Here is a 101,881-nt window from a genome sequence, read left to right as displayed (position 1 = left end):
ACTGTGCCGTTGCCCGCAGCCGGCGACGCCACGCCGAACACGCCGGCCATGGTGGTCGAACCCGACTCCTGCCACGCGAGGCGGCCGTCGTTCGTGCCCAGCGCGAAGAGCTGGTTGTCCTGGCTCATCACGAAGATATTGCCGAAGGCGACCGTAGGCGAGCCGCGCAGCGGGCCGCCGGGCTTGACCTTCCACAGCTCGGCGCCCGTGTTCGCGTCGAGCGCATAGACATTGCCCGCGCCATCGGTGCCGTAGAGCTTGCCGTTGTCGAAGCTGACGCCGCCGCCAAAGGCGCTGGGACGCGTGTCGTCGGTCAGGTCGCTCTGGTAGCTCCAGACGCGCGCACCGGTCTGCGCGTCGAAAGCAGTGACCCGGCCATCCGCGCCGACCGCGAAGAGCTTGCCACCTCCAATGACAGGCGCGGCGCCCAGGCGGCGCTTGTTGCTGGCGCCTTCGACCTGCGCGGTGAAGGCCTGCACCGGGGATGCGGAAAGCGCGAGGTGGCCATAGCTCTTGTTGGCCGTCCCTCCGCCCTGACCCCAGGTGTCGTTGGCGCGCGCGGCCGGTAGCGTCACGGCAGTCCCCGCCAGAGCCGGATCGACCTTTGCGCCGGTTTCGATGCGCGAGAGGATCGGCTGGCGTTCCCCGATCGTCGGCGTGTCCTTCTTGCCGTCTCCGCCGCCGAACAGCCCGCCGCTACAGGCCGCAAGCGCGAGGGTCGAGGCCGCGACAGCCGCGGTCTTGAGGAAGGATTTCGTGGTCATCTGGCTCATGAAAATTCCGTTTCGTGTCATTCGCTGACGAGTTCGGCATCGGGAGTTTCGGCACGCTGGGTGTCGAGAATGTCCTGCACGTCGTCGACCGCATCGACGCCGAGGATACCGGCCATGTTGAGCATGCGCGCACGGGCCACTTCGGGCGTGTTCTCGTCACGCGCGATCTCGGCGAACAGCGCGCCGGCCTCGGCACGCTTGTCCTGCGCGAGATAGGCATGGGCAACGAGTTCGCCCGCGCTTGTGAAGAAGGGTTCGCCCGGCACGGCCAGCGGCTTCATCGCCGCGATGACCTCGTCCGGGCCCATTTCGTCGAACATGAGGGCGGTGCGGCGGACCAGCGCGAGGTTGCGCAGCGCCTCGGGCGCGTTTTCATCGTCGGCCACTTCGCCGAAGAGCGTGGCCGCCTTCTGCGTCTCACCCTCATCGGCCGCGATGCCAGCGCGCAGCAGCTTGGCGCTGATCGCTGGCGAGCCTTCGCCATCGAAGCCGTCGAGTTGGCCGGTGGCGGTATCGATATTGCCCGCTTCGAGCTGGTCGAGGATCGTCACCAGTTCCTCGCCCGATCGCTCCATCGTGCTTTCCTGCTGCTGGTCCCAGTAGAGATAGCCGCCGAAAGCCGCGAGCCCCAGCGCGACCACGCCGAGCAGCGGCTTGCCGTAGCTCGACATGAAACTTTCGAAATCGCCCTGCCGCACGGCATCGTCGACTTCGCGCAGCAGCGCTTCCCGCTCGGCGGCTTCGGCCTTGGCTTTCTTTTCCTCGCGGGAAAGTTCGGTGTTGGGTGTGCGTGCCACTTTGCGGCGGGCTCCGGTCCTTGAAAATTGGGTTCGCGGGTCTTTAGGCATCCCGCCTGTTAAGGGCAATGCCTTGGCATATCTTGCCTCCTGCCTGTCCCCGCCCGAGTGAACGGGCCATGAAAGGCAACGATCAGAATTCGCGTTTCATCGCGCTGGCATAGAGGCGGCGGCAGGTGGCGAAGACCTTGTCGCGGTCGAACGCCTGTACCGTCTGCGCCCGGTTCGCTTTGCCGAGCGTCGCCCGCAGCGCCTTGTCCCCGGCCAGCGCGCCGAGATAGGCGGACAGGGTGTCCCAAGTTTCCGGATCGTAGAGCCATTCGTGATTGGCCTCGGCCACGATGCCCTCGATCTCGTGCGTGCGCGGCGCGAGGATCGGGACGCTCGCCGCCATAGCCTCGACCACATGGATCGGGAAACCGCGCGCCGGCGATAGCTCCACGAAGATGTCGAACAGGCCCATCACCTTGACCGGATTGGCCAGCCCTTCGAGAAAATGCACGCGGTCGTTCAGCTCGAGCCGGTCGACCTGTGCTTCAACCTGCGAACGCAGACCCTCCTCGCCCGGCACGACCAGGTGCCAGTCCTCGTCCAGGCGAGCCATGGCCTCGACAAGTCCGGCCAGCTGCGGGCCGTCCGCCGCGTGCGGCCAGCACCCGATCCAGCGCTCGCCCTTGTGCTTGATCAGCCGGAGGCTGTCGTTCCGGGGTTTTCGTGCGAAACCCTTGGTGTCGACTGCAGGCGGGATGCGTTTGACGCGGCCCATCGGTTGCTGCCAATCGACCAGCGCCCGCTCTTCCAGCGCCTCTCCCGGCACGACCAGCCCGGCGGACTTGCCGAGCGCGATCCGCCGATACCATGTGCGCTTCACCCCCGGTTTCACGTCCGGCTTGTGCTCGTGATGCACGAGCGGCGGCAGGTTCATGGCATCCTTGAACAGCGTATGCGCCATGGCGACGTCGAGCGCTTCGTAGCCATGCGTCAGCACAAGGTCGAAGGGCGTCATGGCGCGCGCCAGCTTCTGCAACCGCCCGGGGAGCAGCGCCCCGTCCAGCGGCGGGAACTCGCTTGCGGTCTTCAGATAGGGGCTCCTGCGAAGCCCGGCGGGCAGTTCGCCGTCCGGAGTGACCAGCGTGTGGCGCAACCTGTTGCCGAAAGCGGCGATCAGCTCGGCAGACTGCCGCGTGGGCAGGACGTGCAGCACATTCGGCGCGAGGCCGTCGTCGGCAGCGCTCATTGCGCGGCGTTCAGCAGGGCTTCGATGGCGCTGCGCACCTTGGGTTCGTCGAGCGTGGGCGCATGGCCCGCATCGGGAATGACCACTACGTCCGCATCGGGCGCACGGGCCTGCATCTCGGCCAGCGTCTCCGCGCTCAGAATGACCGAGATGCCGCCGCGCACGAGCAGGAGCGGTTTCGCCGCCAGTGCCTCGAAGCCCGGCCAGAGGTCTGGCGGAACGGCGTTCTCGTCGGCGGCGGAGAAAGGCTCCGCGATCTTCATATCGTAATCGAAGGCGATCCGGCCGTTGTTGCACAGCGTCATCGAACGCTTGGCCATCTGGATCCAGTCGTTCGTGTCGAAGCCGGGGTGCGATTCGCCGTGGACTTCCTCGAGGCTGCGTGCGGCGTGCATCCAGGTCGGGAAGCTGCCGCCCTTGCCGAGATAGGTCTTGATCTTGTCGATCCCCTGCGGGTCGACCACCGGACCGATGTCGTTGATGACCGCCCCGGCGATCTTTTCCGGAGCGAACTGCGCCATCAGCATGGTCATGATGCCGCCCATCGAGGTGCCCACCGACACGAAGCGGTCGATCCCTTCCTGCGCCAGAAGCGCCATGACGTCGGCGATATAGGTGGGGACGGCGTAGGTCGCGCTGTCGTCGGCATAGGCGCTCTGCCCGCGGCCACGCATGTCGGGGACGATTACGCGGTGGCCCTGCGCCGCAATATGCGGGGCCAGCCCTTCGAAATCGCGGCTGTTGCGGGTAAGGCCGTGGAGGCAGATGACCGGCAGCTTGCCGCTCGGTGCACCCTCGCCGCCCGCGGCATAATCGCGGAAATACAGCTCCAGCCCGTCGGGGCTTTGCCAGCTGCGCTCGCTGAATTCGCTATCCATGCCTGCTCCGGTAGCGCGGCTTTGCGTAAATTTCGAGAGACGACTTGCATGACCCGCCCATGCGCCCCATCCAGACCCCATGCCAAGCGCCCCCGAACCCGCCGATTACCGCCCCGAAACCCCTATAACGGAGCTTGCGGACTGGCTTGGCGATCCGGTCGCACCGGCGGATTTCCCCGAGACGACGCTGCGTTTCCGGAACAACCGCTGGGCTGCCGCCGTCGGTCTGGGTGATCTGTCGGACAACGACTGGGCGCGGCATTTCGGACGTTTCGAATCGCTGGAGGACAACCTCCCCCAGCCGCTCGCGCTGCGATACCACGGCCACCAGTTCCGCGTGTACAATCCCGAAATCGGCGACGGGCGCGGCTTTCTCTTCGCCCAGATGCGCGATGGCGCGGGCCGCTTGCTCGATCTCGGCACCAAGGGATCGGGCCAGACGCCGTGGAGCCGCGCGGGTGATGGACGGCTGACGCTGAAAGGTGGCGTGCGCGAAATCCTCGCCACCGAAATGCTCGAGGCGCTGGGGGTCTACACCTCCAAGACGTTCAGCATCGTCGAGACTGGCGAGCAACTTGAGCGCGGCGACGAACCCTCGCCCACCCGTTCGGCGGTGATGACGCGGCTGAGCCACAGCCATATCCGCATCGGCACCTTCCAGCGCCTGCTCGTGCTGGAGGAGCAGGCCCATATGGAAGCGCTGGTCGCCTATTGCCTCGAACATTTCCCCGGCCCGCCTCCGCCCGAAGACGCGCCGGGCCGCGAGGATCCGGCCGTGCGCCTCATGCACCTCGTGGTCGAACGGCTTGCCGACCTTGCCGCCAGCTGGATGGTGGCAGGCTTCGTCCACGGCGTGCTCAACACCGACAATATGAACATTTCGGGCGAGAGCTTCGATTACGGTCCCTGGCGGTTCCTGCCAAAGTGGGAGCCGGGCTTCACCGCCGCCTATTTCGACCACCAGGGCCTCTACGCTTTCGGCCGCCAGCCCGAAGCGCTGCACTGGAATTGCGGCCAGTTCGCCATCGCGCTGCGCCTGCTGGCCGACGCGCCGCCGCTGATCGCTGCGATGGAGCGGTTTGGGCCGCTCTACATGGAGGCGGTCGGGCGGCGCTGGTGCTGGCGGCTCGGCCTCGTGCCCAGAGGGGGCGAGGAGGACGGTCGGCTGGTCGGCGCGTGCGAGGCCGAAATGGCGGCCAGTGGCGAACAGCCCGACGCCTTCTTCTACCGCCTGCGCACGGGCGGGGCGACGGGCGAGATTGCCGAACTGCTCGGCACCTACGACAAGGTCGAGGACACGCACGCCTATTGGAGCGAGAGCGCGCCCGAGAGCATGCTCATCAACGAGGTGGAGGCGATCTGGTCCGCAATCGACGAGCGCGACGACTGGGACCCGCTCCAAGAGAAAGTCACACGCCTGCGCCGCATGGGCGATGCGCATGGCCCTGCCCCCGTCCCTTGTGGACACATTAGCTGTCTCTGAAATTGACGCGACGAGGCAGAAGGCACATAGGCAGTTGCCAAATGGGCAACGGGTTGAAGGACAGGCTTTCGTGTCTGACAAGATGATTTCCACCGAGCCGGCGACGGGCAACCAGATCTGGCGCGGCAAGGTCGGCAATATCGACAAGGTGATGGAACGCGCGCTGGCGGCAAAGCGCGATTGGGCGCGGCAATCACCCGCGGTCCGCATGGAACTGATGCGCCGCTTCGCCAACCAGGTGCTGAAACACGCCGAACCGTTCGCCGAACTGATCGCGCGCGAAACTGGCAAACCCCTGTGGGAGGCCCGCACCGAGGTCGAAGCGGTCAAGAACAAGGTCGAGATCTCGATCAAGGCCTATGCCGAACGCACCGGCCAGAAGAAGCTCGACAGCGCGCTTCAGGGCAGCGCGGCGCTGCGCCACAAACCGCATGGGTTGATGGCGGTGCTCGGCCCCTACAACTTTCCCGCCCACCTGCCCAACGGCCACATCGTGCCGGCGCTGATCGCGGGCAATGTCGTCGTCTTCAAGCCGAGCGAGAAGACCCCGGCGGTGGGCGAATTCCTGACCAAGCTGTTCCACGAGGCCGAAGTGCCCGAAGGGGTGATCCAGTGCCTCCACGGCGGGCCGGACATGGGCAAGGCGCTGGTCGCGCACGATGCCGTCGACGGCGTGCTGTTCACCGGCTCGGCCCCGGCGGGGATCGCGATCAACAAGAAGCTCGCCGGCAACCCGGCCAAGATCGTGGCGCTCGAAATGGGCGGCAACAACCCGATCGTCGTCCTCGACACACCCAAGATCGAAGATGCGGCGGTCACGATCATCCAGTCGGCCTACACCACCGCCGGCCAGCGCTGCACAGCCGCGCGCCGCCTGATCGTGCTCGACAGCGTCTATGACGAAATCATCCCGGCCGTGAAAAGCCTCGCCGAGCGCCTCATCGTCGACGAGCCATTCGCAGAGCCGCAGCCTTTCATGGGCACGGTGATCGACAACCCGACCGCCGACATGATGATCGAAAGTCAGGACGCTCTGCTGGCCCATGGCGGCGAGGCAATCCTCAAGATGACCCGCCCGCAGGAGGACCTGCCCTTCCTCACGCCCGGCATCATCGAAACGACCGCCATTGAGGACCGGCCGGATGTCGAGCTGTTCGGCCCGCTGATCCAGGTCATCCGCGTGAAGGATTTCGACGAGGCGATCGCCGAAGCGAACAACACCCGTTACGGCCTTTCGGCCTCTTTGATCGGCGGCGATCCGGACGATTTCGAGAAATTCTGGACCGAGACCCGCGCGGGCATTGTCAATTGGAACCGCCCGACCAATGGTGCTTCCTCGGCAGCGCCGTTCGGCGGCATCGGGCTATCGGGCAATCATCGCCCCGCAGCCTATTACGCGGCCGATTACTGCGCCTATCCAGTGGCCAGCACCGAGGTCGACCAGCCGCGCGCAAGCATCGGCGTGGGCCTCAAGGATGGCGTAAAGCCGACCCGCAAGTCCAAGGACGCGCACACGTAGAAGGGCGCCGCCCTTCCCTTTTTGCAAGGTTCAGGACGACGCCCAGTACGACCCGAAGGGTCGCCCCCTCCGAACTGCGGGTGGGCGCAGTCCGAAAGTTCGCTATTTGACTAGCCGCAGCGCGTGCTGGAACGGTCGATCGAGCGGCCGAGCAGCGCGCCCGCCGCACCGCCGATGATCGCGCCGAGCGTACGGTCACCGCCGCGACCGGCGACTTCATGACCGATCAGCGCGCCGACGCCCGCACCGACCAGCAGACCGGTCGTGCCGTCGTCCTTGCGGCAATAATAACGGCTATCGCGGCCGCGCCAGATACGGGTGTCGCGACGGACCGGCTGGCCCCAATTGCGATCGTAACCCATGTAATAGGGACGCGGAGCGCGCTCACGGACGACCACGACACGCTCGCCGTAGTAGCGGTCGTGATGGTGGCGGCGATGCTTGCGCTTCTTGTACTTCCTGTGCTTCTTGCCGTGCTCGAAGGTCGTGTCCGCAGCGATGTCGGCATGCGCGCCGGCATGCATCTGCACCTGCGGAGCGGCCTGCATGGGAACGGCAGCGCTTGCCGGCATGGCAAGGGTGAGGCCGGTTGCGGCAAGGGCCAGCGAGATGGTCTTCGTGAGCTTTGGCATGAGCGTTTCCTTTGGTCGTATTCGACTCGGGTTATCCTGATGCCGTTCAGTATTACGCTCGCTTTCCTGAACCGATTGCAACGCAGCGGTCAGATTTCGATTTATCGACGAGCCGTGTTTTCTCAGCCGACGAGATGAGGCTTGCAGGGGCCAACGCCCCGGCCTAGGCGCGTCTCATTCATGGAAACGACAGCAACCGAACACCCCCGGACAGGCCTTTGGGCAGCGCTCGGAGCCTATCTGATCTGGGGCTTCCTGCCGCTCTACCTGATCTTGGTGCGGAGCGTTCCGGCGATGGAATTCGTCGGCTGGCGGATCATCTGGACGTTGCCGCTGTGCCTGCTGATCGTCGCTGTACGAAAGCAACTGCCGCAGCTGCGCGCTGCGCTTTCCAACCCGCGCACCATGGGCTGGCTATTCCTGAGCGCCACGCTGATCGCAGTTAATTGGGTGGTCTATGTCTGGGCGATCCAGAGCAACTACGTCTACGCCGCCAGCCTTGGCTATTACATCAACCCGCTGATCAACGTGCTGCTTGGCACGCTTTTGCTGAAGGAGCGGTTGTCGCGGGCGCAGTGGGTTGCGGTGGCGCTGGCGGCGGTGGGCGTCTCGCTCCTTTTGGGCGGCGCGCTGACGACGCTCTGGATCAGCCTGACGCTGGCGCTGAGCTTCGGCACCTATGGCCTCATTCGCAAGCAGGTCGATGTGGGGGCCCTCCCCGGCCTGACGATCGAGTCGCTGGTGCTGCTCGTGCCTGCCTCGGTGGTCGCCTTCTATTACGCGGGCACACCGGCCGGATCGGCCTTCACGCAGGAAACGGGCCTGAGCCTCGCGATCATGCTCGGCGGCGCGCTCACGGCCTTCCCGCTGCTGATGTTCGCCATTGCAGCAAGGCGGCTGCCCTATTCGACGCTCGGCTTCATCCAGTTCCTGGCGCCGAGCATCGTCTTCATCCTCGGCCTCACCGTGTTCGGCGAGGAGTTGAAGCCCGTTCAGGCCGCGTGCTTCGCCTGTATCTGGGCGGCAGCGGCGATCTTCGTTTGGGACCTCGTCGCGCGGTCTAGGAAGCCAGCCGCCATTTAAGCGTTTCGCCCGCGTGGAAGGGCACGATCTCGGCCTCTCCGCCATTGACCTCGGCCGGAACCTCGACAGCAGCCTTTTCCAGCGTCACCCTCTTCTCGTTGACGGGAAGACCGTAGAACGCTGGTCCGTTGAGGCTGGCGAACGCCTCGAAGTGATCGAGCGCTCCCTCCTTGTCGAAGACGGTGACATAACTCTCAAGCGCGAAGGGCGCGTTGAATATGCCTGCGCACCCGCAGTCGCTTTCCTTCGCATGGCGATGATGCGGCGCGCTGTCGGTACCGAGGAAGTACTTGGCCGATCCCGAAGTCGCCGCCTTGCGTAGCGCGAGCCGGTGCTCCTCGCGCTTGGCGACGGGAAGGCAGAACATATGCGGGCGAATGCCGCCCACGAGGATGGCGTTGCGGTTGATGTGGAGGTGCTGCGGGGTGATCGTCGCGCCCACCTTGGGGCCGGTCGCGTCGACGAACTCGGCGGCCTGTTTCGTGGTGATGTGTTCGAAGATAACCTTCAACTCGGGCAGGCGTTCCACCAGCGGGGCGAGGATGCGGTCGATGAACACCGCCTCACGGTCGAAGATGTCGATCTCGGCATGGGTGACCTCGCCATGGACGCAGAGCGGCATCCCGATCGCGGCCATCTTTTCCAGCACGCGCTCGATATTCGCGATGTCGGTCACGCCGTGGGCAGAGTTGGTGGTCGCGCCTGCCGGGTAGAGCTTGGCCGCGGTCAGCACACCATCCGCGAAGCCCGCCGCTAGGTCGTCGGCATCGGTCTCGTCGGTGAGATAGGCGGTCATCAGCGGCGTGAACTCCACGCCCTCCGGGACTGCTTCGAGGATGCGGGTGCGATAAGCATCGGCAAGCGCGCTGGTGGTCACCGGTGGGGCGAGATTGGGCATGACGATCGCGCGGGCGAACTGGCGCGCGGTATGCGGCACTACGGCGCGCATGGTCTCGCCGTCGCGGAAGTGGAGATGCCAGTCGTCGGGGCGGCGGATGGTCAGCGATTCGATCATGACAAGCCTTTAGTCGTCGAGGTCATGCTGCGCCAGCCAATGGCGCCCGTCCTTTTCGCCCTGAGCCCAGGTCCGCTCGACCTTCGTGGCATCGGAGAAGTCGATCTTGTCCGCCGCCACCTCTTCGCTCGGCTGGACATAGGTCCGTCGGCATGTCTGCGGCAGGTTCGCGTAACGACTACTGAGCAGCACAAGGGTACGACCGCGATCGGGCTGCGGCATGGGCGCTTTGTCCAGCATCCCACCATCGAGCACTCGGTCCCCATCCCAGCAGGGCACGTCGAACAGGGGCGGAATCGTTGCGGCAGCACAAACCAGATCGACGAGCTTGCCCTCACGCGCAGCTAGCCGCGCATCAACGCACAGCCCTCCCAGGCCCGCTTTCTTGGGGATCACCAGATGGGGCGTTCCGCGAACGAATTGATCGACCTTGTAAGCAACGCCGTAGAAGGATGCTGCCAGGCGGGCCGGGAGGGGTTTGGGAGGACAGGAGAGATGAACTTGATACTCCGGCCCATCGCAGATCCGTTCGATCGCTTCCTTGTCGAGCGTAGTATCCACAACTGCACGGTATATTTCCTGATGCGGGGTGAAGTTCGAGCTGCCCCTATCGAAATTGGCATCGTTAATGCGGAACGCCTCGGTCATGAGCATCAGAAGATCCTGCTCGCGGTTTCCAAGCCACGCGGCTGCGCTGAGCGCTCCGCCCGAAACACCGCTCACGCGCTTCACATCGAGCGACAAAGCATCACCAGCTGTCGATAGAAAACCCCCATGCCAAAAGCAGCGAATGCCTCCACCGGAGAATGCGATTTGATCAAAGCGGGTATCCATACCGTTGCCTATGGCGGCAGGCGGCCTATCTGTCACGCATGACAGCCACCCGCCTCACCAGCCGCGCCATCGTGCGCCTGACGCCCGCCGATGACAGCGAAAGCATTGCCGACTTCCTGCAAGGCTTGCTCACGAGCGATGTAAAGCAGGCGCTACCTGTCTATGCTGGGCTGCTTACGCCGCAGGGCAAGGCGCTGTTCGACATGATCGTCTGGCCTGCGGGCGATGACGGACTGCTGCTCGATTGCGAGGCCGAAATTGCCGAAGAACTGGCTAAGCGCCTCTCCCTCTATCGCCTGCGTCGCAAGATCGACATTGCTGTGGACGACACAGTCGGCGTCCATTGGGAAGGCCACACGGGAGACGGCGGCGCGCCCGATCCGCGTCTGGCTGCGCTCGGCCAGCGCTGGCTCGCCCCGGTGGCGGAGGATGAGGGATCGGCGGACGAAGCATACCGCGCGCATCGCCTGTCGCTCGGTGTGCCCGAAGGCCGCGCGGAACTGGGCGACATATTATGGTTGGAGACCAACGCGGTCGAACTCCATGGCGTGGCCTTCGACAAAGGCTGCTACATCGGCCAGGAAAACACCGCGCGGATGAACTGGCGCAGCAAAATCAACCGGCGGCTGGTCGTGGTGCCGCTGGAGCAATCCGACGAGAAGCGGCGCAAGATCGCCTATGAGGAGCTGGGCCTCGCCATCGATCACTTGCGCGTCGGCGATATCGACCCGGACCTTGCCCCCGACTGGCTCAGGACGTCGCTGGCAGAGTAGGACTGGTCTCCGCCTTCCCGATTTGCTTCCCATGGCCGGCTCGGAAAGGGAGGAGAAACACCATGTTCAAGCGTTCCATAGGTCTTGCGGCCCTCATCCTCGCAGCGTCTCCGGCTCCGGCGCAGGAGTCCGCCGATCCGCCGATCGCCAGCGCTGCCAGGGCCGAAGTCGTCCGCACGCTCGGCGAGCAATTGCGCGAAGTCTACGTCTTTCCCGAAATTGCCGAGACCACCGCTGCCGAACTCCAGCACAAGGCCGATAGCGGAGCCTATCGCGAGTACACGACTTCGCGCAGCTTTGCCGACGCACTGCGCACCGACCTGCGCGAAGCAGGCAATGATCGTCACTTGCAGGTGCGCTACGATCCTTCCTTCACCCCCATGCCGCAGGGCGACGACGGGGACCATGGCCATGACCCCGCCGAAATGGAGCAGATGCACCGCGAGATGGCGGAGAACGGCTACGGCATCTACCGCACGGCGCAGCTCCCCGGCAACGTCGGCTATCTCGACGTGCGCTTCTTCGGCCCCACCGAATTCGTCGCTTCGGCCTTCGAATCCGCCCTGCACCTGCTTGAAGGCAGCCGGGCGATCATCGTCGATCTGCGATCGAACGGAGGCGGGGATCCCGACAGCGTGGCGCAGCTCGCCAGCCACTTTTTCGCCAAGGGCGACGAGCGCCATCTCAACAGCATCTACAACCGGCCCGAGAACACGACGCGCGACTTCTGGACCGTGCGCTCGGTCGAAACCCGCTTCACCGGACCGGTCTATGTCCTGACATCCGACTACACCTTCTCGGGCGGCGAGGAATTTGCCTACGACATGCAGACGCAGAAGCGCGCGACGCTGGTGGGCGAGACCACCGGCGGCGGGGCCAATCCGGGCGGACCGGTCGGGCTCGGGCACGGCTTCTACGCCTTCATCCCCACGGGGCGCGCGATCAATCCGGTGACCGGCACCAATTGGGAGCATGTCGGGGTCAGGCCCGAGCACGCGGTTCCGGCCGGGGACGCGCTTGCCACCGCTTACGGTATGGCTTTGCGCGAAGCGGCGGCCAGCGCGAAGGACGAAGGCGAGCGCAAACGGCTCGAAGACCTTGCGGGCAGCGATATGTCGGAAATTACCGAGCTGCCGCGCTGGAAGCATCCGCGCGGGAAATAGGCTAGGCCGGCGGGGCGTTCGTCTCCAGCGAGCGGACCAGCATCCGCTCGGCCCGGTCGCGCGCGGCCGTCTCGGGCAGGCCGAGCGAGCGTGATAGGGCGGTGCCGATCAGCGCGTCGCCCATCGCCATCAGGACGAGCGCCAGCGTTTCCTCGTGAACCTGCGTGGCGCTCCCCGAATGCGCGGCTTCCTCGGGTGCAATCTCGTCCACCAGCTGGTGGATCGTCTCGACGATGGGGGTGAGCGCATCCTCGTTGCCGGTGAGGATCATCCAGCTCGCAAGGGCCCCCGCGCCCTCCTTGTCGAAGGCATCGAAGGCGAGATCCACCACTTCGCGGGGATGGCCCAGCCCTGCCCGGCTGGCCCGGACCGCATCCGCTATCGTCGCGCAAACGGCCTGGGCGAGGTGACCGGCAAGCGCCTTCTGCAGACCGGCCGCCGATCCAAAATGGTGCAGCAGGTTTGCGTGCGTGCGCCCGATCCGTGCGGCAACGGCCTTCAAGGTCACCGATTGCGGCCCCGTCTCGATCAGCAAGCTGCGCGCCGCCTCGAGCGCGGCGAGGCGGGATTCTTCGGGGGGGAGACGTTTGCGGGTGGCCATTGGCGGCCAGCGTTAACCCATCGCTGCGCGCAGGGGAAGCCGATAAGCTGCGGTTATTGACATCTGTGTCAGTAATTCTTACTGACACAGATGTAAGTTAACTCCGGAGCCGTCAATGAACGCCCCTGTCAAGATCGACACTGACACCATGAGCAAGGGCCCGACCCCTGCCGATCTCACCATCACCGTGCGCGACGAGCGCTTCAACCGCGGCACGTCGCCCAACCGCTGGTGGGCGGGCGATGCCTTTGGCACGGCCTGGCACAACGCCCTGTCCGCCACCTTCCCGCGCGGCGAAGCCTTCTTCATCGAGGCCGTGAAAGCCCATCGGGACGGCGCCGATCCGCAGCTTGCTGCGGAAATCCGCGCTTTCGTGAAGCAGGAAATCAACCACACGCGCGAACACATCGCCTTCAACCGCCTCGCCGAGGACCACGGTTACGACATCAAGGCGATCGACAAGCGGGTGGAGCAAATGCTCGCCCTGACGAAGGACCGCCCGGTCATCGTCAACCTCGCAGCGACTATGGCGCTGGAACACTACACTGCAATGATGGCGGCCGAATTCCTCGCCAATCCGAAGCATTTCGAAAAGGCCGACCCCGAAGTGCGTGCCATGTGGGAATGGCATGCGGTCGAGGAAATCGAGCACAAGGGCGTCGCCTTCGACACCTACCTCCATGCGACCAAGGATTGGACGAAGTGGCGCCGCTGGAAGCTGCGTAGCCTGATGATGCTGATCGTCAGCTTCAACTTCTTCCGCAACCGTTGGACCGATACGCTGGAACTGCTGGCGCAGGACGGGATCAAGAGCTGGAAGGCGAAGATGGGCCTTCTGAAGTACCTCCTCGTCACCCCCGGCGTGGTGCGGCGGATCTTCCCGGCCTGGCTCGCCTATTTCCGCCCGAACTTCCACCCGTGGGATCACGACGATCGCGAACTCATTGGTAAGTACGAGGGCGAGTTCGAAGCCGCGCTGCTACCGGCCGAGTAACTCCTTGGCCCCGTAAGCAAAAAGCCCCGCCTTCGCTGGCGGGGCTTTTCTTATGCGGCTTGCAGGTTCGGTCCGGTCTCCGCCTCGAGATCGAGGCGGTACATCACGCATTCCGCCTCCTCGCCCCGGCCGCAGCTATGGCGCATGGCGGCCTTGCCGGTCGGCACGAAACCAAGCTTGCGCAACACGCGGCCCGATGCCGGATTGTCGACGAAGTGCCCCGCACTGATCGTGCCATGACCCAGCAATCGGACGACTTCCAGCATCCCGCGTCCGGCTTCGGTCGCAAAACCCTGTCCCCATGCGGAGCGGGCAATCCAGTAACCAAGCTCGGTGCCTCCCTCGCCCGGATCGATCCCGATGCAGCCGATCACCTCGGACCCGTCGGGTCCCGGCTTCGTAATGAGGAATTTCGGATATAGCGCAACCGGCTCGCGGCAGACGAAATCACGCGCATGTTCGGGGAGATAGGGCCAGGGCGCGCTCGCAAGGTTTCGCACGACACCTTGGTCGGCGATACCGCCGAACAGCGCGTCTGCATCTTCGGGCCAGGCAGGCCGCATCAGCAGCCTTTCGGTGACATGGAACATTGGTATTCTCCCCGTAGGACCACGCCCCGGGCTCCTAGGCCGGACGCGTGACAATTGCGTGATGGCGAAAGGAATTTTCGCCCATGCGATTTTCGAAGAGGGAGAAACGACAAGAGGGAGACGGGTCGGCCCCATCTCCCTCTTCGTCTGCCGGATCGTTAGCCCGGCTGGGACCGTCTCGTCTGGACGATCCCGTTATCGGAGCGTCCGTTTATTCGGCAGCTTCAGCCATCTGGTCGACCGACACGTATTTGCGGCCAAGCTTGCCCGAGTGGAATCGGACGACGCCGTCGGTAAGCGCGAACAGCGTGTGGTCCTTGCCCATACCGACGTTGACGGCCGGGTAGAACTTCGTGCCGCGCTGACGCACGATAATGTTGCCGGCGACGACGTTTTCGCTGCCGAACTTCTTCACACCAAGACGACGACCGGCTGAGTCGCGACCGTTACGCGATGAACCGCCTGCTTTTTTATGTGCCATGGTTCAGATCCTTACTTCTTGGATTCGGTCTTCTTGGCGGCTGCCTTCTTGGCAGGAGCCTTCTTCTCGGTGGCGTGCGTGCCCGACTTGGCCGGGGCCGCGTCCTTCTTGGGTGCAGCCTTCTTGGCCTTCGGCGCAGCCTTTTCCTCCGAAGTATCCTTCTTCGGAGCGGCTTCCTTCTTGGGAGCAGCCTTCTTTTCGGCCTTCGAATCGCCAACGGCAGTGATGCGCAGCAGCGTCATCATCTGGCGGTGGCCGTTCTTGCGGCGATAGTTGTGGCGGCGGCGCTTCTTGAAGACCGTGACCTTTTCGCTCTTCGCCTGCGCAATGATTTCGGCCGAAACGACAGTCTTGGCAGCTTCGGCGAGCTTGTCGCCTTCGCCTGCGAGCAGGACGTCACCCAGCGTGATGGTGTCACCGGCTTCGCCAGCCAGCTTTTCAACCGCGATCTTGTCTCCGGCGGCAACCCGGTACTGCTTGCCGCCCGTGCGCACTACTGCGAACATGGTCGTATCTCTCGTTACAAATTGCTGTGCCGCGTCCTTGCGAATCTACGGCGCACCCGTCGACCCGCCGAAGTGTCGGGCCCGGAAAGAAGCGTGCCGTTAGGCGAAAGGTAGGCCCAAGTCAACGCCGAACGCGGTGCTTTTTTGGCTTTCTCGCTGGCACGCGATCTTTCGCATGCTATGGGGCAGGCATGGTGCAATACGCAAGAGCTGCCTGCCTTATTTCTCTGTCCGCCTTGCTCGGGGCCTGCGCCTCCGCCGGGACGGACTACCCCTCGCTTGCCGTGCGCGATGCCGAGCGGGCCGAGGGCCAGTTCGAAACCGGCGAACCGCAGCGGATCGACGTTCCCCCGGTGGAGGTCGACCTCACCGGCGGCCTCGAAGCGCGCCTCGCCTCGCTGGTGGCAGCTGCCGAGGATGCCCACTCCCGCTTCGACGAGGCCCGCCCCCGCGCCGAACGGTTGGTGGCCGCCGCGCGCGGCAGCGCCGTGGGCAGCGACAGCTGGGCCGCCGCGCAGGTCGCGCTTGCCGAGCTCGATTCGGCACGCAGCCTCACGGCCGTCCCGCTGGGCGACCTCGACGCGATCTATGCCGCGACCCTCGTGGCAGCAGACGATTCGGCTGCCGTGGAAGCAGCGCGCAGCGGCGTCATCGCGTTGGTAAACGAGGAGGACAGCGTGCTCGAGGACCTGCGCGCGCAAGTACGATGAGCCTTTCCTGCGCCACTTGCTCGGTTCGCGACCGCGCGGCTTGCGCGGTGCTCGACGAGGCGGAGCGCGACGAGCTCGCCAAGGCCGGCCGCACCCGCAAGCTGGCCAAGGGCGAAACCCTGTTCACAGCCGGGATGAGCGAGGCAGCCTGCGCCACGCTGAAGAGCGGCGCGCTCAAGATCACCTCCATCGATGCGGACGGGAGAGAGCGAATCCTTTCGCTCGTCCACCCCTCGGGCTTTGTCGGCGAGATGTTCGGCCCCTATATGCGGCACGATGTGGTGGCGCTGGGCGAGTGCGAATTGTGCGTATTCTCCGGCCCCGCCTTTGCCGAGGCGATCGAACGGTATCCCAGTCTGGGTCTGGCGCTGCTGCGCCGGACGCAAGAAGATCTGTTCGCCAGCCGCGAACTGCTTGCACTGACCGGCACGGCGTCGGCGGAACAGAGGGTCGCGGGCGCGCTCCTCTCGCTAGCCCGTGCGGCTAGCGATTCGCCCTGCCATCCGGCGAAGGAATTCGACCTTCCGCTCTCGCGCGGAGAGCTTGCCGACATGCTCGGCCTGACGATCGAAACGGTAAGCCGGATGCTGACCCGCTTTGAACGCGAGGGCTCTATCCGGCGCAACGGAAAGCGCGGGATCGAATTGCTCGACCCCGCGCTCCTCCCCCTTCGGTAACGCCGGTCAGTGGACCAGCGCTGCGATGGTGACCGTGGTCACGCCCCAGCAGAAGATGATGACCGGGAGGATCAGCATCTGGACGCTGGCATCCCGGGCCGTCAGACGGCCGGTCAGCGTGACGATCCCATCGCGACGAAGCCGGGCAAAGCTCATCGGGCGCGAGCGGGGTGCGGGTTCGAGCCGCGCCCAGATCGCCGGCACTCCGAAGCCGGCGACGACGAAGAGGGTGAAGATTGCCATCGGGATAATGAGACCGGGCGAGGATAGGCCCGTTGCCATTACCGCTAGAAATCCGAGGTAAAGAGCGACGGTCGCCGCATAGAGGCCCTTGGGAAGCTCGAACGTGCGGTCCACCTCGTGGCGCGGCTTCGGCGCTGCGACGATGGCGGCCTGTTCGGCAACGAGTTCGCGAGTGAGGTGCTTCGACATGAACGATCTCCTTTGTTGGAGATGTTCTGGCGCAGACTGTCGCCCCGTTCCTTGATCGAGATCAAACGGGGAAGATTATTTCCAGCGGACCAGGTCTGCGTGGTCTTCGCCGCGCGGTTCGATCCAGTGCCAGCCGTCGTCCCTACGCTCGCGCTTCCAGAACCAGGCGGCGGATTTGAGGTGGTCCATCAGGAAGTCGGCCGCCTCAAAGGCGCTGCGGCGATGGCGTGCGGCAGTGGCGACCAGCACGATGGCCTCGCCCGGGGTCATCACACCGACTCGATGCCAGACCAGCGCGCCTTCCAGAACGAAGCGGTTTATCGCGGTTTGTGCGAGTTCCTCCATGCCCGGGAGGGTCAGCGGCGCGTAAAACGTCAGTTCGAGCGCGCGGACACCGCCGTCGGGCCTTACCTTGCCAAGGAAGGAGACCACCCCGCCTGCCTCGCCATGCGCGGCGTTGAACGCCGCCAGCGCTTCGCCCACAGACATTCCCTTGTCGAGCAGGCGAACGTCGAGCGGGGCGGAGAGGACAAGTCTAGCCACCGCTCACCGGCGGCAGCAGCGCGACCTCATCGCCATCTTCGGCCATGAGCGCGCGCTTGTCGGCGAGGACCTTACCCTTGCAGGCGACGTTGACGCGCTCGTCTTCGAGTTGTGCGGCTATGTCCGTGCCCACCGCGCCTAGCAGCCCATCCCAGTCGAGCGGCGCGGCCACTTCGCGCTCCGCCTCGCCAGCAAGGTCGCGCAAGGGACCGAGGAAGAGGATGGTCACGCTCATCCGGCAGCCTTGAGATATTGCCCTGTCACGCCAGGCGCGCTTGCCAGATAGTTTTCGATCGGTTGGAGCGCCGCTCCCTCGCCTGCCACCAGCACCACGCGACGCGGCGCATGCTTGCGCGCCAGCATGGCGGCGGCGGCCTTGCGCCATTCGTCATGCGTGTGGTCGGCGGGATCGAGCGTGACCAGCACATCCTCCCCCGCCTCCAGCGCGCGTTCCACGGGGTCAAGCCAGTTCTGGTGGAACAGCCCCGCTGCGGCGAGCGGCTCTTCCGGCAGACCCTCGACCGCGATCCGCTTCATTCGCGGCGCTCGCGGTGGAGCGTGATGCCGATCTTCTCGCCAGCTTCGGAAATTGCCAGCTTGACGATCTTCACTGTCACCGCCTCGACGCGCTTGTCCTGCAGGAACAGCGTCTCGCAGACATGATCGGCCACCGCCTCGATCAGCTTGAAATGCACGCCTTCGGGCAGCGCCTTGGACGCGGCAAATTTCAAGTCCATGTAGTTCTTGGAATCGTCGAGCGGCGTGTCGGGATCGTAATGCCGCAGCGGCTTCATGCGCACCTGGATTGTGAAGCGCAGCGGCTGCGGCTTACCGGTCTCTTCGGAATAGATCCCGGTGAGCACGTCGTGTTCGAAATCGGCGACTTCGAGAATAAGCGAATCGTTCATGGCCCGTCCCTAGCGCGGATTGGACCAGCGCGCGAAGATCGCCGTGGGCAACAGGCGGCCGCCCTCTTCCTGCACGGCAAGATCGCCGTGCTCGATAGTGCCGGGCAGCCCCGCAAAGACCTCCTCGAGCAAGCCACCGAGCGCAAGGCTGCTCATCCGCACCGCGTAGACCGTGAGGAAAAGGAAGCTGCTGTCCTGATCGAGCAGCTGGCGGCAATCGGAGACGAGATCGGGCAAGCCCTGTTCGAGGCGCCAGACCTCACCGTCGGGGCCGCGGCCGAACTTGGGCGGGTCGAGAATGATGCCGTCGTAGCGCCGCCCGCGCCGCACTTCGCGCGCAGTGTATTTCATCGCGTCCTCGACCAGCCAGCGCACCGGACGGTCGTCCAGGCCGGCGAGCGCGGCGTTTTCGCGCGCCTGTGCGACGGACTTTTTGCTCGCATCGACATGGGTCACTCGGCCGTATTTGCTCAGCGCCTGTGTGCCGACGCCCGTATAGCCGAAGAGGTTCATCGTCTCGGCATCGGTGCGGCCATCCAACTGCTCGCCCATCCAGGTCCAGACGGGCGCCATGTCGGGGAAGAAGCCAAGGTGGCGGAACGGCGTGCACTGCGCGGTGAAGCGGATCTCGTCGCCCCAGCCCAGCGGCCAGCCATGCTCCGGGACGTCCTCCGAATACTGCCAGCGCCCGCCGCCGTCCTCATCGCTGCCAGGGACGAATTCGCCATGCGCGTCCCAGTAATCGAGCCTCGGCGACCACATGGCCTGCGGTTCGGGGCGGATGAAGCGATAGTCGCCATAGGCTTCGAACTTGCGGCCATGCCCGCTGTCGAGGAGGCGATAGCCGTCCCAGCCCTCGCCGACCATCAGCACCGGATCGCGTGTCAGCCCGGCCATCAGGAAGCGTGCTCCATGATGTGGTCGCGCACGGTCTCGTAAGTGCCGGGCAATTCGACGAAGCTTTCCTCGCGTGCGAAGAGGTCGCCGACGCGGGCGGGAAGAGAGGGGCGCAGGCCCGTGGCGCGCTCGACCGCATCGGGGAACTTTGCCGGATGGGCCGTGGCGAGGGTCACCACCGGAACAAGGGGCGCTATGTCCGCCGCGCGCGCGGCGTGGAGGCCGATGGCGGTGTGCGGGTCGAGCATTTCGCCGCAGTTTTCGCAAGCCCAGCGCATTGCCTGCAAGGTGTCGTCCTCGTCCGCGCGCGCGCTGGTGAAGAGCGCGACGCCCTCGGTCTGGGCGTTGGTAAGCCGCATCGCTTGCGACGCATCGAAGCCGCGCATTTGCTCGGCCAGCGCCAATCCGTCGCGCCCGCCGACGTCGAACAACAGGCGTTCGAAATTGGAGCTGACCTGGATGTCCATGCTCGGCGCACTTGTCGGTGTGACCGATCCGGCAGAATAATCGCCGTCGGCCAGCGCGCGGTGGAGGATGTCGTTGACGTTGGTGGCGACGATCAGCTTTTCGATCGGCAGACCCATCCGCGCTGCGACATGCCCTGCAAAGACATCGCCGAAATTGCCTGTGGGGACGCTGAAGGCAAGCTTCCGCTCGGGCCCGCCCAGCTGGAGCGAGGCGGCGAAATAATAAACCACCTGCGCCATCAGCCGTGCCCAGTTGATCGAATTGACCGCGCCGATGCGGTGCTTTGCGGTCACGTCCGTGTCGGCGAAGATGCGCTTCACCATCGCCTGCGCGTCGTCGAACGATCCGTCGATGGCGATGTTGTGGACGTTGGGCGCGCGCACGGTCGTCATCTGCCGGCGTTGGACGTCGCTCACCCGGCCCTTGGGGTGGAGCATGAAGATCTCGACATTGTCGAGACCCGCCACCGCATCGATCGCCGCGCTGCCGGTATCGCCGCTGGTCGCGCCGACGACTGTCAGGCTGCCCTCTTCGCGGCTGAGGAATTCCTCGAACAGCAAGCCAAGCATCTGCAGCGCCACATCCTTGAAGGCGAGCGTGGGGCCGTGGAAGAGTTCGAGCACCCAGTGCTGCTCGTCCAGTTGCACCAGCGGGGTCACCGCCTTGTGCGCGAAGCGGCCATAGGCCTTGGCGGTCAGTTCGCGCAGGCGCTCCGGCGTGAGACTGTCGCCCACGAACGGTTCCATCACTCGCGCGGCAAGTTCGGCATAGGGCAGCCCGCGCATCGCCGCGATCCGTTCGGCGGAAAAGTGCGGCCAGCTTTCGGGCACGTAAAGCCCACAATCGCTCGCCAGGCCGGCCAGCGTGACTTCGGCGAAATCAAGGCTCGGAGCCTCACCTCGTGTGGAGACGTATTTCATTGCGCGGATGCGGTTAGCCGTGCGGGGGCGCACGGGCAAGCAAGCGGGTCTTTAATCGTCCCTAGTCCGCGTGGCGCGGCGGCGCAGGGCGAGGAGGTAGATAACGAGCGCCGTCAGCGCGAAGAAGAACCACTGCCCGGCGTAAGCGAGGTGGTTGTTCGGCAGGTCGCGCGGGTCGGGGGGCGCAAGACCTTCGAGGTCCGCCACCGGTTCGGCGGCAACCACGCGTCCGCCCGGAGCTATCGTGCCGCGCACCTCTCCGCCGTTCCAAGCAACGGGCTGCGGGTTGCGCGAATAGCCGAGATCGACCTTCACCGGCATGCCATCTTCGAGCGCGCAGGTGACGCGCTGCGCCACGCCCTTCTCACCGCGCGCGCTTGTCCCCGCCATGGTCGTCGCACCCGAAACGGTCGCGCAGAAGATCGTGGTGCGGCGGTAGAGGCGCTGCTCCAGCTCGGCCTCGGTGCGGGGGTATGCGACTTCGGACGACATGCGCAGGTTCTGTTCGGCCTGCGCGATCAGCGCAGCCTTCTCGTCCATCCGGCCAAGCTGCCAGAGGCCGAGCGCAATCATCACCGCGATGGCGCCGGCGACCATAATCGTCGGGATGATGGGAATGCGTCGGGTCATGGTCTCTCGGAAGCGAAAGGGGCAGCCGCGGCGAACCGGGCTGCCCCATTTTCTGTATCAACGAATGCCGATCTGCATCAATGGGTCGCAGCGCCCCAGCCGCCCCAGACGTAGACGACGGCGAAGAGGAACAGCCACACCACGTCGACGAAGTGCCAGTACCACGCAGCCGCTTCGAAACCGAAGTGTTGGCGCGGGGTGAAGTGGCCCTTGTAGGCGCGGATCAGACACACGATCAGGAAGATCGTGCCGACGAGCACGTGGAAGCCGTGGAAGCCGGTCGCCATGTAGAAGGCCGAGCTGTAGGTGTTGCCACCGAAAGCGAAGGGAGCGGCCGCGTATTCGTAAGCCTGGATAGCGGTGAAGACCGCGCCGAGGATCACGGTCAGCCACAGGCCTTTCTTGAGCCCGTCACGGTCGCCATGGATCAGCGAGTGATGCGCCCAAGTCACCGTCGTACCCGAGCAGAGCAGGATCAGCGTGTTAAGCAGCGGCAGGCCGAAGGGGTTGATGACCGCCTCGATAGCGACAGGCGGGAACTGCCCGCCGACTACTTCCGAAACCTCGCTAGGGAAGAGCGAGAAGTCGAACCAGCTCCAGAACCAGCCGACGAAGAACATCACTTCCGACGCGATGAACAGGATCATGCCGTAACGCATGTGCAGCTGGACGATCGGCGTGTGGTCGCCGCGCTCGGCTTCCTTCACGATGTTCGAGAACCAGCTGAAGAAGGTGGCGATCAGGCCGGCGATGCCGAGGCCGAGCACGAGGTGGGCCGAAGCCATCTCGTGCATGTAGAGCACCATACCGCTGGTGAAGGTCAGCGCCGATAGCGAGCCGATCAGCGGCCAGATATCGGGTTCGAGGATGTGATATTCGTGATTGACGTTACCAGCCATTGTACTCGTATCCTGGGTTTCGCTTAGCGGCTGCCCTTAATGCGCATGGGCGCGCGGGTCTAGGGGGCAGGCGCGGTTATTCTTTGGCACGGGGCCTAATCCTTCGCCTCATGGAAGGTGTAGGAGAGAGTTATCTGCTCCACGCCTTCCATGTTCGAATCGTCCAGCGCCTTGGGGTCGACGAAATAAAGCACGGGCATTCGCACTTCCTGCCCCGGCTGCAGCGTCTGTTCGGTGAAGCAGAAGCACTGGATCTTGTTGAAATAGGCGCCGGCCTGCTCGGGCTCGACATTGAAAGTGGCCGTACCGGTGATCGCGCGGTCGGAATTGTTCTTGGCGAGATAGATCGCCATGTCACGCTGGCCGATGGTAACGGTGTCGGTCACCTGCTCGGGCTTGAAGCTCCAGCCAAGGCCCGGCGCTACGGTGCCGTCAAAGCGGATCGAGATTTGCTGGCCGCCCGCTGCCGCACCGAGGCGCGCCGCGATCTCGGCATCGCTTTCGGTTGCGCGCTGCGTTGTGCCGCCAAAGCCGGTCACCTGGCAGAACAGCTGGTAGAGCGGGACCGCCGCATAACCGAGGCCCAGCATGCCCGCAGCCGCCGCCAGCGCCAGCAGCGCGGTCCGGTTCTTGCGAGATTCGAGCGTCGCTGTCGTCATGGCTACCTCACATCCTCACGATGGTAATTGCGTAGAACAGGAGCGCCATGAACAGCAACAGTCCGCCAAGCACGAGATTGCGGCTCTTCTGGCGACGGCGGAATTCTTTCTCTTCTTCGGGGGTCATCCGACAAATCCCTGATAATGAAGCACGCGGTCGACGACGAGGGCGCCGAACAGGATGAACAGATAGGCGATGGAATAGAGGAACAGCCGCTTTTCCGCCCGCATCGCGTCTCCCTCGGCCGGATCTCGCGTCGCCACGGGAACCGTCAGCGCGATGAACAGCAGGGTCAGCGCGAGCGCCGTCACTCCGTAAATCCACCCGGTTCCCCCGATCGCCCAGGGCGCGAGCACGGTGGGAAGCATGAGCAGCGAATAGACCATGACCTGGCGACGCGTGGAGCGATGGCCCTTGACCACTGGCATCATGGGGATGCCGGCCTTGGCATAGTCGGTCTCGACGAACAGCGCGAGCGCCCAGAAATGCGGCGGTGTCCACATGAAGATGATGAGGAACAGCAGCACCGGCATCAAGGTGATGTCGCCTGTCACCGCAACCCAGCCGATCAGCGGCGGAAAGGCCCCCGCACCGCCGCCGATGACGATATTCTGCGGCGTACGCGGCTTGAGCCAGATCGTGTAGATCACGGCATAGTAGAAAATCGAGAAGGCGAGGATCGCGGCCGACAGCCAGTTGATCGCCAGACCCATGATCACCACCGAAGCGCCGGAGATGAACAGGCCGAAGTCACGGGCCTCTGTCCGCTTCATCCGGCCGGCGGGCAGCGGGCGCGCGCTCGTTCGCTTCATGATGGCGTCGATATCGCTTTCCCACCATTGGTTGAGCGCGGCCGCCCCGCCCGCGCCGAGCGCGATGCAAAGGATGGCCGTGAAACCAAGGATGGGGTGGATATTGCCCGGAGCCGCGAGGAGGCCGCATAGCCCCGTGAAAATCACGAGGCGCATGACGCCCGGCTTGGTCAGCGCGAAAAAGTCGCGCCAGTCCGCGGGGAGCTGGGTGGAGGTGGGAACGGCTTCGGTCATGGGATTCGCTTCTGCGGCGCCTATAGGGGCTCAGAGCCGCTTAATCCAGTCAATCAGGATACGGTTCACCTCATCCGGGCGCTCCTGCTGCGTCCAGTGACCGATGCCATCGAGGATATGCCCCTCTACCTTGGGCGCGAACATTGTCATCAGCGCGATGGGATCGGTCACGGCGCCGAAGAGATAAGTCGCCGGATCGCGCGTGCCGCCGATGAAGAGGGAGGGCTGCTCGATGCGCATCCCCTGCCAACCCTGCAGCCATTCGTAATCGGCGACGTGATTGCGATAGCGGTTGAGAGGGCCGCGAAATCCCGATGCCTTGAATTCCGCCTCGTAAAAATCGAGGTCCTGCTCGGTCAGCCACGCGATCGGTTGGGGATCGGGCAAGCCTTCCAGGAAGGTCGCGCCATAGGGCTTGGACCAGTAATCGCCCGGCGGAACATCGCCGCTGATCGAATACATCATGCGCGCCACCCAGTCGCGCGGGTCCTTCTCGGCTTCGGCCTCGGCGATGCCGGGCTGCTGGAAATATTCCTGGTAGAAGAACTTGCCTCGGGAGGTGAAGTGCTCGTGGAAGACCTCGGTGAAGGGGCGGCTCGGCACACCGGCGAAGGGAACGGACAGCCCCGCCACGGCCCGGAAATGCTCCGGATGCGTGAGCGCCGTGGTCCACACGATGGGGGCGCCCCAGTCGTGGCCGATGAGGATTGCGGGCTGGTCGGGCTGGAGCGCCTTCTTGAGGCCCACCAGGTCGCCGATGATCCGCTCCATGGCGTAAGCCTCGACAGGCTCGGGCTTGTCCGATCCGCCATAGCCGCGGACGTCGATGGCGCAGGCGGTGAAACCGGCCTCGGCCAGCGGCCCCAGCTGGTGCCGCCAGCTGTACCAGCTTTCGGGAAAGCCGTGGACCATTATTGCGAGCGGTCCGTCGCCTTTTATGGCGCAGCGAAGGCGCAATTCGCCGACGTCGATCATCCGCATTTCGGGCACGGGCCTCTCCCTCCTTCAGGCAAAGAAAAACGGCCGGTCCCTCATGGAACCGGCCGCTTGTCCTTGTCCAGTGACGCGGTCGCTCAGGCGTGAGCCGGCTTCGCGTCGCCGATGTGGTCGTGGTGATCGTGATGGTCTTCGATCACCGGCAATTCGCTAAACTGATGGAACGGCGGCGGGCTCGACAGGCTCCACTCGAGCGTGGTCGCGCCTTCGCCCCAGTAGTTGTCTTCCGCCTTCTTGCCGGCCACGAACGCGTAGATGATGTTCACGAAGAAGAAGATCATCGAGAACGCCATGATCATATAGCCGATTGTGCTGATCTCGTTCCAATAGGCATAGGCGTCGGCATAGTCGGGATAGCGACGCGGCATGCCCTGCAGGCCGAGGAAGTGCTGCGGGAAGAAGATCACGTTCACGCCGATGAAGAACAGCCAGAAGTGGATGTGGCTGAGCAGTTCGGAATGCATCCGTCCGCTCATCTTCGGGAACCAGTAGTAGAAACCCGCGAACATCGAGAAGACGGCACCCATCGACAGCACATAATGGAAGTGGGCCACCACGAAGTAGGTGTCGTGCACCACGTCGTCCACGCCGCCATTGGCGAGATAGACACCGGTCACGCCGCCGACGGTAAACAGGAAGATCATGCCAAGCGCCCAGACCATGGGGCTCTTGTACTCGATCGAGCCGCCCCACATCGTGGCGATCCAGCTGAAGATCTTAACGCCGGTCGGGACCGCGATGACCATGGTGGCCGCGGTGAAGTACATCTTCGTGTTCACGTCGAGGCCCACAGTGTACATGTGGTGCGCCCAGACGATGAAGCCGACGACGCCGATCGCGACCATGGCATAGGCCATACCGAGATAACCAAAGATGGGCTTGCGGCTGAAGGTGGCGATGATCTGGCTGATCATGCCAAAGCCAGGCAGAATCATGATGTAGACTTCGGGGTGGCCGAAGAACCAGAACAGGTGCTGATAGAGAATCGGATCGCCGCCGCCTGCGGGGTCGAAGAAAGTCGTCCCGAAGTTACGGTCGGTGATCAGCATGGTGATGGCCGCAGCCAGCACCGGAAGCGCGAGCAGCAACAGGAAGGCGGTAACAAGCACCGACCAGACGAACAGCGGCATCTTGTGCAGCGTCATGCCCGGCGCACGCATGTTGAAGATGGTCGTGATGAAGTTGGTCGCGCCCAGGATTGAACCTGCACCTGCGAGGTGGAGCGAGAAGATCGCGAAATCGACCGCCGGACCGGTCGAGCCCGAGGTCGACAGCGGGGCGTAGACGGTCCAGCCGACACCGGCACCCGGCCCCGTGCCGCCAGGCACGAAGAGCGAGAACAGCAGCGAGACGAAGCCGGCCACAGTCAGCCAGAACGAAACGTTGTTCATGCGCGGGAAGGCCATGTCGGGCGCACCAATCATCAGCGGTACGAACCAGTTGCCGAAGCCACCGATCATGGCTGGCATGACCATGAAGAAGACCATGATCAGGCCGTGGGCGGTGATGAACACATTCCACATGTGCAGCGAGGTGTCGAAATCGGGCGTACCGCCCATGAATTCGGCCCAGAACTGCAGGTACTGGATGCCCGGCTGGGCAAGCTCGGCACGCATGATGCCCGAGATCGCGCCACCGATGATACCGGCGACGATCGCGAAGATCAGGTAGAGCGTACCGATGTCCTTGTGGTTGGTGGACATAAACCAGCGCGCGAAAAAGCCGGGCTTGTGATCGGCGTGATCGTGCGCGTGGTCGTCGGTATGAGCCTGGAAGCTGTCGGCGGTAGTGGCCATGATGCTAGTCTCTCGAGCTTGAATTCGTCGTCGGTCTTAAATCAGGTGGTCGGATTTTCGACCGGCGGTGCGCCTGCACCCGGGGCTCCCGGAGCGGCGCTTTCAGGGGTCTGCACCGGGGTGGCAGTCGGGTCGGCTTCGACGCCTTCCTCTTCCGCACCGGCGACAGTGCCGCCCTGGGCAAGGACCCAGGCGTTGTACTGGTCCATCGGCAGCGCTTCGACCGCTATCGGCATATAGCCGTGGCGCGCGCCGCACAGTTCGGAGCACTGGCCGTAATAGACGCCCGGCTCGTCGACCTCGAAGATACGCTCGTTCAGGCGGCCCGGCACGGCGTCCATCTTGAACCACAGGCTGGGCACGGCGAACGAGTGGATCACGTCGGCTGCGGTAACCTGCAGGCGGATCGGAACGCCAACGGGGACGACCATGCGATTGTCGACGGCCAGCTGGTGCGGCTCGCCCCGCGCTTCAGCCTCGTCCTTGTCGAGCATGTTCGACACGATCTCGAAATCACCATTGTCGGGATAGGCATAACCCCAGTACCACTGGTAGCCGATCGCCTTGATGGTGATAGCGTCCTTCGGCGGAGTCTCGTATTGCTTGGCGATCAGCGTGATCGAGGGGATCGCGATGGCCAGCAGGATGAGCGCCGGGACGACCGTCCAGATGACTTCGATCAGAGTGTTGTGGCTGGTCTTCGAAGGTACCGGGTTCGCCGAACGGCGGAACTTGAACATGGTGTAGAGCATCAGCACGAGCACGAAGAGGCAGATTGCCACCATCACCCAGAACAGGCCGACGTGAAGACCATAGGCGTATTCGCCCGTCTCCGAATATTGCGGCTGGATGTCGATCCCGCCCGGGACCGGCATGCCCTTGCCCTCGGTCGGGGCCATCGGGGTGTAGGCATCGCTGCCTGCCGAAACCGCTTCGGGATCGGCAACATCGGCTGCATCGGCCGGATCGATGGATTCGAGCTGCTGAGTGGCTGCAGCATCCTGGGCCATGGCGGCAGGCGCGCCGATGACCAGCGAAAATGCCAGCGCTAGGCTGGCTACGATCCGGTGAAATCCGAGAGTTTTCATTACGTTGGAACTCTTTCGTGTCGTGTCGTCTGGCGGACTCTTTTTGCTTTCGCGAGTGGCGCGTGCACGCCAGTATCGCCCCTCAAGCGAGGTCCGTTTGCGTTGCGCCCTATAGGCAGGGTTTCCGCCAGCCTCAAGCACCCGCCCGATAAAAATGTGCAAGCTGCTTTGCCTCTTGCGCAATCGTCCGCGAGCCGCTTTGGACAACAGCACCATGACAGAAGACGAAATCCTCTCCGAATTTCGCGCCAGCGAAGCGCTGCTCGAAGGCCATTTCCTCCTTTCGAGCGGACGGCACTCCGGGCATTATCTGCAATGCGCGCGCGTGCTCATGAACCCCGAGCGTGCCGGTCGCCTGGCATTCGCGCTCGCCCAGAAGATTCCGCGCGACGTCCGCAGCCAGATCGACGTGGTGGTCAGCCCGGCGATGGGCGGCATCATCATCGGCCAGGAAATGGGCCGGGCCTTGGGCAAGGACGCGATGTTCCTCGAACGGCCCGACGGCGAATTCCACCTGCGCCGCGGTTTCCGCCTCGAACCGGGCGCGAAGGTGCTGATGGTCGAGGACGTGGTGACCACCGGCCTTTCCAGCAGGGAGGCCATCGCCGCAGTGGGTCGCGAGGGCGGCGAGGTGATTGCCGAGGTCGCCCTTGTCGATCGCAGCAACGGCGAAGCCGATTTGGGCGTGCCCTTTTTCTCTCTGATCGACATCTCTTTCCCGACCTATGCCGAGGGCGAGGTTCCCGAAGATCTGGCCGCCATCGCGATCACCAAGCCCGGGAGCCGCAAGGCTTGACCCGCCCTCTTCGTCTCGGCGTCAACATCGATCACGTTGCCACCATCCGTAACGCGCGCGGGGGCGACCATCCCGATCCGGTGCGCGCGGCCGAGATCGTGGCCAGTGTCGGGGGCGACGGGATCACCGCGCACTTGCGCGAGGACCGGCGCCATATTCGCGATGCCGACCTCAAGCGCATCCAGGAAGCAACCGACCTCCCGCTTAACCTCGAAATGGCCGCAACAGAGGAGATGCTCGAAATTGCGCTGCGCCATGCCCCGCACGCGGCCTGCATCGTCCCCGAAAAGCGCGAAGAGCGCACGACCGAGGGCGGGCTCGATGCGGCGGGCCAGCACAACACACTCGCACCCATCGTGTGGAAGCTGCGCGACAACGGCATCCGTGTTTCGCTGTTCATCGAGGGTGACGAGCGCCAGCTGGACGCTGCGCTCAGGCTCGGCGTGCCGGTGGTCGAATTCCACACTGGCGAATACGCACATGCCCATCTTGCCGGAGACAGCGAGAAGACCGCGCGCGAGCTCAAACGCATCGCCGACATGTCCGCGCTCGCCGCCAAGAACGGGATCGAACCGCATGCCGGCCACGGGCTCACATACGAAAACGTCCAGCCGATTGCCGCCATCCCCCAGCTGGCCGAGCTCAACATCGGCCATTACCTCGTCGGCGAGGCCGTTTTCGTCGGGCTGGAGAACGCCGTGCGCCAGATGCGCGAGCTGATGGACGAGGCCCGGTGAGGTGGGCGCGATGAGCGGCGAGCTTACGCGCTCGGCAAAGCTTTGGGCGCTGGGAGCGGCGATCCCCTTCCTGCTCTCGATCCTGCTGCTCGGCTTCGCGCTTTCGCGGCAAGTGCTGCTCGCCTTCGCCATTGGCTGGCCGATCATTCAGATCTTCGGATACTGGGGTTCGCTCAAGCGTTCGGGCGGAGAGATCGATCATCCGCTGGTGAAAACACAGGTCATGCTGCACTGGATGATGTTCGCCATACTCATCGGCATCTTCGCGAGGGTCCTATGATCATCGGCATGGGCAACGACCTGACCAATATGGACCGCATCGCCAATTCGCTGGAGCGGTGGGGCGAGAAATTCGAGCGTCGCTGCTTCACCAAGATTGAGCGTGCCAAGGCGGACAAGCGGCCCTTCACCCGCGTCGGCACTTTCGCCAAGCGATGGGCGGCCAAGGAGGCCTTTGCCAAGGCCGTCGGCACTGGTTTCTCACGCGGCGTGTTCCATAAGGACATCGGCGTGGTGAACGCCCGCTCGGGCGCACCGACGCTTCAACTGACGGGCGGCGCTGCACTAAGGCTTGCCGAAATGATGCCGCACGGCCATGAGGCGCGCATTCATCTCACCCTCACCGACGATCATCCATGGGCACAGGCATTCGTGATCATCGAGGCCTTCCCCGCATGAGTGCAGACACCGCGGCCGTGACCAAACCCGACCATACCGAAAAGAAAAAGAAGGACGACAAGAAGGTCGACTGGCTGGCGGAAATCCGCGGCCTGTTCCTGATGCTACTTGCAGTCTTCGCTTTTCACAGCTTCATCGCGAAGCCCTTCTACATCCCGTCGGAATCGATGCTGCCGAACCTCTTGGTCGGCGATCGGCTGGTGGTGAGCAAATATCCCTATGGCTGGAACTGGTCCTCGGTCAGCTTCCACCTCGCCCCGCGCGGCGACTGGCGTGTCGCACCCGCAACGCCCGAATACGGCGATATCGTCATTCCCGTCCATCCGGAGCGCGACGAGGACTACATCAAGCGCGTCGTCGCCCTGCCGGGTGACCGGATCGCAGTACGCGACGGGCAGATCATCCTCAACGGCGCAGCGATAGCGCAGGAAGCCGAACCGCCGCTCGACTTGCCGGTCGATGCGAATTCCGACTGCACGGGCTTTTATGACCCGACCTTCCTCGTCACCGGTGAGGATGGCAGCCAAGTGTGCCGCGTTCCGGTCTACCGCGAAACCCTGCCCAATGGCGCGACCTATCTCATTATCGACCACACCTCGCAGGAACTCGACGACTTCCCCGAGATGACGATCCCTGAAAGGCATGTCTTCGTGATGGGTGACAACCGCGACCATTCCTCGGACAGCCGGGCGTTCGGCATGCGGGGTCTGATGGGTCCGGTTCCGCTCGAGAATATCGGCGGACGCGCGGAATTCATCACTTTCTCGCTCGACGGGACGACCAGCCTCAACCCGGTGAGCTGGTTTACGAGCTTGCGCGAAGGGCGCGCCTGGACCACTCTGCGCCCGGCCATCGCTACGGGGAAAAGTGAAGAATGACAGGCACATCGTCGGGTAGCGGGACGGACAGCGCGAGCAAGGAAGACCTTGCCTACCACGATGATCCGGGTGCCAGCCCGACGTATATCGACAATCCCAAACTCCGCTTCGAGGCCAGCCGCGCGCTCGTCTGGGGGCTGGTCATCGGCCTGCTCTGGCTGATGGTGCATATTTCGCAATCGCTGCTCGTTATCTTCGGCGCGATGGTGTTCGGCTGCATGGTCGATGGCGGTTCGCGCCTGCTTGCCAAGGCGTTGCCTATCCCGCGCAGCCTGCGGGTCGCGATCGTCCTCGTCCTCGTCACCGCCTTCTTCATCTGGCTGGGCTATCTCGCAGGCTCCCAGATTTCGCAGCAGGCGGCTCAATTCCCCGCGATCATCAACGAACAGCTCGGCCGGGCCATTGCCTTCCTGCAAAGCAAGGGCTTTGCGATTCGGACCGCGGACATCCAGAGCTTCGCCGCCAGCGTGGCAAGCGGCGTCGGCACCGTGACGAGAGCGATCGGCGGCATCTTCGGCGGCCTCACCACGCTGGTTCTGATTATCATCATCGGCATCTATTTCGCCATCGACCCGCGTATTTACGAGCGCGGGGTCGCCTGGATGGTTCCGGCCAAGCACAGGGGCGCCTTCTACGACACGCTGAGCCACCAGGCCTACACTTTGCGGCGCCTGATGGCCGGTCGCCTCGTCGGCATGGCGTTCGAAGGGTTCTTCACATGGGTCATGCTTGCCTTCGGCGGGATGCTGATCGGCATCGATCCGGTCCCCATGGCCGCCCTGCTCGGCCTGTTGACCGGTCTGCTCGCCTTCATCCCCAATATCGGCGCGATCATATCGGGTGTATTGATGGTGCTGGTCGGCTTTTCGGGCGGGACCGACATGGGGCTCTACACCATCTTCGTCTATTTCCTCGTCCAGAATTTCGACGGCTATGTCCTCGTGCCGCTGATCGCCAAGAAGACGGTCGACCTTGCGCCTGCGCTGGTGCTGTCGGCGCAGCTGATCTTCGGCGTATTGTTCGGCATTCTCGGCCTTGCGCTGGCAGATCCGCTGCTCGCCATGATCAAAGTCGCGCTCGAACGGCGCTCGGCGCTGCGCAAGGGCGAGGTCGAACCCGTCACAGCACCGGAGCCCGCCTGACATGGCCCGCAAATTCCTTTTCGTGGTCGCCTTGATCATCGTTCTGATCATTGCCGGTGCCATTGCCCTTGCCATCTGGTCGCGGGAGGCCACAGAGATCGCCTTCGTCCCGCGCGGCGAGTTCGTGGAGCAGGAAGCGTTGGCGGCCAACGCCTATGAAGACCCGACCATGTGGTATTCGCGCCCCGGCATTGGGACCTCCGACCCCTCGCGCTACCAGCCTGCCATCGCGCAGCCCGCGCCCGACCCGGCCGAGCAGACCCCTTCGCCCGATAATCCGGCGGTCGAGCAGAGCCTCGATGCGCCCGGGACGCTCGACACCGCGGGATCGGTGGCTGGCGAAGCCGCCGAACCTGCAGCGACGCCCGATTTCGCCGTCTTCTTCGTGCCGCCCACCAGCTACACCAGGGGCGCACTGGGAGAGTGGAACGCGCCCCTCAACGACGAGGAGACCGACCGTCTCGCGCGGGTTTTCCTGCGCGGCCTCGCCAGTCCCTTCAACCGGGCGGACGAGATCTGGGCGCCGAAATATCGCCAGGCTGCCGTCGGCGCCTTCCTCACCGACAAGGAAGAGGCGAGCATGGCCATCGATGCGGCCTATGCCGACGTTGCGCAGGCCTTCGACTATTTTCTCGCCAGCGTGGACGAGGACAAGCCCATCGTGCTGGCCGGTCACAGCCAGGGTTCTGTCCACATACTGCGCCTCCTGCGCGAAAAGGTCGCCGGGCAGCCCGTCGAGCGGCGAATTGCCGCCGTCTATGCGCCGGGCTGGCCGATATCGGTCGCGCACGATTTGCCGGCCTACCCCTTCCCCGCCTGCGCTACTTCGGGACAGCCGCAGTGCATCGTGAGCTTCCTCAGCTACACCGACGATGGCGATCCCGGCCAGCTCCTCAAGCGCTACAGCGCCTTGCCCGGTATCGACGGTGAGCCGCGCGGCGAGGACGACGCCATTGTCTGCACCAATCCGCTGACCGGGATGAACGGCGGTTCGGCCCCCGCCTCGGCCAATCTCGGGACACTCAAGCCGAGGGAGGATCTGGCGTCTGCGGAACTGATCGAGGGCGCCATTCCCGCTCGCTGCGATGCGCGCGGCATCCTTCGCATCGGCGACCCGCCCGACCTTGGCCCCGGAGTCCTTCCGGGCGGGAATTACCACGTCTACGACATCCCGCTGTTTTGGAAGAACCTGCAGGAAGACGTCCTCGCACGAGTGCAGGCATGGACCGAGCGGACGGCATCGTAACCGACAGCGCGCTCGATTATGGCAACGCCCTGCCCGACGGCGGGGCCTTGCTGGGTCTCGACCTCGGCACCAAGACCATCGGGGTCGCCACCTGCGATGCGGGCTGGCGATTTGCCACCGCTGGCAAGACGATCGAGCGCAGCAAGTTCACCACGGATTGCGGCAAGCTGCGCGAGATCGTGACCGCGCGTTCGATTGCCGGACTGGTCGTCGGTTTGCCGCGCAATATGGACGGCACGGAAGGCCCGAGGGCGCAGGCGAGCCGGGCCTATGCGAAGAACCTTGCGCGAGCGTTCGGCCTGCCGGTGCTCCTGTGGGATGAACGCTGGTCGACATCCTCGGCCGAAAGCGCCATGATCGGGCAAGACATGAGCCGCGCGAAGCGAGCCGAAAAGATCGACAGTCACGCGGCTGCGGTCATCCTCCAGGGAGCCATCGATACCTTGGCTGGAGTAGGCTTCTAGGGGACAGGGGTCGCACGAATGCTGGATTTTCTCGACATCTTCGTGAGCGCGCGCGCCGATAACAAGCGCGAGGCCTCCGCCATGCGCATGGCTGGGCGGGCAATCGGTGTCGCCGTTCTGGCGATCCTCTTCCTCGCGACTGTCGGCATCCTGCTTTGATCGAAGATTTCACCGAAATATAATTCCTACGTTCGATTTCCGATTGTAATTCGCGGGAACCGGCGGCTATCGGCCAAGTCCATATCCATGACCGACGCACCGAAATTTGATCTACGGGCCGCCACGCCCTTCCTGACCAGCCGGGGCCATTCGGGCTGGCTGGGCCTGCGCTATTCGACGCATGGCGAAGACTGGGTGGAACTGGAGCTTCCCTGGCGCGAGGACCTGCTTGGCGAGGAAGGGCAGCATGTTCTGGCCTCGGGACCTATCCTGAGCCTGATGGACATGGCTTCCGGGCTCGCCATCTGGAAAGCGATGGACGCTTTCCAGCCCATCGCCACGCTCGACCTGCGCGTCGATTACGTGCGCCCGGCTCGAGAAGGCGCAGCCGTTTTCGGGCGTTCGCAATGCTATCGCATTACTCGCAGCGCCGCCTTCGTCCGCGGCCTCGCGCATGATGGCGATGCCGATGACCCCGTCGCGCACATCCAGGGCGTTTTCATGAAGATCGGCGCAAGCAAGGACACGCGGGAGCTGCCCGATGGCTAAAACCGGTTCGATCGACGCGCTCACGCCCTACGCCCGATCGCTCGGGATCGCCCTGCACGAATGGGAGGGTGATGCGCCCGTCCTTACTGTGGCCTTCGTCGAGGCTGTCGAAGGGCGGCCCGAACATTATCACGGCGGGGCGACGGGCGGCCTGCTGGAAACCGCAGGCTATGCGGCGCTACGGGCCGAACTTGCTGGCAAGGGGCGCGAGGCGGTGCTGAAGCCGATCAACATCACCGTCCAGTATCTCGCCGCCGGCAAGGCGCAGGCGAGCTACGCCAAGGGCCGCGTGACAAAGCTCGGGCGGCGCAGCGCGAACCTTACGGTCGAAGCTTGGCAGGACGACCGAACGCGCCCGATAGCGACCGCGGTCATGAACGTGCTGATGGGCGAACCCGAAGGCTAGAAATTTCCGATCCGCCCCTCGCGCTCGAGCTGGCGGCGGATTTCCTCATACTGCTGTTCCTCGGCTTCCTCGCGGCGCTCCTCCGCCCTGCGCCGCGCCTCCTCGATCGCCGCTTGGTCCACCGCGACCCCGTCGTTGCCGACCCGGACATCAACCGGGATACCGTCGATCTCGGTCGAGAAAATGGCCTCACCATCGCGGATTCGCAGGCGCGAATTGCCGTCACCCAGCGGGATATCGTCGAGATCGGGAACGTCGAGCGGCTCGATCGGGCCGTCGGGATCGGGCGTAGCGGCGGGTGCCGGACGGCTGGGGGATGCGCTCGCGCCGAGCGCCTGGCTCATGAACTCGCGCCAGATGCGTGCCGGAAGACCGCCGCCCGAAACGCCTTTAAGGGGTGAGTTGTCGTCATTGCCGATCCACACACCGACTACCAGATCGCCTGCATAGCCCACGAACACCGCGTCGCGATTGTCCTGGGTCGTGCCGGTCTTGCCGAACGCCGGGACCGAGAGGCGCGCGCTGCGGCCGGTGCCGGTGTCGATCACGGCGCGCAGCAAGCGGTCCATCTTGCTGCTCGTCGAGCCTGAAAAGCTGGAGGGGCCGTCGATCATGTTCTCAAACCAGCCCCGCTCAGGCGTTGCGAAGGCGCGCGGTTCGGCCGGATAGGCGTTGGCCGCAACCCCGGCATAGGCGGCGGTCAATTCCAGCAAGCTCATGGTCGAGGTGCCCAGCGCCATGCTGGGATCGCCCTTCGTCAGCGGCGATGTCACACCCAGGTTACGCGCCGTCTCGATCACCTTGTCGCTTCCGACCTCGCCGAACAGGCGGACGGCGGCCACATTGCTCGACTGGGCAAAGGCCTGCTCCAGCGTGAGGCTATCCGAATAGCGCCCGCCGGAGTTTTCGGGGCGATAGCCGCCCTGCTCGATCTTCGCGTTGCTTATCGTATCGTCCGGACTCCAACCGTCGCGCATGGCGGCGAGATAGACGAAGAGCTTGAAGGTCGAGCCGGGCTGGCGCTTGGCCTGCGTGGCGCGGTTAAAGGGCGATTTTGCGTAGTCCTTGCCGCCGATCATGGCGACAACCTCGCCATTGGTGCGCATGGCAACCAGCGCCACCTGCGCCTCGCCCAGCGGGGCTCGCGAGGTCACGCGACGGGCGATGTTCTGGAGCCGCGCATCGAGCGTGGTAGTGAGCGTCTGGCGGGCGTACCCGGTTTCCGACATCTGCCGCGCTTCGGGCAGCGCCCAGTCGGCGAAATAGGTGCCGGTGGGAAGATCGCTCTTCAGGCGCACATCGAGCGCCGGAGCGCGCATGGCACGCGCTTCGGCCTCGGTAATGTATCCTGCAGCGACCATCGACTGCACCACCAGCTTCATGCGCTTCTCGGCCCGTTCGTAGTGGCGGGTCGGAGCGTAGGCGCTGGGGGCTTGCAACAATCCGGCCAGCATGGCTGCCTGATTAGGCAGCAGGTTTTCGGGCTTGCGGTAGAAGTAATGCAGGCTCGCCGCCCGCAAACCATACACATTGTCGCCGAAATAGGCGTTGGAGAGGTAGCGTTCGAGGATCTCGTCCTTGGTCAGCCACGCCTCCAGCCAGAAGGCGATCAGCGCCTCGCGCGCCTTGCGGGTCAGCGTGCGCTCAGGGGTGAGGAAGGTGAATTTCGCCAGCTGCTGCGTGATGGTCGAACCGCCGCCTGTACCGGTGAAAGCCGCGCGTGCAATACCGCGCGGATCGACACCCCAATGATCGTAGAAGCGCCGGTCTTCGATGGCGAGGAAGGCTTCGACTACGTGCGGCGGGAGGGTGTCGATATCGACCGGCTCGTCCACCACCGCCCCGTTGCGGGCGATCGGCGTGCCATCGGACGCCAGAAGCGTGATTTGCGGCGGCGCAATTGGTTCAAGCGACTTGTTCAGCGGAGCGGTGATGGCAAGCCAGGCGACCAGCGCCATGAACAGCGCCAGCATGGCCGCGAAGATGCGGACCACCCACCAGCGTTTGCGGCGACCGAACCAATAGGGTCGCTGCCACCATTTGAGACGCTTGCGCTCCTCGGCGAGGACCGCATGGTCGATTTCGTCCAGGCGGTCATCCCAGCTGTCGTCATCGTCCCAGTCGTCGCTCAGCGAATAGTAGCCGCGGTGGCCCGAAGGCTCCGGCTCGGGCCGTTTGCGGCGGAAGAAGGAGTCGATAACGCCCATGAACCTACTGTGCTACTATAATAACACAGCTATGCATAGGGCCTTCAACCTTAACTCTTTCCGACCACGCTTTCGGGCAGATCGTCACCGAAGACGCGCTGGTAATTTTCGGCCACCAGCATGCGCTCTTCCTCGTCGCACTTGTTGAGGAAGGAGAGGCGGAAGGCGAAGCCGACATCCTTGAAGATGGCGTAGTTCTGCGCCCAGGTGATGACGGTTCGCGGGCTCATCACCGTGCTGATGTCGCCGTTGATGAAGCCCTGCCGCGAAAGATCGGCGACCTTGATCATGTCGGCAAGGATCTTGGGATCGGTGTCCGGGTTCTTCGCCTCGACGATCTGCTGCTCGGTCTCGGCCGGCAGGTAGTTCAGCGCGGTGACGATGTTCCAGCGGTCCATCTGGCCCTGGTTGATCGCCTGCGTGCCGTGATAAAGACCGCTCGTGTCGCCGAGGCCGACCGTGTTGGCGGTGGCGAAGAGGCGGAAGTTCGCATCGGGGCGGATCACGCGGTTCTGGTCGAGCAGCGTCAGCTTGCCCTGCTGTTCGAGAACGCGCTGGATCACGAACATCACGTCCGGGCGGCCGGCGTCGTATTCGTCGAACACCAGCGCCACCGGATGCTGGAGCGCCCAGGGCAACAGGCCTTCGCGGAACTCGGTGACCTGAAGGCCATCGCGCAGCACGATGGCGTCGCGCCCGACGAGGTCGATACGGCTGATATGCGCATCCAGATTGATGCGGATGCACGGCCAGTTGAGGCGTGCGGCGACCTGTTCAATGTGGGTCGACTTACCCGTGCCGTGATAGCCCTGCACCATCACCCGGCGGTCGTGCGCGAAGCCCGCGAGGATGGCCAGCGTCGTGTCCGGATCGAAGACATAGGCTTCGTCGAGATCGGGTGTACGCGAATCCGGCTTGGAGAAGGCGGGTACCTTCCAGTCGATATCGATCCCGAAAGTCTCGCGCACATCGACTTCGGTGTCGGGCGCGGGAAGCACGGTCTTGGCGGAAGGTTCGAAGGTCTTGTCGGTCATCTCGTTCATCGCACAGGCGACCTAGGGATTTATCTCGGCAACGCCAAGCCTATATTGGCCCTTGTGAGTCGCCCCGACCCCCTCGAATTTCTTCGCCAGCGCATAGTCGGCAGCGTGCGGGCCACCTTCAACGAAGGCGATAGCGAGGCGCAGCCGCGCGGCGTTTCGGACGAGGCGCTGTTCGCGAAGGACACGCCGATCCGGATGGTCCATGCCGATATCGTGGGCATGATGGTGGGCGGTATCCGCGGGCTGTTCCTCCAGATGCTGCACCCGCATGCCTTGCAGGGCGTGCTCGATTTCTCCAATTTCCGCAGCGACATGCACGGCCGCCTCGCCCGCACCGCGCATTTCATCACCGACACGACCTTCGCCCACCGCGACATCGCGATGGAGGCGATCGAGCGGGTGAACCGCATTCACCGCAGCGTGTCGGGGACGCTGCCCGACGGATCGACCTATTCGGCCACCGACCCGCGCACGCTCGCTTGGGTCCATGTGGCGGAGGCGACCAGTTTCCTTGCCGGCTACATGCGCGTGACGCGGCCCGACATGCCAAGGCACGAGCAGGACGAATACTACCGCCAGTTCGCCGTGATCGCGAAGGCGCTGGGCGCGGACCCGGTGCCGACCGACCGGCGCGAGGCGGCGCGGATCTTCCACGATCTGCGCGACGACCTGCGCACCAGCCCCGAAGCGCGCGAGGTCGCGCAGTTCGTCGTCAGCATCAAGCCCGAAGGCGCCCCGCCCGCCTTGCAGAAAGCCATCGTCGCCGAGAGCATCGCCCTCCTCCCACCCTTCGCCCGCTCGATGCTGGGGCTCGAGCGCCCCGGCCTTTCCGCCATCCCGGCCCGCGCCACCGCCTGGGGCGCGGCAAGAACGCTGCGCTGGGCCTTTCGCCAGTCGTGAAGGGTTTCGGTTGGGCCCAAGTTGGGTTTGCGGGACGCGGTACCGACAGGATGGAACACATGGAACACGGTCCTGGCGAAGAAAATCCGGACCCCCGCGAATGACCGGCGAGCGAAGAATTCGCGTAGCTGATGAGCGCCGTTTTGCCATGCGGAAGAGGTGGCATGGAAAGGCACAGTAGGAAATTGCCGATGTGCGCTACCCGTGAACAGTCGCCGACTAAAATTAGGTCTATCGATGAAAGAGCCACGGATGCCCTAGGTGACAGGGATTACGGACATTATGTCAGGTTACATTGACATTGTCATCGAATCGCGACATATCGTCAGGACAACCTGACACATAAGGTTGTTTCACCCACCTGGACCCAACATCCACGCTGGAGAATAACATGACCAAGACATCGCTAACACTCGCCGCCGCTGTGCTCGCCATTCTTGCAACTCCTGTTGCGAGCCGAGATTTGCCGACAGTTTCCATCAGCGTCAGCGACTTAGACCTCAGCACGGAGGCCGACCAGAGGAAGCTGTACAAGCGTATCGACACAACGGCGAGGCGTATCTGCCGATCGGGAGGTTTCGACCTTGGGGCGCGAAAGGCCGAGGCCGAGTGCCGCCTTTCTGTAAAAATGAGGGCTGCCCCGGAAGTGAAACTCGCAATCGAAAATGCTCGCAAAGAGCGCCTCGCTACCAACAAACTCGCCAACCCAGGCTAATCGGTTTCGTCGGGGCGTCACACGCGAGAACGGCGCTCCGGCGGATACTGTCACTAGGTCGAAGATTGGAATGCATTGATGAATTCATACGGACGCATGAACTTTTGAGTGCTCATCTCCGCCAATGATAAAATCTCTGCCATCAACAAATCCGAATATCTTAAACTAGCAGGAAAAAAGAACCGTGAATACTGATTCGAATGTCAGAAATTTGCACAGACCAAACGAAAGGCGTTATCGCCTCTATTTCAGATTAATGGATCTATGCTTTATCGCTGGTATTTTGATACTGGCTTCATTTCTTCCCATTTTTGACAATTTAGTGTCGTCCGGCGGCAGTATTCCAGTTTGGTATCGAATCTACGGAGCGGTACTCATATTCTTCACATTCTTCATCACCCCGATTCTAATTCTTGCTCGCTTCATGAGAGACGAATACGCGGAACAGCTATTTCGCCGCACAACGGACGTGGTTGTATATGCCGCCATCGCGATGCCCCTCCTCGTTTTTTGGGCGGCTACACTCGTATACTTGGTCACGCGCTCCGACGAGGCACCCTATCCGTTCAGCCTTTTTATGGTCGAAGTGACTTGGTGGTCGGCAGTCTCTGACCTTTTCAAGTATTTCTGCCTCCTGTTCGTCTTCGTTTTTTAATTTATTCGCTTGAAAGACAGCCGATGAAAAATCGCCTTCGTGTCCTGAGGGCTGAGCGAGAATGGAGCCAAGCCGCGTTGGCCGAACACCTTGGTGTGTCGCGTCAAGCCGTGAATGCTATCGAAACTGGCAAGCACGATCCATCTCTTCCGCTGGCGTTCCGCATCGCCCGGCTCTTTGAACTACCTATTGAACACATATTTGATGACTGTGCGGGCTAACAGGACAGCGTCATCATTAGGGAGGATTGAGGCTTGAGAATGGGGGTTAATGCAGAGGCAAATGAACCCAGCTTCGAGCGACCGCTTCCCGCCCCTCACCCGATCCGCTCGGGCAACTCGAATATCGCAATAAAGCGTTCGGCCATGACAGCATCGCCCTCGACCTCCACACCCACTTCGCTTGCGGGAAGGCCGATATAGAACAGGCCGGCGAGCGGCGGAGCGGCGGGGGCTGTGAAGATGGCGTCGCACGTGTCCGGCTCGGCGCGCGTGACGGGGAGGTCTCCGTCGCGCAGTTCCGCCACGAAGGCGGTATCGGGAAAGCGGAAACCGATCCGCATCGCGAGCCCCTGCGCCTTGGCCGGATCGAACATCGTACGCAGCGAGAGCATGAAGCTGACCGGCGACAGGGGCAGCGTCGGGTCGTGCTGCGAGGACATCGCCGCCCAGCGCCCCAGTTCCTGGATCACCGGCTCGGCCGCATAGCCCCAGCGGGTCAGTTCATAGGCCTGCGCCGAGACCGGCGGCGCCAGTTTGCGCCGGGTCAGCACCCCGCCCTCCTCGAGCGAGGTCAGCCGTTCGGTCAGCACCTTGGCCGAAATCCCGGGCAGGCTGGCCCTCAGGTCGGAGAACCGGCGCGGGCCGAACATCAGTTCCCGTACCACCAGCAGCGACCAGCGTTCGCCGATCAGCTCCATGCCGAACGCCGTCCCGCAGGCGTCGCCATACCACCGACCGTGACCCACTTTAGTTTCTTTTTGTAACTTCATAGTTGCTTTTAGTAACTTCAAGGCGCATCAGATGCAAGGTTCGAGTCGGGGGCTGAAGGAGAGAGACGATGTATGTGAACGGATTCGTGCTGGCCGTGCCGGAAGGCAACAAGGCCGCTTACGCCGAGACGGCGGAGAAATTCTGGGAGCTTGCGAAGGAGTTCGGTGCCCAGTCGCAGATCGAATGCTGGGAGGCGGACGTGAAGAACGGGCACACCACCGATTTCCGCCGCGCGACCAAGGCCGAACCGGGCGAGAAGATCGTCTTCTCCTGGGTCACCTGGCCCGACGAGGCGACCGCGAAGGCCGCGGAAACGAAAATGATGGAAGACCCCCGCATGGAGGAGTTCGGCGATATGCCCTTCGACGGCAAGCGGATGGTCTACGGCAGCTTCGAACCCATCGTCTGGAAGGAGGCCTGAGCCATGACCGACACGCACGGCGATTTCGTCTGGTACGAACTGATGACGAGCGATGCGGAGGCTGCGCAGGCCTTCTACGGTCCTCTCCTGGGCTGGAGTTTTGCGGACAGCGGCCAGGAGGGCGTCGACTATCGCATGTTCTCTGCCGGTGAGACGCAAATCGGCGGCATCCTCCAATTGAGCGAGGAAATGACCGAGGGAGGCGCCCGACCGGCCTGGCTCGGCTATGTCCGCGTGGACGATGTACCCGCAGCAGTCGACAAGGTCCGCAAAACGGGCGGCGGCGTGATGATCGAAGGGCACGAGGTGCCGGGCGTTGGCCCCTTCGCGCTCCTGTCCGATCCGCAGGGCGCGCCCTTCTATGTCATCGACGACCGCTCGGGCGAGGACAGCGGCGCCTTCGCCAAGCACGAGCCCAAGGTGGGCCATTGCGCCTGGAACGAGCTGGTCACCGAAGACCCCACCGCTGCCGACAGCTTCTATCGCGACCTCTTCGGATGGGAGAAGGGCGAGGCGATGGATATGGGGCCGATGGGCCTCTACCAGATGTACACCCAGTCCGATTACGGCCTCGGCGCGATCATGAAGCGCCCCGAGGAAATGCCGGTCTCGGCGTGGGCCCACTACTTCCGCGTGCCCGAAATCGACGCGGCGCACAGCTTCGTGACCGGCCATGGCGGGCAGGTCCTGAACGGACCGATGGAAATTCCCGGCGGGGACTACATCCTGCAAGGCATCGATCCGCAAGGCGCGTTCTTCTCGATCATCGGTGCGAAGGGAAGCTGATCCATGGCCGCCTACACCTTCTTCACCAATCCGATGAGCCGCGGGCAGATCGCGCGCTGGGCGCTCCACGAGGTCGGCGCGGACTACGAGACCGAGCTGGTCGATTGGGCGGCCAAGTCGGAGGCCTTCCTCAGCGCCAATCCGCTCGGCAAGGTTCCGACGCTGGTCCACCACCACGGTGACCACGTCCACGTCGTGACCGAGGCTGCGGCGATCTGCCACTACCTCGCCGAAATGCACCCCGATGCGGGGCTTCTGCCCGAGCCGCACGAGAAGGCCGCCTATTTCCGCCGGCTGTTCTACGCCGCCGGCCCGGTCGAACAGGCCGTGGTTGGGAGCAGCATGGGGTGGAGTGCCGACGATCCGCAAAAGCAGGGCATGCTCGGTTTCGGCAGCTACGAGCGCGCCATGGACACGTTCGATACGCTGCTGGCCGACCGCGACTATGTCTGCGGCGACCGCTTCACCATGGCCGATGTCTATGTCGGCAGCCAGGTCGACTGGGGCCTCCAGTTCGGTTCGATCCCCACGCGCAAGACTTTCGAGGATTACGCCGAACGCCTGCGCGAACGGCCCGCCTACAGGGACGCCAAGGCCATCGACATGCAATTGATCGCGGAGGCGCAAGGCAATGGCTGATTCATCGATTTCGGACAGCCCGATGGCCACCTGCCTGTGGTTCGACAAAGAGTCGGAAGAGGCCGCGCGCTTCTATTGCGAACTCTTTCCCAACAGCGAAATCAGGGAAATCCAGACCGCGCCCGGCGATTACCCTGGCGGGGAGAAGGGCAATGTCATCACGGTTGATTTCACCGTGCTTGGCCGCCCGTTCCTCGCGCTCAATGGCGGTGCGGAAACCGAGTTTACCGAGGCGGTGAGTTTCCAGGTCTTCACCGATACACAGGAGGAAACCGACCGCTACTGGACCGCTCTGCTCGCCGATGGCGGAGAGCCGATGATGTGCAGCTGGCTGAAGGACCGTTTCGGCGTGCGCTGGCAAATCGTCCCGCGCGTACTGATGGAAGGCTTGCGCCATTCCGATGCGGCAACGCGCCAGCGTGTTTTCCATGCGATGGGCGCGATGCAGAAAATCGACCACGCGGCTATCGAGACGGCAGTTTCCGGAGCCTGAAATGAACGAGCTCACTGTAACCCGCTTCATCGACGCCCCTCCCGAAAAGGTCTGGGACATCATGGTCAACCGGCAGGAAGAATGGTGGTGCCCCGCCCCCTGGCGCATCGAGATGGTCGCGCAGGAACGCCGTGCGGGCGGTCGCAGCGCGATGATCATGCGGGGACCCGACGGGGAGGAAATGCCGCAGGAAGGCATATTCCTCGAATGGACCGAAGGCACGCGCTTCGTGACCACCGACGCCGTGACCGCCGATCACCGGCCAGCCGGTCCCTTCATGATCGGCATCTGGGAAATCGAACCCGACGGCGATGGCACGCGCTACACCGCCCGCGCCCGCCACTGGACCGAGGACGCGATGAAGCAGCATGCCGAAATGGGTTTCGAAGAAGGCTGGGGCGCGTGCGCCGACCAACTCAAAACCTTGGCCGAGAGCTGAGCCTCAAGCGATCACCCGACATTCCCGCAAAGTGTTGTAAGCCTCGACCACGCGGTTGAGGCGGGTTTCGTACTGGCGGTCGCCGCCGTTGCGGTCGGGGTGGTAGCGGCGCACCAGTTCCGAATAGCGCCGCCGCAGCCGACGCCGGTCGATATCGGTGCCCAGCCCCATGACTTCGAGCGCCTCGGCCTCCTCCCGGCTGAAGCGCCCGTCCATCGCCATCGCCGCCTCGCGCTGGGCGCGGCTCTTGATCCCGCTGGCGCGCGCGGAGATCGCGTCGAGCGGATCGGAGTAATCCGCCCAGCGGGGCATGCCGTCGACGCCCGCGGTCGGGCGGAAGCTGGGGCTTTCGGTGCGCCAGCCGCTCGCCGGGCCCTGCGCGTCGAGGATCTCTTCCGCGCTCATGCCTTCGAACCAGTCGTAACCGGCGTTGAATTGGCGCACGTGCTCGAGGCACATCCAGCGCCATTCGCCAGGCCCGTCGAACCGGTGACCGCCGCCCGGCGCGCGGAATTCGCCCGGCTCCTCGCAGGTGGGGTGGGCACACACCCTGCCGGTGTCTTCATACCGACCATGAAACTTTGACTGGCGCATTCGTTCTAGAATGGTGAGCAAATTGCGCTATGCAAACCCCGCAAGAGGAGATTTCGCCGAATGACAGGACCGGTCCAGCAGGAAATGGAACGACTGCTCACGCAGGCTTTCTCTCCCACGCGTCTCGAAGTGATCAACGACAGCGCCAAGCACCACGGCCACGCCGGCGACGACGGCAGCGGGGAATCGCATTTCACCGTGGTGATCGAGGCACCCGCCTTTGCCGACAAGTCGCGCCTCGACCGCCAGCGCATGGTCAACAAGGCGCTGGGCGACATACCCGGAGAGCGTGTCCACGCCCTCGCCATCCAGGCTTCCGCACCGACACCATAAGACAAAGGGGCATTTCATGAGCCAGATCGACCTCACGCTGACGCCGACGACGCATGGTCTCGGGCAGTTCGAGGTCCGACGGGTGCTGCCGTCGAAGAAGCGGAGCATGGTCGGCCCTTTCATCTTCGTCGACCAGTTCGGTCCGGCCCAGCTCGATCTCGGCAGCGGCATGGACGTCCGCCCGCACCCGCATATCAACCTCGCCACTGTGACATGGCTGTTCGAAGGCGCGATCGACCACCGCGACAGCCTGGGCAGTTTCTCCACCATCCGGCCCGGACAGGTGAACCTGATGACCGCGGGCAAGGGCATCGTCCATTCCGAACGCTCGCCCGAGGCGGAGCGCAAGGCGGGCCCCAAGCTCTACGGCATGCAGACATGGCTCGCGCTGCCCGATGGCAAGGAGGAGATCGATCCCGCCTTCGAGGCCGTATCCGACCTTCCCATTGTGGAAGACGGGCGCGCCAAGGCCATCGTGATCATGGGCGAATTGTGGGGCGAGCGCGCGCCCACCACCACCTATGCCGACACCATCTACGCCGAGATCGTGCTTGGCGCGGGCGGGGCGATCCCGCTGGAAGATGATGCCGACGAGCGCGCGGTGATGCTGGTGGGCGGCGAGGCGAGCGTCGATGGGCACGCCCTGAAGCTTTACGAGCTGGCGGTGCTCCAGCCGGGCCGCGACATGACGCTGGAGAGCAAGAGCGGCGCGCGGGTCATGCTGCTGGGCGGCGAGGCCTTCCAGACCGAACGCCACGCGTGGTGGAATTTCGTCAGTTCCAGCCGCGAACGCATCAACCAGGCGAAAGACGACTGGCGCAACCATCGCTTCCCCGAAGTGCCGGGCGACAGCGAAGAGCGTATTCCGCTCCCCGATGGCCAGCCCAAGACCGTCACTTACCCCTAAGGAGAGAGTATGAGTTTCGAAGGCAAGACCGCCTGGATCACGGGCGCTTCGTCCGGCATCGGCGCAGCGCTGGCGCAGGAATGGGCGAGCCGCGGCGCAAATATCATCCTGTCCGGCCGCGACGAAGGACGGCTGAGCGCCGTCGCCGACCGGCTCGACACCGAAACGCTGACCCTGCCCTTCGACGTGCGCGACGAAGAGGCCATGCGGCAGGCGACCGACACAGCCACCGGCTGGAAGGACGGCGTCGACATTTTCGTCGCCAACGCCGGCATTTCGCAGCGCAGCCCCGCAGTAGACACCGACATGCAGGTCTATCGCGACATCATCGACATCGACCTCACCTCGCAGATCGCTGCAAGTCAGGCGCTGCTGCCGCACATGACGGGGCGCGGGAGCGGGAAACTGCTCTTCATTTCCTCCATCGCCGGCAAGGTCGGCGTGCCCATGCGCACCGCCTATTGCGCGGCCAAGCACGGCCTCATCGGCTATGCCGACGCGCTTCGCGGCGAGCTTTCGCAAAGCGGCGTGGACGTCCACGTGATCTGCCCCGGCTCGGTCGCCACCGATGTCAGCCGCAACGCGCTCAACGGCGATGGCACGAAGCGCGGGCGCAGCGACAAGGTGATCGACAACGGGATCGCGCCCGATGACGCCGCCCGGCGGATCGTGGACGCGGTCGAACTGAACCAGCGCGAGATCATCGTGGCCGAAGGCATGGAAGAGGCGATGGGCGAGATGCGCCGTACGCCCGACCAGCTCTTCGACCAGGTTTCCGGCATGGTCGCCGCGGGATACATGGAAAAGATGCAGGCGGAAGAATGATGGATCAGGTCCGGGTCACTCTCGCCAACGGGATCGAACTCGACACGGTCGACGTGGGCCCGCGCGAGGCACCGGTGCTGATCTTCCTGCACGGCTTTCCCGAAAGCCACCGCACATGGCGCCACCAGATCGCTCATTTCTCCGATCGCTTCCGCTGCATCGCGCCCGACCAGCGCGGCTATCGCGGTTCCTCCAAGCCCGAAGGCGTGGACAGCTACACCCCAGACAAGATGGTGGGCGATGTCTTCCTGCTGGCCGATGCGCTGGGCGTGCAGGAGTTCACGATTGTCGGCCACGATTGGGGCGGCGCGATCGCCTGGGGCGTGGCGATGGCGGGCGAGCAGATGGGCCGCGTATCGCGCGCGGTGATCGCCAATGCGCCCCACCATGCGGTCTTCCAGAAGCTGCTCTACACCTCGCCCGTCCAGCGCGAGGCGAGCCAGTACATGCGCGGCTTCCGCGACCCGGCGAACGACGAACTCGTGCGCGAGAAGGGCCTGTTCGGCATCCTCGAAGCGCAGATACGCTGGGATGCGCCCGACAAGATGGAGCCGGAAGAACGCGCCCGCCTGCTGCAGGACTGGCAGCACCGCGATGCGGCCTTCGCCATGCTCAACTGGTATCGCGCCAGCCCGATCGACATTCCGCCGATGGACGCGCCGTTCGAGCCTCCCGAAGGCTGGTCGCCCCCGCCCTTCCCGCCGCTGACCATTCCGACGCTGGTGATCTGGGCGCAGGACGATCTCGCACTGCCGCCTGAAAACACCGCCGAACTGGGCAGTCATGTGAAGGACCTGACCCTCGTCGAAGTGCCCGATTGCGGTCACTTCGTCCCGTGGGAAGCTCCCGACGCGGTCAATACGGCGATGGAGGAATTTCTCGCGAGAACTTCGAGCTAAACGTCACTCCGGATCAAGTCCGCGGTAACGGTTGAAGCTGGATTAGCCCAGCCACTCCACCCACGCGCCGTGGGGATGTGCGTTGGCGAGATGGACTTGGCTCTCCCCGCCCGGCCAGTAGCGGACCTTCAATTCATGCGCGAAGGTCTCGCGGTTGGTTTCCAGCGAGAGATGCGCAAGCGGCCGCTCCCTCGTGGCGCGCGAACCCGCCTCCTGCAACGACGCCTCGATCCTCTCCTGCGTGAATTCGGGCAGGTATTGCCACATGATCGAATGCGCTAGCACGCGGGTCACGCCCTCATCCTGCTCGCGCGCCAGTTCCTTTTCCACCCAGTCGCCCGCGTCCATCCGCTCGATTTCGGGCGGCATCCGACTGGCCAGTGCGATGGCGGCGTCGATCCGGGCCATACGCCCGGTCGCCTCGGGCCAGACATAGCTCTTGAGCCGCAGCGCCTGCGCTTCGTCGGTGAGGTCGACCGGCGCGATGTCGCTGCCGCGTGCATCGACGAAGCCGATGTCGCGCGCAGGCGGCGGCGCACCGCGCCATTCGGGCACGATCCGCATCCGGTTGCCGCTCGGCCCGGTGCTTACCCCGCCGAGATCGTAATGATAGCGACCGAGCATCGTGTTGATGCCAGCGCTCGCCCCGATTTCCAGCCATTCGAACTGCGGGCAAGTGCGCCCGTCTGCGAGCCAGAGCAGACCAGCGGCAAAGCTGGCCGAACGCCCCGCCTCGTTCGTCTGCGGCGGCCCGTCGAGCCACGGCATCAGCTGGAAATCATGCGTTTCCACGATCTCGCGCACCAGTGCGTCGACCTGGTCCTGCGCGGGCATTCGGCCCGCATAGACATCCTCCAGCCGCGGTTCCTCGCCGGTCAGGAGGAGGTTGTGAATGCCGCCCGCGATCCTCAGCGGCATGGCATCGCGCAAGGACAGGCCCTGCCAAGCGAAAATCCGCCGCGCCGTCGCTGCCTCGCTCCCCTCCAGCGCCAGCAGCGCGCGCACCACCTGCGCCGTGCCGGGGGCTCCGGCGTTCTCGGCGTGCTTCGCCTGCCATTCGATGGCTTCCGGGACCGAAACGATATCCATCACCCCGCTCTCCGCCATATCCGTTGCCCTTTTGCCCGCGTGTGCCTATCTGCCGCTCCGCAATGACCGACAGTCTTACCTTTGCCATTCCCAAGGGCCGCATCCTTGATGAAGCGCTGCCCGTCATGGCCGGTGCGGGCGTCGTGCCGGAAGATGCCTTCCACGACAAGGCGAACCGCTCGCTGACCTTTGCAACCACGCGGGAAGACATGCGCCTCATCCGCGTGCGTGCCTTCGACGTGGCGACTTTTGTTGCGCATGGCGCAGCGCAACTGGGCATCGTGGGTTCGGACGTGATAGAGGAATTCGACTACGCCGATCTCTACGCGCCGGTCGATCTCGACATCGGCCATTGCCATCTCGCCGTGGCCGAGCCGAAGGGCGCGAGCGCGACGAGCGGTGCGAGCCACCTGCGCGTAGCGACGAAATACCCCAATCTCACCCGCCGTCATTTCGAACGGCAGGGCATCCAGGCCGAATGCGTCAAGCTGAACGGCGCGATGGAAATCGCCCCCGAACTCGGCCTTGCCGGACGCATCGTCGATCTCGTTTCCAGCGGCCAGACGCTGAAGGAAAACGGCCTTGTCGAAACCGGCTACATCATGGACATCACCGCGCGCCTCATCGTGAACCGCGCCGCGCTGAAGACCGATCCGCGCGTTGCTGCGCTGGTCGAGGCCTTCCGCGCCATCAGCGAAGAGCGGAGCGCCGCCTGATGCAGCTGCTCCGCACCAGCGACGCGGATTTCGAGAAGAAGTTCGCCAAGATTGTCCGCGATCGTCGCGAAAGCGATGCGCAGGTCGGCCGCGATGTTGCCACCATCCTCAACGAAGTGCGCGAGCGCGGGGACAGCGCGCTGGTGGAATACACCAAGCGTTTCGACCAGCACAATCTGACCGGCGATGACGACTGGTCGATCTCGAAAGAGGCGTGCAAGGCCGCTTATGACCGGCTCGACGATGCGCTGCGCGAGGCGCTGGAAACCGCCGCGACCCGCATCCGCGCCTATCACGAAGGCCAGCTGCCGCAGGACCGCGATTACACCGACGAGATCGGCATGCGCCTCGGCGCGCGCTGGAGCGCAGTGGAGGCAGCCGGGCTTTACGTGCCCGGTGGCCGCGCGGCCTATCCCTCCTCGCTGCTGATGAACGCCATCCCCGCCAAGGTGGCCGGGGTCGAGCGTCTTGTCGTCACCACGCCGACGCCCGGCGGCGAGGCCAACGATCTCGTTCTGGCAGCCGCTCATGTCGCGGGCGTGGACGAGATCTACCGCGTCGGCGGCGCGCAGGCCGTGGCCGCGCTCGCTTTCGGGACGGAGCGCATCGCGCGCGTCGATGTCGTCGTCGGCCCCGGCAACGCTTGGGTCGCGGAAGCCAAGCGGCAGCTTTACGGTGTCGTGGGCATCGACATGGTCGCCGGCCCCAGTGAAATCCTCGTCATTGCGGACAAGAACAACAAGCCCCAATGGATCGCCGTCGATCTCCTGAGCCAGGCCGAGCACGACCCGACAAGCCAGTCGATCCTGATCACCGACGACCGCGGCTTCGCCAGCCAGGTGATGGACCAGATCGACCTCGAATTCCTCAAGCTGCCGACGGCCAAGACCGCGAAAGCCAGCTGGGACGATCACGGCCTCGTGGTGCTGGTGGACAGCCTCGACGAGGCCCCGGCCCTGTCGGACCGGCTCGCCGCCGAACACGTCGAGATCGCCACCGACGATCCCGAGGCGATCTTCGCCAGGCTGCGCCACGCAGGCAGCGTCTTCCTCGGCCGCATGACGCCCGAGGCGGTCGGCGATTATATTGCCGGCCCCAACCACGTCCTTCCCACCGGCCGCCGTGCGCGCTTTGCCAGCGGCCTGTCGGTGCTCGATTTCATGAAGCGCACCAGTTTTATCGGCGCGACTGACGATGCGCTGAAGGCCATCGGCCCGGCCGCCGTGCGCCTTGCGGAGGCCGAAGGGCTTCCCGCGCACGCCCTTTCGATTTCCAGGAGGCTTTCGTGAGCCAGAACCCCAAGTCCCAGTCGCGCAGCGCGGCCCGTCTCGGCGCGGTGCAGGCGCTGTACCAGCAGCAGATGGAAGGCACCGCCACCGCCAAGCTGCTTAACGAATTTCACCTGCATCGCCTCGGCAAGGTCATCGAGGACGAGGAATACGCCGATGCCGACGTCGATTTCTTCGACGATCTTGTGAAGGGCGTCGATGCGCGCCGCGCGGAGATCGACGAGCTTCTGACCGCCCGCCTCGCGTCGGGATGGACACTCGCCCGCCTCGACAAGACCATGCTGCAAATCCTGCGCGCGGGCAGCTACGAACTGATCGCCCGCAAGGATGTGCCCAAGGCCGCTGCGATCAGCGAATATGTCGATGTCGCCAAGGCCTTCTTCGACGACCGCGAAGCGAAGTTCGTCAACGGCATCCTCGACGCGGTTGCCAAGGAAGTCGGGCGCTGAACGAAGCCGATTTCATCTTCTCCTTGCGCGCGCTCGCCACGACGCCCGGCGCGCGCGGGCTGGAGGACGATGCCGCCATTCTCGAACTCGGTGGCGAGACGCTGGTCCTGACGCACGACACAATGGTCGACGGCGTCCACGTCCTTGAGGGACAGGACCCCGCCGACATTGCGTGGAAACTGGTGGCCGTGAACCTGTCCGACCTTGCGGCCAAGGGCGCCGAGCCGGTCGGCGTGCTGCTCTCGCATATGCTCGGCACGGACGACCACCGCTTTGTCACCGGCTTGCGCGAAGTTCTGGATTGCTACGATGTGCCGCTGCTTGGCGGCGACACGGTGCGCGGCGAAGGCCCGCGTGTCTGGGGCTGCACCGCAATCGGGCGCGCCACGCACAGGCCGGTTCCCTCGCGCGATGGGGCGAAGGTGGGCGATGCGATCCATGTCACCGGAACACTGGGCGCGGCCATGCTCGGCTTCGAGGCCCTGCGCGACGGAGACGAGGCGGACAGCAGCGCCTACCGCAGGCCGCGTCCGCGTCTTGATGAGGGGCGCCTGCTGGCCCCGCACGTCACCGCCATGATGGACATTTCGGACGGGCTTTTGCTCGATTGCTGGCGCATGGCCTCCGCTTCCGAAAGCGTAACTTTCGACCTCGAGAGCGCCGCGATCCCGGTCGCAGACAATTCGCGCCGCTCGGAATGCCTCCGCTGGGGCGACGATTATCAGCTCCTTTTCACCACCCCCGCCGAGGCCAAGTTACCCGTCTCTGCGACACGCATCGGCACGGTCACCGACGCCAAATCCGCGCCGCTCCAACTGGACGGGGAACCGCTCTCGCTCGACGAAGGCTTGGGCTACCAGCACTAAACTTTCGTGTAACGCCGGGGAAAAGCGCAGTTTCTTGCGCTTTTGACCCCTTGCGTGGCGTTACACTGCTGATACACCTTCCCGCCTCCAATGCGTCGGCGTCTCCCACGCCGGGTCGCATCAAACAAATAATCGGGAGGGGAGAATTTCGTGGACCTTGTAATCCTATCCATAGGGTTGGGACTGCTTGCCGTAATTTACGGCTTCGTCACCAGCCGCCAGGTGCTCAGTGCGGGCGCGGGCAATGAGAAAATGCAGGAAATCGCCGGCGCCATCCAGGAAGGCGCGCAGGCTTATCTGAAGCGCCAATACACCACCATCGCCTTCGTTGGCGTGGTCGTGGCCGTGCTCGTGGGCGTGTTCCTCGGCATCATTCCGGTCATCGGTTTCGTGATCGGCGCGATCCTCTCGGGCGTTGCCGGCTTTATCGGGATGAACATCTCGGTGCGCTCCAACGTGCGCACGGCTGCCGCCGCGCAGAGCGGGTTGCAGCAGGGTCTGACCCTCGCCTTCCGCGCAGGGGCCATCACCGGCATGTTGGTGGCCGGCCTCGCACTCCTCGCGATCGCGGTGTTCTTCTGGTACCTGACCGGCCCCGCCGGCCATGCCCCGAACAGCCGTGAAGTGATCGACGGCCTCGTCGGCCTCGCATTCGGTGCCTCTCTGATCTCGATCTTCGCGCGTCTGGGCGGCGGTATCTTCACCAAGGCCGCCGACGTCGGCGCCGACCTCGTCGGCAAGGTGGAAGCCGGTATCCCCGAAGACGATCCGCGCAACCCCGCCGTAATCGCCGACAATGTGGGCGACAATGTGGGCGACTGCGCCGGCATGGCCGCCGACCTGTTCGAAACCTATGTCGTCACCGTGGGCGCCACCATGGTCCTCACCGCGCTGCTCTTCGGCGATGCGCTGGGCGACCTGCTGATGCCGATGATGGCCTTGCCGCTGCTGATCGGCGGCGCCTGCATAGTCACCAGCATCATCGGCACCTACTTCGTGAAACTGTCCAAGGGCGGCACGAATGTGATGGGCGCGATGTACAAGGGCTTCCTTGTCTCTGCCATCCTCGCGATCCCGCTGATCTGGATCGTCATGAACTACGCGCTGGGCGGCATGGGCACCGAGCTTGGCGGTTCGACCGTCGGCATCGACCCGGGTGCTCCGCTGGCCGAAGAAGGCACGGCAGAGCAGGTCATCGGCTTTACCGGCTGGGATCTCTTCTGGTGCGCTCTCATCGGTCTTGCCATCACCGGCCTGATCATCTGGATCACTGAATATTACACCGGCACCAACTATCGTCCGGTCCGCTCGATCGCCAAGAGCTCGGAGACGGGCCACGGCACCAACGTGATTCAGGGCCTCGCCATCAGCCTTGAATCGACCGCGCTGCCCACGCTCGTGATTGTGGCCGGCATCATCGCCACCTTCCAGCTCGCCGGGCTCATGGGAATTGCCTATGCGGCAACCGCCATGCTGGCGCTGGCTGGCATGGTCGTGGCGCTCGACGCTTATGGCCCGGTGACGGACAACGCCGGCGGCATCGCCGAAATGGCCGGTCTCGACGACAGCGTTCGTGAAAAGACCGACCTGCTCGACGCGGTGGGCAACACCACCAAGGCCGTGACCAAGGGCTATGCCATCGGTTCGGCGGGCCTCGGCGCGCTGGTTCTCTTTGCGGCCTACACGACCGACCTCGCGGAGTTCTTCCCGAATGCGGACGTCGATTTCAGCCTCGAGAACCCGTATGTGATCGTCGGCCTGCTGCTTGGTGCCCTGCTCCCGTATCTCTTCGGTGCGATGGGCATGACCGCCGTGGGGCGCGCTGCGGGTGACGTGGTGAAGGACGTTCGCGAACAATTTGCGGCCGATGCCGGCATCATGGCCGGCACCAGCAAGCCGGACTATGCGCGCACGGTGGATCTCGTGACCAAGGCCGCGATCAAGGAAATGATCGTGCCTTCGATGCTGCCGGTCCTTGCGCCGATCGTGGTCTATTACGCGATCTTCTTCCTCGCGGGCCAGGAGAACGCCTTCGCCGCGGTCGGAGCCCTGCTCCTCGGCGTGATCATCGGCGGTATCTTCGTGGCGCTTTCCATGACCGCTGGTGGCGGCGCGTGGGATAACGCGAAGAAGTACATCGAAGACGGCAACCACGGCGGCAAGGGCTCCGAAGCCCACAAGGCTGCCGTGACCGGCGATACCGTGGGCGATCCTTACAAGGACACCGCGGGTCCGGCCGTGAACCCGATGATCAAAATCACCAACATCGTCGCGCTGCTGCTGCTGGCGGCACTCGCGGCCTGATCCAAAGCGATCATGACGTTTTGAAGGGCGGCGGCACTTGCGGTGTCGCCGCCTTTTTCTTGACGCTCGCGTAAAGGGAAAGCACATCGCCCCACGTGAGTGACACCAAGACCCCCGAACAGCTCGTCGCCGGCCTGATCCGCCTGCTGACCGTCGCCCCCGCGGGCGAAAACGCCTTTACCGGCAACCAGCAGCCCGGTGGCATCGGCCGCGTCTTTGGCGGGCAGGTGATCGCGCAGGCGCTGCAGGCGGCGCAAGCCACTGCACCCGAAGGCATGGAAGCCCATTCGCTCCACGCCTATTTCCTGCGCGGCGGGCGCGAGGGCGTCGACATTGACTATACGGTCGCCGCCGATTTCACCGGCCGCAGCTTCGCCAACCGCCGCGTCGTCGCCCGCCAAGCTGGCGAAGACGGGGAAGGCACGCCGATCCTCAACCTCACCGCCAGCTTCCAGCATCCCGAGGAGGGGCTGGAGCACGAGGACAGCCCCATGCCCGACGTTCCGCCGCCCGAGGATCTTCCGTCCGACATGGAGATGCGGAAGAAATTCCTCGAGGAAATGGGCGAGGTCCCGGAGGTCCAGCGCACGCTGATGCTCCGCCCGCGCCCGATCGAGATGCGCACCAGCGGCAAGCTGCACTGGCTGAACGCGGACAAGAAACCGCCCCACGCGCACAGCTGGTTCCGCGCCGCCGCCGCGCTGCCCGACGATCCGGCGCTGCACCGCGCGGTTATCGCCTACGCCAGCGACTTCACGCTGCTCGGCACCTCCGCGCTGCCCCATGGCCTGTCCTGGGCACGGGGCGAGCTGAAGGGCGCCAGCCTCGACCATGCCATCTGGTTCCATCGTCCGGCGCGCGCCGACGAATGGCTCCTCTACGCCACCGACAGCCCGTGGTCGGGCGGTGGCAGGGGCTTCAACCGCGGCCGCATCTTCAACCGTGCGGGTGATCTCGTCGCCAGCGTGGCGCAGGAAGGTGTGGTCAGGCGCTCGAAACGATCTTAGGTCCGCGCTTGAAAAACCGGCCATCAGGAAGGACATCCATGCCGACATCGCTGCGGGCGTTCGCCGCCCTGATCTTCGCTTCGCTGGCCGCGCCGCTGGCAGCGCAATCGGTGCTCGACGGCAATTTCGATCCCGCCATTCCCACCCTGGAAACGAGTGTCGGTCACGCGACGGGCCAGCGCATCAGCGCCCCCGACGAAGTGGTCCGCTACCTCGAAGCGCTGAACCGCGCCGCCCCCGAACAGACACGCCTCGTGCAATACGCCACCAGCTGGGAAGGCCGCCCGCTCCACTATCTCGTGGTTTCGAGCGCCGCCAACATGGGCCGCCTCGACGCAAACAAGGCGGCGATGGCCGCCGTGGCGCAGGGCGAGACGCCGCCGTCCGGCACGCTTCCGGTGACCTGGCTTTCCTACGGCGTCCACGGGGACGAGATTTCCAGCACCGACGCCGCGCTCGCTCTGGCCTATCACCTGCTGGCCTCGCGTGGCGATGCCCGCACGCAAGCGATCCTGTCGAACAGCTATGTCGTGATCGACCCCAGCCAGAATCCCGACGGCCGCAACCGTTTCGTCACCGGCTTTCGCAGCGCGGTCGGCCTCCAGCCCTCGCCCGATCGCTTCGCCGCCGAGCATGACCAGCCGTGGCCGAGCGGCCGGCAGAACCACTATCTGTTCGACCTCAACCGCGACTGGTTCGCGCTGACCCAGCCCGAAACGCGCGGCAAGGTGGCGGCGCTGCTGGAATGGAACCCGGTCGTCTTCGTCGACGCGCACGAAATGGGCGGCGACGACACCTATTACTTCCCGCCTGCCGCCGAACCCTTCAACCCGAACATCACACCGGGCCAGAAGGAAAAGCAGGTTCTCCTCGGCCGCGCCATTGCCCGCGAGTTCGACCGGCTGGGCATTCCCTATTTCACCCGCGAAGTCTTCGACGCTTTCTATCCCGGTTATGGCGACACCTGGCCGACCTTGCACGGCGCGATCGGGGCGACCTTCGAACAGGCTTCGGCTGGAGGGCTCGTCTGGGAACGCAGCGACGGCGATATCCTCACCTATGGCCAGGGCGTACGCAACCACTTCCTCGCCAGCTTCGCCTATGCGGAAACGGTTGCGCGCAACGCCGACCGCTTCCTCGCCGATTACGCCGCCTATCGCCTTAGCGCGGCGCAAGGGGCACGCGGCACCTATCTGATCGACCTCTCGCAGCGGCGCTGGAACGCCGAGGCGCTGGGCCGCCGGCTCGCCGCGCAGGGCATTGCCGTGGGTCGCCTCGCGCCGGGTGTCTCGGCCTGCGGCAAGCGCTATCCCGAGGGGGCGCTCGCGATCGACCGCAGCCAGCCTTCCGGGCGCCTGATCCGCAGCCTGCTCGACCGTGACACGGCGCTCGACCCCGAATTCGTCCGCAAGCAGGAATTGCGGCGCGAGCGCGGCCAGCCGCACGAACTCTACGACACCACCGCGTGGTCGGTCGGCCTGATGTCGGGGCTCGACGTGGCGCTGTGCTCCTCTTCGGTCGCCGCCGGTACTCCGCTCGACGCGGGCGCGCCGATCCCCTCGCGCGAGGATGGCTCGGGCGAGTTCGGCGTGGCCATTCCCTGGACCGACAGCGGGCAGGCGCAGCTCGTCCTCGCAGCCTTGCGCGAAGGGCTCGACGCGCGCGCCAGCGACGAGGCTTTCACGAGCGGCGGCCGCCAGTTCCCGCGCGGCACGGTGATCGTGCCCCGCCGCATGAACGACGACCGCGCGATGGCACGGCTCGACGAACTGGCGCGCGCGCTCGGCGCGGAAACGCACGCTCTGGCCGATAGCTGGGTCGAGGCCGGGCCCAATTACGGCAGCGACGCTTTCGACCGCCTCGAGGCCCCGCGTGTCGCCATGGCGTGGGACGAGGGGATCTCGCCCACCTCGGCGGGGTCGCTGCGCTACGTGATCGAGCGCCGCCTCGCGACGCCGGTCACGCCGATCCGTACCGGCACACTCGCCCGCGCCGATCTCGGCGCCTACGACGTGCTGGTCGTACCCGAAGGCTCGCTCGACACCGCGGCCCGCAAGGCGGTGCAGGCCTATGTCCGCAGCGGGGGCGTCGCCGTGATCGTCGGGAACGCGCTGGTTGGCTTTACCAGGGACGATACGCGACTGTTCTCCACCTCAAGGCAGGGTGCGCTCGGCAAGTCGCTGGACGACGACGAAGAGGACAAGGGCGACAAGCCCTCGAGCGAAGGGTCCGAAATCGACAGCGCGCAGGAATACGAGGACCTGATCGACGACCCCAACGCCCTGCCCGATACGCTGCCGGGCGCGCTGGTCCGCACCGTGGCCGATGCCGACCATTTCCTCTCGTCAGGCTATGACGGCGGGCCGGTCGTGAGCGCTTCGGGCAGCCTGATCTTTACCCCGCTCAACCGCAAGGACGGCACAAATGTCTTGCGCTTCGCCTCGGCGGACGCGCTGTTGGAAAGCGGCTATATCTGGGACGAGAACCGCCGCCAGATGGCGTTCAAGCCCTACCTTCTGGCTGAACGCAACGGATCGGGCATGGCCATCGGTTTCGCGCACGATCCGTCGCTGCGCGGCTATCTCGACGGGCTTGACCTGCTGATCGCCAACGCAATCCTGCTGGCCCCTGCCCAGCTGCGCTAGCGACTAGCCGCCGCGGCTCGATGCGGTCGCGGTGCGGCCTGCACGGCTGTTGAGGCTCCAGCCACGGCCGGTTTCGCCGAAGCCCGCCTTCTTGCCCATGGCCGATGCGGCCTTGACCTTGGGTGCTGCGCACCGGTTGGAAGGCGCGCGATCCGGCGTAATTCTTGCCCGGAGCGCCCGCATAGCCGAGCCGCACGCCGCGGCTGGTCTGGTAGCCGCCGCCCGGCGACGAAAACGCCGGCGCGGGACGCGTCGAGGACTTGCCCCACAACATCTCCGCCATCGGCGTGACCGAGGACGGGCGCTTCACCGATCCCGACGGCTACCGCATCGGCGCGCTGTTCAAGCTCTGCCCGTGGGCGGACATGCTGCGCGAGAGCTTCGCCGAGCCCGTCGCCGCCAGCGAGACGCTCTTCCTCGAACCCGCGTGGAAGGCGATCCTCTCCAATAAGGCCATGCTCCCGCTCCTGTGGGAGCGCAACGAGGGCCACCCCGCCCTCCTGCCCACCTTCTTCGAATACGCCCCCGAGGGCCGCGAGCTTGCGCGCGGCCCCCATGTGCGCAAGCCCTTCTTCAGCCGCGAAGGCTCGGACATCTCGCTCTACGACGGCAACCTGCGCCACCGCGGACCGGACGAGGGCTACGGCGCGGAAGGCGCGATCGTGCAGGCCTACGCCCCGCTCGCCCGTTCGGGAGAGAACCACGCCGTCATCGGCAGCTGGATCGTGGGCGACGAAGCGGTCGCCATTTCGATCCGCGAAGACGCCAGCCCCATCACCCGCGACCTCGCCCGCTTCCTGCCCCATGTGATCGTGGGGTAAGCGGGCCCTCTTCGCACCTGCAAAATAACTAGAGCCAAACGCTTCGCTTTCGTGTAGGGGCGGCGCAAGCATGGTCGTGTAAATGCCGCGAGGCGGTGCGCGCGACCCTCTCGCCGCGACCCCAAGCGGCCTCACACATGCCCCCTTTTCCCAGCCCTGCGGCCTCTCGCCGCGGCGCTTTTGTATTGCGAGCCACGATGTCTTTCGAAACCCTCCCGCCGGTGATTGGCGAAGCCCTTGCCGCACGCGGCTATACCGATCTCACCCCCGTCCAGTCCGCCGTGATCGAAGACGAGGCGCGCGGGCGCGATCTCGTGGTCTCGGCGCAGACCGGCTCGGGCAAGACGGTCGCCTTCGGCCTCGCGCTGGCCGATGCCCTGCTGGCGGAGACCGCCAATCTGGCGCTCGTCGACAAGCCGCTGGCGCTGGTCATTGCGCCGACGCGCGAGCTGGCGCTTCAAGTCAGCCGCGAGCTCGGCTGGCTTTATGCGGGCGCGGGCCTGCGCATCGCGACCTGTGTCGGCGGGATGGATGCAAGCAAGGAACGCCGCGCGCTGCGCGCTGGTCCAGCCATCGTAGTCGGCACGCCGGGACGTCTGCGCGATCACCTCGAACGCGGTGCGCTGGACCTCTCGGGTCTGGTCGGCGTGGTGCTGGACGAGGCGGACGAGATGCTCGACATGGGCTTTCGCGAAGACCTCGAAGAAATCCTCGACGCGACGCCCGATGGCCGCCGCACGCTGCTGTTCTCCGCCACCATGCCGCGCCCGATCGAGCGGCTGGCCGAGCGATACCAGACCAATTCGCTGCGCCTCAGCCTCGTCGGGCAGGACCGCGGCCATGGCGACATCAGCTACCAGGCAATTACCGTTTCGCCCTCCGAAATCGAGAACGCGGTGGTGAACCTGCTGCGCTATCACGAGGCGGAGACGGCGATCCTGTTCTGCGCCACGCGCGACAACGTCCGCCGCTTCCACGCCACCCTGCAGGAGCGCGGCTTCGGCGTCGTGGCGCTGTCGGGCGAGCATTCGCAGTCCGAGCGCAACCAGGCGCTGCAGGCCCTGCGCGACCGCCGCGCGCGCGTTTGCGTGGCAACCGATGTCGCCGCGCGCGGGATCGACTTGCCGACGCTCAGCCTCGTCATCCATGTGGAGATTCCGCGCGATGCCGAAACGCTCCAGCACCGTTCGGGCCGCACGGGCCGCGCGGGCAAGAAGGGCACCGCCGCGATCATCGTGCCCTACAACCGCCGTCGCCGCGTCGAGGGCATGCTGCGCGGCGCGAAGATCGAGGCGCAGTGGATGGACGCGCCCACGCCCGAGATGATCCACAAGCAGGATCGTGCGCGCCTCTTGGAAATGCTCACCGCCGAAACCGAGTTCGAGGAGCATGACCGCGAACTGGCGAAGGAGGTGATGGACAAGCTCTCGCCCGAAGATATCGCCGCTTCGCTGGTGCGCGCCCACCGCGCCAAGATGCCGACGCCCGAAGAGCTCATCCCGAACACGCCCGAAGCGCGCGACAAGGCAAAGGCCGACCGTATCCGCCCCGGTTTCGAGGACGTGGTCTGGTTCAAGATCGGTGTCGGTCGCCGCCAGAACGCCGAAGCGCGCTGGATCCTCCCGCTGCTCTGCCGCCGCGGCCACATCACCCGCAACGAAATCGGCGCCATCCGCATCGGCCAGTTCGAAACCTGGTTTCAGGTGCCGACAGCTGTCGCACCCAAATTCGCCGAAGCCGTTGCCCGCACCGCATCCTCCGAGGACGAGCAGGACGCGATACTGATCGAGGAAGCGCCCGAAGGTCCGCGCGTCGAGGCACGCCAGAACCGCCAGGACTTCGGCGGCGGCTCGCGCTCTGGCGACGGTCCACGGGTCCGGCCCAAGCCTTTCGGCAAGGGCCCGCGTAAAGGTCCTCACGGCGGCCCCGGCGGCAAGAAGCCCGGCGCGCCGTTCAAAAAAGGTCCGAAGCTGTCTGGCAAGAAGTCCGCGAACAAGCGCAAACCGGGTGGCGCGCCGCGGACCTAATGCTTGAGCAGCAGGGGTATCCGGACATCGGACAGCATGGACCGCGTCACGCCGCCGAATACCCATTCTGACAAACGTGTGCGGCCATATGCACCCATCACGATCAATCCGGCATCCCGCACTGCGGCGGCATTCCGGATTGCTTCAGCCGTGCCGTCCCCGGACCTTTCGATTTCGACCATCTCGCTGCGGATACCATGGCGAGACAAATAGTCCGCACCGCCTACCGCTGGCAGGTCGAACTTGTCCTTTTTTGCCCGGTCCTTCGATACTATAGTTGCCAGATATATCGAGCTTGCCCTTTTGAGAAAGGGAAGAGCAGCACGAAGCGCATGCGAAGCTTCGGCAGATCCGTCCCACGCGATCAGCACCGGCCTTTCGAGGTCCATCCTATCGCATTCGTCAGGCAGGACGAGGATAGGGCAGTCCGCGGTCAGCGCAAGTTCGCCCGCAGTGAACGAAGGCGCCTCGCCGCCCGCGCGCGGCTCGCGCTCGCCGACAACCACGAGATCGACCAGCGAAGAGCTTTTTAGCAGGGCTAGCGCGACTGGACCGGTTTGGTCGACCCATTCCCAAGGTACGTCTTCGTTGGCGAGGTCTCGTTCGGTCTCCTCGCGAAGCTTGCGCACTTCTTCCCGCCACACCGGAACCATTGCGGCAAAGGCTGCCCCATAGGGGTCGTTGCTGCCCGCCATCTCGTACGGCATCGCGGTCAGCAAAGTCAGATGGCTTTCGAACGAGCGCGCCAAATCGAGTACGACATCGAGACGCCGGGAATGACCGGGATCCTTGAGAGCGTTGAAGAGAATCGATTTCATCGCAGGTCTCCGCATCATCCTGGTTCGGTATCCGTTTCCGAACCTTCCGATGAAAGTTTAAACCCCCGGCCAAACTATGTCTTTGATCAAGCGCAATCTGACCGCGACCGACAAGATCAACCGCCCGCGTGATAAAAATCGTATATCTGCGTCGCCACGCCTTCGCTGATGCAAGAAGCGCGTTTCAGGTCGTCGAGCGCGGCGGCGCGGACTTTCCGGCAACCGGCACACCGCCGCGTATTTTTTCGGTAGCTTGGTGAAACAGCGGCGCGTTGCGGAAGTTGTTGAGATAGAATGGATTTCCTAACATATGTTAAAATACTGGTTTTCGGAACGTTTTTTATTTTCTTTCGCTCTTCTGTTAACCATTCAAAAGGAGAGCAAGCATGGCAGACCGATCGATTTCGGAACCCAGCGGGCAAAACCGTTCCGCTGCGGCCGACGAACTCAAGCACGATGCCGAAGACCTCAAGGAAACGGCTCGGAGGCAAGGCGAGGCAAAGGCCGACCAGGAGAAACAGCGCGTGGGGCGGGCGGCAACTTCCGCTTCTTCCGCAATGCAAACCGCGGCGGACGAACTACGTGAGGACAGCGATGCTCCCGATTGGCTGGCTTCGGGATTTTCCGGTGTGGCGCGCGAGGTCGATAGTCTCGCCCACCGCTTGCAGAACAAATCGCCGCGTGAGCTTGCCGGTGAAACCCGGCGTTTCGCCCGCGAAAACCCCACCGCCTTTCTAGCCGCTTCCGCCGCTGCAGGATTTGCCGCCGCGCGCTTCTTTAGGGCGGGTGCAGAATACGACGATGACTACGATGTCGGACGTGACGATGATTTGGATGCCGGGAACCGAGACCATCCGGAGCGATCCACTGGTTCAGCGGCCGTATCGTTCGCAGGGGAGCGAAGCCAAACTGTCGCGCAAGACCGTGCCCGGACATCTCCTCCGACAACAGGAGGGATCGGATGAGTACTACCGACCGCAGCCCGACCCCTACCACATCAGGTTCGTCTCGAACCGAGAATGAAAATGTCGTCGACCTTATAGGGAGATTGACCGGTCAAAGTGCCCACTTGGCGCAGCAGCAGGTCGCACTAGTCCAGGCTGAAATGCGCGAGGCTGTCGCCGACATCCAGAAATCCGTTGCCGGCTTGCTCGGTGCGGCGGTTTTCGGCATCGCCGGCCTGGGTGTCACATTGATGGGCGTCGCCTATCTACTTGGCAATGCTATCGATAACACCGATCTCGCAACGCTGATCGTGGGTATCGCAACCCTTATCATCGCCGCGATCCTCTATGGTTCTGCTCGCAGCAAGATGAAAGCAACCAATCTCAAGCCCGAACGCACCATCGACACTGCCGAGCGCGATGTCGCCGCTGCGAAAGGCAATCTTACTCACGACGGAGCACCTCGATGACCCAGACCGAAACGCGCGATCCCGATGCGATCGAACGCGACATTCACCGCACGCAGGAAAACATCAGTGAAACGGTGGACCGTATCGGCGACCAGATGACGCCGCGCCGTCTTTTGGATTCTCTGCTCGAGAAAGCGGACGAAAACGGCATTGATGCCCGCTATGTGCTCGACGGAGCCCGTCGCAATCCGCTCGCTCTCGGCCTGATATCCGCCGGAGCAATCTGGCTCGTGAGCGACTACGACGCAAAACCGGGTGCCTTCACATCACAGGATGAAACAAACGAAGATTACGATGGTCTACGCGATTACGATCCCGACCACCGTGGCTATGTCGAGCACATGTCCCGGATCGAGCGCAACCCCGACGAGGACGACCTAGCGTATGCCCGTCGGCGCGATGAGCATCGCGGCACCTACCTGATGATCGAGCGCGAGCACGACGAGGACCACAAAAGCTATCGCCAGCGCCTCGACGATGCGACAAATTCTATGCGCGAGAAGCGCGACCGCTTTGCCGACAGCGCTCGGCAGACCCGCCATGATGTCGCCCGCCGCGGCAAGCGCGCGGCCCGCCAAGGGCGGCAGGCTTATTATGACAACCCGCTGGTTGGAGGACTTGCGGCCGCAATTGTCGGCGCAATCGCAGGCGCAGCGGTTCCGTCCACTCGGACCGAGCGAGAGAAGTTGGGCCCGCAAGGCGCAAGAGCTCTGCACGCGGCAGAGGACAAGGCCCACGAAGTCGAGGACAGAGCGCGCGCTAAAAAGGACGAGGTCGTTGCGCAAGCCGATCGGAAAATGGAACGAGAAGGTCCGGCCTGAGCCTTCGCGAACCCGTTTAATAGAAAAAGGGCCGCTCTTTTGCGGCCCTTTTTTCCTCACCCGCCCGCGTGATAGAAATCGTAGATCTGCTGCGCCACGCCGGCGCTGATGCCGGGCGCGCGTTTCAAATCGTCGAGCGCGGCGGCGCGGACCTTTCCGGCCGTCCCGAAGTGTAGCAACAGCGCGCGTTTCCGTGCCGGACCGATGCCGGGAATTTCGTCCAGCGGCGAAGCGGTGATGGCGCGGCTGCGCTTGGCGCGGTGGGCGCCGATGGCGTAGCGATGGACTTCGTCGCGCAGGGTCTGGAGGTAGAACAGGAGCTGCGAATTGACGGGGAGCGTTTTCTCGCGCCCGTCGGGGAAGTGGAACACCTCACGCCCTTCGCGCCCGTGATGCGGGCCCTTGGCGATACCGATAACGGGGACCTGTTCGGCAATGCCGAGGTCCTCAAGCACCCCCATCACCGATGACACCTGCCCCTTGCCCCCGTCGATCAGCAACAGATCTGGCCAGATCGCCTCGTGCCCCTTCCCGCCCGGAGCACCATCGCTGTCGCGCTCGGTCTCGGCGAGCTTGCGGAAGCGGCGGGACATGACCTCGCGCATCATGCCGAAATCGTCATTGGTCTGCGCGGTATTGATGTTGAACTTGCGGTACTGGCCCTTTTCGAAACCCTCGGGGCTGGCGACGACCATCGCACCCAGCGCCTTGTCGCCTTGGATATGGCTGTTGTCGTAGATTTCGATGCGCTGGGGCGGCTCCTCCAGTTCGAGGAATTCCGCGAGTTCGCGCAGGCGCTGTGCCTTGGTCCCGCTCTCGGCCAGCCGCCGTTCGAGCGATTCCACGGCGTTGCGCTGGGCCTGGCTCATGAGCTTGCGCCGGTCTCCGCGCTGCGGGATGGAGATGGCGACGGCGTGGCCTGCTTTCTCCGCGAGTGCCTCGGCTATCAATTCCTGTTCGGCCAAGTCGCGATCGACGAGGATGGTGCGCGGCGGCGGGACTTCCTCGTAGAATTGCAGAAGGACGTCCGACAGCACCTCGTCATGCTCGAGGTCACCTGTGTTCTTCGGGAAGAAAGCCTTGTGCCCCCAATTCTGCCCGCCGCGGATGAAGAAGGCCTGCACGCCGATCTGCCCGCCCTTCGCGGCCAGCGCGAAAACATCGGCATCGCCCACGCCGCTGGCGTTGATGGCCTGGCTCCCCTGAATAAAAGTCGCCGCGCGCAGTCGGTCACGCAGGATCGCGGCGGTTTCGAAATCAAGGTCTTCGGCGGCCTTGGCCATCTGCTTTTCGATGTTCGCCTGCACCGCGCTGGATTTGCCGGAAAGGAAATCCTTCGCTTCGTTCACGAGGGCATCGTAGCCCGCCTCGTCGATACGGCCCACGCAGGGCGCGCTACAGCGCTTGATCTGGTAAAGCAGGCAGGGCCGGTCGCGGTTGTTGAAGAAGCTGTCGGTGCAGCTTCTCAGCAGGAAGAGTTTCTGCAGCGCGTTCAGCGTCTTGTTGACCGAACCCGCGCTAGCAAACGGGCCGTAGTAATTGCCCTTGGCCCGCCGTGCGCCCCGGTGTTTCTGGATGCGCGGGAAGGCGTGGTCGGCGCGCAAGAGGATGAAGGGGAAGCTCTTGTCGTCGCGCAGCAGCACGTTGAACGGCGGGCGGTAGCGCTTGATCAGCTGCGCTTCCAAAAGCAGCGCCTCGGCTTCGGAGTTCGTCACCACGATTTCCATCGCACGGCACTGGCTGACCATGCGCTGTAGGCGGTTGGAAAGCCCCTTAACCTGCGTGTAATTCGCCACCCGTGCCTTCAGGCTGCGCGCCTTGCCGACATAGAGCACGTCGCCCCGCGTATCGAGCATGCGATAGACGCCTGGCCGCGGCTTCAAGGTCTTCACCGTCTCGCGGATGGCGGTGATGCCCGTCTCAAGGTCGGGCTGCGCGCTGGCCACGGTCTTGGTGGCGCGCTCCTCGTGGAAACGCTCCTTGCCTCTCGGATCGTGTGGGGAACCGGCCTTGCTGCGCGACATGGCACGCGAGATAGGCACAAGCGCGCGAAAGCACAATCGCGGGGGCTTGCGCGGCTGGCGACATGCTGTATTGCAACAATAATACACATAGGAGATTTCATGCAGACGAACGCCGCCATCCAGCCGATGGAAAACGCCACCACCGCCAATTGGTGGGTCGTTCTCGAAGTGCTGGCGTTTACCGCGCTCGCCTTCGGGTCGCGGCTGGTGTTTGCCGAACTGGCCTGGGAATATTCGGGTCCGATGTCGCTCGCGCTGACGCTAGTGGTCCTGACGCTCTACCAGCGGAGCCGTGGCATCGGCTGGCACGACATGGGCCTGATCCGCCTGCCGGGGTGGAAGGCCAAGGCGTTGGTCCTCCCCAAGGCCATCGTGCCCTTCGCGCTGTTCTGCGTCGCCGTCGCGCTGGTCCTTTTTGTCGGCGAGCCCCTGGGCCTCGAGCGCACCGACACCTCGGGCGTCGATGCGCGCTGGGGCGCGATAGAAGGCAACCTCCCGCTCCTCCTGACCTGGCTCGCCATCGTCTGGACGAGCGCGGCCTTCGGCGAGGAAATGCTGTTTCGCGGCTATATGGTGACCCGGCTTGCCGATGGGCTGGCCGGCGTACCCGGACGCCTCGCCATCGCCGTGCTGCTGCCCGCCTTCCTTTTCGGCTATGCCCATTACTATTACCAAGGCCTGTTCGGGCTGGTCATGACCGGGCTGATCGGCCTCGCTTTCGGGATCGCCTTCCTGCTGCTCAAGCGCAATTTGTGGCCGCTGGTGCTGGTCCACGGAATGATCGACACAATCAACTACGTCGCGATCTATCTGGGCGAAAAGTAAGGCGAACGAGCCTGCGCTTGCACCGCCGCGCCAATCACGCCATTCCGGGGTAATGGACGGAAAACCAATCGCTCCGCCGCGCACGGTCGGCTTTGCCGGCATGTCGCTGCTCCAGATCAACGGCATGATCGGTTCGGGCATCTTCGCCCTGCCCGCGGTCCTCGTAGCAGGAGTAGGGAGTTTCGCGCCGGTTCTGATGCTGCTGGGCGGGGTGCTGTTCTTGCCGCTTGCGCTGGTTTTCGCATGGCTCGCCGCGCGCTTCGAAATGAGTGGTGGCCCAGTGCTTTATGGCAAAACCGCTTTTGGTAGTTTTGCCGGCTTCCAGGCAGGCTGGGGCCGCTATGTTTCGGGCTCGGTGGCAATGGCCGCGAACACGCATGTCATGGTCGCCTATTTCGCGGCGATCTTCCCCGTATTGCAGGACCCGTTCTGGTCTACGGTGACCGCCGTCGCCGTGATTGCGGCGCTGACTATCATCAATCTCTTCTCCATGCGCGGATCGGTCAATGCATTGGGCGGGCTGACTGCCTTGAAGCTGGTGCCGCTAGCGATCCTTATCGGCGCCGCGCTGTTGGGGAATTTCGGCGCGCCCGAAATCGTGCTGCCCGAATTCAGCCAGGTCGAAACGGTCGTCCTGCTTCTCTTCTATGCCTTCATCGGTTTCGAGGGCGTGACGGTCCCGGCCGGCGAGCTGAAGAACCCCAAGCGCGACTTGCCGCGTGTGCTGGTCACCGTGCTCGCGGGCGTGACTGTCCTTTATGCCATTATCATCTGGGCCTATCTCGCGATCGGCGCCTCGCCGAATGCCGACGAGAGCGCTCTCGCCGCTTCGGCGCAGGCTGCGCTCGGCGATTTGGGCACGTTGATGATCGTGCTGGGTGCCGGCTTCTCGATCCTCGCCAACAGCTTTTCGGGCGTCGTCGTGGTGCCGCGCATGGCTTACGGCATGGCGCAGCAGGGCATGCTCCCCGAATGGTTCGAGCGCATCCACCCGCGCTTTCTCACGCCAGCCAATGCGATCCTGTTCTACGGCGCGGCCTCGTGCCTCTTCGCGATGTGGGGCGGTTTTCTCGTGCTCGCTGCCGCCAGCACACTTTCGCGCCTGCTAACCTATGTCATCACCGCAGCAGCCTTGCCGGTAATCGAAAAACGCGAGGGTCATCTAAACCCTTTCCGCGCTTTCGTGGCACTGCTCGCGCTCGCTGCCTCGGTCTGGATTTCGAGCCATGCGAGTGAGGAGGCGTGGACAATCTTCGGCATCCTGCTGGCGGTAGGCACGCTGCTGTATTTCGTAGCCCGGCGCGGTTCGGTGGACGAGCCGATTGCCGAATCAAGCTGAGCCATGCCGGAAAACTACGATGCTATAATCCTTGGTGCGGGCGCGGCCGGCCTGATGTGCGCCGCGCGTGCAGGTCAGCAAGGCAAGCGCGTGCTTGTCCTCGAGAAGGCCGAAAAGCCGGGCAAGAAAATCCTGATTTCCGGCGGCGGGCGGTGTAATTTCACCAATATCGGCGCGGGTCCGGCCAACTATTTGTCGAGCAATCCCCATTTCGCCAAGTCGGCGCTTGCCCGCTACACACCGCGCGATTTCCTCGAACTGGTCGAGAGCTACGGCATCGGCTGGCACGAGAAAACGCTGGGCCAACTGTTCTGCGACGGGTCCTCGAAACAGATTGTCGAGATGCTGCTGGAGGAATGCGCCAAGGGCGATGTCGAACTGCGCTGTAATGCAGATGTGACAGCCATCGAGCTTGAGGAAGGGCGCTTTGCCGTCATGACGAGCGGACAAATCGTTACGGCGCCCAGCCTCGTAATCGCAACAGGCGGCCCCTCCATCCCGAAGATGGGCGCGACCGGCTTTGCCTATGACCTTGCACGCCAGTTCGGCCTCAAGGTGGTCGAGCCGCGCCCCGCCCTCGTCCCGCTCACTCTCGGCGGCGAGGAAGTGCTCTTCCGCGAGATTTCGGGCGTGTCCGCACCGGTTGTCGCCAATGCCGGCAAGGCAAGCTTCCCCGAGGCGGCGCTCTTCACGCACCGCGGCCTCTCCGGCCCCTCGATCTTGCAAATATCTTCCTACTGGAAGCCGGGCGAGGCGATCGCCATCGACTTCCTGCCGGACGCGGGCGGCGACTGGCTGCTCGGCGCCAAGCGCGACAATCCGCGCGCCACCATGCGCTCGGTCCTGCGCGATGCCATGCCCGACCGGCTGGCCGATATCCTGGCCGAAAAGCTCGGCGTCGAAACCGAGCTCGGCAACGCCAGCGACAAGGCGCTGCGCCGTGCGCAGGAGCAGCTGAAGCGCTGGAGCTTCCGCCCCTCGGGCACCGAAGGCTTCGCCAAGGCCGAGGTCACGGTCGGCGGCATTGCGACCACCGAACTGTCCTCCAAGACCATGGAAGCAAAGAAAACTCCCGGCCTCTACGCCATCGGCGAGGCGGTCGATGTGACCGGCTGGCTGGGCGGATACAACTTCCAGTGGGCCTGGGCGAGCGGCGTGGCGGCGGGCGAGGCGCTTTAAGCCCTTGTAATCGCTACGGCATCCGCTGACCGGCGCGGCAAGTTGACCGGGGACCCGGCTCTGCTAGCCTCTCCTTCTTCGGACCTGCTGAAAAAACAGGCCGGTGCAGGAGAAAACCATGCAGCAGTTGCAAGGTATGGATGCCAGCTTCGTTGCGCTGGAAACGCGCAATTCGCCGATGCACATCGGTTCGATCCTGATCTACAATCCCGAGACCGCGCCCGGCGGCTTCGTGCGGTTCAAGGATATCCTGTCCTTCATCGAGAGCCGGTTGCAACTCTCCACCACCATGCGCCAGCGGCTGGTCCGCGTGCCCTTCGACCTCGATTACCCCTACTGGATCGAAGACCCCGATTTCGATCTCGAATACCATGTCCGCCACGTGGCCCTGCCCAAGCCCGGCGACTGGCGGCAGCTCTGCATCCAGGCCGCTCGGGTCTTTGCGCGCCCGCTCGACCTGTCGCGCCCGCCGTGGGAGATTACCGTCGTGGAGGGGCTCGACGGTGTCGAGGGCGTGGCCAAGGGCAGCTACGCCTACATCACCAAGGTCCACCACGCCGCGATCGACGGGATGAGCGGGATCGACCTAATGGAGGCGACCCACACGCTGCGCCCGGACCAGCCGGCGCCCGACACGCCCGATACGTGGACCCCGGAGAAGCTGCCCAACCCGGTCGAACTGCTCGGCCGCAGCTACATGAACGCGATCACCAACCCCCTCAAGCAGCTGGAAGTGGCCGCCAAGGCCGCGCCGGGGCTCGCCAACGCCCTCAAGGGGCTGGCCGCGAAGCAGTTCGACGTCTCGACCGAGATGATCGCGCCCAAGACGCGCTTCAACCGCAAGATCTCGCCGCACCGCGTGGTTGAAGGGATCAGCGTGCCGCTGGCCGATATCAAGGCGATCCGTAACGCGGCCGAAGGGGCGAAGGTCAACGACGTCTTCCTCGCCATCATAGGCGGGGCCATGCGGCGTTATCTGGAGGACAAGGGCGAACTGCCCAAGAAGACGCTGACCGCCATGGCCCCGATCTCGGTCCGTTCGAAGGATGAGAAGAACGCCATGGGCAACCAGGTGGCGGCGATGATCGCTCCGCTTGGCACGCATGTCGCGGACCCGGTGGAGCGGCTGGAGTGGGTCCACAATCGCACCAAGAACTCCAAGGCGATGACCGACGCGCTGGGCGCGCGCAACATGACCGAGATGAGCAAGGCCAGCCCCGCTCTGTTCATGGCGCTGGGGGCACAGCTCTACACCCGCCTCAGCCTTGCCAATCGCGGCGTCGGACCGATTTTCACCACCGTCGTTACCAATGTGCCCGGTCCGCCGATCCCTATCTATTCGGCCGGTGCGCGGATGGCGAGCATGATGGGGCTGCTATGCCTGACCGACGGGCTCGGCCTCGGCCATGTGGTGCAAAGCTATACCGACGAGGCGACTATCGCCTTTACCGCCGATCGCGAGATGATGCCCGATCCGGAATTCTACCGCGAATGCATGGAGTTGAGCTTCGAGGAACTGCGCGACGCGGCAAAACCTGCGGATAAGCGCGCTCCGACTACCAAAAAGAAACCATCTTCGCCTACAAAGGGCAAGACCAAGCCTGCCGCGCAGAAGCGGGCCGCTCCAACCAGAAAACCGTCCGCGAAAGCCGCTCCGAAAAAGGCCGGCGCGAAGAACGCCAAAGCGGGCACGAAAAAGGTCGCCAGCCGTAGGAAGGCTGCCCCGACAGGGAAAGGAACATCCACGACATGACGGCACTTGCCCCCGCGACAAGCCCGGCCCGCCCACCCAGCCGACTATTGACGCTTGCCGAACCCGGCCGCGCTTTCGGCGAACTCGCCAGCTTTTATGCGCTGCGCCCGCTGCTGGGCCAGCTTCCGCGCGGCGACGGGCATGGCGTGCTGGTTCTCCCCGGCTTCATGGCGTCGGACTATTCGACCAGCCCCTTGCGCCGCCTGCTCGCCGATCTAGGCTATGACGCGGTCGGCTGGAAACTGGGCCGCAATGTGAAGGTCGACAACGCCCGCATCGAGGCGATGATGGCCTGCGTGGAGGACCTGCACGATCGCACCGGTCGCCCGATCAGCATTGTCGGATGGAGCCTTGGCGGCGTGTTCGCCCGCGAACTGGCCAAGATGGCGCCCGAAAAGGTCCGCCTCGTGATTAGCCTCGGCTCTCCGATCAGCGACGATCGCGGCCACACCAACGCCGCGCGCCTGTTCGAAATGCTCAACGGCAAGGAACCCGAACCGCTGCGCGACGGCGGCTTCCAGGGCCTTGGCGAAGCTCCCCCTGTCCCCACGACTTCGATCCTCACCCGGACCGACGGCGTGGTGCACTGGCGCGGCTCGGTCCAGTGCGGCGACCGTGAGGATTGCGAGAATATCGAGGTGGTCGCGAGCCATTGCGGCCTCGGCGTCAACCCGGCGGTGGTCTATGCCGTGGCCGACCGGCTGGCGCAGGACGAAGGCGCGTGGAAGCCGTTCCGCGCGCAGGGTCTGGCCAGCCTGTTCTTCCCGCGCCGTGCGCTGAACTGACGGCTCAGAACGCCTTTCGTATATCGATGCCGAGATAGCGTCCGGTCGGATCGATCCGCAGCGGATCGTAGGCGGCCGGCACCTCGCCCGTCTCGTCGGTGATGGGGCGACGCGCGTCGAAGACGTTGTCGATCACGAGGGCGAGCCGCAGGTCCTTCATCCAGCCGTCTTCCTTTTCGAAAATCTCCCCGAGATTAGCGAAGAGGCGGATGTCGAAGGTGGCGAGATCGTCGAAGAAGAGATCGCTCGAACCGGGGAAATCGCCGCCGCGCACCACGGCGTCGCCCACATAATTGCCGGACAGGCGCAACCCGTAGCCTTCCCAGAACAGGCCCGCCTCAAGCCGCGAGGAGTGGCGCGGGATCGCTCCGCTGCCCAGAACGAAGCCGTCGAGCTGGTCGAACAGCGGGCCTGTCTGCGAGAGCAGCACCTCGTTTTCCAGCGTGATATTGTGGTTGAGGCTGAGGAAGTAGCGTGGCCGCGTATCCTGCGAGTTGCCGCCGCCGAACATCCGCATCATGCCACCCCGCCCGCGCCGTTGGCCCTGCTGACTTCCCTGTGCGCCACCTTCCGCGCTGCACATGCGTTCGCGCAAGGCCGCCAGCTTCTCCGGGTCGATCTCGCCATCCTTGCCTTTCAAACGGGCGAGCATCTCTTCGGGCAGGCCGTCGAGCTGGGGCGGATCGGCACAGATGGCCGCGCGCATGGCGGCGAAACGCTCGCTGCGCTGTTCGGCTTCCTCGCCGCAGAACCGCTCGCGGGCCGCCGCGATCTTTTCCGGATCGGGATTGCCGTTTTCGTCGAGGAGACGCGTACGAAACTGTTCGGGAATTTGCGACAGGTCCGGCGTCTCGCCTTCGGGCACCTTGCAGAACGCCTCGCGGATGGCCTCCATCCGGGCCGGATCGAAACCGCCGCCTGAACCGCCGCTTGCAGGACCACCGGGGCCGCCACGGCGCGCGGGATTCTCGCCGCCACCCTGCGGCGGACCACCGCGACGCTCGCTGCGCTCGGGCTCCTTGCCGATCTGCCCGCGCACGTTAAAACCGAAGGACAGGATCCGGCTGCGGGTCTCGTAAAGCGTCAGCGGACGGCGATCTATCGCCAGCAGATCGCCCGCCGCGTCGCGCGTGACACGGTCGGGGAAGGCTTCCTCGAAGGCCGAGCTGAAAGCCGGCGAAGCGGTGACGTTGCGCGAACGGTTGATGCCGTAATCGGCGTTCAAGCGCGCATCTTCCCAGAACGGGAGCCCCCAGTTCGCGCTGAATTTCCAGTCCGCCTGCGTTTCGGGGGCGAGGTCCGGGTTGCCGCCTGTGACCAGCGTTGCGAGAACCGTGTCGCCGGTGCGATAGTCGAAGACGGTTGCGTTCAACTCCTCGATCTGTGGGCTGCCGAGATTGGTCAGGGAAGGCGTAACCTCGCGCCATATCCGCGTCGCGCTGAGATTGAGGTTGTCGAAGGGCGACCAGTTCGCACCCAGGCTCCAGTTGGCGAGCGTCCCGAAGTCGGAGAGGTCCTCCACTCCGCCGGTCGCGACCAGCGTCACGTCGCCGATCGCGCCCAGCGGCCCGCCGCGCCGTGCAATCGGTGCCGCCACCGTGAGGCCTGCGTTCAGGCGGCGGCGTGTCAGGGCAAGTTCGCCGTCGCTGCGCGTGTCCTCGCTCTGGATCCGGGTCCAGTCGAAGCCGAGGTCGAGCGTGGTGCTGAGTTCACCGGCGGGGAGCTGGAGCGGGAAGCCGTTCAATGTCGCCTTGTTGACCGTGGTGTAGGTGCGGCTGCGCGCCGTATCGAAGCCGCTCGCGTCGTTGCGGTCGATCTCGGTCAGCGAATTGGAATAGTTGTTGTCGCTGGTGAAGGTCGCGTTCCAGGCACCGAATGGCTGGTTCAGCGTCAGTCCGGTCGAATAGCTGTCACCATCGCTGCGACGCTCCAGCACGGTCACTCCGTCGGTCGCTAGGCCGGACAGGCTGCGGCTCTCGGAATGATTGACCGTGCCGTTGAAACTGATCGAGGTGCCGGTTTCGAGGACGGCGCGCGCGTAATTGCCTTCCAGTTGCACGCTGAGCGTATCCGAAACGAGGCTGCGGAATTCCGCCTCCTCCGGCGCGCCCGGAGTGATGAGGCCGCGCTCGGCTTCGGTCAGCAGGCTGCGATCCTCGATGTCGAGATTGAGGTTCAACCGTCCCTTTTCGCCGATCCGGAGCCAGGTGAGTTCCTGCTCGTTGCGTGAATAGCCGCCATCTTCGGGCTGTTCGTATTCGACCTCTGTTGTCAGGCTCTGGAAATTGGGCTTGAGGACGATGTTCACCACCCGCTGGTCGGGCGAGTAGCCGAAGCGCTGGGCGACTTCTTCGGGGAACACCTCGACCTTGGCGACGCTTTCGGGCGGGTAGCTGCGGAATTCGCGCCAGCTCGACACGCGGATGCCGTTGATGAGGAAGACCGGACGTCCACCGCCGCGTCCACCGCGTGCGCCGCTGCCCGTGGCAGGCTCGATCGCGGCAATCACGTCGGCAATGGAATTGGCGCCGAAGGCCGCGATATCGGCCTCGTCATATTCGGCGAGCGGCGGCTGGTCGATGACGAGCTGGCCCTTCAGCCGCGTGCCATAGACGACGATATCTCCGTCTTCGTCCAGTTCGGCGGTCGCCTCGGCTTCGCCCTCCGAGCCGGCGGTCTCCTGACCCATTGCGGTCGGAACCTGCCATACCCATATGGCGGAAAGCGCCAGAAGCGCCGATTTGCGGGACATGTTCATCAAGCTCGGGTTTTTCGATCGTCTGGTCGTCAGGCCCCCTCGCTCGATGAGTTCTGCGAAAGGACGATTTGCCGCAAGGGGTTATCGCGTATCAAATCGTCGCAGAACCCTTGCACTTGCCTGAATGCCAGACTCTTCCCTTTTATCCCGCCTGCCGCTATGGGCGCGCGACATCACTCGACCAACTGCATGACTTAAGGACACGAATGGCCAAAGAAGAACTTCTCGAAATGCGCGGGCGCGTTGTGGAACTGCTGCCCAACGCCATGTTCCGCGTCGAGCTCGAGAACGGCCACGAAGTGCTCGGCCACACTGCGGGCAAGATGCGCAAGAACCGCATCCGCGTGTTGGTGGGCGACGAGGTCCTGTGCGAGCTGACGCCCTACGACCTGACCAAGGCGCGTATCACCTACCGCTTCATGCCCGGTCGCGGCGGCCCCGGCCAGGGTCCCGGCCCGCAGTAAGACGCGGTGGGCAAGCCCACTCTCATCCTCGCATCCGCCAGCCCGCGCCGCCGCGAACTGATCGCGCGGCTCGGCTTGACGCCCGATGCGATCGCCCCTGCCGACATCGACGAGACGCCCGCCAATCGCGAGCTTCCGCGCGACTATGCGAAACGCATGGCGAGCGAAAAGGCTGAAGCGGCCGCCAGCGACGAAGGCTTCGTGCTGGCCGGTGACACGGTGGTGGCCGCCGGTCGCCGCATCCTGCCCAAGGCCGAGGACGAGGCGACCGCGCGCCAGTGCCTCGAGCTTCTGTCGGGCCGCCGCCACCGCGTGCTCTCGGTCATTGCCCTGCGCGCGCCCGACGGCACAGTCCGCGAGCGGATGAGCGAAACCGTAGTCCTGTTCAAGCGCCTGAGCGCCGAAGAGATCGACGCCTATATCGACAGTGGTGAATGGGACGGAAAAGCAGGTGGCTACGCCATCCAGGGCCTAGCCGAGGGCCTCATCACCCGCATCCAGGGCAGCCATTCGGGCGTCGTCGGCCTGCCGCTGTACGAAACGCGCGCCCTGCTGAAGGCGGCGGGGTTCCCAATTGCCTGAATGGCTTTTCGAGGAGGGCGTGGGCGAGACGCGCGCGATCCTGCTCGACGGTGACAGGGTGCTGGCCGCAAAATGCCGCTGGCCGGGCGAGCTTCACGCAGGACAAGCGATTACCGCGCAATTGACCGCCAAGCGTGGCACGCGGGGCTCGGCAACCACGCCGGAAGGGCGCGAGGTGCTGGTCGACAAGCTGCCGCGCGACGCAAGCGAGGGCGCCACGCTCGATCTCGTCGTCACCCGTGCCGCCATAACAGAGCGAGGGCGCTACAAATTGCCTTCCGCGCGGCCCGCCTCGGCCGTGACAGTGAGCGAGGATGTTTTCGAAAGCGCACGGCGCGTCCGGCGTTTCCCTGCCGGGAAATGGGAGGAGGTTTGGCACGCCGCCAGTTCGGGCGAGATAGCCTTCGACGGCGGTTCGCTGCTCTTTGCGGTCACACCGGCCATGACTCTCGTAGACATCGATGGCGCTCTCGACCCGCGCACGCTGGCGCTCGCAGCCGTCGGGCCGCTGGCGGAAGCTTTGCGGCAGTTCGATCTGGGCGGTTCGATCGGGATCGACTTCCCAACCCTCGAGGCGAAAGCCGACCGCAAGGCCGTCGACACCATGCTGGAAGAGGCGCTGACGGGCTGGCCGCACGAGCGCACCGCGATGAACGGCTTCGGCTTCGTCCAGATCGTCGCGCGGCTGGAAGGCCCCTCGCTCCTTCACCGCTTCGCCACCTCTCGCACCGGCATGGCGGCGCGCATTGCGATACGGCGCGCCGAGATGGTCGAAGGAGCCGGGGTGACGCTGCTAAACGTGCATCCTGCGCTCAAGGCGAAGCTCAAACCCGATTGGATCACCGAGGTCGAACGCCGCACGGGACGCCCCTTGCGGATAGAGACCGATCCCGGGCTTGCCATCGAAGCCGCCACTGCCCAGATCGTGAGCCATGAGTAAGCCCTGCCCGATCTGCAAGAAGCCGCGCACCGAAAAGCACGCTCCCTTCTGTTCCGACCGCTGCCGCGACCGCGATCTCGCGCAATGGTTCGGCGATGGCTACGCCGTGCCGGGCCGGCCGGCCCTGCCCGAAGAAATCGCCGCCGAAGTGGTCAAGCCACAGGACGATTGAATTAGGCCCTTGCCAAGCGCGCGCGGCTTCGCCATAGGCGCGCACTCCAACCGCTGGCGAGCCCCACGAGAGGCCGCAGCGACAGTAAGCCCGGGTAGCTCAGTTGGTAGAGCATGCGACTGAAAATCGCAGTGTCGGCGGTTCGAATCCGTCCCCGGGCACCACTTTCCCCCATCACCGATCTTGTAGCGTTTCGATAAGCGCGCAGACCTCGTCCAGCGCCGTGAAGTCCTTCGGCCTGCGCATCCGATAGACGGGGCATTGCGCCACGATCTGTGCCGCCAAGCCGCCCTGGTGCCCCCACGCGCCCAGCGCATCGAGCATTTCGGGCCGGTACATTGTCTCCCGCATCGCTGTCTCCAGAGCTTCCGCGCCGTTTAGCCGTGTGAGATCGAGACCGTCTGACTCTTCAAGCGAGATGATGGCGTGGAGCTCTTGCGCCCTCTCGCCCGCCCGGTGCTGCGGCGCGGCGCAGTGGAACTTTTCGTCGCGGAAGTAGTCGCGCTGGAGCACCGCATCCTGCCAACCGAACCGCTCGATAGCCTCGCTCCCGAGCTTGAGACGCGCCGAGGAGGGATAGATCCGGGCGCCCTCTTCCCCCGGTTCGATGCGGCTGAGGTCGTCCGCCAACAGCCGCGCCCCGCGCGCGCAGAGGGCCGCAGCCATGGTGCTCTTTCCCGCGCCGGCATCGCCGCACAAAAGGACCGTCCGCCCGGCCATCTCCACCGCGCTGCCGTGCCACATGGCAAACCCGCGCTGGTATCCGAGCGCGCCCCAGGCGCTGCCCAAGGTGAAGAGCCGCAGCTCGGGCAAATCCGCTGTCAGCCCCGGGTGAAGCCGGATCGTGTGACCGCCCTCGACCTGCCAGCCGCCGATCCCCTTGATGGCGAAGCGCAAGCTCTCGCCCACGGCCACGCTGCCGTCGCTGGGGCAATCGGGGCACGGCTCGTCGGACAGGATGATGCGCACGTCGGCAGGGCCTTCAGCGCGAGCGAACGCGGCCCATTCCGGCAGTTCGATCTGCGAGGCCACCTGCAAGCCCGAATGGCGATAGTTGAACGATCCTTGCATGACCGTGCCATTGCTGCCCGAGCCGCCATCCACAGGCAAGCTTTGCCTCCGCGTATCTCCACGCTATCGAGCTCATTATGCACGAAGAAACCGCCAACGCGCTCTCCGCCTTCGACATCGCCGCCCTGCTCGTAGTGGCCTCCGCGCTCCTCGGCTGGTTCAACCACCACTTCATCAAATTGCCCCATGTCATTGGCCTAACGGTGATGGGGGCGGTCGCGGCGATCGGCCTGATGGCGGTCGATGCGATCATTCCGGGCATCACGCTCGACAATTGGGTCGCTGACACGCTGGAGCAGATGAACTTCACCGACACGCTGCTGCAGGGGATGCTGAGCTTCCTGCTGTTCGCCGGCGCGCTTCATGTCGATCTCGACCGTCTGAAGGTAGCGTGGCTGCCGGTCCTGCTGCTGTCGACGGTCGGGGTGATGATCTCGACCGTGCTGGTGGGTCTGGCCATGTGGGGCGTGGGTTCGCTGATCGGGCTCGGTTTCGCGCCGATCTGGTATTTCGTCTTCGGTGCGCTGATCGCGCCGACAGACCCGGTATCCGTCCTCGGCGTCCTCAAGGAAGAGAATGTCCCCAAATCGCTGCAAAGCGCGGTGGCGGGCGAAAGCCTGTTCAACGACGGCGTGGGCATCGTGGTCTTCATCATCCTGCTGGGCGCAGCGGTGAGCGGGAGCGAGTTCTCCTTCCTCGAAGGCGCGGAGCTGTTTGCCATCGAAGCGGGCGGCGGCATACTTGTCGGTCTTGTCGCCGGATACCTCGGCTATCGCGCCCTCGCCGGGATGGACGAATACACGCTTGAGGTGCTGATCACGCTGGCAGTCGTCATGGGCGGCTATGCGCTGTGCAGCCAGCTGCATATCTCCGGACCGCTGGCGATGGCGGTGGCCGGTCTCCTTATCGGCAACCACGGCGTCACCTATGCGATGAGCGACGTGACACGCGATTACCTGCTCAAGTTCTGGGAATTGCTGGACGAGCTTTTGAACTCGGTGCTGTTCCTGCTGATCGGCCTCGAAATGATCGTGCTGACCGTGGGCGGCGACGTATTGCTCTTCGGCCTGCTCGCCATCCCGCTCTCGCTCGCGGCGCGCGCGGTGGGCATTTTCGTCTCGACCAAGACCATCCCGGCCGCGCGCCTGCAGGACAAGGGCGCGGGCCGCGTGCTGTGGTGGGGCGGCCTGCGGGGGGGTATTTCCATTGCGCTGGCGCTCTCGCTGCCCGCTGGGGAAACGCGCGACTATATCCTCGCGGCGACCTTTGCCGCCGTGCTCTTCAGCGTCCTCGTCCAGCGCGCCACGCTCGGCCGCCTGATCGACAAGCTGAAGCGCGATCACGCCCCCGCGGTCGAGGAAGGCGCCGAAACCGTGCATTGAGCACGGCATTTGCGACTGCTGATCGCCAAGACTCGCAATGTGCGGCAATTGCTTTCCCCACCCTGTTCCGGTAAGCGCCAGCCCAACGCCCCGGCCGTGCGGATCTTTCCCGATTCCCGCTAACCGGGGCGCCTGTTTTTCGCGTGAAGGAATGCAAGCATGGCACGTCGCCGCCAGATCTACGAAGGCAAGGCCAAGATCCTCTACGAGGGACCCGAGCCGGGCACGATCATCCAGTATTTCAAGGATGACGCCACTGCCTTCAACGCCGAAAAGAAGGGCACGATCAACGGCAAGGGCGTGATCAACAACCGCATCAGCGAGTATGTGTTCACCCGCCTTTCGCACATCGGCATCCCGACGCATTTCATCCGCCGCCTCAACATGCGCGAACAGCTGGTCCGCCAGGTCGAGATCATTCCCCTGGAAGTGGTCGTGCGCAACGTGGCCGCCGGTTCGCTGTCGAAGCGCCTCGGTGTCGAGGAAGGCGAATTGCTGCCGCACACGCTGATCGAATATTGCCTCAAGGACGACGCGCTGGGCGATCCCAAGGTCTCCGAGGAAGAGATCGCCTGCTTCAACTGGTGCAGCCATGAAGAGATGCAGGACATGTCCTCCATGGCCATCCGCATCAACGATTTCCTGTGCGGCATGTTCGCGGCGATTGACATCCGCCTGGTCGACTTCAAGCTGGAATTCGGCCGCATCTGGGACGGCGACTACAGCCGCACCATCCTTGCCGACGAAATCAGCCCCGATGGCTGCCGTCTGTGGGACATCAACACCGGCGAGAAACTCGACAAGGACCGTTTCCGCCGCGACATGGGCGGCGAGAGCGAAGCCTATCAGGAAGTCGCGCGCCGTCTCGGCCTGCTGCAGAACGAAGACAACGGCCCCGGCGAAGTGGTCGACATGGGCGCGCATCGCAGCCGCCTGCGCAACAAGATCACGCCGCCAAAGAAATAACTAAACGACGTAGCGCAGGCTCAATCCGCTGGGTGCGATGGCGTAGGCGCAGTCGGGCATGTGGTCACCATCGACCTGGACGGGGGTGACGCAGCGGTCGAACTCGACGCGCTTGCAGCTGCGCACCCTGGCCTTGGCGAAGCGCTCGACCGGCAGGCCTACCATGGCAGCAAAGCTCAACGCCATAATCCTCAACCGCGTGCCCTCGCCAACGGTGATGAGCTCGACGGAATCAGCGTGCAGCGCGGCTTCGGGGCTGAGCCGGAAGGGTCCGGCGTAAAGGGCAGCGTTGGACACGATCACCGCTTCGGCCTGGTCGGTGAAAGCCTCCCCGCCCGTGGTTGTGCCGCGGACCTGCATCGGCTGGCGCGGCCAGTCGCGCATCTGCTGCATCATCGCCACGACATAGGCATAGCGTCCGATCCGCTTCTTGAGCGAGCCCGAAACCCGCGCGACCGCGTGGCTGTCGGGGCCGATCGAGAGACAGGAGACGATCGGCATGTCGCCTAGCCGGTACAGCGGCGCGCGCACCCAGCTTTCCTCCCCGCGCTTCCACGCCGCCGCGATCTTGCGGGCGAAATCGGCCGGTTTTCGCGGATATTCGAGCTCGCGTGCGACAAGGTTGATCGTGCCGGACGGCGCGATGCACAGCGGCGTATCGCCCGCTTGCTCGCCCATGGTCCGCACGACATCGCGCAAGGTGCCGTCGCCGCCATGGACGCAGACAATCTGCGCCCTGCCCGTCGGGCGCGCGCTCTCTGCGGTGGTCGGCATGAGGGTCACCGAGAAGCCTTCGTCGGAGAGGGCCCTGTCGAGGGCCGCCAGATGCGTTTCGGAAAAGCTTCCCGAGACCGGGTTATAGACAAGATCAAGCGAAGTCATTGTCGCCCGCTTTAGCTGGCCATGATCGAAAGAGAAGTTGCAATTCGTCGGAAGCTGCCAGCGCTTTGTAGATGGAACGCTTCCATCACTTGCCCGGCGCCTTCGCATTAGTACGGTGAAAATTGGGACACCTGCGATACTTGCGGGGGAAAGGGACGCTCTATGAAAATCGTGAAATCCGCGTGCGCGCTTGCCGCGCTTCCGCTTCTTGCCATCGCCGCACCGCTGGCTGCGCAGGACGCCGCTGTGCCTGCGGTCACCGCCCAGCAGCAGAGCCAGACGGCCTGGGGCAACGCCATTTACGACATCGCACCCGATGCCTCGGTGCGGTACGGCATGCTCGACAACGGCATGCGCTACGCGATCATGCGCAACGAAACCCCGCAAGACGCGGTAGTGGTGCGCTTCGGCTTCGATGTGGGCTGGGTCGACGAAGAGGACGACGAGCTGGGCCTTGCCCACTTCATCGAGCACATGGCCTTCAACGGATCGACCAACATTCCCGAAGGCGAAATGATCAAGCTGCTCGAGCGCGAGGGTCTTGCCTTCGGTGCCGACACCAACGCCTCGACCGGTTTCGAGGACACGATCTACAAGCTCGATTTGCCGCGCAAGGATGCCGACCTTCTCGGCACCGCGCTGATGCTGATGCGTGAAACTGCGAGCGAACTGACCATTGCCGCCGACGCGGTCGACCGTGAGCGTGGCGTCATCCAGTCGGAAACGCGCACGCGCAACAATTTCCAGATCCGCCGGATCAAGGACTATCTCAAGTTCATCGCGCCCGACACGCGCTTTGCCGCCCGCTTCCGCGCCGAGGGGACGGTCGAGAATATCGATGCCGCCCCGGCCGACCGCCTGCGCGAGCTTTATGCGCGCTACTACCGCCCCGACAATGCGGCACTGGTCATCGTCGGCGATGTCGATGTCGCCGCCGTGGAAGCCGAGGTGCGCGAGCGCTTCGGTGACTGGCAGGCGCCGGCCAATGCGATCGAGCGGGTCGAGGGAGGAACGATCAATCTCACGCGCGGCCCGGCGGCCGCCAATTTCGTCGATCCAGACGTCCCCTTCCTCGTCGTGATCGACCGCTTCGCGCCCTATCGCGAGCCCATGAGCACTACGGCGGATTTCCGCCGCTCGCTGGTCGCGTCGCTTGGCCGCGCGATGGTCAATCGTCGGCTCGAACAGATCGCCAACCAGGTCGATGCCCCGATCATCTCGGGCGGCCTTTCGGGCAGCGACTTCTTCGAACTCTACGACCAGGCGTCGCTCACGCTGCAGGCCAAGGAAGGCGAATGGCAGCAGGCGCTGCAGGTCGGCGAGCAGGAATGGCGCCGCGCCGTCGAATTCGGCTTCTCCGAGGCCGAACTGGCTGAGCAGGTGGCGAATTATACGCGCAGGTATCGCGATTCCGCGCAGCAGCAGAACACCCGCCAGAGCGCAGGACTTGCCGGTGGCATCCTTTCCACGGCCAAGAGCGGGCGACTCTTTGTGACGCCGCAGACGAACTGGGAGCTGTTCCAGACCATCGCTCCGACCATCACCACCCGGGAGGTGCTTGAAGTCTTCCGCGAAGACCAAGCGCTGTCCCCGGCGCTGGTTCATGTGAGCACCAAGGCGCCCATCGATGGCGGCGACCAGGCCATTCTCAATGTCCTCGAGGCGTCGCGGGCAGTCGAACTGGAAGCGCCAGCCGAGGCGGAGGTCACGGCCTTCGGTTACGACAGCTTCGGCACGCCGGGTACGGTGGTTTCGGACATCGCGGTCGAGGACCTCGGCTTCCGGCAAATCCAGTTCTCCAACGGCGTGAAGCTGAACCTCAAGACGACAGATTTCGAAGAGGGCAAGCTGCGCTATTCGGTGCGCATCGGATCGGGCCTGCTGTCGCTTCCCGACGATTCCATCGCTACCGGCCTGTTCCTCTCGACCTCGCTGGCGCAGGGCGGCCTCGGCAAGCACAGCTTCGATGAGATCCGCCGCATAATGGCCGGTCGCGATGTCGCGAGTGGCCTTAGTGTCGGAGGCGATCGCTTCGCCACGGCCGGCAGCACGACCATGGAGGACCTCGAATTGCAGCTCCAGCTGACTGCGGCCTATCTCACCGATCCGGGCTTCCGCGACGAGGCGCTGAGCCGCTGGCAGGCGCTGCTGCCGCCCTTCCTCGCAAGCACCGATGCGACGCCGCAAAGCGTGGCCCAGTTCGAAGTCCCGCGGGTTATCTCGGACGGCAACCCGCGCTTCGGCATTCCGGCGCAGGACAGGCTGGAAGCGGTCACGCTGGAACAGGCCCGCGCGCTCATCGCAGAGCAATTCGCCAAAGCCCCGATCGAAATCGCCGTGGTTGGCGAAATCGACGAGGCGGCCGTGATCGACGCCGTCGCGAAGACCTTCGGTGCGCTCCCGGCGCGTTCGACGCAGCTCGGCGCCTTCACGGAAGCGCGCCAGGCCAGCTTCACCGCGCGCCGCGATCCGGTGACGCTGACGCACGCCGGGGCGGAAGACCAAGCGCTGGCGCTGGTCTATTGGCCCACGACCGACGATGACGATGCGCAGGAGGAGGCGACCATGCGCCTGCTCGCCAGCGTGATGCGCCTCCAGCTGCTCGAGGAAATCCGCGAGAAGCTGGGAGCCTCCTATTCGCCGGGTGCGGGATCCTCGATGTCGGATACCTTTGACGGCTATGGCACCTTCTCGACGTCCGTCGTGGTCGCGCCGGGCGATGCCGAGAAGGTTTTCGCGACCATCGACAACATCGCTGCGCAGCTGCGCGATGCGCCGGTCGATGCCGACCTGCTGGATCGCGCACGCCGACCGATGCTGGAAAACCTCGCCCAGCAGAAGACCCAGAACCCATACTGGCTGGGCATGCTGGCAGAAGCGCAGCTCGAGGCCGACCGGCTCGACCGCTATCGCACCTACGAAACGCGCCTTCGCAACGTCACGCCCGAAATGATGCAGGAAGCGGCCGCCCAGTACCTGACGGCCGACGAAGCGCTGCGCATCCGCATCGTCCACCAATCGCTCGCTCCCAGCGAGTAATCGGCGGGCCATAGGAAAAGGGCCAGAATGACATGTCCCTCCCGGCCCTTTCTTTTGTCTGCGGTGCGCAGCCTAGTGCTGGAATCGGACCGAAAGACCGATGACACGCGGATCGTTCACGAAGCCGGTGTTGTTGTTGAAGTCGATACCGCCCTTCACATTGTCCTCGTTGGTGATGTTGCGCGCAAACAGCGCCACTTCGAGGCTGCCGTCGAAACGGGCGTAACCGACGCGCAGACCGCCTTCGATCTGGTTGTCCGAATTGAACTCCAAGCTCTCGTAGAGGAAGAAATTGGTCGCGCCTTGATAGGTCCAGTCGGTGTAGGCGAAGAGCTCGCCGTCCAAGCTAACCGGAACGGCGTAACGTGCGGACACGTCGGCGATCCATTCCGGAGCGTTGGGGAACGGGTTGCCGTCCACCAGCGCGCGATCGGTGCCAGACAGCGTCACGATCGGGTCGGTGACCGTACACTGGGCGCAGATGCCCACCGCCAGGTTGTCGTCTTGGATCTTGGTGTTGTTCCAGCTCGCACCGGCCGTGATCAGGAAATCGGGCGTGACCTGGAATGCGCTGTCGAGTTCGAAGCCGTAGCCGCGCCCCTTGTCGGAATTGACCAGCTGGACGAGGTTGTCCGCACCGCCGATGGCCGAGAACTGCGGATCGGTGATGGTGTAGTAATAGCCGGCTAGGTTCAGACGAACCTTGCGATCGAGCAGCTCGGACTTGAGGCCTGCCTCATAGCTCATGATCTTCTCGGAGCTGGCGATCGAAGGAGCCGAACCGAAGGCCACGTCGCGGCCCTGGATGGTCGGTGCACGAAAACCGCTCGCGACGCGCGCATAGACGCTGGCATCGGCGCTGACTTCATAAAAGGCAGCCACGTCCCAGCTAATACGCTCGTCTTCGACGCTGCGCGCCTGATCGCCGGGGCCGGAGATGAACGAGGTCTGCGTGACGGCAAACTGCTTCTCATCTTCAGTGTAGCGCACACCGCCGGTCAGCTTCAGCAAATCGGTCACCTGCCCGGTAACCTGGCCGAAGACCGCCCAGCTTTCGTTGGTGTGGTTCACGGTCACGGCCGGCGGGAAATCGAAGCCGACCGTGGTCACGTCGAAATCACTGTCGAAGTAGAAACCGCCGACCTGCCATTCGATGATGCCACCGCTGTTCGAAGCGAGGCGGACTTCCTGCGTGAACTGGTCGAGCACGATGGAATCGCGGGTGTCGGACGGGAAAGGGATGAAGCCCGGCCCGTCGACGAGGTTGCCGCCGTCGATATCGCCGCGGCTCGAACCTTCGCTGCTGGCCCAGCTGGTGATGCTGGTGAAAGTGGCAAAGTCGGCGTCGTAATCGGCTTTCACGGTCGCGATCTCAGCGTCGTACTGGGCCTGGTTGCCTGCGCCCGCATCGTAGAACACGGTGTCGCGGTCGTAGTTTTCGTTGAGGTCGTTCGAACCCGGGCCGAGGATGTTGGCTCGGAACAGGGTCGAGGTGCCGTCGAGGTTGCGAACGGCGTAGCTGCCGAGGATCGAGATCCGGTCCGTCGGCGTCAGCAGGAGCTGAGCGCGCCCGGCGATGTCGCTGTAAGCGCCGTAGACGTCTTCCTGGCCAGTGAAACCGTTGTCCACCCAGTCGTCGCGCTGCTGCCACAGGCCTGACAGGCGAACCGAGGCCACGCCCGGCACGATGGGAACGGTGACGCCGCCGTCGATAGCCACCGAGTTGAAGCTGCCGTAGCTGGCCGAACCGCGCACAGCCAATTCGTCACCCGGCTTGGTGGTGTCGATCTTCACGATACCGGCCGGCGTGTTGCGGCCGAACAGCGTGCCCTGCGGACCGCGAAGAACTTCGATACGCTCCACGTCGAAGATCGGGAAGCTCTTGAGCGTCACGTTTTCGAGGACGACGTCGTCCTGCACCACCGAAACGGGCTGCGAGGCGGCAAGGTCGAAGTCGGTGTTGCCGAGGCCGCGGATATAGAAACGCGGGGCCGCACGGCCGTTGGAACTTTCGACGAAGAGGCCCGGCACGCGCGCGGAGAGCGCGGTCACATCCGCGCCGGCGTCGAAAATGGTCTGCGCGGCATCGGCGGAGACGGTCGCGGCCGAAACGGCGACGTCCTGCAGGTTTTCCTCGCGGCGGTTGGCCGTCACGACGATCACGTCGAGCGCGCCGTTGTCGGGCTGTTCGGCGCCGGTGGCTTCGCTGTCGGAGCTGTCGACGGTGTCCTGCGCCATAGCGGGCTGCGCAACGGCGAGCGCCAGCGTGCTGGCTGGGAGGAGGCGGAGAGCAAGGGAGCGGTCAATCATGGGAGAGGTAATCCTTTTGGCCCGACGCGATGATCCATTGGCGCGGGTTGGTGGGATGGAAGAAGTGAATTGACCCTCGCGCCTGTAGCCGAAACGTCACAATATACGAGTCATCGAGGCGCGGAAGGCTGCGGTTTTTGCTTAATGTTGCATCGCAGTAACAACGCAAAAAACGCAGTTCTCGTGCAAGCCACTGTTACTCCCTGCCTTTGCCTCAAGCCTTGCGCCAAAGAGGCTCTCGCGGCATAGGCGCGCCAAACCTGAGCACACGGTAAAATCCGAAAGGCCGCCCATGAAGATTCGCGTTCTCGTCAGCCTCAAGCCCGGCGTGCTCGACCCGCAGGGACGCGCCGTCCACCATGCGCTGGAAGGCCTCGGCTTCAAGGGCGTGGACGATGTCCGCATCGGTCGCACGGTCGAACTCGATGTCGCCGACGACACGAGCGACACAGCGCTCACCGAAATGTGCGAGAAGCTGCTCGCGAACACGGTGATCGAAAACTACACAATCGAGAAGCTGGACTGATGGCTTTTAGCAGCGCCGTCATCACCTTTCCCGGCTCGAATTGCGACCGCGACATGGCGGTGGCGCTGGAGCAGGTTGCAGGCAGCGCCCCGCTGTGCATCTGGCACGGCGATGCCGAACTGCCGCAAGGCCTCGACCTCATCGCCTTGCCCGGCGGCTTTTCCTATGGCGATTACCTGCGTTCGGGCGCCATGGCGGCGAACAGCCCGATCATGCGCGAAGTGGTGCGCGCAGCCGATCGCGGCGTGCCCGTGCTCGGCGTATGCAACGGCTTCCAGGTCCTGACCGAGGCGCGTCTGCTCCCCGGCGCGCTGATGCGCAACGCCAGCCAGCATTTTATCTGCCGCACGGTCAGCCTTAAAGTGGAGAACGCGGATTCGCTGTTCACCAAGGGCTATGACGCGGGGCAGGAAATCCGCATTCCGGTGGCGCATCACGACGGCAATTACTTCGCCGACGAGGAGACGCTCGACCGGCTCGAAGGCGAAGGCCGCGTGGCGTTCCGTTACCTCAAGAACTGCAATGGCTCGCGCCGCGATATCGCGGGCGTGCTCAACAAGGCAGGCAATGTGCTGGGCATGATGCCGCATCCCGAACGCGCGGTGGATGCCGCCCATGGCGGGACCGGCGGACTGGCCCTGTTCGAAGGCGCGATCAAGGCGCTCGCCACCGCCTGATTGCGCTCAGGCGCTCTTGCGCTTTTTCTGGGCGAAGATCTTGCGCGCATCCTCGGACGGCATGGGCCGGCCGAAGTGGTACCCCTGGATCTTATTGCAGCCCAGATGCCGGATCATTTCCGCCTCGTCGTCGTTTTCGACACCTTCTGCCGTCGTCGTCATGCCGAGGCTGTCGGCCATGGCCACCACGGCGCGGATGATCGCGAGGCTTTCGGGACTGTTCTGCGCCGCGCCCTGCACGAAGCTGCGGTCGACCTTGATGGTAGTGAACTTGAGCTTGCGCAGATAACCGAGCGAGGAATAGCCGGTGCCGAAATCGTCCAGCGCGACCGAGCAACCGAGCGCCATGCACTGTTCCAGCGCCTTGCGGGCGACATTGGCGTCGCGCATGAAGATGCTTTCGGTCACTTCGATCTCGAGCCGCTTGGGATCGAGCCCGCTGTGCGAGAGGGCCCGCACCACCGTCCCTGCAAAGTCCGGCTCGACCAGTTGTTCGGGCGAGACGTTGATGTTCACCTTGACGTTTTCGGGCCAGTTACGCGCCGCCTCGCGGCAGGCTTCTTGCATCACCCAGGTTCCGATCGGCACGATCAGGCGCGTATCTTCGGCAATCGGGATGAACTTGGCGGGGCTGATGAAGCCATGCTCCTCGCAGTTCCAGCGGGCCAGCGCTTCGAAGCTGACAAGTTCCTCGGTGTTGGCATCGACGACCGGCTGGTAGTGCAGGACGAACTCGTTCTTTTCGAGCGCGCTGCGTAGCGCGATCTCGAGCACTCGGCGTTCCTCGGCATTGCTGTGAAGCGAGGGTTCGTATTCGCAATGCACGCCGCCGCCCTCGTCCTTGGCGCGATACAGCGCGAGATCGGCGTTACGAAGCAGCTCTTCCACGTTGCGACCGTCGCGCGGACCGATGGCCGAGCCGACGCTCGCGCCGACATAGAGCACCTGATTGTTTACGTGATAAGGCGCGGAAAGCGCCGAAATGATCGCCTTGGCCAGCGTGTCGACACGGCGGCGGTCGGCCGCATCGCGGATGATGACGGCGAACTCGTCCCCGCCCAGGCGGCCGCACAACTCACCTTCGTCCATCAGCGGTTTCAGGCGTCCCGCAACCTGCGCCAGCATCTGGTCGCCGATCAAATGGCCGAGCGAATCGTTCACCGCCTTGAAGCGGTCGAGGTCGATCATCAGCAGCGCGCAACGCGTGCGCCATTTTTCCGCATATGCCAGCGCATCGGCCAAGGATTCGTTGACCTGCAACCGATTGGGCAGCTGGGTGAGCGTGTCGTAGCGTGCGAGATATGCGATCTTCTCGCTGCTCTCGCGCTGCGCGGTAACATCCGAGCCGACGCCACGAAAGCCAAGCCACTTGCCATCTTCGTCGAACATCGGCGTGCCCGACATTTCCCACCAGCGGACCTGACCGTTGACCAGCGCCTTCACGACCAGACCCGAGAAGCTTTCGCGGCTTTTCAGCCGGTCGGCAAGGTCATGCAGGCTCGGCGGGAACTGGCCGGTTTTCCAGCCGTCCCCCGAGATCAGCTGGAGGAAGGACTTGCCCTCGATATCGGCGATCTCGCGGCCCATGGCGAAGGACAGCCGCGGACTGACGGAGCGCAGGCGGCGCTTGGTGTCGATCTGCCACAGCCAGTCGGCCTGCCCGTCTTCGAATTCGCGCAGGAGCATGGAGACGGTTTCGCTCTTTTCCTGCATTTCGACTTCGGCGGCACGCACCGAGATCGCGACGCGGGCGGATTCGATCACGCCGAGGCAGGCAAAGACCCCTGTCGCCAGCATGATCGCTCCCAGACCAAAGGAAAACGTTGCCATCGCCGCTACCATCGATCCGGCTGTGGCCGTGATAATATAGGCGGTCGTGCTGAGTGGCGCCTTGTAGCGGCTCACGGCACTGACCATCATCAGGAATGCGAGCGCAGCCCAGATTTCAGCCAGCTGGCCGCCCGCACCCGTCACGGCAAGCGCACACAACCCGCCTCCCCAGACCCCGCCCTTGGCACCGCTGGCAAACGCGTGGCGACGCATTACTTCCCAGGTAAGCCCTCGCTCATCGACATCGCGCATGCGCCGGTCGAGGAAGAGGTTGTACCCTGCGATGAACGCAAGGCATGTCGTCCAGCCCCAGAAAACCTCGGCCGGCACCTTGTCCCAGCACAGCCAGGCGACTGTCAGCACAGCGAAGGTGTTGAAGATCAGACGCGCACCGGCGCGTTGGGTCACCAGGGCGTACTGTCTGCCATGAAAGCGGCCCAAATCGCCGCTGCCGGGCGCATCAAGCCCGATCACTTGCCGCATGGTCAGCGGCGCGTCCCCCAGGGACGGCAGAAAATTCGTCTCGCTCACACTATGCGGCCTAAGCCCGAAAGGTTATTTCCGGGTAAAGAAGGCGCACTTACATAAGTGAGCTGTCAGCGCTTCCTTCGGCGTCGAAGCCTCTGGAAAGACATCGGAAAAAAGAGTGGGGCCTACTCCACCGTCACCGACTTGGCGAGATTGCGCGGCTGGTCGACATCGGTGCCCTTCACGCAGGCCACGTGATAGGCGAGCAGCTGCACCGGGATCGCATAGACCAGCGGAGCGATCAGCGGGTGGACTTTGGGCATCTCGATGGTGGCGAGGCAGCCCTCGCCTGCGTCTTCCAGTCCTTCGGCGTCCGAAATCAGCACGATCTGCCCGCCGCGCGCGCGGACCTCTTCCATGTTGGAGATGCTTTTTTCGAACAGCGGGCCGGACGGCGCGAGCACGATCACCGGCACATCGTCGTCGATCAGCGCGATGGGTCCGTGTTTCATCTCGCCGCTGGCGTAGCCCTCAGCGTGTATATAACTGATTTCCTTCAGTTTCAGCGCCCCTTCGAGCGCCAGCGGGTAATCCGGTCCGCGGCCCAGATAGAGCACGTCACGCGCCGGGGCGATGAGGTGCGCCATGGCGGCAATATCCTCGTCATGGTCGAGCGCGGCGTTGAGGCACGCAGGCGCTTCGAGGAGGTGCTTGACCACCTCATATTCTTCCTCGCGGCTCATCAGCCCCTTCTTCACCGCCATATGCGCGGCAAGCGCGGCGAGGACGGCGAGCTGACAGGTGAAGGCCTTGGTCGAGGCGACGCCGATTTCCGGCCCGGCGTGGGTGGGCAGGAGCAAATCCGCCTCACGCGCCATCGTGCTGGTTGGCACGTTGACCACAGCGGCGATGGTCTGGCCCGCTTCCTTGCAATGGCGCAGAGCGGCCAGCGTGTCGGCCGTCTCCCCGCTTTGCGAGATGAAGAGCGACAACCCACCGTCTTCCAGCACCGGCTCGCGATAGCGGAATTCGGAAGCCACATCGATGTCGACCGGCACGCGCGCGAACTGCTCGAACCAGTATTTCGCCACCATGCCGGCGTAATACGACGTGCCGCAGGCGACAATTGTCACACGGCGGATGCTGGAAATGTCGAAGTCGAGCTGCGGCAGCGCTACCGAAACGTCCTCGCGGCGCAGGTAGGAGGAGAGCGTCTGAGCGACCACGGTCGGCTGCTCGAAAATCTCCTTCTGCATGAAGTGGCGGTAATTGCCCTTCTCGGTCGCGGCGGCCGAGGCACCGGAGGTGCGAACTTCGCGCGTGACCTCCTGGTTCTCCTCGTCGAAGATCTTCGCGCCTTCGCGAGTCACTTCGACCCAGTCCCCTTCCTCGAGATAGGAAATCTGCTGGGTCAGCGGGGCCAGCGCCAGCGCATCGGAGCCGATGTAGTTCTCGCCCTCCCCATAGCCGACCACCAGCGGAGAGCCGCGACGCGCGCCGATCAGCATGTCGGGATAATCGCGGAAGGCGATGGCCAGCGCAAAGGCCCCGCGGAGGCGGGGCAGCATGTTGGCGACGGCTTCGTGCGGCGTCTCGCCGTTTTCGAGGCGGAGGGTCAGCAGATGGGCGACAACCTCGCTGTCGGTGTCGCTCTCCATCGTGCGTCCGGCAGCCTTCACCTCGGCGCGCAGTTCCTTGTAATTCTCGATGATGCCGTTGTGGACGATCGCCACCTTGTCGGTCGCATGCGGATGGGCGTTGTTCGCCGTCGGAGCGCCATGCGTGGCCCAGCGGGTGTGTGCGATGCCGATTTCGCCCGGCGCGGGATTGTTCACCAGCTCGGCAACGAGATTGTTGAGCTTTCCTTCCGCGCGGCGGCGCACGAGGTCGCCCTCGTGGATCGTGCAGACGCCCGCGCTGTCATAGCCCCGGTATTCCATGCGCCTCAGACCGTCGACCAGCCTCTCGGCGACAGCTTCCCTGCCGACGATACCGATAATTCCGCACATATATGGTGACCCCTTGAATGTCTGTCAGACGCAGATGTAGCGCCTCCCGTCGGGCAATCAATCGGCGCGGACGGGTGCGGGTTCCCGCAGTGTGCTCCACCAGAGCAGCAGGCCTGCTCCGATGATAATGGCCGCCCCCGCCAGCGTGAGGAGGTCGGGCACGTCGCCGAACCACCACCAGCCGAGGAAGGTTGCCACTAGCATCTGTACATAAGTGGTAGGCGCAATGGTCGCCGCGCCCGCGCGCTGCGTGCCGATATAGGCGAGCCAGTGCGCGCTGCTGGCGGTGACCGCCACCACGGCGCAGCGTGCCAGCACAGTCCAGTCCGGTATGGCGAGGCGCAGGCTCTCGACGCCGGAGAAATGACCGCCGAGGGCTGCGAGGATAAGCACGGGCATCGCGCCGATCTGCATGAAGACCTGCATGGAAAGCGCGCTCCCCTGGCCCGCGCTGGCGCGGTTGGCGATTATCATCAGCGCAAAGAAGAAGGCCGAGGCGAGCGGGAGCAGCGCCACGAGGCCTAGCTCCGCAAGATTGGGCCGCAGCACCATGGCGACACCGACCAGCGCAACGAAACTCGCTGCCCAGACTGCCGGACGGACCTTCTCGCCCAATAGCGGACCGCTCAGCAGCGCAACAATTACCGGCGAGACGAAGGCCAGCGCCATGGCGGTCGCCAGCGGCATCACGAAGATGGCCGAGAAGAAACACAGCGAGGCGGCGGCAAGACAGACGCCGCGAATGGCCTGAAGGCGCGGATTGCTCGGGCGAAACGCGGCCTTGCCCTCGTTCGCCGACAGCAGGATCGAAAGGCCCGCGGCGCCAAGCGCGAAGCGCCACGCCGCCACGCCCAGGGGCGAGAACTCGCCCGCCATGGTCTTGATGACGGCATCGCCGACACTCAGCAGCGCAAAGCCGCAAAGCGCGATCAGGATGCCGCTGCGTTCGGAGTGCTGCATGACGGGATAGGCTTTCGATAGGGAATGCGGCGAGGAAGTGTCGGCGCTGCGCATACAACAATTGCACAGGAGGAAAACCCGCCAAAATCTCGGAAAGGCGGCGGCCAGGTGCCGATGCGGCACAATCCTACGTCCCGCGAAACCGCACCTTTACCCTTCTGAAATCACAAGGTGCTTTAGAAACCTCTGTACCCGGTGAAGTACCGCGTCATCCGGTCATCGCCTTGGTAAATTTTTCGCTTCCACGCCTCGGGCGGTTAGGAAAAAATCAAGGTTTCCAACTTATTCACCAAACATCCAAACGCGCGCTTCGCTGTCCGTCGGGCAGAGAAGGCGTGCGATGAATTATCGACCTCGGGGGTTTATGCAATGAGTGCATTCGGGCGGAAAAACGGTCCATCGGGCATGGGTTCCGGCGCGCGTCAGCAATTTGGTGTTGCCCGTCCAATGAACGGTGGCGGAGCCAAGCCGCCTGCCGAAAGTGGCGACGACGGCGGCGAACAGTTCCCCCCCCTCCCCGCAGAAGGAGCCTCGGCGCCCGGTCGTGCCACGAGCAATGACGCCATGTCTCGCCTCGACGAGCGCATGAACGCCACGCACCAGAGCGAAGGCGAAGTTGGCGGTTTCGAGGCGAGCGTCCACAAGATCAAGGAGCAGGTTCTTCCCCGCCTGCTCGAACGCGTCGACCCCGAAGCGGCTGCCACGCTGACCAAGGATGAGCTGTCGGAAGAATTCCGCCCGATCATCATGGAAGTGCTGGCGGAACTGAAGGTCACGCTCAACCGCCGTGAACAGTTCGCGCTGGAAAAAGTCCTGATCGACGAGCTGCTCGGCTTCGGTCCGCTGGAAGAACTGCTAAACGACCCCGATATTTCGGATATCATGGTCAACGGCCCCGACCAGACCTACGTGGAAAAGAAGGGGAAGCTGCAGATCGCGCCGATCCGTTTCCGCGATGAACAGCACCTGTTCCAGATCGCCCAGCGCATCGTGAACCAGGTCGGCCGCCGCGTCGACCAGACCACGCCGCTGGCCGATGCCCGTCTCAAGGACGGCAGCCGTGTGAACGTTATCGTGCCGCCGCTTTCGCTGCGCGGGACCGCGCTCTCAATTCGTAAGTTTTCCGAAAAGCCCATCACGCTCGACATGCTTCAGGGCTTCGGCTCGATGAGCGAGAAGATGTGTACCGCGCTAAAGATTGCCGGCGCCTGCCGCATGAACATCGTTATCTCGGGCGGTACGGGTTCGGGTAAGACGACTATGCTCAACGCCCTGTCGAAGATGATCGACCCGGGCGAGCGCGTGCTCACCATCGAGGACGCCGCCGAACTTCGCCTGCAGCAGCCGCACTGGCTGCCGCTCGAAACGCGTCCGCCGAACCTTGAAGGCCAGGGCGCCATCACCATCGGCGACCTCGTGAAGAACGCTCTGCGTATGCGTCCTGACCGCATCATCCTGGGCGAAATCCGTGGCGCGGAATGTTTCGACCTTCTCGCCGCCATGAACACGGGCCACGACGGTTCCATGTGTACGCTTCACGCCAACTCGCCGCGTGAGTGTCTCGGCCGTATGGAAAACATGATCCTAATGGGCGACATCAAGATCCCGAAGGAAGCCATTTCGCGCCAAATCGCCGAATCGGTCGACCTGATCGTGCAGGTAAAGCGCCTTCGCGACGGTTCGCGCCGCACCACCGACATCACCGAGGTGATCGGCATGGAAGGCGACGTTATCGTGACGCAGAACCTGTTCAAGTTCGAGTATCTCGACGAGAGCGAGGACGGCAAGATCCTCGGTGAATTCCGCTCGAGTGGCCTGCGTCCCTATACGCTGGAAAAAGCCCGCCAGTTCGGGTTCGACCAAGCCTACCTGGAAGCCTGCCTCTAAGGCTCCCTAACCTCTGATAATTCCCGGTACGGCGACGGCCAGCAGGCCGCCGCCTACCACTACACAGGTCAGGAACAGGCCGGTCCAGGGCACCCACCCGACCCCGTCGATCCGCGCGCGCTTCTGGCGGCGGCGGTCCATCGCCAGCGTGAAACCGGCGAGCAGTAGGAAGGCCGCACCCCACAATGCGAGAATGTCGGCGTCGCTGGCAAAAGTGAGGAAGTCGGGCATCGCCGCGCGCATATGGTGTGGGCCGAGCGCCGCGCCAAGACCGTTTCGACCCTTCCGACAGCGGAACCCGCCCTCTCGTAAGGCGTTGTTAAGCGTCAGAAGGCCACCAACGGGCTCCTCGGGAAGGAAAACCGATGATCAAGAAGCTACTCCTCGCGTTCGGTATCACTTCGATTGCGCTCACCGCGACTGCCTGCAACACCGTCAAGGGTTTCGGTCGTGACGTGGAATCGGTGGGTGAAGCCGGAGAAGACGCGATCGATTAAGGATCGATCTTAATGACCAAGAAAATTACCCTTCTTCTTTCCGTTCTGACTATGTCGGTGGTGGTGGCCGGCTGCAACACGGTCAAGGGCTTCGGCAGGGACGTCCAGTCCATCGGCGAAGCCGGAGAAGAAGCCATCAACTGACCTTTCGGACAGTAGGTAGAAGCACGCCCGCCTCAACCGGCGGGCGTTTTTCTATGTCCGGCGAAACACCACCGTGAGATTGTTCGCCGGCATTTCATGACGCGCGCTGCGGCTGAACCCATTGCGCGCTGCTAGCTCGTCGACGGTTTCGAGCGAGCGGAGGCCCCAGGCCGCATCGCGGGCCTTGAGACTCGCATCGAAGGAGAGATTGGAAGCGACCGTCTCCGTGCCCTCTTCGAGATACGGGCCGTAGAGGATGATCGGCGCGCCCTTTTCCAGAAGCTTGGCCGCGCCGCGAAAGAGCCCTTCGCTCGCGCTCCAGGGACTGATGTGGATCATGTTGACGCACAGGATCGCATCGGCGGCGTCGATCGGCCAGGTATCATCCGAAGCGTCCAGATCGATCGGCTCCAACAGGTTCGCCAGGCCGGCCTCCCCTGCCCACGAGGCGATCGATTCGAGGGCCGATGCATCTTGGTCGCTCGGTTGCCACCGCAGCATGGGAAAGCGCCGCGCCATGAAGATGGCATGTTCACCCGTCCCGCTGGCGATTTCCAGCACCAGACCGCAATCCGGCAATTCCTTCGCCAGCACTTCGGCGAGTGGCTCGGAATTGCGCGCGGTCGCCGGGGCGTGGCGCTTCAATTGACCTGCCTCTCGCGGCCCTTCCAATAGGGGGCGCGCAGGTCCTTGCGCAGGATCTTGCCGCTGGCGTTGCGGGGCATGACGTCGAGCACGTCGATGCTGCGCGGGACCTTGAAGCCGGCCAGCCGCTCCTTCGTCCAGGCGATGACCGAGGCCTCGTCCAGCTCTTCTCCGGGCTTGAGCACGATGCAGGCCTTCACCGTCTCACCCCAGGTCTCGTCCGGCACGCCGATCACCGCCACTTCGGCAATCTGCGGGTGGCCGTAAATTGCGCTTTCGACCTGCGCCGGATAGACGTTCTCGCCGCCGGAGATGATCATGTCCTTCATCCGGTCCTGGATGTAGACGTAGCCGTCCTCGTCCATGTAGGCGGCATCGCCCGTGTGCATCCAGCCGTCGACCAGCGAGCTTTCGGTCGCTTCGGGCAGATTCCAGTAGCCGGCCATGTTGGAGGGGCTGCGGCAGATCAGTTCGCCGACTTCGCCGCGCGGCAATTCCGCGTCATCCTCTCCGATCACCTTGAGTTCGACACCCGGCACCGCCTTACCCGCGGATTTCATCCGCTGGTTGCCGTCGAGGTCGTGGTCTTCCGGCGGCAGCGCGGCGATGGTGCCGGTGGTCTCGGTCATGCCGTAGCACTGGAGGAAACCGGCATCGGGAATGGTCTTCACCGCTTCGCGCAGCAGGTCGAGCGGGATCGGCGCCGCGCCATAGAGCACGTATTTTATTGCCGACATATCGGTAGTCTTCGCGCGCGGATGCTGGACGACCATCTGCAGCGCCGCAGGTACAATGAAGAGCCGCGTGATGCCCTGCTCGAACCCGTCGAGCACACCGTCCGGCGTGAATTCCTCCTGCACGATCGCGCGGATCCCGCTGCTCATCGCCATGATGCCGAGACCCGTCCCGCCGATATGCGCGCAGGGCATGCAGACGAGAATCGCCTCGTCCTCGTCGAAATGCGACCAGGGCTGGCCCTCCTCCTCGCTCGGTACGCGCAGCGCGAAGAGGTTGCGGTTGGTCAGCACCGCGCCCTTGGGATTACCGGTGGTGCCGGAAGTGTAGAGCTGGAGCACGGCGTCGTCGGGGCCGGCGGGCTCGAACTCCTTTGCAGCCTCGTTCTCGATAGCTCCCTCCGCATCGGGCGTGGAGATCACTTGCGGCGGGCTGTCCATCTGCCCGCAGGCCTTAGCCGCCGCCTCCTCGAAGCCTTCGCCGATGGAAAGCAGCTTCGCGCCTGTGTCGCCGAGGATATAGGCTACTTCGGGCGCGGCCAGCCGCCAGCCGATAGGCACCATCACCGCACCCATGCGGGCAGCCGAATAGAACAGTTCGAAATAGAGCCGCGAATTCTTGCCCAGCCAGGCGACCCGGTCGCCCTTGGCGATACCGCGTGCCGCCAGCATGGCGACGATCTTGCGGCTGCGCTCCTCGAACTCGCCGAAAGTGATGGCCGCGCCATCCTGTTCGAGCGCCGTGTGACCGGGCCTCTCCCTGGCCCAGTGACGAATGAACTGGTCGAAACTCAGTTTCGGCTCTTCTGACATGCGGCTCTCCTCTCGAAGAACATCATGCCACGCATGGCAATGCGCGCAAGGACCCTATTGCCAGCGGCCACCCGCGCGAGCCCGGCGCTCGCGGATCGCCAGCCAGACCAGCAATCCCAGCGGCCCGGCGAGGAAGGTCGTCAGCAGGATCGGTGCCTGCACCAGCCGCGAAAAGCCTTTCGCATCGGCATCGCGCGCAATCCACAGGCCGACGAAGAGGTCGAAGGCGAGATAGTGGATCCAGCCGATGGTCACCCCTCCGTCGCTGGCAAAGATGGAGCGCACACCCTCGATCGTGCTGAAATCCGGCCAGCCGCCGCCCCCGACCGAGTCGAGCGCGCCCGTCAGGATGCCGGCTAGTCCCAGCGCGTAGGCCAGGCAGAGCAGGCCGATGCCGAGATAGAGCACGGCGGCGAGCAGCGCCGGCCAGCGCGGCAAGAGGATCAGCGCCGCCCACATGACGAGCGCGAGCAGGTTGGAGGCGGCAAAAGCGGTCGTCCACATGGCGGTGCCCTTCAGTTCTCGACCAGCGCAGGCAAGGTGTTCGCCACGCGAAGGATAGCGTCGTTATCGTGGACGAAGCGGCCCCGGGCAGCGCGTTTGGCCAGCGCAATCGCCGCCTTTGCAACCATCTGCGACTTGATCCCGCGATACTGGCGATACTTGCCGTGCATGAAGAGATTGGCGACCGGTGCCGCCGCAATGCCGAGCCGCTCGCCCACGCGACGGTCGCTCTCGCGGTCGCCGATCAGCAGGCCCGGGCGAAGGATGTCGAGGCGCGGGAAGCGCAGCCGCGTCAGCTCGCGCTCGGTCTCGCCTTTCACCTTCAGGTAGAAGTTCTTCGATGCGGCATCGGCTCCGACCGAGCTGACTGCGACAAAACGATCGACACCGTTCGCAAGCGCAGCCTTGGCGGTCGCCAGCACGAGGTCCTGGTCGACCGCGCGAAACGCAGCCTCGTCCTCGCCCGACTTCTTCCACGTCGTGCCTAGCGCGCAGATCACCGCTTTGGGGCGTAGCGCCTCGAAGACCTCGTTCCACTTGTCGGGATCGGCGACGAAATATTCGATACGGATGCCTTGCGGGAGCTTTGCCTCGCGGCGGGCGATGGCCTGCAGGCGAATGTCCTCGCGCCCGACGCATTCTTCCATGACCTTGCCCCCGATGAGGCCGGTCGCGCCGACGAGGCACAGGCTCAGTGCGTCAGACATTGGACAGGCCTTCCGGCGCACGCCCGTAGATGCGGCGGCATTGCTCGAGGGCGAAGCGGTCGGTCATCCCGGCGATGAAATCGGCGATGTGGCGGCTCTTGCCCGGGTCGTCCTTAGGCGTGCGTTCGAGCCAGGCGTCGGGCATGGTCGTCGGGTCCTGCTGGTATGCGACGAAGAGCCGCGCCACCACGTCGCGCGCCTTTTCCGCGGTCTGGATCTGCTCGGGGTGGTAATAGAGCCGCTGGTACATGAACTTCTTCATCCGCCGCTCCTCGCCCGCAAGGCTGGGAGAGAAGCCGGCCAGTTGCTTGCCTGCCCCGCGCACCTGCCCGATGCTGTCCATCCCTTGGACATTGGCGCGCGTGTGCTCGATAACGTCGTTGACCATCAGGCCGATCTGGCTGCGCACCAGCTCGCGCAATTGCGTGTCGCGCGGGGCGTTCGGGAAACGCTGTTCCACGCGGCGGAACTGGTCGGCAAGGAAATCGAGTTCCATGAGGTCGTCGAGATCGATGAAACCGGCGCGAAGGCCGTCGTCGATGTCGTGATTGTCATAGGCGATATCGTCCGCCACCGCGGCGACCTGCGCTTCGAGCGAAGGCCAGTCGCCGAGTTCGAGCGGGAAATCGCTATCGATCTCGGTCAGAGCCCAATTGGCCGCGCCGACGGGGCCGTTGTGCTTGGCCATGCCCTCCAGCGTTTCCCAAGTGAGGTTGAGACCCACGTGATCGGGATAGGGGCTTTCGAGCCGCGCCAAAGTGCGGATGCCGTGCGCGTTGTGATCGTAGCCGCCCGCATGGCCCATCGCTTCTTCCAGCGCCTTCTCGCCGGCATGGCCGAAGGGCGGATGACCGATGTCGTGACCGAGGCAGAGCGCTTCGGTGAGGTCTTCGTCCAGCCCCAGTTCGCGGGCGATGACACGGCCGATCTGGGCGACCTCGATGCTGTGCGTCAGCCGCGTGCGGTAGTGGTCGCCATCGGGCGCGACGAACACCTGCGTCTTGGAGCGCAGGCGGCGGAAGGCGATCGAGTGGATGATCCGGTCGCGGTCGCGCTGGAACTCGCTGCGTGGGCCGCGCGCACCGTCGCGGTCTTCGGCGAATTCGCGTCCGCGCGATTGCGCGGGGTCAGCGGCGTAAGGGGCTCTTTCCATTGAGCGGCAAGGCTTAGGTCAGCCGATTCACCGCGACAACGTGAACGAAAAGCGAACGTCAACGCTTTTCGGCAGGAAGGTGCGCCAGTGCGGGTAAATCAGCCGTCCTGCATGATCCAGTCGGTCGCCGCTCGGCAGTGGATGTCGGTGGAATCGAACACCGGCAGGACGTTGGCGTCGGTATCGACCACGAGTTCCAGCTCGGTGCAGGCGAGCACGATGGCGTCCGCGCCTTCCTTGTCCTTCATGGTGATGACCGTCTTAAGCGCGCGCTCCGCATCGCGGGTAACCCGGCCCAGCATCAGTTCCTTGTAGATGATGCCATCGACCAGCTCGACATCGTTCGGGTCGGGCGGGAGCAGGTCCACGCCGTGCGACACCAGCCGCTGGCGATAGAAGCTCTCGGTCATCACGAACCGCGTGCCCAGCAGCGCGGCGTTCTCGCACTTGGCTTCGGCCATGGCCACACCGACCGCATCCGCGATGTGCAGCACGGGGATGGAGATGCCTTCCGCCACGCGGTCGTAGACCTTGTGCATCGTGTTGGCCGCGATGACGATGCCCTGCGCCCCGGCCGCTTCCAGCCGCCGCGCGCTTTCGACGAGGATGGAGGCGATGCCGTCCCAATCGTCTTGGCCCTTGGCGGCCGCAATGCGCGAATAGTCGAGGCTTTCGATCAGCATCGGCGCGCTGGCCATCGGCTGGGCGCGCTTCTGGATCAACCGGTTGATCCGTTCGTAATAGGCGCGGGTGGAAATCCAGCTCATCCCGCCGATGAGACCCAAAGTGCGCAAATGGCGCTCCCTTCTTGCAGAACTGCGCCGCCCCCTGAGCGGCCCCTCATGTTCAAGGGGTTAGAACGGCCTCGCCCTGCGCCGGTTCCATACCGCGGCCCGCTTTCGGCAATTCGGGCGGCACGAGCGCATCGCCGAGCCAGATCATCAGGTCGGTTGCGCTGCGTTCGGGCGCCTCCTCCATCGGAATGTGCCCGATCCCGTCATAGGCGACCAGAGTCGCGCCCGGCAGGTGCTCGGCATACCATTCGCCCGCTGCAAAAGGGATCAGCGCGTCTTCCTTGCCCCACATCACCAGTGTCGGGACTTTCACCCGGCCGATCTCGGCTGCGTCGAAAGCGGTTCGCGGGGCCGAGAAGCGCTTCCGCGTCGCGCCGCGATTGCCGGGATAGCGCGCCAGCTCCCAGTAGCGGTCGATCGCCTCATCGGTCACCGCCTGCTGGTTGGAGACGCTTTGGGAGAGGCTTTTGGCGACAAGGCTGCGCGGGAGCAGCTGGCTGAGCACATCGCCCACTACCGGCATGCCGGCGAGCGTGAAGGCGAGATTGCCGCCGCCCTCGCGCTTGACCGGCGCGCCGCCTGCATCGACCAGCACCAGCGCATCGAGCCGCCAGGGCTTGTCGAGCGCGTAGGCCATCGCGATCCCGCCGCCCATCGAATTGCCCGCCAGCGTGAAGGTGTCGACCCCAAGCTTGTCCGTCACCGCGTCGATATCCGCGCCGAAGCCCTGGGCGCTGTAGTCGTCGTCGGGAGCGGGTCCGGTGAGACCGTGGCCGCGCTGGTCGAAGCGGATCACGCGGTAGTCCTCGCGCAGGATCTCCGCCCATTCCTGCCATGTGTGCAAGTCGGCGTTTGAGCCATGCA

The 101,881-nt window shown here is 64.4% G+C and carries 109 protein-coding genes and 1 tRNA gene (1 of these 110 cut by a window edge); 62 read left to right on the top strand and 48 right to left on the bottom strand.

The annotated features are described in order from the left end of the window. The 4 genes from ED21_RS09230 to ED21_RS09215 form a co-directional block, all read right to left on the bottom strand. Positions 1-773, bottom strand: a 773-nt coding sequence (locus ED21_RS09230; protein ID WP_233995726.1) for a PQQ-binding-like beta-propeller repeat protein, incomplete at its 3' end; no start/stop codon positions are given. A gap of 17 nt (positions 774-790) precedes the next feature. Next, positions 791-1,570, bottom strand: a complete 780-nt coding sequence (locus ED21_RS09225; RefSeq protein ID WP_006833609.1) for a tetratricopeptide repeat protein — start codon at positions 1,568-1,570, stop codon at positions 791-793. A 133-nt stretch (positions 1,571-1,703) separates the two neighbouring features. Beyond that, complete coding sequence (locus tag ED21_RS09220; RefSeq protein ID WP_006833608.1) at positions 1,704-2,807, bottom strand: glycosyltransferase family 4 protein; 1,104 nt, start codon at positions 2,805-2,807, stop codon at positions 1,704-1,706. Beyond that, on the bottom strand, positions 2,804-3,685 hold the full coding sequence (locus tag ED21_RS09215; protein WP_006833607.1) for an alpha/beta fold hydrolase: 882 nt from the start codon (positions 3,683-3,685) through the stop codon (positions 2,804-2,806). The genes ED21_RS09220 and ED21_RS09215 overlap by 4 nt, the downstream gene beginning before the upstream one ends. Positions 3,686-3,764: 79 nt before the next feature. On the opposite strand from ED21_RS09215, the gene ED21_RS09210 reads away from it, so the two are divergent. Beyond that, entirely contained in the window at positions 3,765-5,168 is a 1,404-nt protein-coding gene (locus ED21_RS09210) for a protein adenylyltransferase SelO family protein (protein WP_006833606.1), read from the top strand. Between the two features lie 70 nt (positions 5,169-5,238). Continuing rightward, positions 5,239-6,687, top strand: a complete 1,449-nt coding sequence (gene astD, locus ED21_RS09205) for a succinylglutamate-semialdehyde dehydrogenase (protein WP_050784752.1) — start codon at positions 5,239-5,241, stop codon at positions 6,685-6,687. A 110-nt stretch (positions 6,688-6,797) separates the two neighbouring features. Here the strand turns inward: astD and ED21_RS09200 are convergent, their stop codons facing one another. Beyond that, positions 6,798-7,319 (bottom strand): glycine zipper 2TM domain-containing protein, encoded by a 522-nt coding sequence (locus tag ED21_RS09200; RefSeq protein WP_006833604.1) that lies wholly within the window; start codon positions 7,317-7,319, stop codon positions 6,798-6,800. A gap of 180 nt (positions 7,320-7,499) precedes the next feature. On the opposite strand from ED21_RS09200, the gene rarD reads away from it, so the two are divergent. Then, complete coding sequence (rarD, locus tag ED21_RS09195; protein ID WP_006833603.1) at positions 7,500-8,402, top strand: EamA family transporter RarD; 903 nt, start codon at positions 7,500-7,502, stop codon at positions 8,400-8,402. On the opposite strand, the gene pyrC is transcribed toward rarD, so the two are convergent. Next, complete coding sequence (gene pyrC, locus ED21_RS09190; protein ID WP_006833602.1) at positions 8,380-9,417, bottom strand: dihydroorotase; 1,038 nt, start codon at positions 9,415-9,417, stop codon at positions 8,380-8,382. The two genes, rarD and pyrC, sit on opposite strands and share 23 nt — an antisense overlap. Positions 9,418-9,426: 9 nt before the next feature. Continuing rightward, positions 9,427-10,251 (bottom strand): patatin-like phospholipase family protein, encoded by an 825-nt coding sequence (locus tag ED21_RS09185; protein ID WP_034922038.1) that lies wholly within the window; start codon positions 10,249-10,251, stop codon positions 9,427-9,429. Between the two features lie 38 nt (positions 10,252-10,289). Between ED21_RS09185 and ED21_RS09180 the strand changes: the two genes are divergently transcribed. Next, the gene (locus tag ED21_RS09180; protein ID WP_006833600.1) at positions 10,290-11,024 is read left to right on the top strand and encodes a folate-binding protein YgfZ; all 735 of its coding nucleotides are present in this window, start codon (positions 10,290-10,292) and stop codon (positions 11,022-11,024) included. A 62-nt stretch (positions 11,025-11,086) separates the two neighbouring features. Then, positions 11,087-12,187, top strand: a complete 1,101-nt coding sequence (locus ED21_RS09175) for a S41 family peptidase (protein ID WP_006833599.1) — start codon at positions 11,087-11,089, stop codon at positions 12,185-12,187. Position 12,188: 1 nt separating this feature from the next. Here ED21_RS09175 and ED21_RS09170 read toward each other — a convergent pair whose 3' ends face one another. Beyond that, on the bottom strand, positions 12,189-12,788 hold the full coding sequence (locus tag ED21_RS09170; protein WP_006833598.1) for a TetR/AcrR family transcriptional regulator: 600 nt from the start codon (positions 12,786-12,788) through the stop codon (positions 12,189-12,191). 115 nt (positions 12,789-12,903) lie between these two features. Between ED21_RS09170 and ED21_RS09165 the strand changes: the two genes are divergently transcribed. Next, positions 12,904-13,782 carry a metal-dependent hydrolase gene (locus ED21_RS09165; protein ID WP_006833597.1) on the top strand — a complete coding sequence of 293 codons (879 nt, stop codon included), beginning with the start codon at positions 12,904-12,906 and terminating at the stop codon, positions 13,780-13,782. 50 nt (positions 13,783-13,832) lie between these two features. Here ED21_RS09165 and ED21_RS09160 read toward each other — a convergent pair whose 3' ends face one another. The 3 genes from ED21_RS09160 to rplU all read right to left on the bottom strand — a co-directional run bounded on the left by ED21_RS09160 (position 13,833) and on the right by rplU (position 15,359). Then, the gene (locus tag ED21_RS09160; protein ID WP_006833596.1) at positions 13,833-14,372 is read right to left on the bottom strand and encodes a GNAT family N-acetyltransferase; all 540 of its coding nucleotides are present in this window, start codon (positions 14,370-14,372) and stop codon (positions 13,833-13,835) included. A gap of 211 nt (positions 14,373-14,583) precedes the next feature. Next, positions 14,584-14,853, bottom strand: a complete 270-nt coding sequence (gene rpmA / locus ED21_RS09155) for a 50S ribosomal protein L27 (protein WP_006833595.1) — start codon at positions 14,851-14,853, stop codon at positions 14,584-14,586. 11 nt (positions 14,854-14,864) lie between these two features. Then, positions 14,865-15,359 carry a 50S ribosomal protein L21 gene (gene rplU, locus ED21_RS09150; RefSeq protein WP_006833594.1) on the bottom strand — a complete coding sequence of 165 codons (495 nt, stop codon included), beginning with the start codon at positions 15,357-15,359 and terminating at the stop codon, positions 14,865-14,867. A 191-nt stretch (positions 15,360-15,550) separates the two neighbouring features. On the opposite strand from rplU, the gene ED21_RS09145 reads away from it, so the two are divergent. Next, a complete protein-coding gene (locus ED21_RS09145; RefSeq protein WP_006833593.1) occupies positions 15,551-16,069 on the top strand; it encodes a hypothetical protein in 519 nt (172 codons plus the stop codon). Further along, positions 16,066-16,746: a Crp/Fnr family transcriptional regulator gene (locus ED21_RS09140; protein WP_034922035.1), complete on the top strand. Its 681-nt coding sequence runs from the start codon at positions 16,066-16,068 to the stop codon at positions 16,744-16,746. The genes ED21_RS09145 and ED21_RS09140 overlap by 4 nt, the downstream gene beginning before the upstream one ends. 6 nt (positions 16,747-16,752) lie before the next feature. On the opposite strand, the gene ED21_RS09135 is transcribed toward ED21_RS09140, so the two are convergent. The 14 genes from ED21_RS09135 to coxB all read right to left on the bottom strand — a co-directional run bounded on the left by ED21_RS09135 (position 16,753) and on the right by coxB (position 28,029). Beyond that, on the bottom strand, positions 16,753-17,178 hold the full coding sequence (locus ED21_RS09135) for a hypothetical protein (protein WP_006833591.1): 426 nt from the start codon (positions 17,176-17,178) through the stop codon (positions 16,753-16,755). A gap of 75 nt (positions 17,179-17,253) precedes the next feature. Beyond that, positions 17,254-17,667 (bottom strand): molybdenum cofactor biosynthesis protein MoaE, encoded by a 414-nt coding sequence (locus tag ED21_RS09130; protein WP_006833590.1) that lies wholly within the window; start codon positions 17,665-17,667, stop codon positions 17,254-17,256. 46 nt (positions 17,668-17,713) lie between these two features. Next, positions 17,714-17,956 (bottom strand): MoaD/ThiS family protein, encoded by a 243-nt coding sequence (locus ED21_RS09125; RefSeq protein WP_006833589.1) that lies wholly within the window; start codon positions 17,954-17,956, stop codon positions 17,714-17,716. Beyond that, a complete protein-coding gene (locus tag ED21_RS09120; protein WP_006833588.1) occupies positions 17,953-18,258 on the bottom strand; it encodes a Rossmann fold domain-containing protein in 306 nt (101 codons plus the stop codon). The genes ED21_RS09125 and ED21_RS09120 overlap by 4 nt, the downstream gene beginning before the upstream one ends. Then, positions 18,255-18,629 (bottom strand): dihydroneopterin aldolase, encoded by a 375-nt coding sequence (locus tag ED21_RS09115; RefSeq protein ID WP_006833587.1) that lies wholly within the window; start codon positions 18,627-18,629, stop codon positions 18,255-18,257. The genes ED21_RS09120 and ED21_RS09115 overlap by 4 nt, the downstream gene beginning before the upstream one ends. Positions 18,630-18,638: 9 nt before the next feature. Further along, the gene (locus tag ED21_RS09110) at positions 18,639-19,526 is read right to left on the bottom strand and encodes a class I SAM-dependent methyltransferase (RefSeq protein WP_006833586.1); all 888 of its coding nucleotides are present in this window, start codon (positions 19,524-19,526) and stop codon (positions 18,639-18,641) included. Next, entirely contained in the window at positions 19,526-20,914 is a 1,389-nt protein-coding gene (thrC, locus tag ED21_RS09105) for a threonine synthase (RefSeq protein WP_006833585.1), read from the bottom strand. The genes ED21_RS09110 and thrC overlap by 1 nt, the downstream gene beginning before the upstream one ends. A 51-nt stretch (positions 20,915-20,965) precedes the next feature. Further along, complete coding sequence (locus tag ED21_RS09100; RefSeq protein ID WP_006833584.1) at positions 20,966-21,544, bottom strand: SURF1 family cytochrome oxidase biogenesis protein; 579 nt, start codon at positions 21,542-21,544, stop codon at positions 20,966-20,968. Between the two features lie 77 nt (positions 21,545-21,621). Beyond that, the gene (locus ED21_RS09095; protein WP_006833583.1) at positions 21,622-22,443 is read right to left on the bottom strand and encodes a cytochrome c oxidase subunit 3; all 822 of its coding nucleotides are present in this window, start codon (positions 22,441-22,443) and stop codon (positions 21,622-21,624) included. 95 nt (positions 22,444-22,538) lie between these two features. Continuing rightward, positions 22,539-23,102, bottom strand: coding sequence for a cytochrome c oxidase assembly protein (locus ED21_RS09090; RefSeq protein WP_006833582.1), 564 nt, complete (start codon positions 23,100-23,102; stop codon positions 22,539-22,541). A 123-nt stretch (positions 23,103-23,225) separates the two neighbouring features. After that, complete coding sequence (locus tag ED21_RS09080) at positions 23,226-24,149, bottom strand: heme o synthase (protein ID WP_006833580.1); 924 nt, start codon at positions 24,147-24,149, stop codon at positions 23,226-23,228. Positions 24,150-24,179: 30 nt separating this feature from the next. After that, the gene (locus ED21_RS09075; RefSeq protein ID WP_006833579.1) at positions 24,180-25,130 is read right to left on the bottom strand and encodes an alpha/beta fold hydrolase; all 951 of its coding nucleotides are present in this window, start codon (positions 25,128-25,130) and stop codon (positions 24,180-24,182) included. A 92-nt stretch (positions 25,131-25,222) separates the two neighbouring features. Next, entirely contained in the window at positions 25,223-26,941 is a 1,719-nt protein-coding gene (gene ctaD / locus ED21_RS09070) for a cytochrome c oxidase subunit I (protein WP_006833578.1), read from the bottom strand. Between the two features lie 41 nt (positions 26,942-26,982). Next, positions 26,983-28,029: a cytochrome c oxidase subunit II gene (gene coxB / locus ED21_RS09065; RefSeq protein ID WP_034922028.1), complete on the bottom strand. Its 1,047-nt coding sequence runs from the start codon at positions 28,027-28,029 to the stop codon at positions 26,983-26,985. A gap of 214 nt (positions 28,030-28,243) precedes the next feature. Between coxB and pyrE the strand changes: the two genes are divergently transcribed. From pyrE to ED21_RS09015, 11 genes are all read left to right on the top strand, one after another. Further along, positions 28,244-28,825, top strand: coding sequence for an orotate phosphoribosyltransferase (gene pyrE, locus ED21_RS09060; protein WP_034922133.1), 582 nt, complete (start codon positions 28,244-28,246; stop codon positions 28,823-28,825). Then, a complete protein-coding gene (locus ED21_RS09055) occupies positions 28,822-29,562 on the top strand; it encodes a pyridoxine 5'-phosphate synthase (RefSeq protein ID WP_006833575.1) in 741 nt (246 codons plus the stop codon). Before pyrE ends, ED21_RS09055 begins: the two co-directional genes overlap by 4 nt. 10 nt (positions 29,563-29,572) lie before the next feature. Further along, positions 29,573-29,842: a hypothetical protein gene (locus ED21_RS09050; protein ID WP_006833574.1), complete on the top strand. Its 270-nt coding sequence runs from the start codon at positions 29,573-29,575 to the stop codon at positions 29,840-29,842. Beyond that, the gene (acpS, locus tag ED21_RS09045) at positions 29,839-30,240 is read left to right on the top strand and encodes a holo-ACP synthase (protein WP_006833573.1); all 402 of its coding nucleotides are present in this window, start codon (positions 29,839-29,841) and stop codon (positions 30,238-30,240) included. Before ED21_RS09050 ends, acpS begins: the two co-directional genes overlap by 4 nt. Further along, positions 30,237-31,118 (top strand): signal peptidase I, encoded by an 882-nt coding sequence (gene lepB, locus ED21_RS09040; RefSeq protein WP_006833572.1) that lies wholly within the window; start codon positions 30,237-30,239, stop codon positions 31,116-31,118. The genes acpS and lepB overlap by 4 nt, the downstream gene beginning before the upstream one ends. Next, complete coding sequence (locus tag ED21_RS09035) at positions 31,115-32,260, top strand: AI-2E family transporter (RefSeq protein ID WP_006833571.1); 1,146 nt, start codon at positions 31,115-31,117, stop codon at positions 32,258-32,260. The genes lepB and ED21_RS09035 overlap by 4 nt, the downstream gene beginning before the upstream one ends. Position 32,261: 1 nt before the next feature. Next, positions 32,262-33,506, top strand: a complete 1,245-nt coding sequence (locus ED21_RS09030) for a DUF3089 domain-containing protein (protein WP_006833570.1) — start codon at positions 32,262-32,264, stop codon at positions 33,504-33,506. Continuing rightward, the gene (gene ruvX / locus ED21_RS09025; protein ID WP_006833569.1) at positions 33,482-33,970 is read left to right on the top strand and encodes a Holliday junction resolvase RuvX; all 489 of its coding nucleotides are present in this window, start codon (positions 33,482-33,484) and stop codon (positions 33,968-33,970) included. The genes ED21_RS09030 and ruvX overlap by 25 nt, the downstream gene beginning before the upstream one ends. Positions 33,971-33,988: 18 nt before the next feature. Continuing rightward, entirely contained in the window at positions 33,989-34,129 is a 141-nt protein-coding gene (locus ED21_RS15405; protein WP_006833568.1) for a hypothetical protein, read from the top strand. Positions 34,130-34,216: 87 nt separating this feature from the next. Further along, entirely contained in the window at positions 34,217-34,678 is a 462-nt protein-coding gene (locus ED21_RS09020; protein WP_006833567.1) for a PaaI family thioesterase, read from the top strand. Beyond that, the gene (locus tag ED21_RS09015; RefSeq protein ID WP_006833566.1) at positions 34,671-35,084 is read left to right on the top strand and encodes a PaaI family thioesterase; all 414 of its coding nucleotides are present in this window, start codon (positions 34,671-34,673) and stop codon (positions 35,082-35,084) included. The genes ED21_RS09020 and ED21_RS09015 overlap by 8 nt, the downstream gene beginning before the upstream one ends. Here ED21_RS09015 and ED21_RS09010 read toward each other — a convergent pair. Together ED21_RS09010 and ED21_RS09005 are read right to left on the bottom strand one after the other, a co-directional pair. Next, the gene (locus tag ED21_RS09010; protein WP_006833565.1) at positions 35,081-37,291 is read right to left on the bottom strand and encodes a transglycosylase domain-containing protein; all 2,211 of its coding nucleotides are present in this window, start codon (positions 37,289-37,291) and stop codon (positions 35,081-35,083) included. The two genes, ED21_RS09015 and ED21_RS09010, sit on opposite strands and share 4 nt — an antisense overlap. A 50-nt stretch (positions 37,292-37,341) precedes the next feature. Further along, positions 37,342-38,325 carry an AAA family ATPase gene (locus ED21_RS09005; RefSeq protein ID WP_083800425.1) on the bottom strand — a complete coding sequence of 328 codons (984 nt, stop codon included), beginning with the start codon at positions 38,323-38,325 and terminating at the stop codon, positions 37,342-37,344. 63 nt (positions 38,326-38,388) lie between these two features. Here ED21_RS09005 and ED21_RS09000 point away from each other — a divergent pair, with 63 nt between their 5' ends. From ED21_RS09000 to ED21_RS15120, 4 genes are all read left to right on the top strand, one after another. After that, positions 38,389-39,234, top strand: a complete 846-nt coding sequence (locus ED21_RS09000) for an oxygenase MpaB family protein (protein ID WP_006833563.1) — start codon at positions 38,389-38,391, stop codon at positions 39,232-39,234. A 391-nt stretch (positions 39,235-39,625) separates the two neighbouring features. Then, positions 39,626-39,949 (top strand): UrcA family protein, encoded by a 324-nt coding sequence (locus ED21_RS08995; protein ID WP_006833562.1) that lies wholly within the window; start codon positions 39,626-39,628, stop codon positions 39,947-39,949. A gap of 184 nt (positions 39,950-40,133) precedes the next feature. Further along, the gene (locus ED21_RS15630; protein WP_198005842.1) at positions 40,134-40,604 is read left to right on the top strand and encodes a hypothetical protein; all 471 of its coding nucleotides are present in this window, start codon (positions 40,134-40,136) and stop codon (positions 40,602-40,604) included. A gap of 23 nt (positions 40,605-40,627) precedes the next feature. Continuing rightward, the gene (locus ED21_RS15120; protein ID WP_034922024.1) at positions 40,628-40,825 is read left to right on the top strand and encodes a helix-turn-helix transcriptional regulator; all 198 of its coding nucleotides are present in this window, start codon (positions 40,628-40,630) and stop codon (positions 40,823-40,825) included. Between the two features lie 95 nt (positions 40,826-40,920). On the opposite strand, the gene ED21_RS08980 is transcribed toward ED21_RS15120, so the two are convergent. After that, positions 40,921-41,571 carry a winged helix-turn-helix transcriptional regulator gene (locus tag ED21_RS08980; RefSeq protein WP_233995725.1) on the bottom strand — a complete coding sequence of 217 codons (651 nt, stop codon included), beginning with the start codon at positions 41,569-41,571 and terminating at the stop codon, positions 40,921-40,923. 92 nt (positions 41,572-41,663) lie between these two features. On the opposite strand from ED21_RS08980, the gene ED21_RS08975 reads away from it, so the two are divergent. Genes ED21_RS08975 through ED21_RS08955 form a run of 5 tightly spaced genes read left to right on the top strand, consistent with a single transcriptional unit; the run spans position 41,664 to position 44,374 of the window. Next, positions 41,664-42,017, top strand: a complete 354-nt coding sequence (locus tag ED21_RS08975; RefSeq protein WP_006833559.1) for a DUF1428 domain-containing protein — start codon at positions 41,664-41,666, stop codon at positions 42,015-42,017. Between the two features lie 3 nt (positions 42,018-42,020). Beyond that, entirely contained in the window at positions 42,021-42,803 is a 783-nt protein-coding gene (locus tag ED21_RS08970; protein ID WP_006833558.1) for a VOC family protein, read from the top strand. A gap of 3 nt (positions 42,804-42,806) precedes the next feature. Further along, positions 42,807-43,442 carry a glutathione S-transferase family protein gene (locus tag ED21_RS08965; RefSeq protein ID WP_006833557.1) on the top strand — a complete coding sequence of 212 codons (636 nt, stop codon included), beginning with the start codon at positions 42,807-42,809 and terminating at the stop codon, positions 43,440-43,442. Further along, positions 43,435-43,935, top strand: a complete 501-nt coding sequence (locus tag ED21_RS08960) for a VOC family protein (protein WP_006833556.1) — start codon at positions 43,435-43,437, stop codon at positions 43,933-43,935. Before ED21_RS08965 ends, ED21_RS08960 begins: the two co-directional genes overlap by 8 nt. A gap of 1 nt (position 43,936) precedes the next feature. Continuing rightward, on the top strand, positions 43,937-44,374 hold the full coding sequence (locus ED21_RS08955) for an SRPBCC family protein (RefSeq protein ID WP_006833555.1): 438 nt from the start codon (positions 43,937-43,939) through the stop codon (positions 44,372-44,374). Positions 44,375-44,377: 3 nt separating this feature from the next. On the opposite strand, the gene ED21_RS08950 is transcribed toward ED21_RS08955, so the two are convergent. Beyond that, a complete protein-coding gene (locus ED21_RS08950) occupies positions 44,378-44,968 on the bottom strand; it encodes a DnaJ domain-containing protein (protein WP_006833554.1) in 591 nt (196 codons plus the stop codon). Positions 44,969-45,028: 60 nt separating this feature from the next. On the opposite strand from ED21_RS08950, the gene ED21_RS08945 reads away from it, so the two are divergent. From ED21_RS08945 to ED21_RS08930, 4 genes are read left to right on the top strand one after another with little or no spacing between them, the layout of a single operon-like run. After that, positions 45,029-45,301 carry a BolA family transcriptional regulator gene (locus ED21_RS08945; RefSeq protein ID WP_006833553.1) on the top strand — a complete coding sequence of 91 codons (273 nt, stop codon included), beginning with the start codon at positions 45,029-45,031 and terminating at the stop codon, positions 45,299-45,301. 16 nt (positions 45,302-45,317) lie between these two features. Next, positions 45,318-46,208 (top strand): pirin family protein, encoded by an 891-nt coding sequence (locus tag ED21_RS08940; RefSeq protein WP_006833552.1) that lies wholly within the window; start codon positions 45,318-45,320, stop codon positions 46,206-46,208. Positions 46,209-46,217: 9 nt separating this feature from the next. Then, the gene (locus tag ED21_RS08935; RefSeq protein ID WP_006833551.1) at positions 46,218-47,033 is read left to right on the top strand and encodes an SDR family NAD(P)-dependent oxidoreductase; all 816 of its coding nucleotides are present in this window, start codon (positions 46,218-46,220) and stop codon (positions 47,031-47,033) included. Beyond that, entirely contained in the window at positions 47,030-47,932 is a 903-nt protein-coding gene (locus ED21_RS08930; protein ID WP_006833550.1) for an alpha/beta fold hydrolase, read from the top strand. Before ED21_RS08935 ends, ED21_RS08930 begins: the two co-directional genes overlap by 4 nt. Before the next feature lie 42 nt (positions 47,933-47,974). Here the strand turns inward: ED21_RS08930 and ED21_RS08925 are convergent, their stop codons facing one another. After that, on the bottom strand, positions 47,975-49,039 hold the full coding sequence (locus ED21_RS08925) for a DUF2332 domain-containing protein (RefSeq protein ID WP_006833549.1): 1,065 nt from the start codon (positions 49,037-49,039) through the stop codon (positions 47,975-47,977). 44 nt (positions 49,040-49,083) lie between these two features. Here ED21_RS08925 and hisG point away from each other — a divergent pair, with 44 nt between their 5' ends. The 7 genes from hisG to ED21_RS08890 all read left to right on the top strand — a co-directional run bounded on the left by hisG (position 49,084) and on the right by ED21_RS08890 (position 58,297). Continuing rightward, complete coding sequence (hisG, locus tag ED21_RS08920) at positions 49,084-49,737, top strand: ATP phosphoribosyltransferase (RefSeq protein ID WP_006833548.1); 654 nt, start codon at positions 49,084-49,086, stop codon at positions 49,735-49,737. Further along, complete coding sequence (gene hisD / locus ED21_RS08915; RefSeq protein ID WP_006833547.1) at positions 49,737-51,026, top strand: histidinol dehydrogenase; 1,290 nt, start codon at positions 49,737-49,739, stop codon at positions 51,024-51,026. The genes hisG and hisD overlap by 1 nt, the downstream gene beginning before the upstream one ends. After that, a complete protein-coding gene (nusB, locus tag ED21_RS08910; RefSeq protein ID WP_006833546.1) occupies positions 51,023-51,475 on the top strand; it encodes a transcription antitermination factor NusB in 453 nt (150 codons plus the stop codon). The genes hisD and nusB overlap by 4 nt, the downstream gene beginning before the upstream one ends. A gap of 23 nt (positions 51,476-51,498) precedes the next feature. Next, a complete protein-coding gene (thiL, locus tag ED21_RS08905) occupies positions 51,499-52,341 on the top strand; it encodes a thiamine-phosphate kinase (RefSeq protein WP_006833545.1) in 843 nt (280 codons plus the stop codon). Between the two features lie 150 nt (positions 52,342-52,491). Next, positions 52,492-54,645 carry a sodium-translocating pyrophosphatase gene (locus ED21_RS08900; protein WP_034922018.1) on the top strand — a complete coding sequence of 718 codons (2,154 nt, stop codon included), beginning with the start codon at positions 52,492-52,494 and terminating at the stop codon, positions 54,643-54,645. 95 nt (positions 54,646-54,740) lie between these two features. Further along, a complete protein-coding gene (locus tag ED21_RS08895) occupies positions 54,741-55,652 on the top strand; it encodes an acyl-CoA thioesterase II (RefSeq protein ID WP_006833543.1) in 912 nt (303 codons plus the stop codon). A gap of 38 nt (positions 55,653-55,690) precedes the next feature. Continuing rightward, on the top strand, positions 55,691-58,297 hold the full coding sequence (locus ED21_RS08890) for a M14 family zinc carboxypeptidase (RefSeq protein WP_006833542.1): 2,607 nt from the start codon (positions 55,691-55,693) through the stop codon (positions 58,295-58,297). 3 nt (positions 58,298-58,300) lie between these two features. On the opposite strand, the gene ED21_RS15400 is transcribed toward ED21_RS08890, so the two are convergent. Further along, entirely contained in the window at positions 58,301-58,480 is a 180-nt protein-coding gene (locus tag ED21_RS15400; protein ID WP_006833541.1) for a hypothetical protein, read from the bottom strand. Positions 58,481-58,557: 77 nt separating this feature from the next. Between ED21_RS15400 and ED21_RS08885 the strand changes: the two genes are divergently transcribed. Beyond that, the gene (locus ED21_RS08885) at positions 58,558-59,118 is read left to right on the top strand and encodes a glutathionylspermidine synthase family protein (RefSeq protein WP_006833540.1); all 561 of its coding nucleotides are present in this window, start codon (positions 58,558-58,560) and stop codon (positions 59,116-59,118) included. A gap of 197 nt (positions 59,119-59,315) precedes the next feature. Further along, entirely contained in the window at positions 59,316-61,145 is a 1,830-nt protein-coding gene (locus tag ED21_RS08880) for a DEAD/DEAH box helicase (RefSeq protein WP_006833539.1), read from the top strand. Here ED21_RS08880 and ED21_RS08875 read toward each other — a convergent pair. Next, the gene (locus tag ED21_RS08875) at positions 61,142-61,963 is read right to left on the bottom strand and encodes a universal stress protein (RefSeq protein ID WP_006833538.1); all 822 of its coding nucleotides are present in this window, start codon (positions 61,961-61,963) and stop codon (positions 61,142-61,144) included. The two genes, ED21_RS08880 and ED21_RS08875, sit on opposite strands and share 4 nt — an antisense overlap. 386 nt (positions 61,964-62,349) lie before the next feature. Between ED21_RS08875 and ED21_RS14725 the strand changes: the two genes are divergently transcribed. The 3 genes from ED21_RS14725 to ED21_RS08860 are packed head-to-tail and all read left to right on the top strand — an operon-like array spanning position 62,350 to position 64,198. Then, the gene (locus tag ED21_RS14725; RefSeq protein ID WP_050784747.1) at positions 62,350-62,928 is read left to right on the top strand and encodes a hypothetical protein; all 579 of its coding nucleotides are present in this window, start codon (positions 62,350-62,352) and stop codon (positions 62,926-62,928) included. Then, positions 62,925-63,377 (top strand): phage holin family protein, encoded by a 453-nt coding sequence (locus ED21_RS08865; protein ID WP_083800422.1) that lies wholly within the window; start codon positions 62,925-62,927, stop codon positions 63,375-63,377. Before ED21_RS14725 ends, ED21_RS08865 begins: the two co-directional genes overlap by 4 nt. Further along, on the top strand, positions 63,374-64,198 hold the full coding sequence (locus ED21_RS08860) for a DUF3618 domain-containing protein (protein ID WP_006833535.1): 825 nt from the start codon (positions 63,374-63,376) through the stop codon (positions 64,196-64,198). Before ED21_RS08865 ends, ED21_RS08860 begins: the two co-directional genes overlap by 4 nt. Before the next feature lie 56 nt (positions 64,199-64,254). On the opposite strand, the gene uvrC is transcribed toward ED21_RS08860, so the two are convergent. Continuing rightward, the gene (uvrC, locus tag ED21_RS08855; protein ID WP_006833534.1) at positions 64,255-66,222 is read right to left on the bottom strand and encodes an excinuclease ABC subunit UvrC; all 1,968 of its coding nucleotides are present in this window, start codon (positions 66,220-66,222) and stop codon (positions 64,255-64,257) included. Positions 66,223-66,321: 99 nt separating this feature from the next. Between uvrC and ED21_RS08850 the strand changes: the two genes are divergently transcribed. From ED21_RS08850 to ED21_RS08830, 5 genes are all read left to right on the top strand, one after another. After that, complete coding sequence (locus tag ED21_RS08850; protein WP_006833533.1) at positions 66,322-67,047, top strand: CPBP family intramembrane glutamic endopeptidase; 726 nt, start codon at positions 66,322-66,324, stop codon at positions 67,045-67,047. A gap of 52 nt (positions 67,048-67,099) precedes the next feature. After that, positions 67,100-68,386, top strand: a complete 1,287-nt coding sequence (locus tag ED21_RS08845; RefSeq protein WP_006833532.1) for an APC family permease — start codon at positions 67,100-67,102, stop codon at positions 68,384-68,386. 3 nt (positions 68,387-68,389) lie between these two features. Next, complete coding sequence (locus tag ED21_RS08840; RefSeq protein ID WP_006833531.1) at positions 68,390-69,565, top strand: NAD(P)/FAD-dependent oxidoreductase; 1,176 nt, start codon at positions 68,390-68,392, stop codon at positions 69,563-69,565. 118 nt (positions 69,566-69,683) lie between these two features. Next, the gene (locus ED21_RS08835) at positions 69,684-71,318 is read left to right on the top strand and encodes a wax ester/triacylglycerol synthase family O-acyltransferase (RefSeq protein WP_006833530.1); all 1,635 of its coding nucleotides are present in this window, start codon (positions 69,684-69,686) and stop codon (positions 71,316-71,318) included. Next, positions 71,315-72,103: a triacylglycerol lipase gene (locus ED21_RS08830; protein WP_034922012.1), complete on the top strand. Its 789-nt coding sequence runs from the start codon at positions 71,315-71,317 to the stop codon at positions 72,101-72,103. The genes ED21_RS08835 and ED21_RS08830 overlap by 4 nt, the downstream gene beginning before the upstream one ends. Before the next feature lie 4 nt (positions 72,104-72,107). Here the strand turns inward: ED21_RS08830 and ED21_RS08825 are convergent, their stop codons facing one another. After that, on the bottom strand, positions 72,108-74,855 hold the full coding sequence (locus ED21_RS08825; RefSeq protein ID WP_156787415.1) for a hypothetical protein: 2,748 nt from the start codon (positions 74,853-74,855) through the stop codon (positions 72,108-72,110). A 212-nt stretch (positions 74,856-75,067) separates the two neighbouring features. Here ED21_RS08825 and infA point away from each other — a divergent pair, with 212 nt between their 5' ends. From infA to ED21_RS08800, 5 genes are all read left to right on the top strand, one after another. Continuing rightward, positions 75,068-75,325, top strand: coding sequence for a translation initiation factor IF-1 (gene infA, locus ED21_RS08820; RefSeq protein WP_006833527.1), 258 nt, complete (start codon positions 75,068-75,070; stop codon positions 75,323-75,325). A 6-nt stretch (positions 75,326-75,331) separates the two neighbouring features. Continuing rightward, on the top strand, positions 75,332-75,907 hold the full coding sequence (locus tag ED21_RS08815) for a nucleoside triphosphate pyrophosphatase (protein ID WP_006833526.1): 576 nt from the start codon (positions 75,332-75,334) through the stop codon (positions 75,905-75,907). Further along, positions 75,900-76,847, top strand: a complete 948-nt coding sequence (locus ED21_RS08810; protein ID WP_006833525.1) for a hypothetical protein — start codon at positions 75,900-75,902, stop codon at positions 76,845-76,847. The genes ED21_RS08815 and ED21_RS08810 overlap by 8 nt, the downstream gene beginning before the upstream one ends. Then, positions 76,840-77,019 (top strand): DNA gyrase inhibitor YacG, encoded by a 180-nt coding sequence (locus tag ED21_RS08805; protein WP_006833524.1) that lies wholly within the window; start codon positions 76,840-76,842, stop codon positions 77,017-77,019. Before ED21_RS08810 ends, ED21_RS08805 begins: the two co-directional genes overlap by 8 nt. Positions 77,020-77,107: 88 nt before the next feature. Further along, positions 77,108-77,183 (top strand) — tRNA-Phe (locus ED21_RS08800). A gap of 10 nt (positions 77,184-77,193) precedes the next feature. Here the strand turns inward: ED21_RS08800 and ED21_RS08795 are convergent. Next, positions 77,194-78,123, bottom strand: coding sequence for an HPr kinase/phosphorylase (locus ED21_RS08795; protein WP_006833523.1), 930 nt, complete (start codon positions 78,121-78,123; stop codon positions 77,194-77,196). Between the two features lie 44 nt (positions 78,124-78,167). Here ED21_RS08795 and ED21_RS08790 point away from each other — a divergent pair, with 44 nt between their 5' ends. Continuing rightward, on the top strand, positions 78,168-79,472 hold the full coding sequence (locus ED21_RS08790) for a sodium:proton antiporter (RefSeq protein ID WP_006833522.1): 1,305 nt from the start codon (positions 78,168-78,170) through the stop codon (positions 79,470-79,472). A 159-nt stretch (positions 79,473-79,631) separates the two neighbouring features. Next, positions 79,632-80,438 (top strand): phosphoribosylaminoimidazolesuccinocarboxamide synthase, encoded by an 807-nt coding sequence (gene purC, locus ED21_RS08785; protein WP_006833521.1) that lies wholly within the window; start codon positions 79,632-79,634, stop codon positions 80,436-80,438. Here purC and ED21_RS08780 read toward each other — a convergent pair whose 3' ends face one another. Next, entirely contained in the window at positions 80,439-81,320 is an 882-nt protein-coding gene (locus ED21_RS08780) for a diacylglycerol kinase family protein (protein WP_006833520.1), read from the bottom strand. A gap of 162 nt (positions 81,321-81,482) precedes the next feature. Here ED21_RS08780 and ED21_RS08775 point away from each other — a divergent pair, with 162 nt between their 5' ends. Further along, entirely contained in the window at positions 81,483-84,359 is a 2,877-nt protein-coding gene (locus ED21_RS08775) for a pitrilysin family protein (RefSeq protein WP_006833519.1), read from the top strand. A 72-nt stretch (positions 84,360-84,431) separates the two neighbouring features. Here the strand turns inward: ED21_RS08775 and ED21_RS08770 are convergent, their stop codons facing one another. After that, positions 84,432-86,669, bottom strand: coding sequence for a TonB-dependent receptor (locus ED21_RS08770; protein WP_006833518.1), 2,238 nt, complete (start codon positions 86,667-86,669; stop codon positions 84,432-84,434). A gap of 292 nt (positions 86,670-86,961) precedes the next feature. Between ED21_RS08770 and purS the strand changes: the two genes are divergently transcribed. Together purS and purQ are read left to right on the top strand one after the other, a co-directional pair. Then, positions 86,962-87,195 carry a phosphoribosylformylglycinamidine synthase subunit PurS gene (gene purS, locus ED21_RS08765; protein WP_006833517.1) on the top strand — a complete coding sequence of 78 codons (234 nt, stop codon included), beginning with the start codon at positions 86,962-86,964 and terminating at the stop codon, positions 87,193-87,195. Beyond that, positions 87,195-87,872: a phosphoribosylformylglycinamidine synthase subunit PurQ gene (gene purQ / locus ED21_RS08760; RefSeq protein WP_006833516.1), complete on the top strand. Its 678-nt coding sequence runs from the start codon at positions 87,195-87,197 to the stop codon at positions 87,870-87,872. Before purS ends, purQ begins: the two co-directional genes overlap by 1 nt. 6 nt (positions 87,873-87,878) lie before the next feature. On the opposite strand, the gene ED21_RS08755 is transcribed toward purQ, so the two are convergent. The 3 genes from ED21_RS08755 to ED21_RS08745 all read right to left on the bottom strand — a co-directional run bounded on the left by ED21_RS08755 (position 87,879) and on the right by ED21_RS08745 (position 93,139). Beyond that, positions 87,879-90,233: an EAL domain-containing protein gene (locus tag ED21_RS08755; protein ID WP_034922008.1), complete on the bottom strand. Its 2,355-nt coding sequence runs from the start codon at positions 90,231-90,233 to the stop codon at positions 87,879-87,881. A gap of 122 nt (positions 90,234-90,355) precedes the next feature. Continuing rightward, positions 90,356-92,179, bottom strand: coding sequence for a glutamine--fructose-6-phosphate transaminase (isomerizing) (glmS, locus tag ED21_RS08750; RefSeq protein WP_006833514.1), 1,824 nt, complete (start codon positions 92,177-92,179; stop codon positions 90,356-90,358). Between the two features lie 57 nt (positions 92,180-92,236). Beyond that, complete coding sequence (locus ED21_RS08745; RefSeq protein WP_034922114.1) at positions 92,237-93,139, bottom strand: DMT family transporter; 903 nt, start codon at positions 93,137-93,139, stop codon at positions 92,237-92,239. Between the two features lie 369 nt (positions 93,140-93,508). On the opposite strand from ED21_RS08745, the gene ED21_RS08740 reads away from it, so the two are divergent. Then, positions 93,509-95,026, top strand: coding sequence for a CpaF family protein (locus ED21_RS08740; protein WP_034922005.1), 1,518 nt, complete (start codon positions 93,509-93,511; stop codon positions 95,024-95,026). A 6-nt stretch (positions 95,027-95,032) separates the two neighbouring features. Here ED21_RS08740 and ED21_RS08735 read toward each other — a convergent pair whose 3' ends face one another. Beyond that, positions 95,033-95,257 carry a hypothetical protein gene (locus tag ED21_RS08735; RefSeq protein ID WP_156787413.1) on the bottom strand — a complete coding sequence of 75 codons (225 nt, stop codon included), beginning with the start codon at positions 95,255-95,257 and terminating at the stop codon, positions 95,033-95,035. 134 nt (positions 95,258-95,391) lie between these two features. Between ED21_RS08735 and ED21_RS08730 the strand changes: the two genes are divergently transcribed. Together ED21_RS08730 and ED21_RS08725 are read left to right on the top strand one after the other, a co-directional pair. After that, a complete protein-coding gene (locus tag ED21_RS08730) occupies positions 95,392-95,523 on the top strand; it encodes an entericidin A/B family lipoprotein (RefSeq protein ID WP_006833510.1) in 132 nt (43 codons plus the stop codon). Between the two features lie 12 nt (positions 95,524-95,535). Further along, the gene (locus tag ED21_RS08725) at positions 95,536-95,667 is read left to right on the top strand and encodes an entericidin A/B family lipoprotein (RefSeq protein WP_006833509.1); all 132 of its coding nucleotides are present in this window, start codon (positions 95,536-95,538) and stop codon (positions 95,665-95,667) included. Between the two features lie 51 nt (positions 95,668-95,718). Here ED21_RS08725 and ED21_RS08720 read toward each other — a convergent pair whose 3' ends face one another. The 7 genes from ED21_RS08720 to ED21_RS08690 form a co-directional block, all read right to left on the bottom strand. Further along, entirely contained in the window at positions 95,719-96,312 is a 594-nt protein-coding gene (locus tag ED21_RS08720; RefSeq protein ID WP_006833508.1) for a DUF938 domain-containing protein, read from the bottom strand. After that, positions 96,309-97,859, bottom strand: a complete 1,551-nt coding sequence (locus ED21_RS08715) for a fatty acid--CoA ligase (protein WP_006833507.1) — start codon at positions 97,857-97,859, stop codon at positions 96,309-96,311. Before ED21_RS08715 ends, ED21_RS08720 begins: the two co-directional genes overlap by 4 nt. Before the next feature lie 54 nt (positions 97,860-97,913). Continuing rightward, complete coding sequence (locus ED21_RS08710; RefSeq protein WP_006833506.1) at positions 97,914-98,363, bottom strand: ABA4-like family protein; 450 nt, start codon at positions 98,361-98,363, stop codon at positions 97,914-97,916. An 11-nt stretch (positions 98,364-98,374) separates the two neighbouring features. After that, a complete protein-coding gene (locus ED21_RS08705) occupies positions 98,375-99,070 on the bottom strand; it encodes an NAD(P)H-binding protein (RefSeq protein WP_006833505.1) in 696 nt (231 codons plus the stop codon). Next, the gene (locus ED21_RS08700) at positions 99,063-100,223 is read right to left on the bottom strand and encodes a deoxyguanosinetriphosphate triphosphohydrolase (protein WP_006833504.1); all 1,161 of its coding nucleotides are present in this window, start codon (positions 100,221-100,223) and stop codon (positions 99,063-99,065) included. Before ED21_RS08700 ends, ED21_RS08705 begins: the two co-directional genes overlap by 8 nt. Before the next feature lie 98 nt (positions 100,224-100,321). Further along, positions 100,322-101,017: an aspartate/glutamate racemase family protein gene (locus ED21_RS08695; RefSeq protein ID WP_083800421.1), complete on the bottom strand. Its 696-nt coding sequence runs from the start codon at positions 101,015-101,017 to the stop codon at positions 100,322-100,324. A gap of 52 nt (positions 101,018-101,069) precedes the next feature. Beyond that, positions 101,070-101,881, bottom strand: partial view of an alpha/beta fold hydrolase gene (locus tag ED21_RS08690; RefSeq protein WP_006833502.1) — the 3' portion only. Its footprint extends 202 nt past the window's final position; the window shows 812 of its 1,014 coding nt (coding positions 203-1,014); its start codon lies beyond the right edge, outside the window — the gene reads right to left on this strand; the stop codon is at positions 101,070-101,072.

Source organism: Erythrobacter sp. SD-21 (assembly GCF_000181515.1).
In the GTDB taxonomy this organism is placed as follows: domain Bacteria; phylum Pseudomonadota; class Alphaproteobacteria; order Sphingomonadales; family Sphingomonadaceae; genus Qipengyuania.
Note: the sequence above shows the minus strand (reverse complement) of the source record. Positions and strands in the feature narration are given on the sequence as shown.

Excerpts from the sequence above, each read along its gene's own strand:
- ED21_RS08740 (WP_034922005.1), top strand. The coding sequence starts at position 93,509 with ATGAGTGCATTCGGGCGGAAAAACGGTCCATCGGGCATGGGTTCCGGC.
- ED21_RS08930 (WP_006833550.1), top strand. The coding sequence starts at position 47,030 with ATGATGGATCAGGTCCGGGTCACTCTCGCCAACGGGATCGAACTCGAC.
- ED21_RS09185 (WP_034922038.1), bottom strand. The coding sequence starts at position 10,251 with ATGGATACCCGCTTTGATCAAATCGCATTCTCCGGTGGAGGCATTCGC.
- ED21_RS09090 (WP_006833582.1), bottom strand. The coding sequence starts at position 23,102 with ATGACGACAGCGACGCTCGAATCTCGCAAGAACCGGACCGCGCTGCTG.
- ED21_RS09030 (WP_006833570.1), top strand. The coding sequence starts at position 32,262 with ATGGCCCGCAAATTCCTTTTCGTGGTCGCCTTGATCATCGTTCTGATC.
- ED21_RS08715 (WP_006833507.1), bottom strand. The coding sequence starts at position 97,859 with ATGTCAGAAGAGCCGAAACTGAGTTTCGACCAGTTCATTCGTCACTGG.
- ED21_RS08835 (WP_006833530.1), top strand. The coding sequence starts at position 69,684 with ATGCAGCAGTTGCAAGGTATGGATGCCAGCTTCGTTGCGCTGGAAACG.
- thrC (WP_006833585.1), bottom strand. The coding sequence starts at position 20,914 with ATGAAATACGTCTCCACACGAGGTGAGGCTCCGAGCCTTGATTTCGCC.
- ED21_RS08770 (WP_006833518.1), bottom strand. The coding sequence starts at position 86,669 with ATGATTGACCGCTCCCTTGCTCTCCGCCTCCTCCCAGCCAGCACGCTG.
- ED21_RS08995 (WP_006833562.1), top strand. The coding sequence starts at position 39,626 with ATGACCAAGACATCGCTAACACTCGCCGCCGCTGTGCTCGCCATTCTT.
- ED21_RS15405 (WP_006833568.1), top strand. The coding sequence starts at position 33,989 with ATGCTGGATTTTCTCGACATCTTCGTGAGCGCGCGCGCCGATAACAAG.
- ED21_RS08955 (WP_006833555.1), top strand. The coding sequence starts at position 43,937 with ATGAACGAGCTCACTGTAACCCGCTTCATCGACGCCCCTCCCGAAAAG.
- ED21_RS09120 (WP_006833588.1), bottom strand. The coding sequence starts at position 18,258 with ATGAAGCGGATCGCGGTCGAGGGTCTGCCGGAAGAGCCGCTCGCCGCA.
- ED21_RS09175 (WP_006833599.1), top strand. The coding sequence starts at position 11,087 with ATGTTCAAGCGTTCCATAGGTCTTGCGGCCCTCATCCTCGCAGCGTCT.
- ED21_RS08975 (WP_006833559.1), top strand. The coding sequence starts at position 41,664 with ATGTATGTGAACGGATTCGTGCTGGCCGTGCCGGAAGGCAACAAGGCC.
- ED21_RS09035 (WP_006833571.1), top strand. The coding sequence starts at position 31,115 with ATGACAGGCACATCGTCGGGTAGCGGGACGGACAGCGCGAGCAAGGAA.
- ED21_RS08865 (WP_083800422.1), top strand. The coding sequence starts at position 62,925 with ATGAGTACTACCGACCGCAGCCCGACCCCTACCACATCAGGTTCGTCT.
- ED21_RS09145 (WP_006833593.1), top strand. The coding sequence starts at position 15,551 with ATGGTGCAATACGCAAGAGCTGCCTGCCTTATTTCTCTGTCCGCCTTG.
- ED21_RS09020 (WP_006833567.1), top strand. The coding sequence starts at position 34,217 with ATGACCGACGCACCGAAATTTGATCTACGGGCCGCCACGCCCTTCCTG.
- ED21_RS08970 (WP_006833558.1), top strand. The coding sequence starts at position 42,021 with ATGACCGACACGCACGGCGATTTCGTCTGGTACGAACTGATGACGAGC.
- ED21_RS08950 (WP_006833554.1), bottom strand. The coding sequence starts at position 44,968 with ATGCGCCAGTCAAAGTTTCATGGTCGGTATGAAGACACCGGCAGGGTG.
- ED21_RS09200 (WP_006833604.1), bottom strand. The coding sequence starts at position 7,319 with ATGCCAAAGCTCACGAAGACCATCTCGCTGGCCCTTGCCGCAACCGGC.
- ED21_RS08850 (WP_006833533.1), top strand. The coding sequence starts at position 66,322 with ATGCAGACGAACGCCGCCATCCAGCCGATGGAAAACGCCACCACCGCC.
- uvrC (WP_006833534.1), bottom strand. The coding sequence starts at position 66,222 with ATGTCGCGCAGCAAGGCCGGTTCCCCACACGATCCGAGAGGCAAGGAG.
- ED21_RS09125 (WP_006833589.1), bottom strand. The coding sequence starts at position 17,956 with ATGAGCGTGACCATCCTCTTCCTCGGTCCCTTGCGCGACCTTGCTGGC.
- rplU (WP_006833594.1), bottom strand. The coding sequence starts at position 15,359 with ATGTTCGCAGTAGTGCGCACGGGCGGCAAGCAGTACCGGGTTGCCGCC.
- purS (WP_006833517.1), top strand. The coding sequence starts at position 86,962 with ATGAAGATTCGCGTTCTCGTCAGCCTCAAGCCCGGCGTGCTCGACCCG.
- rarD (WP_006833603.1), top strand. The coding sequence starts at position 7,500 with ATGGAAACGACAGCAACCGAACACCCCCGGACAGGCCTTTGGGCAGCG.
- ED21_RS08700 (WP_006833504.1), bottom strand. The coding sequence starts at position 100,223 with ATGGAAAGAGCCCCTTACGCCGCTGACCCCGCGCAATCGCGCGGACGC.
- ED21_RS09005 (WP_083800425.1), bottom strand. The coding sequence starts at position 38,325 with ATGACCGACAAGACCTTCGAACCTTCCGCCAAGACCGTGCTTCCCGCG.
- ED21_RS09050 (WP_006833574.1), top strand. The coding sequence starts at position 29,573 with ATGAGCGGCGAGCTTACGCGCTCGGCAAAGCTTTGGGCGCTGGGAGCG.
- ED21_RS09130 (WP_006833590.1), bottom strand. The coding sequence starts at position 17,667 with ATGTCTGTGGGCGAAGCGCTGGCGGCGTTCAACGCCGCGCATGGCGAG.
- ED21_RS09170 (WP_006833598.1), bottom strand. The coding sequence starts at position 12,788 with ATGGCCACCCGCAAACGTCTCCCCCCCGAAGAATCCCGCCTCGCCGCG.
- lepB (WP_006833572.1), top strand. The coding sequence starts at position 30,237 with ATGAGTGCAGACACCGCGGCCGTGACCAAACCCGACCATACCGAAAAG.
- ED21_RS08935 (WP_006833551.1), top strand. The coding sequence starts at position 46,218 with ATGAGTTTCGAAGGCAAGACCGCCTGGATCACGGGCGCTTCGTCCGGC.
- ED21_RS08840 (WP_006833531.1), top strand. The coding sequence starts at position 68,390 with ATGCCGGAAAACTACGATGCTATAATCCTTGGTGCGGGCGCGGCCGGC.
- ED21_RS09160 (WP_006833596.1), bottom strand. The coding sequence starts at position 14,372 with ATGTTCCATGTCACCGAAAGGCTGCTGATGCGGCCTGCCTGGCCCGAA.
- ED21_RS08940 (WP_006833552.1), top strand. The coding sequence starts at position 45,318 with ATGAGCCAGATCGACCTCACGCTGACGCCGACGACGCATGGTCTCGGG.
- ED21_RS08780 (WP_006833520.1), bottom strand. The coding sequence starts at position 81,320 with ATGACTTCGCTTGATCTTGTCTATAACCCGGTCTCGGGAAGCTTTTCC.
- ED21_RS09165 (WP_006833597.1), top strand. The coding sequence starts at position 12,904 with ATGAACGCCCCTGTCAAGATCGACACTGACACCATGAGCAAGGGCCCG.
- ED21_RS09080 (WP_006833580.1), bottom strand. The coding sequence starts at position 24,149 with ATGACCGAAGCCGTTCCCACCTCCACCCAGCTCCCCGCGGACTGGCGC.
- ED21_RS08805 (WP_006833524.1), top strand. The coding sequence starts at position 76,840 with ATGAGTAAGCCCTGCCCGATCTGCAAGAAGCCGCGCACCGAAAAGCAC.
- ED21_RS08875 (WP_006833538.1), bottom strand. The coding sequence starts at position 61,963 with ATGAAATCGATTCTCTTCAACGCTCTCAAGGATCCCGGTCATTCCCGG.
- ED21_RS09100 (WP_006833584.1), bottom strand. The coding sequence starts at position 21,544 with ATGACCCGACGCATTCCCATCATCCCGACGATTATGGTCGCCGGCGCC.
- ED21_RS08710 (WP_006833506.1), bottom strand. The coding sequence starts at position 98,363 with ATGTGGACGACCGCTTTTGCCGCCTCCAACCTGCTCGCGCTCGTCATG.
- pyrE (WP_034922133.1), top strand. The coding sequence starts at position 28,244 with ATGACAGAAGACGAAATCCTCTCCGAATTTCGCGCCAGCGAAGCGCTG.
- glmS (WP_006833514.1), bottom strand. The coding sequence starts at position 92,179 with ATGTGCGGAATTATCGGTATCGTCGGCAGGGAAGCTGTCGCCGAGAGG.
- ED21_RS09095 (WP_006833583.1), bottom strand. The coding sequence starts at position 22,443 with ATGGCTGGTAACGTCAATCACGAATATCACATCCTCGAACCCGATATC.
- ED21_RS09140 (WP_034922035.1), top strand. The coding sequence starts at position 16,066 with ATGAGCCTTTCCTGCGCCACTTGCTCGGTTCGCGACCGCGCGGCTTGC.
- ED21_RS09115 (WP_006833587.1), bottom strand. The coding sequence starts at position 18,629 with ATGAACGATTCGCTTATTCTCGAAGTCGCCGATTTCGAACACGACGTG.
- ED21_RS08880 (WP_006833539.1), top strand. The coding sequence starts at position 59,316 with ATGTCTTTCGAAACCCTCCCGCCGGTGATTGGCGAAGCCCTTGCCGCA.
- ctaD (WP_006833578.1), bottom strand. The coding sequence starts at position 26,941 with ATGGCCACTACCGCCGACAGCTTCCAGGCTCATACCGACGACCACGCG.
- ED21_RS08960 (WP_006833556.1), top strand. The coding sequence starts at position 43,435 with ATGGCTGATTCATCGATTTCGGACAGCCCGATGGCCACCTGCCTGTGG.
- ED21_RS08790 (WP_006833522.1), top strand. The coding sequence starts at position 78,168 with ATGCACGAAGAAACCGCCAACGCGCTCTCCGCCTTCGACATCGCCGCC.
- ED21_RS08825 (WP_156787415.1), bottom strand. The coding sequence starts at position 74,855 with ATGTCCCGCAAATCGGCGCTTCTGGCGCTTTCCGCCATATGGGTATGG.
- hisG (WP_006833548.1), top strand. The coding sequence starts at position 49,084 with ATGACCGACAGTCTTACCTTTGCCATTCCCAAGGGCCGCATCCTTGAT.
- ED21_RS08725 (WP_006833509.1), top strand. The coding sequence starts at position 95,536 with ATGACCAAGAAAATTACCCTTCTTCTTTCCGTTCTGACTATGTCGGTG.
- purQ (WP_006833516.1), top strand. The coding sequence starts at position 87,195 with ATGGCTTTTAGCAGCGCCGTCATCACCTTTCCCGGCTCGAATTGCGAC.
- ED21_RS08705 (WP_006833505.1), bottom strand. The coding sequence starts at position 99,070 with ATGTCTGACGCACTGAGCCTGTGCCTCGTCGGCGCGACCGGCCTCATC.
- ED21_RS08830 (WP_034922012.1), top strand. The coding sequence starts at position 71,315 with ATGACGGCACTTGCCCCCGCGACAAGCCCGGCCCGCCCACCCAGCCGA.
- ED21_RS09220 (WP_006833608.1), bottom strand. The coding sequence starts at position 2,807 with ATGAGCGCTGCCGACGACGGCCTCGCGCCGAATGTGCTGCACGTCCTG.
- ED21_RS09210 (WP_006833606.1), top strand. The coding sequence starts at position 3,765 with ATGCCAAGCGCCCCCGAACCCGCCGATTACCGCCCCGAAACCCCTATA.
- coxB (WP_034922028.1), bottom strand. The coding sequence starts at position 28,029 with ATGAAAACTCTCGGATTTCACCGGATCGTAGCCAGCCTAGCGCTGGCA.
- acpS (WP_006833573.1), top strand. The coding sequence starts at position 29,839 with ATGATCATCGGCATGGGCAACGACCTGACCAATATGGACCGCATCGCC.
- ED21_RS08735 (WP_156787413.1), bottom strand. The coding sequence starts at position 95,257 with ATGCCCGACTTCCTCACTTTTGCCAGCGACGCCGACATTCTCGCATTG.
- ED21_RS09075 (WP_006833579.1), bottom strand. The coding sequence starts at position 25,130 with ATGCGGATGATCGACGTCGGCGAATTGCGCCTTCGCTGCGCCATAAAA.
- ED21_RS08965 (WP_006833557.1), top strand. The coding sequence starts at position 42,807 with ATGGCCGCCTACACCTTCTTCACCAATCCGATGAGCCGCGGGCAGATC.
- ED21_RS08945 (WP_006833553.1), top strand. The coding sequence starts at position 45,029 with ATGACAGGACCGGTCCAGCAGGAAATGGAACGACTGCTCACGCAGGCT.
- ruvX (WP_006833569.1), top strand. The coding sequence starts at position 33,482 with ATGGACCGAGCGGACGGCATCGTAACCGACAGCGCGCTCGATTATGGC.
- ED21_RS15120 (WP_034922024.1), top strand. The coding sequence starts at position 40,628 with ATGAAAAATCGCCTTCGTGTCCTGAGGGCTGAGCGAGAATGGAGCCAA.
- ED21_RS08890 (WP_006833542.1), top strand. The coding sequence starts at position 55,691 with ATGCCGACATCGCTGCGGGCGTTCGCCGCCCTGATCTTCGCTTCGCTG.
- ED21_RS08845 (WP_006833532.1), top strand. The coding sequence starts at position 67,100 with ATGGACGGAAAACCAATCGCTCCGCCGCGCACGGTCGGCTTTGCCGGC.
- ED21_RS09010 (WP_006833565.1), bottom strand. The coding sequence starts at position 37,291 with ATGGGCGTTATCGACTCCTTCTTCCGCCGCAAACGGCCCGAGCCGGAG.
- ED21_RS08745 (WP_034922114.1), bottom strand. The coding sequence starts at position 93,139 with ATGCAGCACTCCGAACGCAGCGGCATCCTGATCGCGCTTTGCGGCTTT.
- infA (WP_006833527.1), top strand. The coding sequence starts at position 75,068 with ATGGCCAAAGAAGAACTTCTCGAAATGCGCGGGCGCGTTGTGGAACTG.
- hisD (WP_006833547.1), top strand. The coding sequence starts at position 49,737 with ATGCAGCTGCTCCGCACCAGCGACGCGGATTTCGAGAAGAAGTTCGCC.
- ED21_RS09215 (WP_006833607.1), bottom strand. The coding sequence starts at position 3,685 with ATGGATAGCGAATTCAGCGAGCGCAGCTGGCAAAGCCCCGACGGGCTG.
- rpmA (WP_006833595.1), bottom strand. The coding sequence starts at position 14,853 with ATGGCACATAAAAAAGCAGGCGGTTCATCGCGTAACGGTCGCGACTCA.
- purC (WP_006833521.1), top strand. The coding sequence starts at position 79,632 with ATGGCACGTCGCCGCCAGATCTACGAAGGCAAGGCCAAGATCCTCTAC.
- ED21_RS09110 (WP_006833586.1), bottom strand. The coding sequence starts at position 19,526 with ATGGCCGGGCTGACACGCGATCCGGTGCTGATGGTCGGCGAGGGCTGG.
- ED21_RS09015 (WP_006833566.1), top strand. The coding sequence starts at position 34,671 with ATGGCTAAAACCGGTTCGATCGACGCGCTCACGCCCTACGCCCGATCG.
- ED21_RS14725 (WP_050784747.1), top strand. The coding sequence starts at position 62,350 with ATGGCAGACCGATCGATTTCGGAACCCAGCGGGCAAAACCGTTCCGCT.
- ED21_RS08730 (WP_006833510.1), top strand. The coding sequence starts at position 95,392 with ATGATCAAGAAGCTACTCCTCGCGTTCGGTATCACTTCGATTGCGCTC.
- ED21_RS09135 (WP_006833591.1), bottom strand. The coding sequence starts at position 17,178 with ATGTCGAAGCACCTCACTCGCGAACTCGTTGCCGAACAGGCCGCCATC.
- ED21_RS09180 (WP_006833600.1), top strand. The coding sequence starts at position 10,290 with ATGACAGCCACCCGCCTCACCAGCCGCGCCATCGTGCGCCTGACGCCC.
- ED21_RS08860 (WP_006833535.1), top strand. The coding sequence starts at position 63,374 with ATGACCCAGACCGAAACGCGCGATCCCGATGCGATCGAACGCGACATT.
- pyrC (WP_006833602.1), bottom strand. The coding sequence starts at position 9,417 with ATGATCGAATCGCTGACCATCCGCCGCCCCGACGACTGGCATCTCCAC.
- ED21_RS08925 (WP_006833549.1), bottom strand. The coding sequence starts at position 49,039 with ATGGCGGAGAGCGGGGTGATGGATATCGTTTCGGTCCCGGAAGCCATC.
- ED21_RS15400 (WP_006833541.1), bottom strand. The coding sequence starts at position 58,480 with ATGCGGGCGCTCCGGGCAAGAATTACGCCGGATCGCGCGCCTTCCAAC.
- ED21_RS08775 (WP_006833519.1), top strand. The coding sequence starts at position 81,483 with ATGAAAATCGTGAAATCCGCGTGCGCGCTTGCCGCGCTTCCGCTTCTT.